Consider the following 114,556-nt stretch of genomic DNA (forward strand, 5'->3'; position numbering starts at 1 on the left):
CCGAAGGCGTCATCTCGGTACTCCCCGGCGGAGCCGAGACCGGCGAATACCTGGTCTCTCATGCGGGCATCGACAAGATCACCTTCACCGGATCCAGTGCCGTCGGCCGCAAGATCGGTGCCATCGCCGCGCAGAACCTCAAGCGCTGCTCCCTCGAACTGGGTGGCAAGTCCGCCGCGATCATCCTCGAGGACGCCGACATCGCCGCCGGAATGCCGATGCTCGTCATGTCCGGCCTGATGAACACCGGTCAGGCCTGTGTCGCTCAGACCCGAATCCTCGCTCCCCGTTCGCGTTACGACGAGGTCATCGAGGGAATGAAGACCGCGGCAGGCTTCATGACCGTCGGCGATCCGTCCGATCCCGCAGCACAACTCGGCCCGCTGATCTCCGAGAAGCAGCGCGAGCGCGTCGAGGGATACATCGCCAAGGGCAAGGAAGAAGGCGCGCGCGTCGTACTCGGTGGTGGACGTCCCGCCGGCCTGGACAAGGGCTGGTATGTCGAGCCGACGATCTTCGCCGACGTGGACAACTCGATGACCATCGCACGTGAGGAGATCTTCGGACCCGTTCTCTCGGTGATCCCGTACGACTCCGAGGACGAGGCCATCAAGATCGCCAACGATTCGGATTACGGCCTCGCCGGATCGGTGTGGACCACCGACATCGATCACGGACTCGAAGTTGCCGCGCAGATCCGCACGGGTACCTACGCGATCAACTGGTACGCCTTCGATCCCGGCTCACCGTTCGGTGGTTACAAGAACTCCGGTATCGGTCGCGAGAACGGACCTGAGGGCCTCGAAGCCTTCTGCGAGACCAAGTCCGTACTCATGCCGCCCGGCTACGTGGGCTGACCCACCCGAGGCCAGCACCCTTTGCTGACAGTTGGCACCCGTTCCGACCTGCCGGAACGGGTGCCAACCCCGTGAAATGGGTGCCAACTCCCAGCGAATCCACAGATCCACCCGGTACCGTCGAAAACGAATCAGTCATCTCACAAAGGACATTCATATGCTCACCAACGCCATCAACGCTTTCCTCGCACTCTGGGGCAGCGCCTCCGTCGGCAGCAGTGGATACCAGATCCCGCCGGGAACCCTTCCGTTCGGTTCCTGAGACAGGACAACAGAACCCGCTGAGCGCACGTCGCGCTCAGCGGGTTCTTTGCTCTCACCGACTCTGCATCTATCGGTCCAGAACGTGATCCACCAAGTGATCCTCGTGACCGGACACCAACGCGTCGGCGTCTCCGGCGTTCACATGACCGAACCACGTACCACCAGGGTTCGCGATCACCAACGGCCCAAGGTTGCACGGGCTCAGACAACCCGTTCCCGTCACCTTTGCCGACGTTCCTTTGGCCGCGGCGCTCATGGCCCGGTGCAACGGTCCCGCTCCGTACGCCATACAGCGCGGGCCCTTGCACACCAACAGATGAGTCTCGTGCGGTTCGATCACGGACCAGGCCGGACTGCGATACGACGCCGGACTGGCAGTGATCGGCTTTCCCGCCGAGTCGAGTTCGTCGATCACCTGCGCGGCCACTGCACCTTCCAAAGATTCCGATTCGTGTAGCGACACTTCCAGTTCGGCGTCGATCCGGGTTTCGCGCCAGTTCGCAACCGCCTTGCTTGTCCACGTGAGCAGGTACCGATCCCTCGGCACCGCAACTGGAATCAACACGACCTTGTCGACGTCATCGACATGGGCTCGATCGAGTTCCTCGTGAAGGCTCGGCGAGGAGACATCGAGGTACGCAACGCAAACGTCGACGTCGGTGCCGGCCCGAACAGCGTCGAGCATCCGTCGTGCAGCCGACTCGTCCAGGCCGCTGACAGTCGGCCGTAAGACGACAATCACCCGACGCGAGCACCGGTTGTTGCTCATGCCGACGGCGCGGTTGTCCAGTCGATGCTGCTCGACGGAGCCAGCCCGAACTCTTCGATCTTCGCGCGCAACTGTTCCGCGCCGTAGATGTTGGGGAATCCGCTGGTGAACATGGCGAGCGGAAGTACGACGAAGCGGTTCTGCTTGACGGCGTCGAGGTCGCGTAGGCCTTCTCGGCTCTTGATCGCGTCGATCTTCCCCTGTACTTCGTCAGCGCTCTTCTTGTAGTCCATGATCACGATGACGTCGGGTTCGGACTTCGCTACGGTCTCCCAGCTCGCTTTGAACCAGGTGTTGTCGACATCGGCGAACACGTTGGTTCCTCCGGCCGCGTCGATGATTCCGTTGGGGGCTCCGTTGCCTCCACTGGTGTACAGATCTTCTTCACCGCTGTCGTAGATCAGTACCTTCGGCTTGTCGGCGGCATCCGGCGCCGACTCCAGACGCGCCAAACGCGAATCCAATTCGGTCTGAGCCTGGGCGGCGGTGTCCTCGGTTCCGAACAGCTTTCCGTAATTGGTCACGTCCGCACGGAGAGCATCCCACGGCCCCATCGTTCCGAGCGCGGAATCCGCGGCGGCGCTCTGCCGACAACTGTCGGAGATGACATATGCATCGATATTGTTGCTCTGCAGTGATTCCGGCGTCACGCCGGAGGCGCCCTTGAACAAGCCGCTGTAGGACCCGACCACCAGGTCCGCCTGCTTACCCAGAATCGTCTCCATCGTGATCGTTCCGTCCAGGTGTGGAACGTCGGCGATACCGGGACCGAACATCGAGTCCATGACCGCGTCGTTGTTCGTGTTCAACACGACGGCAGCGAGGCGATCCAGACCGCCGACTCGGAGAATGGTGCCGATATTGGCCGCATTGCTTGTCGCAACAACTTTTTCGATCGGACGTTGGAAAGTGCTTTCCGTTCCGCAGTTCTCCAGCGTGACCGAAGTCTTGTCCGCGGAGTCGTCGACGGGCGCGGTTGCCGAGCATCCGGACACGGCCAACAACGCTGTTGCGGCTGCGACCGCACCGAACGACGCTCGGGTCTTGACGTGTATCAAAGTGCACTCTCCGAAAATGTGTGTTGTGGTTGAGGATTTCGTGATTCGAATACGAGGTGTGAACGGCCGGTAACCGGGTTCACGAGCGCGAATGTCTCGACGCCGAAAACAGTTGCCACGACCGAGGTCGTGAGTACGTCGGAGGGATGGCCGAACGCGTGGCCCACGCCATCCGCGAGAACGAGCACCCGATCACACACTGCTGCAGCCAAATCGAGGTCGTGCAGTGCCATGATCACCGTCCGGTCCAGCGACCGGACCAGATCGAGCAGTTCGAGTTGGTGCCGGATGTCGAGATGATTGGTCGGCTCGTCGAGGATGAGCACGCCGGCGTCCTGCGCGAGTCCCCGGGCGAGAAACACCCGCCGACGCTCCCCACCGGACAGCGTGTCCATGGAAGAGAACCGGTGCTCGATCATTCCGACCTCGCCCAGAGCACGATCGACGACGGCCTTCTCGTCCTTGCCGCCGACACTCCAGGGCTTTGCATGTGGTGTGCGGCCCAGAGTCACGTACTCGTGCACCAACAAATCGGCGGGACTCTGCTCTTCCTGCGCCACAAAGGAAATGGCTTTGGCCCGCGAACGCGCGGACATCGTGTGGACCGACTCGTCGCCGACGCGAACGTCACCGTCGGCGATCGGCCCGAGACCGGCAAGAACCCGCAAGAACGTCGACTTGCCCGAACCGTTCGGACCAACCACGCCGACCACTGCGCCGGCGTCAGCCGCGATGTCGACGCCTTTGACGATGGTTCGACGGTCGATACGGACAACGACTCCGGACGCTGTCAGCGGCAGTGCTCGGGCGCTCACGAACTGCCACCGAATCGGTAGCGCCGACGGCCGAGAAGCAGGAGAAACAGCGGGGCGCCGATCACCCCGGTCACCACGCTCAGCGGGATCTCCGTCGGTCGCAACGAGGTCCGCGCCACGACGTCGACCCACACCAGGAACGACGCGCCGATCAGCGCTGCCGCCGGCAATACCACTCGATGTCTGGCTCCGACAAGCATGCGTGTGACGTGCGGTATGACCAAGCCTACGAAGGCAATCGCGCCGGACACTGCCACCATCGTGCCGACCAACGCTGCCAGCACTCCGAACAACACGTTTCGCAGGGTGCGGATGGGAATACCGAGCGAAGCGGCGACGTCCGGCCCGGCCGCCAGTGCGTCGAGCCAACCGTGCAGGGCGAACACCGCTGCCGTCAGCAGGACCACAACGATGACCGGCACCCACAACTTGTCCCAGGAGGCCCCGGCCAAACTTCCCAGGAGCCAGAACAATACGGACTGCGCGGCCTGGGAATCATTGGTACGCAGCACCAGAAAACTCGCGATCGCCGACAGGGCGGATGCGGTAACGGTGCCGGTCAGAACCAATCGCAGTGGAGTGATGCCGCCTTGCAGCGTCGCGATGGTGAAGACGAGAATCGCAGCTCCCAGTGCTCCGATCATCGCACCGAAGCTGAGCGCCCACACTCCCGCGCCGGCGAACAGTCCGGTGGTGATGACGGCGGTGGCACCGACACTCGCGCCGGACGACACTCCCAGCAGGTGGGGATCGGCAAGAGCGTTACGGACGAGGGTTTGCACCACCGCGCCGGCGACGGCAAGACCAGCGCCGACGGCCAGACCGAGAAGTACCCGAGGTGCTCTGATCCCCCACACGATCGCAAGTTCGGAACGCGTGACGGGTGGGCCTCCGAAGCGCGAGTGCACCACGTCCACCACAGTGGACACGGGGAGCATCTCGGATCCGAATGCCAACGCGCACACAGCAGAGAGCACGGTGACGACCAGCAGAGCGGGCAGCACGATACCCGGACTGAGCCGTCCTCGAGGCGCACCAGCCTTCGGCGAAGGCAGGTGGGTAGGTGGAGACAGAGCTCCGCCAACAGCATTCATGGTGTGACCGATCCATCCTCGTGGCATGACACAACGTCAACGAGGGTGGTATCTGGCTACGGTCGACGCATGGACGACCTCACAGTGGCGGGACCGCGCCGGAATTGCACCGACTTCCCATTACCTCGATGATGACGTCAGAACCATAACGGACCGCAGTCACCATTCGATACACCGGATCAGGATTCCGACGCGATCATCGATCTCGCCTGCCGCATGACGGCTTCGGTGCGCACGCGAAGTTCTTCGGGTGAATCCGATTCCAGCACAACCCGATGCACCTGGCCGTCCACGGCAGTCACAGTCAACCGCGACGTCAACAACGCATCGTCCGCACTGAAACCGCGGCTCTGCAAGTACTCCGAAAAACCCAGTACCAGTTGCCGATTCATTCCTTCGACCTGTTCGATGAGCTCAGGGGTCCGAGGAACCTGATCGTAGAGCAGGTGGAAGAACTCTCGCGGCTTACTGTTCACTTCGATCGCGCACTCCACCAACGACCTGACAGCCTCGTCCGGAGTGAGTTCACGCTCGACGATGTCGGCAAGGCAGACCGCAAAACGTTCCCGCGCGGCACTCACATGACGGTTCGCCAACTCCGAGAGGATCTCGTACTTATCGCCGAAATACTGGTAGAGCGAGCCCACCGAGACGCCTGCCTCGTCAGCGATCCGGTTGGTGGTCGCCGCCATGCCCTCCGACGCGAAAACGCGAGTAGCTGCCTCCAGGATCGCGTCGTAGGTAGCCCTCGAGCGCTGCTGGGAGGGCCTTTTCCGCCGAGTCGACACGGTCCTCCGATGCGAGTTGTCAGCCGCGACGCCGGTACCGAGAATTGTGTAGATGACCAGCGCCGATTACTCGAAGTTTATGCCCGACCGGTACACCGCCCACATGCCGGAGCCGACCACGACGTGGTGGGAGTGGAACGGCAACACCGTCCACGTCGCACGGGCAGTGGTTCCAGACGCGCCGGTTCGGGTTCTCGGTATCCACGGCGCCGGCGGGTACTCGGGCGCGTTGTGGCCGTTCGCCGGGATCGGCGTGAAACTCGGAGCCGAAGTCCTCTTCCCCGATCTTCCGCTGTACGGCGACACCGTCGTAGGCGATCCCGCCGGCGTCCGGTACGAGCAGTGGGTCGAACTCCTCTGTGACCTCGTCCGGGCCGAGAAAGCAGCCGACGATCGGCCGCTGGTGCTTCTGGGAGCCAGCATCGGCGGTCTGCTGGCCTACGAGGTAGCCGCGCGAACCGGTCTGGCCGACGCCGTCGTCGCTACCTGTCTGCTCGATCCCTCGAATCCGTCGGCCAGAGCTGCCGCGGCGCGGTTCGGCCCGATGGGTGTCTATGGCGCTCCCCTGATGCGCCGCACCGAACGACTGGTGGGCCGTATCCGCGTGCCCATCCGTTGGGTCGCCGACGTCGCGAACATGAGCAGCAACCGTGAACTCGCGACGCTGTGCGCAACCGATCCGTGCGGTGGCGGTGTTCGGGTGCCACTCGGATTCCTCAGCAGCTACTTCTCGTTCGAGCACACCGCACCCGAAGCATTTCGGACGACGCCCGTTCTGCTCACCCACCCGGCCGACGACCGATGGACGCCACCCGAACTGAGCCTGCAGTTCCTCCGCCGCATCAACGCACCCACCGAATTCGTGATGCTGGACGGGTGCGGGCACTTTCCCGTCGAAGAGCCGGGCCTGACGCAGTTCCACGACGCCGTCGACACACTGCTGCGCTCCGTCGCCGAGCGTCACCGCACGAAACCGTCGCCACCCGCCTAGCCTGAAGTTCGTGAGCATCGAACCCAAGGCCGAGCCGACGGGAAACGGCGACGAGAGCACCACGACAGTCGTACTGGCGTTTGCGGCTAACGCGCTGATCGCCGGGGCCAAGACGGCGGCCGCCATCGTCACCGGATCTGCATCGATGGTCGCCGAGGCCACCCACTCCTGGGCCGATACCGGCAACGAAGTGCTGTTGCTGATCGCGAACCGCCGCTCGAAAAGGGTTCCCGACCGAGACCAGCCACTCGGGTACGGCCGGGAGGCCTACATCTGGTCGATGTTCGCCGCCCTCGGACTCTTCGCGCTCGGCGCAGGTGTGTCGATCACCCACGGCATCCAGGAACTGTTCCATTCCGAACCGGCCACCGACTTCGGTGTCGCCTACGCAGTCCTCGGCGTCTCGTTCATCCTCGAAGGCATCTCGTTCCGGCAGGCGTACAAGCAACTCCGAACCGAAGCGTCCGCCGTGAACCGCGACGTCATGGCCCAGGCGCTCAACACATCCGACCCGACGACCCGGGCCGTGTTCGCCGAAGATGCTGCAGCACTGATCGGTTTGGTCATCGCATTCGTCGGCGTCCTACTGCACCAGATCACCGGTTCACCGATCCCCGACGCCCTCGGCTCCATCTTCGTCGGCATACTTCTCGGAGTCATCGCGATCATCCTGATCGATCGCAACCGCCGATTCCTGGTCGGCGAAGAGGCCTCACCGACGCTGCGGGCAGCAGCCGTCGAAGCTCTCACCCAACTACCCGAAATCAACCGAATTACGTTCCTGCGCATGGAATACCTCGGGCCGCGGCAGGTGTACCTGGTGGCCAGCGTCGATCTGGTCGGTGACTACGCGGAATCCCGAGTGGCCCACACGTTGCGCGAACTCGAACGCTCACTCGAGCAGAGTCCACGCGTCGTGCGAGCGATCCTGACCCTCTCGACGCCCGAAGAACCGTCGATCGCAGTCTGAACTCTACGGCCGGGCGATAGGCTCGTTCGATGCGCGCACTGATCGTGATTCTGGCGGTTCTGGGATTTGTCGTCGGTGGAATTCCCCTGGTGGGCGGTCTGATCGACGTGATGACCAGTCCCGACGAGACAATCGTCTATCAGGGGGCGTACGAACCGATCCGGGGTGTGCAGATGAGTCGCGACTACGAGTCGAGCCTAAACATCTCCTACATGGCGCTCCCAGACAAATCGCCTCAGTGGTTAATTCTCGCCTGCTATCCCCTGATCGGAGCAATACTGGGTGCTTTGACGGCCGTCGTACTGGGACGTCTCGGGTGGCACCTGACGCGAGCCTGAGCAGACGCCGATGACCACCCGTCGTCTACACGAGGGTGGCCATCGAAGAAGGACAGCTTCAGATGTACATCGCAGGATCGATGTAACTGTTCGGGTCCACCAGTTTCTCCTTGGTAGTCCGTGGCCGCGCCACCGCCGGGATACCCGTCGCGATGGATTCGGCCGGAACATCTCTGGTGACAACGGCATTGGCGCCGATAGCGCTACCTTCACCGATGACGACAGGTCCGAGGATCTTGGCACCAGCGCCGACGGTGACCCGGTCACCCAGCGTCGGGTGACGCTTGACCTGCTCGAGCGAGCGACCACCGAGAGTGACGCCGTGATAGAGCATCACGTCGTTACCGACCTCGGCTGTCTCCCCGATCACGACGCCCATGCCGTGGTCGATGAAGAACCGTCGACCGATGGTGGCACCCGGATGGATCTCGATGCCGGTGACGAAGCGCGTCAGCTGCGAGAGCACTCGCGCCGGGCCACGTAAGGCGGGGACGGCCCACATGCGATGCGCAACCCGATGCGCCCAAATGGCATGCAGCCCTGAATAAACGAGCGCGTTCTCCACATTGCTGCGCGCGGCAGGATCCTGACCGCGCGCAGCCTGCAGGTCCTCGCGAATTGTCCCGAGGATACTCACAAGTCTCAGTCCCGGATGTGTTCGAACAGCGGGGTGGAGATGTAACGCTCGCCGAAGTCGCACACGACAGCCACGATCAGCTTGCCGGCATTTTCCGGACGCTTCGCCAACTCGAGTGCGGCCCAGACGATGGCGCCGGACGAGATGCCGCCCAGGATGCCTTCCTGGGTACCGAGTGCGCGAGCGACCTCGATGGAATCGGGGAACGAAACGTCGATGATCTCGTCGTAGATCTCACGATCGAGGACGTCGGGCACGAAGTTCGCGCCGATTCCCTGGATCTTGTGGGGGCCGGGCTGTCCACCGTTGAGGATCGGCGAGTCGATGGGCTCGACACCGACGATCTTGACCTCGGGCTTGTACTTGCGAAGGGTGCGTCCGACGCCGGTGATGGTGCCGCCGGTGCCGATGCCGGACACGAAGATGTCGACGGCGCCGTCGGTGTCGGCCCAGACCTCTTCGCCCGTCGTGGCCTCGTGGATGGCCGGGTTGGCCGGGTTCGCGAACTGGCTGGCCGAGACTGCGTTCTCGGTCTGCTCGACGATTTCCTTGGCCTTGGCGACTGCACCGGCCATACCCTCCGAGCCCGGGGTCAGGACGATCTCGGCGCCGTAAGCACGCAGCATCACGCGACGCTCGGTGGACATGGTCTCGGGCATGGTCAGGATGACCTTGTAGCCGCGAGCAGCGCCGACCATGGCGAGTGCGATACCGGTGTTACCACTGGTGCCCTCGACGATCGTGCCACCGGGCTTGAGTGCACCGGACTTCTCGGCGGCGTCGATGATCGCCACGCCGATCCGGTCCTTGACGCTGTTGGCCGGGTTGTAGAACTCGAGCTTGACGGCGACCTGTGCGTCCAGGCCCTCGGTCAGACGGTTGAGCCGCACGATCGGGGTGCGCCCGACCAATTCGGTCACGTTGTTGTAGATCCCGCTCATATCTGGTCCTCCTGAGGATCGAGTGTGTCGACCCGCTCGCTGATCACTGCTTTACGGCTGAACTGCATAACGGCTGAACTGCTTAACGGCTACAGGCAAGGGCATACAGACGACCGATGCCGCATCGGTTCATCAAATTGAACCAATGCGGCATCAGGCCACTACATACGGGGGCGGTTTATCAGGCCAACCGCTGCTTCAGAGCTTCGAACTCGTCACGAATGCCGGTCGGCAGCTTCTCGCCGACGAAGTCGAACCACTCTTCGATGAGCGGGATCTCGGCCTTCCACTCGTCGATGTTGACCGCGAGGGCCTCGGTGATGTCGGCGTCCGACACGTCCAGGCCTTCGATGTCGAGTGCCGATCCGGTGGGAACGACGCCGATCGGGGTGTCGATGCCGGCAGCCTTGTGCTCGATGCGCTCGACGATCCACTTCAGGACGCGAGAGTTCTCGCCGAAGCCTGGCCACAGGAAGCGTCCGTCGTCGCCGCGGCGGAACCAGTTGACGTAGAAGACCTTGGGGAGCTTGGACGCGTCCGCGGACTTGCCGAGGTCGATCCAGTGCTGGAAGTAGTCACCGACGTTGTAGCCGAGGAACGGCAGCATTGCCATCGGATCACGGCGAACCGTACCGACCTGGCCTTCGGCTGCTGCGGTCTGCTCGGAGCCGACCGTTGCACCCATGAAGACGCCGTGCTGCCAGTCACGAGCCTCGGTGACCAGCGGAACCGTCGTCTTGCGGCGTCCACCGAAGAGGATTGCCGAGATCGGCACGCCCTTCGGGTCGTCCCACTCGGGAGCCATGATCGGGCACTGCGACATCGGGGTGCAGTAACGCGAGTTGGGATGAGCCGCATGGGTGCCCGACTCGGGCGTCCACTCGTTGCCCTTCCAGTCGATCAGGTGCTGCGGGTCGCCTTCGAGGCCTTCCCACCAGACGTCACCGTCGTCGGTCAGGGCGACGTTGGTGAAGACCGTGTTGCCCTGGTCGATGGTGCGCATGGCGTTGGGGTTCGACGACCAGTTGGTGCCGGGAGCCACGCCGAAGAAACCGAATTCCGGGTTGACGGCGTAGAGCTGTCCGTCCTCACCGAAACGCATCCAGGCGATGTCGTCACCGAGGGTCTCGGCGCGCCATCCGGGGATGGTCGGCTGGATCATCGCGAGGTTGGTCTTGCCACAAGCGGAGGGGAATGCCGCCGCGATGTAGTAGGCCTTGTCCTCGGGCGAGATGAGCTTGAGGATGAGCATGTGCTCGGCCAGCCAGCCCTCGTCGTGCGCCATTGCCGAAGCGATACGCAGGGAGTAGCACTTCTTGCCCAGGAGAGCGTTTCCGCCGTAGCCGGAACCGAAGCTCCAGATCTCACGATCCTCGGGGAAGTGGGTGATGTACTTGGTGTCGTTGCACGGCCACGCGACGTCTTCCTGGCCTTCGGCCAGCGGAGCGCCCAGCGAGTGCAGCGCCTTGACGAAGAATCCGTCGGTGCCAAGCTTCTCGAGAACCTTGCTGCCCATGCGGGTCATGACGCGCATGGAGACGACGACGTACTCGGAATCGGTGAGCTCGACGCCCAGCTTCGGATCCTCGGCGTCGAGGGGGCCCATGCAGAACGGCACGACGTACATGGTGCGTCCACGCATGCAACCGCGGTACAGGTCACCCATGAGGGTACGCATCTCCGCGGGGTCCATCCAGTTGTTGGTGGGGCCTGCGTCGATTTCTTCCTTCGAGCAGATGTACGTACGCGATTCGACTCGCGCGACATCGGACGGATCGGAGTTGCCGAGGAAAGAGTTCGGCTTCTTCTCGTCGTTGAGGCGGGTGAAGGTTCCTGCCTCGACCAACTTCGTTGTCAGTCGGTCCCATTCTTCGTCCGAGCCGTCTGCGAAGACGACGCGATCAGGCTGGGTGAGTTCGGCAACCTCTTGCACCCATGCAAGCAGTTCCTTGTGCTGCGTGGGGGGCGTGCCGTCAGTTCCATTGAGACCGGGAATGGTCGCTGAGGTCATCAAACTCTCCTGGGGTGAGCCGGAACCGGGTTCTCGTGACACCGGATGCGAACTGCAGCGCCCCGATACCAGTCGATCCCGGTGTCCCCCTCTCGACGGGGTCCAGCCGCGTCATCCACTCACGTGGATTTCACGGACGCCGGGTGTCCTATGTATTGAGGTTAACGCTGGCTGTTCACCTGCAGGTAATCGGGTGCGGTCAGAAATGTCACAGAAACGATTCAGTTGGTGTGTTCAGGTGCCTACCCGGCGCTCAGAGCACATAAACGGAAGCTTTTCAGAGCGCTCCGGCATCGATTTTCTGCCACACGAGGGCGCCTTCGTCGTCTCGACTGCATTCCCAGGCCGAGTAGTCGCCGTCCGACTCGATCATCGTGAGACGGTCGGCGCTACCGTCGCGATCGAAATCGGACACGATCACGACGTCGTCGTCGGAGTGGACGACACGGCTGTCGACCGTTCCGTCACCGTCCAAGTCGAAGGCGTCGAAGTTCAGGTCGCCGGCATCGACCGATCCCGACGAGGGCCCGAAGGTCTCGGGCTCGATGCGCCCCGGATCGAGCGGTTCGGCGTCGAAGCCGTGCCCGTCGATGTGTCCGGGCGTGATCAGAAATGCGTCCATTACTCCCCCTACTGGATGGTGACCTACTGCTTCGGCAACCCCTACCGAAACCGTCCGCTCAGTATTACCAGACCCCGACGATCAGTCGAGGCCGAAATTGCGGCGCTGTGGAGAACTCTGCACTCGCGGAATGTCAGTAGGCGGCGTTCAAAACGGCGAGGTCGCGCTCGCACGACGCCAGTTGACCCGATCTGGCCGCGGCAAGCTCACGAAGTTCACCGTCGATCTCCACGATTCGGGCCTGCGCCGACGCCAACTGCTCGCGGCTCTCCGCCATGATCGCCGCTCCCAGATCTGCCTCGGCCTCGAGCAGCACGCTCTGCACTCGCTGCTCCCACTGTGCGCGAACGGTCGACATCGATTCGACGATCCACGACCTGGAGTGGGCACGATCCGCCATCAGCGCGCGAGTTCGCGCCAACCACCAGGCCGCGGCGCCACCCAGAACCAACGTCACGGGGATGCTCGCGAACTCCAGGGCCGGAATCATCTCCAGCGGAGTCACCGCGATCCGGCCGAGGCCGAGGCCCGCGGACGCGCCGACAAGAATTGTCACGCGTTCCTCGTTTCCGCGCTGACGGCCCGGCGGGTTCTCCGGAATCCGTGGGAAAGGTACGTACCCGGTCGTGCCCGCCACTTCCACTGCTGCCGCCATCGCGGCATCGAAGACCCGGGTGTGATGGTCGACCTCGTGCTGCAGTCGCGTCGGCACGCTGCCCAATTCGGCTCGCGAGGCCGCGTCGACCCAGGCACGTGCCCCCGCGACCGTCGCCCGGGTTGCGTCGGCGATCTGTTGCAACAGATCCCCGTGTGCTCGCTGCAGTCTGCTTCGGACCTGCACCAGGCGTTCGCCTCGCCGGCCGTCACGGTCTGCGAGCAGCTGTGATCGCTCGGCACGCAGTTCGGCACCAGGAACACTGTCACGCAGATTCCGGATCTCCATCTCGATCATCCGGCGCGTCTGTGCGATGACACCGGAATCCGAACCGCCTGCTTCCCTCTCCCGTGCCGCCCGGCTCACGACCTCGACGAGCGACTGCTCTTGACCAGGCGCAATCGGGACCACCGGGGCCTGAGCAAAAGCAGTGCAGTGCGAAGTGAGAATCTCGGCATCACGCCGGCGCACAGCCTGCCAGTCTCGGTAGACGTCGACGCGGGTCAGCGCCACCACCACCGGGGTTCCGCTCTCGGCGGCATCGTCGAGGAGATGAAGATCCTCGCGCCCGATCACACTGGCGGCGTCGACGACCAGAAGTACGACGTCGGCGTCCACCTCGCGTGTCACTGTCGAACAATTATCCGAAGCACTGAACATCTGCGCGACGTCTTCCCGTCCACCCCTCGACGGGCCGACGACGTAAATGCGAGTGCCACTGGATGTTTCGGCGGCGACCTGGCGACCCGGATCGGATGCCGGATTCCATCGCTGCACCACGCGCAGCACCGAATCCGGAAGTACCGAAACGCTATTCATCGGTCGCTACCGGAGCGGAGCGATCGCCCCCGAGCTGCGCCCACCGACGCACATACCCGCGGCGAATCAGTGAGACCCTTTGTTGCGGAGCCTGTTCCGACTCGTCCACGAGCCGGCCCCACCATCGACAGCACGTGCCCGCGTCGTCAGCGGTACGAGGATCGGGAGGCTCGCCTTGACGAAGGGCTCGAATTTCGGGGCTCGTCATCGCCGCCGCGGCACCGAACAACACCGCGGAGTCCGACCTCAGATACATCTCGATCTCGTCTCTACCGGCGGTGTTGCGCGAGGCAGATTGCGTCAGCTCCGGGCCGATCCGCTCGACCCGGCGCCACCACTGCGTCTCCAGGACCGGGCCGAGGGCCGCGAACAACTCTTCGACGCCGCGCCCGGTCAACGTCTCCACCGGAACCGTGTGCACGCCGACGGTCTCCGAGATTTCCGCCGCCCGTCCCAGTGCCTCGTCCCAGCGCGGACCGAACAGGTCGGCCTTGTTCGCAGCCACCACCGCCCGATCCGATACTCGGGCGATGACTCGGCGGTCGACGTCGCGGACCGCGTCGACCACTACGTAGACGACGCAACGACGACCCAGATCGGGGTTCGACGTTCCGGGGACGTCGAATGCCCGCGACTCGGTCACCACAACCGGTGCGCCGACGACTCTGCGCGAGAACCGGTCGTCGCGCCCCAGGATCCGCGCCAACGACGACCGCCCCACCCCTGCCCGTCCGGCGACCACCAGCTCGAGCGGCGCAGTCAGCGATCCGAGCACGGAGTGAACCGTCTCCGCGGCTCCCGAATCGATCGACGTCAGCCGATATGCCAGAGCGCGCAACTGGTCGATCGGCTCCGCGCAGGCGTCGTCGATCGATTCTGCGGGCAACATTCGTGACCAATCACGGCATGCAAATCCTGTGTTCATCCCCACCCCACGTCCCCATCGTGTCGGTGAGATTCTGTCAGGTTCTCGGCAAGGACGGCAGGTGACACCACCCTTTCGTCGACTGTCCGAAGTCGGCGGATTCAGGACTTTCCGCGGAAAGTCTCAACTCAAACTTCAGACCCGTCTGCGCTAAACGGGGGTCATGCGTGACAATGGGTTCGTGAACGAAGCCGATCAGCATGCACCGCAGACCCCAGACACGGGGCAGACGGACCACACCAAGGGGTCCCGTCTCCATCCGAGAGTGACCAGCTTTCGCTCTCGCCGGGGTGCTCTGACCGACGCACAGCAGCAGGCTTGGGACCGTCAGTGGCCGCTCATCGGCGCCGACGTCTCGGACACACCGCTCGACGCGAACGCCTGGTTCGGACGCGAAGCACCCCTGATCATCGAGATCGGTTCGGGTACCGGCACCGCGACGGCCGCAATGGCCAAGGCGGAGCCGCACGTGAACCTGATCGCGATCGAGGTGTACCGCCCGGGGCTCGCGCAGCTTCTGCAGCAGGTCGAACGTGACGAGATTCCCAACGTCCGCGTACTGCGTGGTGACGCGATGGACGTACTGGAGAACATGGTCGCCCCCGAGTCGCTGACGGGTGTCCGGGTGTTCTTCCCGGATCCGTGGCCCAAGGCCCGCCATCACAAGCGTCGCCTGCTGCAGGGGCCGACGTTCGCGCTGATCGCGAACCGCCTCAAGCCTGGCGGAGTGCTGCACGTGGCAACCGATCACGCCGAGTACGCCGAATGGATCGAAGAAGCCGGCAATGCTGAGCCGCTGCTGACCGCGCTCGACTGGGAGTCTCCGATGACCCACGAGCGTCCGGTCACCAAGTTCGAGGACAAAGCCCATAAGGTCGGAAGTGCAATCACCGAGCTTATATGGGGGAAGATCAGAGCATGAGCGTCAGCGAACAGCTATCCGACGGCGTGACGTCGTCGGAATCTCCTCTCGACTTCGGTCGTGACTCCCGCCACCCCAAGCGGGTGCTTCTGGTCTGGGACGCCCCTAACCTCGACATGGGCCTCGGCGCCATCCTCGGTGGCCGGCCTACCGCCGCCTACCGGCCACGATTCGACGCGTTGGGTCGCTGGCTGCTCTCTCGCACCGCCGAACTGTCCGCACAGAACAGCGGCACGCTCGAGCCTGAAGCGACCGTCTTCACCAACATCGCCTCCGGCAGCGCCGACGTCGTTCGTCCTTGGGTCGAAGCCTTGCGTAACGTGGGTTTCGCGGTGTTCGCCAAGCCGAAGGTCGATGAAGACAGTGATGTCGATTCGGACATGCTCGAGCACATCGCGCTCAGGTACGGCGAGGGCCTCGCCGGAATCATGGTCGCGTCCGCCGACGGCCAAGCGTTCCGCGAACCTCTCGAGGACATCGCAGCAACCGGCATCCCCGTGCAGGTTCTCGGGTTCCGTGAACACGCCAGTTGGGCTGTGTCGTCCGATATCTTGGACTTCGTCGATCTCGAGGACATCCCAGGTGTCTTCCGTGAGCCTCTGCCACGGGTAAGCCTGGACACCCTGCCCGACGAGGGCGCCTGGTTGCAGCCGTTCCGACCGCTTTCTGCCCTGCTCATCGGGCGAAAAAGTGTTGCCGAGTAGGAGTTGATCAGTGTTCGCCAGCTGGGGAAGCATCGTCTATCGAGCCCGCTTCACCGTCATCGCTGTCATGGTGGCGGGGCTCCTCGGGCTCGCTGCGTACGGCCTGAGCCTGCAGGATCATCTCAGCCAGAGCGGCTGGGACGATCCGGGGTCGGAATCGGTAGAGGCTGCAAAACTCGCTGACGGCACGTTCGGACGCAGCACGACGGGTGACGTTCTGGCGCTGTACACGGCGCCGGAGGGCAAAACCGTCGACGACCCCGAGTTCCAAGCGAAGGTCATCGACAATCTGCAGCGGCTCGTCGCCGACAACCCCGACCAGATCATGAAGATCAACGGCTCGTACTTCAAGGTCGACAACGGTCTCTCGGTGGCTGCCCTGGCGGACAAGACCAAGCAACACGCGGTCACCAGCATCGCGATCGCCGGCGACAACGACACCGCGGTGTCCAACAACTTCCGCGACGTCGAGTCGCAGTTCTACATCGACGGCGTCGACGTGCAACTCGCCGGCCTGCAACCTGTCGCGAATTCACTCAACGACACGATGGCCAACGACATCAAGCGCATGGAAATGCTCGCGATTCCCGCTGTCGGTGTCCTGCTGTTCTTCGTCTTCGGTGGCGTCGTCGCCGCTGCCCTCCCGCTGATCGTCGGCGGTCTCACTGTCATCGGCGCCAACGGCATCATTCGACTGATCACCAACTTCACCGAGGTCAACGCGTTTGTTGCGCCGGTGGTGTCTCTGGTCGGCCTGGGTCTGGCGATCGACTACGGACTGTTCATCGTCAGCCGTTTCCGAGAAGAGATAGCCGAGGGGTACGACACCCCGACCGCAGTACGCCGAACGGTCATGACGGCGGGTAGAACGGTCATGTTCTCGGCGACCATGGTTGCCGTCAGCCTCGGCGGTCTGCTGTTGTTCCCGCAGGGCTTCCTCAAATCGGTGGCCTACGGCGCCATTGCTGCCGTCATGCTTGCCGCAATCTCGTCCATCACGATTCTTCCCGCGATTCTCGGCATTCTCGGTAAGCGGATCGACGCGCTGACCTTCAAGAAGCTGCGCCAGACCAAGACCAACGAGGAAATCGAGAACGGTTTCTGGGGCAAGCTCACCCGCTGGGTCATGCAGCATCCGCTCAAGGTCGCGGTCCCGATCGTCGCGGCTCTCCTGCTGATGATCATTCCGCTGACGGGCATCAAGTTCGGCGGGATCAACGAGACGTACCTGCCCCCGGACAGCCCCACGCGTGTCGCGCAGGCGCAGTTCGACGAACTCTTCCCGGGCAATCGCACCGAGCCCGTTCGACTCGTCATCGAGGGAGCCGACAACACCACTCTCGGGCAGATTTCCAAGACCGCAAACGCTGCGCCGGGTCTGGTCGAGAAGTTCACCCCGGAGGTTGCGACCAAGGACGGTGTCAACGTCCTCAAAGCCGGTCTGACGGAGCGCAACGAGGCGCGTCCCACCATCGACTATCTGCGATCCGCGGATTGGCCCGAGGGCACAACTGTTCTCGTCGGCGGTACACCGGCCATCGAGCAGGACAGCGTCGATGCGTTGCTCGACCGTCTGCCGCTGATGGTCGTATCCGTCATCCTGCTGACGACGCTGCTGATGTTCTTGACGTTCGGTTCGCTCGTCCTACCCATCAAGGCCGCGTTGATGAGCGCGCTCGGACTGGGTTCGACACTCGGAATCTTGACCTGGATCTTCATCGACGGGCACGGTTCGGGTCTGCTGAACTTCACGCCGGGACCGATCATGTCTCCCGTCCTGGTGTTGATCATCGCTATCGTCTACGGCCTGTCGACCGACTACGAAGTGTTCCTGCTCTCTCGCATGGTCGAAGCGCGAGCGCAGGGCGCAAGTACTACCGAATCCATCCGAATCGGCACGGCACATACCGGCCGGATCATCACCGCTGCCGCACTGATCCTGATCGTGGTCACCGGTGCATTCGGCCTGTCCGATCTGGTGATGATGAAGTACATCTCCTACGGCATGATCTCCGCGCTGATCATCGATGCCACGCTGATCCGAATGTTCCTGGTCCCGGCGACCATGAAACTGCTCGGGGACGACTGCTGGTGGGCTCCGGCCTGGATGAAGCGGATCCAGCAGAGGATCGGGCTCGGTGAGCCGATCCTCGACAACGAACTTGTGCTCGCAAACGTCCCGCAGATCGCGCCTGTCGGTGCGATCGCCGGACCGGGTCAGTCGCGCAAGATCGAAGCGACGTCGCGGGTCATGCCGCCGCCCCCTGCCCCGGCCGCACAGCCGGACAGTGGACCTCGCGTTCCGGATCCCCTCACCGAGCCCATTCCGCTCAGCGAAATGGCGGTGAAGGCACCCAACACGGAGGCTCCTGCCGCAGAGAAGCCCGCACCGCGGCGCCGTCTCGATATCGGGAGTGCAGCCAGCGCCCCCCAGAACCTGATCGAGGCACCGGTGCCCAATCCCTCGTACCGGCCGCAACCGAACGCCAGCGACAAGCGCAGAAACCCCACGCCTGCGGCGCCGGCCGAGCGTCCCATCGAGAGCTGGTTGTCGGACCTGCGGGCTCGGGAACAGACTCCCCCGGCCTCACGGCCGCTGCCGGTGGTTCGGACGCCTTCGCGTACAAACGGTTCGGCGGCAAATGGAGCTGTGACCAACGGTTCAAGTACCAACGGTTCGAGCGCTAACGGTGCGAGCGCTAACGGTGCGAGCGCTAACGGTGCGGGCCGGAACGGTGCCTCCAACGGCTCGGCTACCAACGGCTCTACCCCGACCTCGGTGGAGGCGACCCCCCAGTCGCCGCCTCCACCGATCGCTCCGGAGCGTCGTCCCACCGAGCCCCGAGTCTCGGATGCCTCTGACGGCGACGACAACGCCACCGGCAGGCACCGACCTGACGACGCAGGCGCCATCAGTGTCAGCGAGCTCATCGCTCGCCAGAAGCGGAGCTGACCTGCTCCTGCTTGGCGAAGGCTCGTGCATAACGAGTCCCGACCAGCAGGAGCAGCAAGCCGACCACCAGGAAGGCAGCGCTGCGCACCAGCCCACTGAGCGTGGCCAGGTCGAAGAGGAACAGCTTGGCCACTGCCGCGCTGGTGAGAGCAAGACCAGCTCCGAGCAAAACGCGAGCGTGCTGACGGTTGTTCAGGCCGAGCACCAGCGCTGAAGTGGCGGCAAGCATCCAAACGATGGTGGCAACGCTGTGTCCGACAACGAATCCGGTTGCGCTGTCGAAAATTTCGACGCCTGATGAGACGAGCGCACACGTCACCGCGTAGAGGACACCGAACCCTGCGGCCGCCCATAGAACCGCCGCATTGGTATCGGCGACCAACTTCAGTCGGTGAATCGCCCACACCAGCATCACCAGTGCGCCTATCGCCGTCAGGCTCGAGAGTGCCGTGATCGCACCGAGTTGCATGGATGCGGCACGGGCGGTCGTCAACGCTTCCGGCGGAACCGTCGTGAGGTATCCGATCGATCCGATGGCCGCAAAGGCGGTTCCGAGAGCGAAGACGAAGCGCGAACCCGCGTGGAGCGAGACTCCGAGGAAGATCATGCCGACGGTGAGGACCAGCGGTACGACCAGAGATTCCGACGCCCCGGACAAGCAGCACAGCAACAATGCAAGAGCGCCGGTTGCGCCCAGTCCGAATCGCAGTTGCGTCGGCAAAGGCTTGGCCGCCGCTGCAGCGGAAAGAAGTAGTGCCGCAGCAATTCCGTACAGCACTGCGGATTCGGTGTTTCCGAGCACGGCCCCGACGCTCATCAGCGGAAGGGTCGAGACGACAAAGGTCGCGGTGGACCACGCCCCTGCAACACCGTCACGCGAAGGCGAACCCGTCCACTGCAGGGCCATCGCGCAGCCGACTCCCACACCCGCAACCACGACGGCACTGATCACCAATTGCAGTGAGCTGTTACCGGATTCGTTGAATATGGACTCCGACGCTGTCGCTACGAGCAGTGCGAGAACCACCGGTACGGTGCGCGCCATTCCCAGGTACTTCCAGTCACGACCGAGCTGGGCGGAGAACGTCGCCGACTGGATCGCGAACAGGAAACCGATGAGGGTCAACGATATTCCCGAAGTCAGTACTGGAGCCAGCACCGCTGCGCCCAGAACGATCATGAGCGCCAGTGACTCGGAATCCCATTTCACCGCCAGAGCAACGCCGGCCGCAGCAATTCCGAAGGCGATCACCACCGCGAGCGGCGTCGCCACCCAACCGTAGAGAACAGACGCCGCGACGACGTCGAGGTACATTCCCGCAAAACCGGTGGCAGCCAGAGCAATCGCCCCCACTTTGCCGCCTGGGCGTCCGTGGACCCGCACACCGGCAAACACCAAGGCGCCGGAAAGGAGTGCGCCACCGAGTACCCGCAGCGGCGGTCCGAAGAATCCGGCCTGCGCGGCAAGTACCAGCAGCATCACGACGCCGATCAGGGTGACGGCAACACCGGCCGCGGCCAGGAGCCGACTGATGACGCCGTCGCGTTGCCACCAGGGCTGCCGAGGCGCAGCCACCGGATACGCCGGTGGCTGCCAGGCGGGCACGCTCTGCTGAGGACGGACCGGCTGCATCGGGTGCACCGGAACGACGGGAGCTGGAGCTACCGGTGCCGGAGCTACCGGCGCGGGCACGGCGGTCGAGGCCAGCTGAGCCTGCAGTATCGACAGGTTCTGGCCCATGTGACGCAACTGTCGGCCGATGCTGTCGCACTCGGCCGACAGTGCTGTCACCAGTCGCGGATCGACAGCGGAAGAGCTCGGTGTGGTCATGGATACGAGCTTGCTGCCTGGCCGAACCGATCAGATGAGTAGTACTACTCGATCAGCGTGGGGGCTTCTCGTATCCGACGCGCTATCGCCGAGGCGCTGCGTTCCGCAATCGTTCGGAGAGCAGCCGACCCGAGGTGTGAAGCGGAGCGGGATCCTGACGCGCGCGAGCGAGCACAAGCGCGCCCTCGAGTGCGGACAGAGCGAGAATTGCCTCCGACTCTGCGTCTTCGGGGGACCAGCCGTCCGCTTCGAGCCGCTGGGCCAGCAGTGCGAGCCACGAGTTGTATCCGTCCGCGCAAGCCCCACGGATGACCTCGGATTCGGTTGCGGCGTCGAGTGTTGCCGTGGCCAATGCGCATCCGCGCTCGTAGTCCGAATCCGACAACCGAGCAGCCAGTGCTGCGGCGAAGGCCGAGATCGCGGTGGCCGCATCGGGTGAGCTCTCCAGCAGATGTCGGATGAAAGCGGCCATTGCCTCGCCGCGTCGCCTCAGAGCCTCGCCTGCGAGTTCTTCCTTGCCGCCGGGAAAGTGAAAGTACAAGGAACCCTTGGTAGTCGCGCTCGCCGAGAGTACTTCCGACACACCCGTTCCCGCGTAGCCCTTCCGCTGCAACAAGTCAGCGGCGGCATCGACCAACAAATCCCTGGTAGACATAAGCACAATATACCGATCAGTACACATAAAGACAACACCTGAAGTGCGTAAATAAACAAAATCTTGCATCACTAGACCGATTGGTACATGATTCGAGAATCGACAAACCGGAGCGCGGCCAACGACGCTCACGACGACGAAGGACCGAATCGATGTCCCCGAATTCCACAAACCACACCACGCCGACCGTCCTCGGACCGGACGAAGACCTCGCCGGGACCCTCGCGGCCACCGGCGTCCGGATGATGGTCCGGAGCAAACAAACCGAGGGAGGATTCTCGCTTGTGCAGCACCGCATCGCCGCGCATTCGATGACGTCACCGGTCCATCGCCACAGCCGGGAAGACGAGTACACGGTGGTTCAAAGTGGCCGCGTCGCAGCGATGGTCGGAGACGAGATCGTCTACGCGGAGGCCGGCGCCATGATCTTCAAACCGCGTGGCCAGTGGCATGCCGTGTGGAATCCCGACGACGTTCCAGCCCGGATTCTCGAAATCATCACGCCTGGAGGGATGGAAGGCCTGTTCGAACTGATGCCGAAGTTACTGGCCGAAGCAGGTTCCGCCGCGGAAACGGTTGCAGCGCGGGTAGAAGCCGACTTCGGGATCGAATTCGATCTCGTTGCCACCGCCGAGATCGCACAGACACACGGTGTGGGATTCGGCATCGAAAGTCACTGACCTCTGTCAGCACCTACCGATCAAAGGAAGATTCATGCTTGTACTCACCGGAGCAGAAGACCTCAGCGCCAACCTGAACCAAGAGTTGGGCGTCAGCGACTGGCACGAGGTCACGCAGGAGTCCATCGACGAGTTCGCCCGCGTCACGGGCGACGATCAGTGGATTCACGTCGACGTGGATCGCGCGAAGGAGTCACCGTTCGGCGGAACGATCGCGCACGGCAACTACACGCTGTCGCTGGGACCCAAGTTCTCCTATGCGATGTTCTCGCTCGAAGGTTTTGCGTTTGCTCTCAACTGCGGATTCGACAAAGTCAGGTTGCCTGCCCCGCTACCGGTGGGCTCTCGTGTCCGCATGCGTGCGACGTTGAGCAAAGTCGAACCGATCAATGGCGGTGTCCAGATCACGGTGACGCAGACATTCGAACGAGAACACGGCGACAAACCTGTGTGCGTCGCCGAGATGTTGACCCGCGCCTATCACTGAAAGGTCAGGAGCCGAACATCTTTCGGATCGTGGTACCGAAGGGATGCTTTGCTGTGACACTGCCGAATCGCACCTTGCCGTGCACCACCAGGTGCAGCGGGCCCATCTGCGGGCCGGAACGAACCTTGTTCGACGCGCTTCCTCCGACTGCCTCGACACCGTTCATGTCCACTGTCGCCTCTTCGGGAACGATCAGTGAAATCGAACTGGCGTAGTCGTCGATCGAGATGTTCACGACCTGCGTCTGCATCACCGCGCGCGTGAAATCGATAGTCACACTGGACATTCTGGTGTCGACCACGACGGCTGGCGGAACGATCCATGCTCCGTTCCGTGTCACCGTCGCCATTCGTCCACGGATCACGGCAGCGTTGGCGGCTCCGTAAGTACCGACAACCGGAGCCCCGACGAGAGCGCGGTAAGGCGGGCTCGGGTGAACCGGCGGCGGCTGGGGTTGGTACGTCGGCGCCGGATACGGCTGGCCTTGGTACATCGGCTGACCCGCATTCGGATACGCGGGTGGGTCGTAGTCGGAGATCAGCGTGATGCCCGGCAGATCGGCGAGAACCGAGTTGAGCTCACCTCGCGTCTTTGCGGCCAAGGCAGTGTCCATGCGCTCGGTGAACTCACCGAGCGAGAGCATTCCTTGACCGACGGCTTTCTGCAGCAGCTCGCCGACGTGCTCTCGTTCGGCATCGGATACGCGTAGATTCCTGGCCTCCATGATTTCCAGGATAAACGTTATTCGAGACCTTGTTCTATTGCGTATCGCGTGAGCTCGACGCGATTGGCCAACTGAAGCTTCCGAAGCGTTGCCTGCACGTGGTTCTCGACGGTCCGGTGGCTGAGCGAGAGCCTCGTGGCGATCTGTTTCGCGCTCAGCCCCTTGGCGACAAGGCGGAGCACTTCGGTCTCACGGTCGGTGAGCCGAGGCAGCTCTGGTGCGCGATCGTCGGCCGGTGCCGTCGACATCCGGCGGTACTCACCGAGCACCAATCCGGCGAGGCCGGGTGTGAAGACGGCTTGTCCGTCGAAAGTCGCACGCACGGCCTCGAGCAGTTCCGCCACCGAAGCACTCTTGACCAGGTAACCCGACGCTCCGGCTTTGACCGCGTCGAGGACGTCGTCACGCTCGGCGGACGCCGAAAGCACCAGGACCTTGCTTTTCGGCGAAACCTCGAGCACTGCGATGGTGGCGTCGGCACCGTTTCCGTCCGGCAGGTTCATGTCCATCAGAACCACGGCCGGTTGCACGGCGGCGGCTCGGCGGCGTGCGCTCTCGACACCCTCCGCCGTGGCGGTCACGGCGAAGCCTGCGGCCTCGAGGTCCCGGGAGACGCCGTCGCGCCACATCGGGTGATCGTCGACGACCATCACCGTCACCGGATTCTCGCCCTGTTCGTCAGCCACGCTCACTCTTCCCCTTCGGAACGTTGATCTCCCATTCGGTGCCCTCCCCCGGCCCGGTTTGCAGGACCGCCGTCCCGCCGAGCGCCTGCACTCGACCGAGAATGGACTTCGATACTCCCATGCGGCCTTCGGCCTCGGCCTGCGCCAGGCGGCCTTCGGGAATTCCGACGCCGTCGTCGCGGACGCTGACGATCACCTCGCCCGGCAGATCTTCGAGCAACACGTATGCCTTCGCCGCGGGCCCGGCGTGGAGCCCGACGTTGGACAGAGCGTTGTCGACGATGGCAGCCAGTTCGATGGCTCGATCGCGCTCGATCACGACCGGGTGCGCGGGCGTCGACACCGACACCGACGTGCTGGCCTGTGTGGTCAACAACGGACACAAATCCACTGTCTGCCCGCCGACGTCTGCCGAGGCACCCGAAACCTGCTCGGAGATCAGCATTCTCAACGCGACCTCCTGCTCTCCTGCCAGAGCTGCCAGTTCCGCTGCCTCGCCGCCGAGTGCCGCTCCGCGCCGGCGCACCATCGCCAGGACCTGCAGGACGCCGTCGTGTACTTCGCGTGCCAAGCGTTCACGCTCTTCCGTTGCCGCTGCCAGACGTACGGCTTGTTCGAGTTGCCGATGCGAGCGCCGAGCAGTGGTGGTGGCCAAGCCCAACGCCAGACCAACCGATACGAGAACGGGAGCCGTCGCATCGCGCCAGAGATCCAGGTTGACCTGATCGCGGATGATCGCGCTGGCCGCCGAAATGACAACTCCGGACGCCATGCCGAGCCACGGCCCGCCGAGAATTGCCGCGGAGATGACGGCGTTGGTAGCCCACAGCGTGGTGGGGAGCGTCTGGTGATTCTGATACCACTCGTGGTCGGAGACCAGCCTCGTCGACGCCATCAGCACGATGACGATCACCTGATCGGCGATCACCACCTGGTACCGCGGCAGCGTCTTCCCGAACACGGCACCGGAGGTCCCGAGCAGCAGTGCCGACACCCCGGACCACACGGCCATCAGAGCGACGAAGAACCAGCTGAGCCGAGAGTTGGTGTAGTCGGAGGCCGAAGCGAACTGGTAACTGATCGCGTACACCAGCGTGACGAGGCGAAATGCCTGCGCCGCCCGCCACAGCGGGGCATCAGGGTCGGTGTCGACGCCCGACGCCTCGCGAACGGTCGGCTGGTAGTGCAGCCGGCGACGGCGCGTGGGCTCAGTCATCGGGAGGCGTGGGGTTCACGACGCGAGGCTCGGCGCGAGGCTCGTCGGGTTCGGCGGGGAACAGCGGAGTCTCCGGGTCCTCGACGTGAAGCTCCGCGTACGCGACATCCGGGTCGTCGGCGAGGAGGGAACGAATCGCCGTGTTGAGGACCGCGACGATCGGAACAGCCAAGAGCCCGCCGACGATTCCGGCGAGGACGATGCCCGTGGTAATGGCGAGAACGACTGCCAGCGGATGCAGGCGAACTGCGCGACCCAACAACAGCGGTTGCATCACGTGCGCTTCGAGCTGCATGACGCCGATGATGATCCCGAGAACGATCAGGGCGGTCAGAAAACCCTTCGTGACCAGAGCGACAAGCACTGCGAGAAAACCGGTCAGAAATGCACCGACGATCGGGATGAACGCGCCGATGAACACCAACGACGCCAGCGGCAGGGCGAGCGGCACCCCGAGGATCGCCAGGCCGGCACCGATTCCGATCGCGTCGGCGGCTGCGACCGCCACCGTGGCGCGCACGTAGCCGATCAGCGACCCGAAACCTGCAGAACCGGCGATCCGGACGCGACGTCGAGCGTCGGTGGGAACGATCCGGGTGACGAACTGCCAGATCTGGTCGCCGCCGTAGAGAAAGAAGATAAGGGTGAACAGCGTCAGCAACGCCCCGGTGAAGATCTCGCCGATGACTGTCGCCGTGGTCAAGGCGCCGCTGGTCAGGGACTCACGATTGGATTGGACCGACTTGACGACCGAATCACCCGCCTGGCGGATCTGATCCTCACTGAAGTGAAGCGGACCGCTGGTGAGCCAGTTCTGAATCTGTGTGACGCTGGCCGTGAACTGGTCGGTGAGCTGCGGCAACCCGTCGATGAACTGCTCGACGACAAACGTCATGATGCCCGCGACCAGTCCGATCGAGGCAAGCAGAACAACGATCACCGCTGCCGAGCGAGGAACACCCCACACCTGTAGCCGATCGACCACCGGAATCAGCAGAGCCGATGCCAGCAGAGCCAGCCCCACCGGGATGAGCACGGTTTCGAGACGTAGAACCACGTATCCGAGAACCAACAGTCCGGCGAAGATCACAATGAGGCGCCACGACCATTCCGCCGCGATGCGCACGCCGGGATGCACCGCCCGAGCGTCGGCGGAGATGGGTTTGTTCATCCTCGAAGCTCGCTCCGCACGCCCCCTGTTTGCGTTCACATCGCGAGCCTAACCGGACCGGCCGACACAGGTGAGCGGACGAATAATCGGACGCGCGTACCAACACTTCGACCTCTGCCAGCTAAATTGAACCCTGTGCGGGCCTCATACAGAGCAATAGCGGTGACCATCCGCAGCCGGTGGCCCCTCTATATGCTCTCCATGCTCGCAGCCAACCTGATCGGCGCGGTCCTGGTTTTTGCCTTCGTCCGGTACGGCGTGCCGATCCAGGAGTCCGACGCGATAGTCGCCGACCGGGTCCGCAACTTCGCGATCTTCGGCGTGTACCTGGCCTTCGCCGGTGCCGTCAGCCTCACCGCGGCAGCCATGATGTTGAAGTCGGTCATTCGCTGGCGGCTGCGCGGAGGTCCACCGACGAGGTCCGAACAGATGGCGGCACTTCACGCGCCGCTTCGCCAGGCCATCGTTCACCTGGTGCTGTGGATTCTGGGCGGCATCATCTTCGTGTTCCTGACCATCACCGAGATGCCCGGACTCGCGATCGCCGTGATCGTGACGGTCTGCATGGCCGCGACCACGACCTTCGGGTTCACCTACATGCTCGGGGAGCGCATCTTGCGTCCGGTCGCCGCCCAGGCGTTGAGCGAGGGCGAATTCGATCGGACCATGGCGCCGGGCGTCGGAACCCGGCTGGCGATGACCTGGGGACTCGGCACGCTGATGCCCGTCGCAGGCATCATCTTGCTGTGCTCGACGCAGCTCACGACCGATCTCGAGTTCTCCCCCGACTCGCTCGCGTGGGCGATCCTGCTCATCTCGATCATGGCGATCGTGCAGGCGTTTGCACTGTCGATGCTGACGGCTACCCAGATCTCCGATCCGATCCGCCAACTGCGACGCGCCATCGAGCGAGTGCAGCGCGGCGCCACCGACGTACGCGTCGAGGTGTTCGACGGCAGTGAGATCGGCCGGCTCCAGGTCGGCTTCAACCGCATGATGAAAGAGTCCGACGAGCGTCGTCTGCTGCGTGAGCTGTTCGGTCAGCACGTCGGCGAGGACGTGGCCCGGCGCGCGCTGAAGTTCGGTACCGAACTAGGCGGCGAAACTCGATTCGTGGCAGTTCTCTTCGTCGACATGGTCGGATCCACGGGCGCCGCTGCCGAGCGCCCGCCGGGTGAAGTGGTCGAGCTGCTCAACGAGTTCTTCCGTGTGGTCGTCGACGTCATCGATCGCCACCACGGTTTTGTCAACAAGTTCATGGGTGATGCGGCACTCGCAATTTTCGGTGCACCACTCGATCGACCCGACGCTCCGACGGCAGCTCTCGCGGCGGCTCGCGAGCTGCGGTTCAAGCTCAACGACATCACCGGCCTCGACGTCGGAATCGGCGTGAGCGCGGGGCTCGCGGTCGCCGGCAACATCGGTGCTGCCGAACGTTTCGAGTACACCGTGATCGGCGATCCGGTCAATGAAGCGTCGCGGCTCACCGAGCTCGCGAAGCTTCGGCCCAGCCGGGTGCTGGCGTCGACGAGCGCGCTGTATTTCGCCGACGAAGAGGAACAGGCCGAGTGGGAACTCGGCGAGCAAGTCCAACTGCGTGGACGCCGACGACTGACGCATCTGGCGTGGCCCGAAAAGTATCCAGAGGTCGATCCGGATCAAATTGGTTAGGGTGAGTCGATGGCTCAGCCTGGAAACACCCCACGGCGACTGAGACGACCACGCCCGCCCGTGGCCGAGACCAGTCGGGCCAGAGGGCGCTTCTGGTGGCTGAAGTGGCTGCTCGGGGTGGCGCTGATCGCTCTTCTGATAGTCGAAGGTGCAATTCTCTGGCCCAGGCTCAGTGAGGCCTGGCGGGTCCTGACGGAAATCCATTGGGGTTGGGTTGCCGCTTGCGTCGCGGCCCAACTCATTTCACTCAGCGGTTACGCGTCCGTCCAACAACGTCTACTCAATGCCGCTGGTGTGGTTGCCGGCCACCTCAAGAACCTCTCGGTCATCTATGCCAGCACGGCGATGGCGCTGACGTTGCCTGCGGGTCAGGTCTTCTCCACCGCGTTCACGTACAAGCAGACTCGAAAGTGGGGCGCTACACCGGTTGTCGCGTCCTGGCAGTTGGCAGTGTGCGGTGTCATCGCCGCCGCCACTCTGGCACTCCTCGGTGCCACCGGCGCAATAGCATTCGGTACCAAGGTCAGCCCCGTCACGCTCACGATCTCGATCATCGGCATGGCGCTTCTTTTTCTGGGGCTTCGATACATCGCCCAGAACCCCGGCAGTATCGAGCGAATCGGACACCGAGTCCTGGCCCGGTACAACCGAATTCGCAAAAATCCTATCGGCCACGGTATGCGCCGCTGGTCCGAGATCCTGAAGCAGTTGGACTCGGTCGAACTCAGCCGCACCGACTCGGTCATCGCATTCGGGTGGTCGGCCGTCCATCGCGTCGCCGATGTCGCTTGTCTGGGTTTCGCATGCTGGGCTGTTGGCGCGGAACCCTCCTTCGCGGGGCTCCTGATTGCTTTTACCGCCGCCAAAGCTGTCGGAAGCATTCCGCTGGTTCCCGGCGGGCTGGGCTACGTGGATACCGCGCTGGTCACCGCGCTGACGATCGCCGGGGCCAGTGGAGCGCAGGCAATTGCGGCATGGCTTGTTTATCGGGTGGTCAGCTTGATCATGGTCGCCGTCGTCGGTTGGATCGTCTTCTTCGTCACTTTCCGCGCGACGCACCACGAAGACCTCGAGATGGACCTCGAATTCGAACGCCGAGAACAGCCGGGCGTTTAGCGTCGCAACGCGGCCGCCATGTCGTCGAGATGTGCTCGGCTGATCCGTACCGCAGCCTCCGCGTCACCGGCTTCGATGGCGTCCACCAACATTCGATGCTCATCCGCGTCGGGCTGACTGTGGGGATGCAGGTCGAGAACCGCGATCAACTCGATCAACGCGGCCCGCAGACGCGGCACAAATGTCTCGAAGAGTTCCGACAGCACGGGATTGTGGGCCGCATCCACCACTGCCCGGTGGACGGCGATGTCGGCGTCGACGAAGGCCGCGTCACCAGAGTGCGCGGCAGCAGTTCTACCGTCGAGCGCCTGCCTCAGAGCCGCGACGTCCACGGCGTCGCGGCGCTGCGCAGCGAGCCGAGCCGCTTCGATCTCGACCGCGTTCCGCACCTCGACGACGTGAAGGATCGCCTCGGCTTCGAGCACGCGCGGCCACTGATCTGGAGGCGTCGTACTCCGCAGGAAGACACCGGCGCCCTGTCTCGATTCGAGCATGCCGAGGCCCGCGAGAGTCCGCACCGCTTCCCTGATGGTGGACCGCCCGATTCCCAGCTGCGCCGCCAGCGTGGTTTCACCTGGAAGTTTGGCGCCGACTTCCCATTCACCGCTCACGATCCGCGCTCGCAGCAACTCCGCGGCCTGGTCGGTGAGCAGCCGACGCTCGACGATCGGTGACACGTTAACTCCTCAGGTTGTCTGATAAGTGATTTCGTTCTAGTGTAGCCCGCATGGCTACAGGAGCACTCCTTCTCGACTGCCGCGGCGGGGCCTGACAGACCGGCACCCCTCCGCGGGGTTTCGCCATGCCGGTCTCTCTACTCGACCGCAGGAGAAACCGAAGATGAGAACTACCCGCGCCAACCACTGGAACAACCAGAAGCCGTCACCCATGCCGTCCGAGCGCTATCGCGCCGCGTGGGATCGCGTCGAAATTCCGGCATTCGAACGGACCTGGCCGTCCAATCGCACCACCGCGGCACCGCTGTGGGTACCCGTCGATCTGCGTGACGGCAACCAAGCCCTCGCGGAACCGATGGACCCCGAACGCAAGCGTCGGATGTTCGAACTGATGGTGGCGATCGGCTACAAGGAAATCGAGGTCGGCTACCCCTCCGCGAGCCAGACCGACTTCGATTTCGTGCGAGACCTGGTGCGATTCGATCTCGTTCCCGAAGACGTCACCATCGTCGTATTCACCGCCGCGCGTACGGATTTGATCGAGCGGACATACCAGTCGATCGAAGGACTGCCGAACGCGGTCGTCCACATGTACACGGCGACGGCGCCGACGTGGCGAAACGTCGTTCTCGGCAAGGAGCGAGAAGAGCTGCACGACATGATTTTCCGCGCCGCGCAAGACGTGGCCCGAGGAGGCGAAGGCCACGACGGATGGCGATTCGAGTTCTCGCCCGAGGTCTTCAACCTCACTGAACCCGATTACATCCTGCAGGTGTGCAACAGTCTCACCGAACTCTGGGACGCCAGTCCCGATCGCCCGGTCATCCACAACCTGCCTGCCACAGTCGAAATCGCGACCCCCAACATCTATGCCGATCAAATCGAATACATGCACCAGAATCTGGCTCGACGTGATTCGGTGATCCTCTCGGTCCACCCGCACAACGACCGCGGCACCGGGGTTGCGTGCGCCGAACTGGCAGTCTTGGCCGGTGCCCAACGCGTCGAGGGGTGCTTGTTCGGCAACGGCGAGCGCACGGGCAACGTCGACCTGGTCACACTGGGGCTGAATCTGCATGCACAGGGCGTCGATCCGGAGATCGACTTCTCCGACATCGACAAGATCCGTCGAACGGTGGAGTACTGCAACCGAATTCCCGTCCACGAGCGCCACCCGTACGGCGGCGATCTCGTATACACGGCATTTTCCGGAACCCACCAGGATGCGATCAAGAAGGGCTTCGCCCATCACTACGAGAGTGCGGAGGCTGCCGGCGTCGATCCGGGATCGGCGCCGTGGGCAGTCCCCTATCTGCCGATCGACCCCGCCGACGTCGGCCGTGACTACCAGGCGGTCATTCGCGTGAACAGCCAGTCGGGCAAGGGCGGAATCGCATATCTGCTGCAGACCGAATACGGGGTTGAACTTCCCCGCCGCCTGCAGATCGACTTCGCCTCACGGGTGCAGCTCGAGACCGACGACTCGGGCACCGAAATGACAGCCGACCAGCTGTGGAACCTGCTGCTGCGCGAGTACGGGTACAACGGAGGAGTGCGACGGTACTCGCTGGAGCACACCGCCGACGGTGATCAGTTGTTCGTCGCCATCGAACGCGACGGGCGCGAAGTCACCGCTGCAGCCAGCGCGTCCGGACCGGTCGAGGCATTGGGCAAAATCCTGACCGAACAGGGCTCGGCGGTCGAGGTCGTCTCGCTCACCCAGCATTCACTGCCCCGCAACCCGGAATCTTCCGGCAGTGCAAATTCGGCAGTCACCATCGCAGAGTGCGTGGTGAACGGCGAAGGACGCTGGGGCATTGCGGTGCATCAGTCGGTGACAGCGTCGGCGCTTCACGCGGTCTATGCCGCAAGCACACCGAATGTGATGCAGCTCACATGATCTTGCGGAAGGATTTCTCGGGGTCCATAGTTGAAGCTACAAGAACTTGAACATTCAACTACTTATTCAGGAGCTTCCATGACCACCGCAACCTTGCCCACATTGACCGCCGGAACCTGGGTCATCGACACCGTCCACTCCACCGTCGGATTCTCGGTTCGCCACCTCATGGTTTCCAAGGTTCGTGGAACGTTCGACGAGTTCTCGGGAACGATCACCGTTGCCGAAGACGGAACCCCCGCCGTCGAGGCCGAGATCTCCGTGGACTCCATCAACACCAAGAACGAGCAGCGCGACGGCCACATCAAGTCCGCTGACTTCTTCGACGTCGAGAAGTTCCCGAAGGCCACCTTCAAGTCCACCGCAGTGCGCGCCAAGGGCAGCGACTTCGTCCTCGCCGGCGACTTCACGCTCCACGGCGTCACCCGCGAGGTCGAGCTGAACCTCGAGTTCAACGGCGTCAACCCGGGCATGGGCCAGGGCCCCGTCGCCGGATTCGAAGCCACCACCGTCATCAACCGCAAGGACTTCGACATCTCCATCGAGATGCCCCTCGAAGGCGGCGGAGCAGTTGTCGGCGACAAGATCACGATCACCCTCGAGATCGAAGCCGGCCTCCAGGCATAACAGCACTGTGCGCCTTTATTAACCGCCCGCGGTTAATAAAGGCGCACAGTCGTATGGTGTGAGCGTGAAGAAGTACGCACCATTCCTGCTGATCGACGCCATTCTTGTCATAATCTTCTGCGCGATAGGGCGCCGTACCCACGAAGAAGCCAACGCGCTCGCCGGTCTGGCGAAGACATCCTGGCCCTTCCTGACCGGCCTGGTGATCGGATGGGCTGCCACGTTCGCGCTGTACCGCGACAAGTTCAACGCCGTTCTCCTTCTTCCCACCGGCATTGTCGTTTGGCTCGGCGCCGTCGTCATCGGCATGATCCTGCGAGTGTTGAGTGGCCAGGGCACCCAGTTCAGCTTCATCGTCGTCGCGACGCTGGTCCTCGGCGCGTTCCTTCTCGGTTGGCGCGCACTCGCTCCGCTGGTATCGAAAATCCGCACCAAGTCGTAACCAAACTCCACGGCTCGGAACTACCCGAAATACCCGAGCACGTAGGACACTTTTCGGATGAGCAACACTACGGAGCCCGTCGAACGTAGCGAGAAAGAAGACCGGGGGTTCTTCGGCCAACCCTTTGCGCTGGCGAACCTGTTCGGCGTCGAGATGTGGGAGAGATTCTCCTTCTACGGGATGCAAGGCATCCTCATCTACTACCTGTACTACAGCGTCAGCGACGGCGGCCTCGGCATCAGTCAGGCGGCAGCGACCAGCATCGTCGGCGCGTACGGCGGCACCGTCTATCTGTCGACGATTCTCGGCGCGTGGGTGGCCGACCGACTTCTCGGCTCCGAGCGCACGCTCTTCTACAGTGCTTCGCTGGTGATGGCCGGCCACATCGCCTTGTCGGTTCTTCCCGGCCTGTGGGGTGTCGGCGTCGGCCTGGTCATGGTCGCCTTCGGCAGCGGCGGCCTGAAGGCCAATGCGACCTCTCTGGTCGGAGATCTCTATTCCGAACAGGATGTTCGCCGCGACGCCGGATTCTCCATCTTCTACATGGGCATCAACATCGGCGGTCTTGTCGGCCCACTGCTCACCGGAGCCGTCCAGGACGCCTGGGGATTCCACGCCGGTTTTGCTCTCGCCGCGGTCGGCATGGCTCTCGGCCTGATCCAGTACACGCTGGGCCGCAAGCATCTTCACGGAATCGGTGCCGAGCCCGGCAACCCGTTGCCCGCAGACAAGCGCGCGCTCTACATCGGGATCGGCATTGCCGCGATCGTCGTCGTCGCGGTCGCCTCGATCACCGGTTTGATCACGGCCGACAACATGTCCGACGTCGTTGTCGGACTCACGATCGTCGCGTCCGTCGGTTACTTCCTCCTCATGCTCACCAGCAAGAAGGTGACCAAGGTCGAACGCAGTCGAGTCTTTGCGTTCATCCCGATGTTCATTGCGAGCGCGGCCTTCTGGTCGCTGTTTCAGCAGCAGTTCACCACCGTGCCGGTGATCTCCGACAAACTCCTGGACCGCAATCTCTTCGGTTGGGACTTCCCCCCGACGTGGGTGCAGTCGATCAACCCGGTGTTCATCATCATCTTTGCCGGCGTGTTTGCAGCGATGTGGACAAAACTCGGTGACCGTCAGCCGTCGTCGCCGATCAAGTTCGCGCTCGGTACCGGCACCATGGGTCTGGCGTTCCTGGCGTTCATCCCGATCACCGGTGGCGGACCGAACAGTGCACCGCTCCTCGGCCTTGCCGGCGTGCTTCTGCTCTTCACCTTCGCGGAACTCTTCCTGTCCCCCGTCGGCCTTTCCCTTGCAACCAAACTCGCGCCCGAGCATTTCCACACTCAGATGGTGGCGTTGTTCTTCTTGTCCGTTGCGTTGGGTTCTTCGATGGCGGGAACCTTGGCCGGTTACTTCGACATCGACGACAGTCGCCCGTTCTTCCTGATCATCGGTTTCTCGTCGATCGGAATCGGAGTGATCCTTGCTCTTGCCTCGCCGTGGATCAAGAAGCTGATGCAGGGCGTGAAGTAAGACGGTCTCACTTCACCCACAACCACAGAGCCAACACGAATCCCGCTGTCGCTACTGCCACACGCAGTACCGATGGCGGGATTTTCTTGACGACGGGCGGGCCACACCACCCTCCGGCCAAAGCGCCGAGTGCCATCGCCAACGCGGCCACCCAATGCACCTGTCCGGAGAAGGCGAAGATGAGTGCAGCCACAAGATTGGCGATGCCGAGAAAGAAGCTCTTCAGGATCGTTGCACGCCACACCGTTTCGGAAGTGAGGATGAGCGTCGCGGCCAGGAAGATGACGCCGGCACCGGCACCGAAATAGCCTCCGTAGACCGCGACGGCAAACAGTGCTGCCGAGTAGATTCCGGGACGGTCACCGCCGCCGGACAACTCACGAATCTTCGGTTGCAGTAGCAGCGCGAGCGAGGCGAACACGACCATCGCCGGCACAACGGATTCGAACGAACCTTCCGGTGCCAACCACAGAATCAGGGCACCGAGGATGCCACCGGCAGCCGAATAGAGAGACCAGCGAACAAGTTTCGGACCGGTATCGGCAACTTCACGGGACGAGTTCGCCAATGCGCCGACGCCGACGGCCACCAACGCGACGGTATTGGTCATGTTCGCGCTGACCGGCGAGAGCCCGACGCTCAGCAGCGCCGGGTACGAGACGATCGACGCAAGACCGGTGACAAAACCGACTAGACCGCTGAAGAATCCCGCTACGACGAGGAAAAGGAAATCGAGCAGGTTCACGAACCAGGAATCTACTCGCGGTGCTTGGTACTACTTGTCGGCAGGCTTGCCGAGTTCCTGGAAGAGCTTGTCCGTCATCTGCATTGCTCGATCACCGCCGTCGGCGTCTGCGACGAACACTGCAAACGCGAAGTCTCCGCGCGCTCCGTAGAACCAGCGATCGTCACCGCTCGCTGCGCCGGCCGCCATCATGTCCGGGTACCCAGCCAGTCCGCCGGCGCCTCGCATGGCGTCACGCAGACGATTGTTCACGTCGCCGGGCAATGCCGTCGGCGCGACGTCGGCGGTTGCCGGTTGTCCGAAGACCATCATCGGCAGCGGGGCACTGCCGCGGGCGATCGATGCCGCGAGCATCGCCATTCCGAACGGAGTCACTGTCGGCGCGCTCGCGTCGTTGGACGTCTTGTTGGCCATGACGTTGTTCATCGCCTGGTCCACGCCGGGACGGTTCGCGGCAAGCACTGCTGTCTGCTGTTCGAGTCCCTGAATGTGGAAGCCGTTGCCGAGTCCGAGCTGCTGCCCGGTGTCGGCCAACTGCTCGGCTGACACGCTGCCGGGGTCGACGCCGTTCTGCATCGACGATGCGAGACGGACCAGATCGAGTGCGCCGCCGGCCGGGCGTAACCCGGTGAAGGCGATCGGGCCCTGTTCGATGGCCTGATTGTTCTGTGCTGCAGCCAGAATGGCACCGTCCGACGGGCGGATCGCCACGATGGCCGCGGGAGTACCTGCACTGACGACAGCTTCGATCGCGGCGAGTTGAGCGTGCGAGTCGAGAGTCGCGGCGACATCGGGGCCGGGAGGACCCTGGAAGCCGGCTTGCTTGATCGGGAATCCGTTGGGCTCGACCAGGTTGACCGCCCAGCCGGCGGTGGCGTCGCGATTGGCCTGCCACACGGTCCGCAGCGGGTCCAGCAACGGCGAGTTGATGCGACGGTCGGAGGCGATCAGCTTGGGTGTCTTGACCACGACGACGCCGGGGATCGCAAAATCGCTTTCCAGGTAGGCGTAGTCGGGATCGCGGAGCAGTACGGCGGTGACGGGCTTGCCTGGGTTGGCGGCGAGGTCGGCCAACATCGACTCCGAAGTGACCAACGGTGCGACAGGTTCGAGCACCGTGGCGAGGCGACGAGTGGTGTCCACGGGGTCCGGCATGGTGGCCGGGTCGAGAGTGATCGCGTTGATGGTCTGCTCGTTCATGAGCAGGGTGCCGGTGCTGTCGACGACCTTCGGCGGCGCTGCGTCCGTGCGGGTGTACGAGACGGTGCGACCGTTGCCGAGGTCGGGAACGAGGACCGACGGGTCCCAGGACACACGCCAGCCGACCGACAGATCGCGAACCTCACCCTGCGACTGGTAGCTCCAGTCCTTGCCTTCACCGAAGTTCCAGGACGCGTCGAGAGTGAAGAGTCCGGAGTCGCTACCCAGGTCCATGACCTGAGCGACGTCGAAGTCGGTGGACTTGGCGGCAAGTCCGTCGAACATCTGCTGGATCGACGGCCGCGCGGCGTTGGGGTACGACGTGAGCGCTGCGGCAGCTTCGGCGTCGTGGTTGTTGAGGGCGGTGACGAAGTCCTCCACCACCGAGGCGGCGTCGGATTTCTTCTCCCCACCGATGACACACGACGCGAGCGCCACTGTCAGAACGACAGCAGTTATCGACGCAACGACATATTTTCCACGACGGTTGTGCTGTCCTCCGGGCCCCATGCATGTAACTCTTTACTTCTGTCACACGAGTAACAAGCACGGGATGCCTACGAACGTGTCACGGTTGAGCTACGACGGTGTGATCCAACTGCAACGGAAAACAGGTTTCAGCGCAGAAAAGTACCCGCTACCTGCACTGCAGGCGAAGAACTGTCCGCACCCGCGATGAATACCGCAAATGCGAGATCTCCCTTGATTCCGACAAACCACCCGTGTGCTGGACCACCTTCGGTTTCGGCCGTACCGGTCTTGCCCAGAAGCCCCGGAATGTCCTGCAACGACGTTGCCGTACCTCCTGTGACGGTCTCGCGCATCATCACCCGCAACTGTTCGGTCACCTCCGCGGGAGCAGGGGCCACCGTCTGATCCGCGACACCGGCCTGTCCCTTGACCAACATCGGCGCGGGTGTCGTTCCGTTCGCGATCGAGGCCGCCACCAGAGCCATCCCGAAAGGCGTGGCGGTCACGGTGCCCTGTCCGATCGCACTCTCGACACGTTCGGCGGGCGTGTTCGCGTCAGGGACGTTGCCCGTCACCGTCGTGAGGCCGGGGGTGACGTAGTCGACGCCGAGCCCGAACTGCAGCGCCGCTTTGTGCAGAGCATCGGCGGGCAGACCGACGGCCATCCTGGCCATGGTGGTGTTGCACGACTTCGCGAACGCGGTGTGCAGCGGAACCGATCCGAGGTCGAACTCGTCGTCATTGGGGATCTGACGGCCCTCGATGTTCTCGGTACCCGGGCACGCCAGAACGGTGTCCGGTGTAGCGACGCCGGCTTGCAGGGCCGCGGACGTCGTCACGGTCTTGAACGTCGAACCCGGCGGGTACAGGCCGGTCAACGCGATCGGGCCCTGTGCGTCGGCGGGGGCGTTCTGGGCCACCGCCAACACCGCTCCGGTCGACGGCTGCAGCGCAACGATCGCCGCCTGTTGCGTAACCCCGGCGAGCGCGTTCTCGGCCGCGAGTTGCAGCGGTCGGTCGATGGTTGTCGCGATGTTCGGAGCAACCGGCCCGTCTTGGCCGGCGACGGTGGTGACGGTTCCGTTCTGCTTCACCTGCTGCACCGCCCAGCCTGCGGACTTGTCCTGCCCCTCCTGCCACAGATCGGACAACCCACTGAATGTCGGCGACGCCAAAGTCTTGTCCACCGAGAGCAACCGAGCCTGCGGCGCCAAGCTCACTCCAGGAATCGCCGCCAACCGCTCCTCGATCGGTGCAAGATCCTCGGCACGCAAAGTGATTGCGGTGACCGGCTTCCCGCTTGCCGACGCAAGATCGCCGCTCAGTGATGCCGCCGTGATCGTCGGAGCGACAGGCGAGAGCAGGGCCGCCACCGCTGCCGTGTCCACCGGTGGAACCGCAGCGGAATCGAGATTGACCAGCGTCACCACCTGCTGCTCCATGATCGGCTGGCCCGCCGCGTCCAGCACCGACGGCGGAGCACCTGTCGTGGGTGTGTAGCGCAGCGTCGTCGAGGAGGTCAGGTCCGGGGCGAGCAGCGCCGGATCCCACTGGATCAGCCAGTTGTCGCCGCTTTTCGACGCGTTTCCCTGCGTCGAGTAGTTCCAGTCCTGCCCCTCACCGAACTTCCACGCCGCGTCGAGCGTGAACGTCCCCGCGGAATCGCCGGACTCGGCGGCGTCGGAAACGGTGAATGTTCCCTCGTCCTTGCCCAGCCCCTCGATCAGAGCCGAAATCGCAGTCGACGCCGCCGCCGGATCGGTGGTCAGGGCTGCTGCCGCCTGCACGTCATCCGATGTGAGTGCGGAGGCGAACTCCTCTGCCACTGATTTCGGCTGGTCAGGGCCAGAACTGCAGGAAACTACCGATCCTGCGGCCAATGCCCCCAGAGCCACGGCAGCCATGGGACGACGGAAAGTTCGGAAGCTCTGACGAGCATGTGGAAGGCGCACGACTCCGATCATGCCCGAATTTGTGGCGCCGGTTCGACTATCGGTGTAATCATGTAATCAGTGCAATAAACGCACATCAGGGCTCCACCAGCTTTCCGAGGAGAACGCCATGAAGAACTCACAAGGCTCCGGCGACCGCAGGTTCGGCCGACCCGGAGGTTGGCAACAGGCATCGGTTCCCGACGCGAGTGATGCGTCCGACTGGTTTGCCGGTCGACTTCCAGATGACTGGTTCACCGGCAGCGCCGACGTCCAGGTCGACCGCGAAGAAATCGTCGTGATCGGTGAACTCCCCGCAGTCGACGGTGGCGAGGCCGCCGCGGACGGAAGGATCTCACGCTTTCGCGAAACCACGCGCGCCGATCGGATGCGCATAGCGGACGAGGCCGAGGCTCGCTACGGACGCAAGGTCGCCTGGGGCGTACGCCTGGACGAAAAGACCGTCCTGTTCACACATCTCGCAGTTCCGGTGATGACACGACTACGTCAGCCCGAACGCAAGGTTCTCGACACCTTGGTGGACGCGGGAGTTGCTCGCTCGCGAGCAGATGCACTCATGTGGACAGTCCGGTTGGCGGGCAAGCACAGCGAACAGTGGCTCACCGAGCTACGAGAAGCGATGTCGAAGGTCGACGATCTGAGATCCGAGGGTCCGAAAATCTGAAGGCCCGAAGAATCTGAGCACCGAACACCGACGAGACCGACAGCACAGAATAATTCGATTGCGCGGGATCGTTCGAGTGCTCTAACCTGAAACACGAATCATTCCCGACAGAACAGGAAACGGGCCGTTGCTCCTCTAGAGGTTCATTACGCGAAGGCACTCGCACCCATCAGCAGTTGCTGAGCCGGGCGCACAGTCCAAGCACCCTCTGGAGTACTCATGACCCAATCCCATTCTTCTCTGTCGCTCTCGGATCTCACTTTCACCTGGCCGGACGGCGAATCAGTCTTTTCCCGCACCAACTTTGTATTCCCCAGTGGCCGTGTCGGTCTCGTGGGACTCAATGGATCGGGAAAATCGACTCTGCTGCGATTGATCGCAGGAGAGCTCTCACCGGAATCCGGATCCGTGACCGCTTCCGGCGAGGTCGGCTACCTCCGTCAGGACATCACACTCGATCCGAGTGTTCGGGTGGATGACATCCTCGGTATCCACGAACTACGAAACGCATTGCACCGCATCGAAACCGGTGACGGATCCGAGTCCGATTTTGCACTCGTGGACAACAACTGGGATATCGAGGAGAGCGCTCTCTCCACCTTGCATCGACTCGGCCTCGCGAAGGTAGTTCCGGATACGGCGGCACTGAGCCGAACCGTCGGCACCCTCTCCGGCGGAGAGACCGTCCTACTCGGCCTGACCGCAACGCTGCTGAAGAATCCGCAGGTGCTGCTCCTCGACGAGCCGACCAACAACCTGGACCGCGACGCTCGATCACGAGTTCATGCTGCAGTCCAACAGTTTCCGGGAACCGTACTGATCGTCAGTCACGACCGGGAACTGCTCGACACCGCGGAGTACACGGTCGAACTACGTCGGGGGGATCTACGCGTGTTCGGCGGCAACTACTCGCACTACCAGGAGGTCGTGACCGCTGAGCAGGAAAACGCACTCGCCACCGTTCGCGACGCCAAGGCCGATCTGGCGAAGCAGAGCCGCGAGCTGATCGACGCTCGAACAAAACTGGACCGACGTAAGCGCTATGGGCAGAAGATGTTCGAGAACAAGCGGGTGCCACTGATTATCGCGCAGGAACGAAAACGCCAAGCCCAAGTTTCGGCCGGAAAGCTGGCCCTCAACCATATCGGGAAGGTGGACGAGGCCAAGTCTGCCCTGTCGGAGGCAGAGGAACTCCTTCGAGACGATCGCGAGATCCGCCTGGACCTTCCTGCTACAGAGGTTCATCCGGGGCAGCAGGTTGCGCGGCTCGACGAGGTGACGTTGCGGAGCGGCCAAGTGGTATCGCTCCAGATCACCGGGCCGGAGCGGATTGCGATACTGGGACGCAACGGAATCGGCAAGACGACGTTGCTCGATGCACTCGCTGCGTCGACTCCGTTCGTAGCCTCTCGTGCGCTCCCCCAACGTCTCGACGTGTTCGACGAGGATCTCTCGGTGGCGGACAACGTCGCATTGGCTGCGCCACACGCAACGGCCGAGGAAATTCGTGGGCAGTTGGCACGGTTCCTTTTCCGGGGAACGGATTCCGACGTCTTGGCATCGGCGCTCTCCGGCGGTGAACGATTGCGCGCCGCGTTGGCGACGATCCTTCTGGCCGAACCCGCGCCTCAGCTGCTTCTTCTCGACGAGCCGACCAACAATCTGGACCTACCGAGTCTCGCCCATCTCACGCAGGCACTTTCCGATTTCCGCGGCGCCATGGTGGTGGTGAGTCACGATCTGCCGTTCCTGCGCGACATCGGCATAACGCGGTGGATCAGCATGGACGAGAATGGTATTCAGGACGTCGATCCCGAGTAGGCCGACGGTTGACGCTAGCGGCGCGAGACGGTCCGGCCTTACTGTGGGGCGATGTGCCTTCACCTCGACGCAACCGCCGCCCTGTCGATTGCAGGTTGGGTTCGCGAAGAACCTACTCGATCGGCCTCTGCCCCAGTTCCGCAACCTCTGGTCGGCGTTTGTGATCAACTCGTCGTGTGGGCGAGCTCGTTCTCCGTACTTGCCAGTCCAGACGACCAGGTGTGGTTTCTCTCGGCGGAGAACTATGCCGGTGGAGTTGGTATCAGCGATGAGGCGTTTCCCTGGAATGCGTTCCGGCACGAGAGCCTGGCGGTCGCTTCCGGGCCGGCTGAGCGCGCGGCGATCAACGCCTTCTGGTCCGCTCACCTCCCGGTTCTGCTGTCGGTACGCAATGGGTACGAGTACTTGGCGCTCGCTCCGGACGGTCAGGTCGTCCGTGGGGGAGAGCCGGAGTTCGAGGAGGTCACCGTCGTTGCCGCTGATTTCGAGGCTCTGCTTCGGGGCATAGCCGCAGGCGTCAGCACGGCAGACCCCGTCACCGATGCACTGCTTGGCACAGTGGGTGCTGACCGGCCGGGCGGTGACCGGTAGCTCTGAGGGAAGCCGAGTTGATTGCTCGACTGTTCGTGAAAGTTCCCGGCATCCGTCGAAATGGCTCCGGTCGGCTACTCGAGTTCACGTGCGTAGTAACTGGCACCCATACTGGACGGGTGTTGCACGATGTGAGAAATCCGGTGGACGGTGCGCGGATCACCTATCAGATCGTGGGCGACGGCCCACCCCTGTTGATGGTGCACGGCACTGCGTTGTCTCGCTCCATCTGGCGTGGCTTCGGGTACGTCAAGGCGCTCCAGGAACAGTATCGTCTGATTCTCGTCGACATGCGGGGTCACGGACGCAGCGACAAACCACACGACTCCGATTCGTATGCAATGGATCTGGTGGTCGGCGATCTCCTGGAGATCCTCGACACGGAGTCTCCGTTCGAACCGGCTCACGTCCTCGGATACTCGTTCGGCGGGCGCTCGGTGATGTCGCTGACTGTCGAGCACTCCGAACGGGTGCGATCGTTGACCGTCGGAGGCGGTAGTAGCCGACCGATGACGGGCGCGTTCGACGCATTGTTCTTCCCAGGCTGCATCGACGCACTCGAAAGCGGCGGTATCGAAGGATTTCTGACCGGTTGGGGCGCGAGACGCGGCAAACCGGTGGATCCTCAGACCGCGACTGCCTTTCGAATCAACGATCCCCTCGCACTCGCGGCTTACATGCGGCGTGCGGAGAAGGAGCAGGGCATCGACGACGCCGTGCTTCGCCGGATCGCCACGCCGACTTTGTTGTTCGTCGGATCGAGAGATCGCGAGCGCCTGCCGGATACCGAGCATCTGGAGTCCATGATTCCGGACAGTGCTTTGGCCGTGATCGAGGGGGCTGATCACGCGAGCGCGGTCGCGGACTCCGAAGCTGTGCTGCGTGCGCTCATTCCGTTCCTGAGCCGACAGTAGTCCGCCTTCATCCGCTCACTACTGCGGTGTGAGCACTCTCGACTCGAGCGCGGTCACCGGTGGTTGCCGCAAGTCCAAGCGGCGCAGCAACTGAGCATTCGCGGCAACGACCACAGTGGACACCGACATCAGGATTGCTCCGACCTCCATCGGCAGCACGAACCCGACGGGCGCCAGTACTCCCGCAGCGAGGGGAACCGAGATCGCGTTGTATCCCGCTGCCCACCAGAGGTTCTGAACCATCTTCCGGTAGGTGGCGCGGGACAGCTCGATGACCGAGCTCACCGAACGCGGATCATCGCTGGCCAGAACAACTCCCGCCGACGCTATCGCCACGTCGGTTCCGGCACCGATCGCGATACCCACATCCGCCTGGGCAAGTGCCGGCGCATCGTTGACCCCGTCACCGACCATCGCCACGCGGTGGCCCGCAGCCTGAAGGCGAGATACCTGTGCTCCCTTGTCCTGCGGAAGCACCTCGGCGAAAACTTCGTCGATCCCGAGCCTGCGAGCCACCGAATGGGCCACGGCCTCCGCGTCTCCGGTGACCATGGCCACGCGCACACCGCGAGCGTGGAGGGCGTCGACGGCCAATGCAGATTCCGGGCGAATCTCGTCGGCCAATGCCAATGCACCGATCACCTTCTCGTCACGCACTACATGCAGGACGGTCGACCCGTCACTCAGCCACTCTTCGGTCCCCGGGATCGCTGTGGCCCCGACCGATCTCAACATCCCCGGTCCGCCGACACCGACGCGTGCACCGGCGACGTTCGCAGCAACCCCGATCCCGTTGTGCGCCTGAAAGTCGGAACCCGAAGTGAAGTCGAGCGACAACTCCCGCGCCGCTGCGACGACGGCGCGGCCGAGTGGATGTTCGCTGTCGAACTCGACGGCAGCTGCCGCGCTGAGCACGTCATCATCGGAATACCCGTCGACACCGCGTACGCCGACCACTGCGGGCTCCCCCTTGGTGAGAGTGCCGGTCTTGTCGAAGAGAACGGTGTCTACGTTGCGCATCGCCTCGAGGGCCATGCGGTCGGTGATCAGAATCCCAGCCCGAGCTGCCCGTTCCGTCGCGATGGAGACGACCAGCGGAATCGCCAACCCGAGCGCGTGCGGGCAGGCGATCACCAGAACGGTGATCGTCCGGGTGACTGCGCTCTCGGGTGTGCCCCAGATACTCCAGGCGATCGCGGTCAGCACTGCCGCGCCCAGTGCGTACCAGAACAGCAGAGCAGCGGCCTTGTCCGCCAACACCTGAGCACGACTCGACGAGTTCTGGGCCTGTTCGACCAGGCGCCGGATACCGGCGAGCGCGGTGTCTTCTCCCACAGCGGTGACTCGAAGCCGAAGTGCCGAGTCGGTGGCTACGGTGCCGGCCACCACCTGATCTCCGACAGTCCGGCGGACGGTCTTCGACTCGCCCGTGATCATGGATTCGTCCATGTCGGCGCTTCCCTCGACGACCGTTCCGTCCGAGGGAACTCGGGCGCCGGGACGAACTATCACCAGGTCGCCGGTAGCCAGAGCTGCGGTGGGCACGGTTTCCACCGACTCCCCCACCACCCGTTCGGCCTCGTCGGGAAGCAAAGCGGCAAGAGAGTCCAAGGCGCTCGAAGTCTGACTGAGCGAACGCATCTCGATCCAGTGACCCAACAACATGATCACGATCAGGAGCGCGAGCTCCCACCAGAAATCAAGAGTGTGATCCACCCAGTGCAGACTTGCAGCCCAAGACGCGAAGAAGGCAACGGTGATGGCAAGTGCGATCAGAAGCATCATTCCGGGTTGCCGAGAACGTATTTCGGCGACAGCGCCGGTGAGGAACGGCTTGCCGCCCCAGAAGTACATCACCGTGCCGAGTACCGGCGAGATCCATTCCACCAGAGAGTTTTCCGGAAGGGTGTACCCGACCAGATCAGCGAACATCGCATCTGCCGCAACAACCGGAACTGCGATTACCAGCATGACTGCGAACAACGTCCGGAACTGTGCGACGTGATCCCCGTGACCACCGTGGGCCCCATGCTCCATCTGACTGTGGTTCATCTGGCTGTGGTCCATCTCGCTATGGTCCATCTGACTGTGATCCATGTGGCGGTCATCCCCTCGCGTGTGATTCCGGCACTGCAGCGGTCAAGCCATCAGCCTCGAACGTATGCCCGGCTCAGCCACCGAGCAAGGTCACGCGGCCAACGTCAATCGCTCAACTCCCCTTCAACATCGCTTCCATCTGAGTGATTTCCGCCTGCTGACCGGCGATGATAGCTTCTGCCATCTTCTCCGCCGATGGATCGAGCCCGTTGTCGAGCTCGGTCTGGGACATGGTGATGGCACCCTTGTGGTGCTCGATCATCATCGTCAACCACAACTTGTCGAACTCCGCGCCACTGGCGTCGGTGAGGGCGGCCATGTCGTCGGCCGACATCATGCCCGGCATCTCGGCCATCCCGACGCCGTGTCCCGCATGCGCCGAATCATCCATGCCCTCCATCGAACTCGACGAAGGATCGGGGCGTCCCCACTTCGTCAGGAATTCGGTCATCTGAGCCATTTCCGGGCCTTGCGCTGCCTCTATCTGCGCTGCAAGCGAGAGAAGTTCCGGATTGTCGGTTCGACCGTCGACCATTCTGGCCATGTCCAATGCCTGCGCGTGATGCGGGTACATCCCTTCGAGAAACTCGATGTCGGCGGCATTGACACCCGCGGGAATCTCCGACTGTGCTGCGACGCTGGTTGTTTCGGAAGAATGGTTGACACTCTCCCCGGAGTTGTCCGAGCATCCGGCAATCAACAGTGCTGCCGCTGCCACAACCGGAACGAACCGCGTGGCGCTCTTCCTGACCGTCAAAGACATGTTTTCACTCCCGAGAGTTGATTCTGTTCGATATGCACTGCACCACAATTGATTTGACGACAGTGCTGCAAATGCACAGTTGCCACGTTACCGGCGGAAATCCGCCTCGAAGCCCGATAACCGGCCCAAACAGGCTTCCTTCATCGAATCTTCACAGTCGAACGGAAATCACCTCGCGACAGAAATGCAGACACGCAGTCGACTAACCTCGGTTCGATGAGCGCCGAACTACGACCTGGTGAGGAACCGGGGCGTGTTCTTGTCGTCGACGACGAGACTGCCCTTGCGAAGGTTGTCGCCAATTATCTGACACGCGAGGGATTCACCGTGCGCCTCGCCCACGACGGGCCGAGCGCAGTACGTTCGGTGCGCGACTTCGAGCCCGCACTGATCGTGCTCGACCTGATGCTTCCGGGCTTCGACGGTCTGGAAGTCTGCCGGCGGATCCGCACGTTTTCCGACGTGTATGTCCTGATGCTCTCCGCCCGCGGTGACGAGTCGGACAAGGTAACCGGGCTGGCAGCCGGCGCAGACGACTACGTGGTCAAACCCTTCGGCCCCCGCGAGTTGGTTGCGCGAGTGAAAGCACTGCTCAGACGGCCACGCGCGTCGAGCTTGCTGCCGAAAGTACTGCCAACGCCTCCCGGACTCGACATCGACGTCCTGTCCCGCACGGTTCGTGTGGACGACGCCCTGGTCGATCTCACTCCCACCGAGTTCACTCTGTTGTCCGCACTCGCATCCCGACCCGACGCTGTCTGGAGTCGGGCCGAGATCATCACCTCGGTGTGGGGGTCGTCCTGGTTCGGGGACCAGCACATCGTCGACGTCCATGTCCGTGCGTTACGCCGCAAACTCGGCGACGACGCGACCGATCCTCGGTTCATCAGGACCGTCAGGGGCGTCGGATACTCCCTGAGGTCGTCATGAACGCGGTCGTCATGAACAAACTCGGGTTACGCGGAAAACTGCTGCTCGCGCAGCTTGTCGTTCTGTTCGTCTCCTGCCTCGCCATCGCCGCAGTCGCCATTGCCGTCGCTGCCCCGCTCTTTCACAACCACCTCATGATGGCCGGCATCGAAGACTCGAACGTCCGTACCCACACCGAAGAAGCTTTCGCTCAGACGATGACCATCGCTCTGTTGTGCGGGATTGCAGTCGCACTGGTGGGCGCCGGCATCGCCGCGGTCTACATCGTCCGACGCATCACCGCCCCGATCTCAACGCTGGCGGAGGCGGCGCAAAGCGTCGCCGACGGGAACTTCGACGTGACTATCGGCCGGTCCGGCGTAGATGCCGATTTCACGCGTCTCGAAACTGCCTTTGCCGACATGGCGGCACGCCTTGATCATTCGGATCGGGTCCGCAAACGCCTGCTTGCCGATCTTGCCCACGAATTACGCACTCCGGTATCGACTTTGGCTGCGTACGTGGACGGCATCGAGGATGGCGTCCTACCCGCGGACTCCTCTTCGTGGTCGGTCATGCGCGATCAACTCGAAAGACTGCGTCGGCTCTCTTGTGATCTGGCGGACGTCTCCGCTGCCGACGAACACGCTCTCGAACTCGATCGCCGGGATGAGAATATCGACGACATCGTTTGCAGCGCAACGGCAGCAGCGGCGCCGCGTTACGCCGATCGTGGAGTCGAATTGACGACCGCGCTACCTCCGCAACCGATCACGGCCGAGGTCGATCGCCAACGAATCGACCAGATCCTCGCCAACCTGCTCGAAAACGCGTTGCGGCACACTCCCAGCGGAGGTTCGGTGACGGTGACACTCGCGCGGGAAGGCGAGCACCTCTCGGTGTCCGTCACCGACACCGGTGACGGAATTCCCACAGACGAACTCGAATCAGTCTTCGACCGTTTCCATCGCGGTGATCGATCCGACGGTTCCGGTTTGGGGCTCACGATTGCGCGTAGCCTCGCGCTCGCACACGGTGGCGATCTGGTGGCGCTCCGAAACGAACAACCTCCCGGCAGCACGCTGATCCTCACCTTGCCGACAGGTTTCAGGCTGCCGCTTTGAACGGATCGTGCTCGGCGATCAACTTCTCGAGTCGAGCTTCGTCCACTCGAACCCTGACTGTCGACGCTTCCTGCTGATCACGAATCACCTTGGCCAACGTGAACGTACTGGTGACCAGGAACAGCAAGGACATTCCGAGAAATCCGCGTTGCCACGCATCGATCGGAAGATACGCAATTCCGAGGAGGGTGCCGACAAAACTGACGGCAAAGGCTATTCCGGCCTGAAGATAGAAGGCTGCAGTGGTCTTCGAAGGTGTTGTCGGTGTGCTCATGCTTCGAAGTCTGCTCGCCCATCCCGGCACTCGGATGCGTAGTCCTACTCGAGAGTGCACGGTACTTCCCCGACAATAAATCAGATGCCGTTACCTATCCTGGTGGATAGTCTCGGTCCGGTATCCGGAGTTGTTCCAGAACAGTTGTCGTTCGACAACAGTCAGACGGCAGGAGTGATCGATGACCCGCAGACATATCGCCATGGTGAGCATTCCGGCACCTGGCCACGTCAATCCGAGCCTGGCGATCATCGCGCGTCTCGTCGCCGCCGGTCACCGCGTCACCTACGCCAACGACGAGTCGATGCGTGAGGTCATCGAGGCGACCGGGGCCGTATTCGCACCGTACGTCTCCACATTGCCCAGCCTCGTTCCTTCTCCTGACGGCGCCGAACCGGAGAAGAGTTGGGACGGGGATCTGATCGATCAGTTGACGATTTTCCAGGACGACTACGAGTCGATGCTGCCGCAGCTGCGCCGAATCTACGACGACGACCGTCCCGACCTCTTCCTCTACGACATCGCGGGAGTTCCAGCGCGAATACTGGCTCAGCAGTGGAACGTTCCCATCATCCAGCTGTCGCCGACGTACGTTGCCTGGGACGGTTACGAAGCCGACGCCGCACCGATGTACGACGAGATTCGCTCCGACCCGAGAGGCGTCGACCTGCTCGATCGGGAGGCCCGGTTCTTCCGCAGCGAAGGCGTCGAGGTCGACCCGCGCGAGTTCACCGGACGCCCACCGCGTGCGATCGTTCTGATCGCAGAATCGATGCAGCCCAACGCCGATCGCGTGAACCGTGACGTGTACACGTTTGTCGGCCCAGCACTCGAACCGAGCAGTCAACCCTGGGTGAACCCGGATCCGGACCGCAAACTTCTGTTGATTTCGTTGGGTTCAGCCTTCACCGATCATCCGGATTTCTACCGCACCTGCGTCGAGGCTTTCGGCGAGCTGGACGGCTGGCACGTCGTCCTCCAGATCGGAAAGCAGGTGCAGATCTCAGATCTCGGACCAGTGCCCGACAACGTCGAAATACACCGATGGGTACCGCAGTTCGCGATTCTGCAGCAGGCCGACGCGTTCGTGACCCACGCGGGTATGGGCGGATCCAGCGAGGGGCTCGTGACCGGCACACCCATGATCGCGGTGCCGCAAGCCGTCGATCAGTTCGGCAACGCCGACTCGCTGGTCGACGCCGGTGTCGCAGTACGCGTCGACAGCGCTACCGTCACGGCAGCAGAGCTTCGTGAGGCGTTGGCTCGGGTGAGCTCGGACGAGTTCCGACGACGCAGTACAGAGTTGGCAAAAGAGCTCGCAGCGGCGGGCGGTGTGTCCCGTGCCGTCGAGTTGATCGAAGCCGTCCTACCCGGCAGCGGGCGGCGGTAGTGGCGGCTACCAGTGCCAGGCGTCGCCGCCCACGTTCTTGATGGTTCGCTGCAGAACCGTGATGGTGGTGACGAACTCTTCTTCGCTGATTCCCTGCATCCGCTCTTCCTGCAGCATCTGCTGTACCCGCGAGGCGCGTTCGAACTGCTGGGAGCCCGCATCAGTGGGGAGAAGGACAGCCCCGTCTTCACGCGCCCACCCCAGATCGAGGGCAGAGTCGACGGCCGCGTCGACCACGTCAGTTGATTCGTTGGGACCGATCGTGCGGAGGAGGGCAGCTCGCTTCATCCCTTCAGGGTGCAACGAAAGTTGGTGCAGGACCCACCATTGCGGCTGGGTGACGCCGACCGCTTCCAGCGCTCCCCTCGTGCGCGCACGAATCGCCTCACCGGCACGCGCGGTCCAGAATCCGATCGGCTGATTGGCCGGTGGCTGCATCGCTTGTTCGTTCATGGATACGACGATAAAACCTCAACGGAAGTTCAGGTCAACCACCAGCGAGGTGAAGTTCTACATATGTTGTGTGATTGCTCGGCCGATGATGCGGGCAGCGTCGGGGAACTCACCCGGGTTCGGTCCGGCGTAGTTGAGCCGCAAGAACTTTCCGGTCGGTTCCGCCGGGAACCAATCGTCGCCGGCCCCGACGATGACGCCGGCCGACCGGCAGTCCTGCACCACGCGTTCGAGATTCGTGGTGTCCGGGAGCCGCAGCCAGAGGTTGAGTCCGCCTTGCGGTACGGCGTCGAGGTGAGCGTCCGGCGCATGTTCGCGCAAACTCGACACGAGGAGATCGCGTCTGGCCTCGAGTTGGTGACGAAGCCTGCGCAAGTGCGTGCGCCAGGCCGGCTGGGTCACGACGTCGAGTGCTACCGCTTGCAGCATCCCACTGACATACATCGAATCTGCCTGTGTATCAGCAAGAATTCGCTCGTAGGCCGGGCCTCGGGCGATCAATCCGGCAACTCGCACCGACGGCGAGACGCTCTTGGTCAGTGCACGAAGGTAGACGACGTGTCCACTGTCGTCGCGAGCAGCGATGGGGCTGGGATCTGCGGTGATTCCGAAGTCGAGCGCCGAACTGTCCTCGATGAGGAACGCGCCGTGCCGACGGACGGTATCGAGAACCTTGTCAGCCAACGACGGCGACCACAGCGCTCCCGTCGGACTCGCGAAGCTCGGTTGTGCATAGAACGCACGGGCACCGGTCTGTTCGAATGCACGCGAAAGCTCTTCAGGATCAGGACCGTTGGCGCCGCTGGAGATCGGAATGACCGTGACTCCAGCCTGCGCGGCAGCCAGGATCGCACCCCAGTAGGTCGGCGATTCCATGAGCAACGGCCGCCCCTCCCCCACCAACGCACGGAAGGACGTCGCAAGCCCACCCTGACTGCCGGGAAGTACAACCACGTCGTTCGGCCCCGGCGGAGTGATCCCGGCAGGAGTGGCGGAACCCAATTCGGAGGCAAACCAGGACTGCAGTTCTGGAAGCCCGGCAGCGAGGGGTCGATTGAACACGGCGTCGGTTCGCGTCGCCCTGGTGAAGGCTGCACGAACCAGACCTTCCGGCAACAGCTCTCGGGCCGGATAGCCGGAATGCAGCGCGATCACGTCGTTGGAGGTGGACTGCAGCGCAATAGGCAGTTGCAGCCGATGATTCGGCGATCCGAGCGCCGCTGTCTGCCACCCGTAATCGTTGGGTCGCACGACGCGCGCAGCGCGTACGAAGGTTCCCACTCCGGGTCGAGCCTCTACGACTCCCTGAGATACCAGCGTTCGCAGCGCCTTCTGCACGGTGACGGGACTGGCCCCGTGCAGGCTCACGAGCGACCGAGTGGACGGAAGCTTCGCGCCGGGAGGAGCCGTCGCGATCCATTCACGCAAGGCTGCGACGATCCTCGAACTGCTATCATTGGACATGTCGAAACATAGTAGCGCTACTCTCCCGCCGACGCTAGCGCTATCGCGAATCAATGTCCATTTCCAGAGCTGAACACTGAGGCGCCCTTCTCATCTGAAACACAACTCGCCCAACCGAACCGGAAGAGGTACGTAACCGCGTGAACACACCCATCGATCAGGCCCGCAAGCTCGAGAATGTCAGGTACGACATCAGAGGGCGAATTCTCGACAAGACCGAAGAACTCGAGGATCAAGGACACACGATCCTGCGACTCAACGTCGGCAATCCGGCCCCCTTCGGATTCGAAGCTCCGGACGAAATCATGATGGCCATGATCCGCAATCTCCCTACCGCGCAGGGATATTGCGATTCTCGCGGACTGTATTCGGCGCGCACCGCGGTGGTGCAGTACTACCAGACGCGGGGTATCACCGATGTCACCGTCGACGAGATCTATCTCGGAAACGGCGTCTCCGAACTGATCACGCTGACGATGCAGGCGCTCTGCAATCCCGAGGACGAGATCCTGATTCCCGCTCCCGATTACCCCTTGTGGACGGCTTCGGTTTCACTTGCCGGCGGCACGCCGGTCCACTACCTCACCGATGAAAGCCAGGGCTGGGCACCGGACTTCGACGATCTGGAGGCTCGGATCTCTCCCCGTACCCGAGGGATTGTCGTCATCAATCCCAACAATCCGACGGGCGCCGTCTACTCGACGGAGGTGCTGCAACGCTTCGTGGACATCGCGCGCAGACACGATCTGATGCTCTTCGCCGACGAAATCTACGAAAAGATCGTCTACGACGGCCGATCCATGACAAACCTTGCGTCGATGACAGGGCGAGACGTCCTGTGTCTGACGTACTCGGGGCTGTCCAAGGCCTACCGCGTCTGCGGGTTCCGAGCAGGATGGCTGGCAATCACCGGACCACTGGAGCGGGCGTCGAGTTTCATCGAAGGCATCAAACTGCTGGCCAACATGCGAATGTGTGCCAACGTTCCGGCGCAGCACGCGATCCAGACCGCACTCGGCGGGCGCCAGTCCATCGAGGACCTGTTGCTTCCACAAGGCCGGCTGACAGCGCAGCGCGATCTCGCGCACAGCACGCTCAACAGCATCGACGGAATCAGTTGCCAACAGGCCGACGGGGCGCTGTACCTGTTCCCCAAGCTCGACGTCGACAAGTTCGGCATCGTCGACGACGAGAGGTTCGTTCTCGATCTACTGGAGTCGGAGAAGATCCTGGTCAGCCACGGTCGCGCATTCAATTGGATCGAACCCGATCACTTCCGGTTGGTGACTCTACCCAACACCGACGATCTCTCGACCGCTCTCGAGCGACTCGGCAACTTCCTCAGTTCCTACAGCCAGTAGCCCTGGTTACCGGGCCCACGTACGACTGAACGCCGACCGGATTTCCGGTCGGCGTTCAGTGGTGAAAATCAGCAGGCGATCAGGCAGTGACGATCGCGTCGAGTGCCGAGTAGAACAAGCCCAATCCGTCGTCACTGGGACCGGTGAGAGCCTCGGTGGCGTGCTCGGGGTGCGGCATCAAACCGACGACGCGGCCGTTGGCCGAAGAGATGCCGGCGATGCGACGCTGCGAACCGTTGGGGTTCTCCTCCGAGTAACGGAAGACGACGCGGCCTTCGCCCTCGAGTTCGTCGAGAACCTTCTCGGACGCCTGGAAGCGACCTTCACCCGACTTGAGGGGGATGAGGATCTGGGCGCCGGCCTCGTAGCGTGAGGACCACGCCGTGTTGTTGGCTTCGACCGTCAACCACTCGTCGCGGCAGATGAAGTGCAGACCCTGGTTACGGGTCAGGGCACCGGGGAGCAAACCTGCCTCGCAGAGGATCTGGAAACCGTTGCAGATGCCCAGGACCGGCATGCCGCCCTTGGCTGCTTCGACAACCTTGCCCATCGCGGGAGCAAAACGTGCGATTGCGCCGCAGCGAAGGTAGTCGCCGTAGGAGAATCCACCGGGAACGACAACCGCGTCGACACCCTTGAGGTCTGCGTCGCCGTGCCAGAGTTCGACAGCTTCACCGCCGGCCAGGTTCACAGCCCGGGCTGCGTCGATGTCGTCGAGCGTGCCCGGGAACGTGATTACCCCGATACGTGCGCTCATGCCTCGACTCGCCTGACGGTCCAATCCTCGATCACCGTGTTGGCCAGCAGGCCTTCGGCGATCTTCTCGAGTTCGGCGTCTTCGACACTGCCGTCGATCTCCAACTCGAACCGCTTGCCCTGACGGACATCGGATACTCCTGCAAAGCCCAGGCGAGACAGTGCCCCGACAATTGCCTGTCCCTGGGGGTCGAGAATCTCGGCCTTGGGCATGACTTCGACGACGACACGGGCCACGTGCTGCTCCTCGGTACTAGTGCGCGAACCCGGAGTGAAACGCTCGGGTGATGGCCAGTTTACCGGGCGTACCCGAGATGGTTCGCATCGAGTGATCGGGGCGTGACGGCCAACACCCGCGAGAGCCGCCTGCGAGTCCCTTCAGGGCGGCGCATACTCGAAATCATGCGACTGACACATTTTGGCCATTCCTGTGTTCTCGTGGAGTTGAACGGATCGAAGATCCTCTTCGATCCCGGCAACTTCTCGCACGGGTTCGAAGGCATCACCGGCCTCGACGCCATCCTCGTGACACATCAACACCCCGATCATGCCGACCCCGCGCGCCTGCCCGAACTGGCCGAAGCCAACCCCGACGCCGTGCTCTACAGCGATCCGCAGACGGCGGAAAAGCTCGGTGGACGCTGGACCGGAGTCCGCCCGGGCGACCGGTTCAGCATCGGTGACGTCGAGGTGACCGGAGCGGGCGGAGAGCACGCGATCATCCATCCGGACCTACCGATGATCGACAACACCGCGTTCCTCCTCGGCGACGCGAGCAACCCGGCGCAGTTCATGCACCCCGGCGATTCCCTCTTCGTCCCCGAACAGACGGTCGACGTTCTTGCCCTCCCCGCCGCCGCACCGTGGCTCAAGATCTCGGAGGCCATCGACTACCTCCGTGCGGTAGCGCCGCGCGTCGCGGTTCCCATCCATCAAGCGATCATCCGCGACGAAGCCACAGGTATTTTCTACGGTCGCTATTCGGAAATGGCTGCCGACGGCACCGAGTTCCGAGTTCTCGGCGAGGAGTCGAGCGTCGAAGTCGCCTGATTCAGTTCTCACGCACTCACGTCGACGATGATCCAGCCGGTGCTCGTCCCGCCGGCTGCGTCGGTGAGTGTGTAGAGAATCCTGTCGGTGCCTGTCTTCGCTCCGGCCTCGAACACAACTTCACCGTTTTCGAGCTTTACCGTGCCACCGAGAAGTGATGTCGCCTCGACGCCGGTCACCTTGATCGAATCTCCGTTGCTGTCATGATCATTCGCGACGGCGTCGACGGTGACCGCGCCACCTGAGCGGACCCGCGCGGTGTCGAGTGCGGCGTACGGCGGGATCGGACTTGCCGTGTACCGACCGACATCGTCGAGTCGAGCCGAGGCAACATCCGCAGCATCGACGATGGCAGCAAATTCGGTGCCGTCGAAGCGCGAGAGGTCGTTGCCGTTCATGATGGTCGATCCCTCGGCGCCACCGCCGTGATAGTCGTCGGCATAGAAGTTGTGGCCCAACTCGTGGCGGAGGACGCGACTGAAGGTGCCATCGGGCTCGGCACCGACGTGCGCGTAGCTGTGATCGAGTTCGAACTTCGAGTAATAGGCATTTCCGCCACCGGATTTGCACACGACAGTCGCCTGATCGACGCTGGTCCCGACTTGATCGGACCACAGTTCTTCCAACTGCTCGAGGTTTTCACAACTGCTCGAATACGGATCGTCGGCGGCATCTGCCCGAAGGACGACCCGACCGAGGATCGGCCGGATTCCGACGTCTCTGATCCAGATCGCAGCGGTTCTGGCCATGGATTCCTCGGCCCGGTCCAGGGCGACGGCGGGACTGCCTTCACCGTGCGCGGAGTACCATTCGCCGCTCAGGTCCAACCCCACCACGAACTGCTTCACCGTCTTGCCGACGTTTGCTGCCGAGGCCGTCGCGATGGAGGCGGTCGGCCACTGCGGCTTCGCATCGATCGGCGCTGTGCTGCGACCGACCACGTCCGATCCGACGAACTCGATCGAAGCGCCCCGATCGAAAATCACCTGTCCGCGCAGTGTTCCAGCGGAGTCGACGATGGCCGAGACGATTGCGTCCGGATGCCCTTCCACGCTGCCGATGTACGAACGGGGCGCCGGGATCACCACGTGGGAAAGCTGGCCGCCGCTTTCTTGCACAGCCATCGAGAAGTCGGGTCCCCGCAGATTCATCTTGTGGAGTCGCAACGTGAGTTGCTCGCCTTCGTCGTCGACGGTCGCGGTGCGGACGCCGTCACTCGATCCACTCGATCCGCCGTCGATACTTCCCGTCGGCAGAGTGTGGACCACGCCGGTCGGAGCGGCAGACGCGAGCGTCGGGACGACCGCACCGCAGACGACCACGCCCACAGTCACAGCGACAAGACCTTTGGCCGACTTGGTGAGCACTCGTGCGTGCATGGTGAAACCCCAACCCATCTACTAGCGGCAGATTAACTGCACGCACTCTAGCAGCGAAGAAGTTGGGTGACCCCACACTTGAATTCAACGTCCATTTTGTGCAAATTTGACCCACTCTGCACTACTGCCAGCAAGAAACGTGAGAAACGCGAAGAGTTATCCCGCTCGGACAACCCGGACAGACGACACCATTTCGTAGCTATCGAATAGTTGCCAACTACCGAATTCAGGCAGCGCCGAGCTCCTGAGACGGGGAGTTCCACCGATACACCTGCGAGGTGGCTTCGTGAAAGAGTGCAAGGTCGACGGCGTCGAGAACTGCCTGCCTCGGGCCCTCGTTTCCCAACTGCTTGGCCGTGATCGACAATCTGACCAGTCCCCCACGCTTGGCGGCGCGCCCGGCTCCGAGAACCAATGCGCGACACCACCACGGCTCGGCCTTGAAGCCCTCGCCGATACCGAAAACCCGTCCCCGCTGCAAGGTGCCTCGGGTCAGATCGTGCACTGCCCCGAGGCCTGCCATCGTGCGAAAACCCGTCTCCGGCAACACCGACATGGCACCGGGCGACGCCACCCAGCGCGGCGGCGCGAACACCCGGGTCCGAAGGCCGGCATGCTCGAGAACTCGATCCGCAGCGAGTAGTCGCAGCTTTGCTTCGTGCTTCGACAGAGTGGCGAACTCGGCCCGACGACGCTTGGTCGCGGCCTGGTCGTAGCCGTGCAGAACGATGGCGTCGCCGTGCTCACGACGCTCGCGCAGCCAAGCCGTCGTCACCGCGTCGTCGGCCAGTCGATATTTGTCCTTCAGTCGCGGCGCCACCAGGAGCGACAGGCGGACACCTCGAGCGTCCATCTCGTCAGCGAATCCGGCAGCGAGATAACATGTCTCGTCTCTGATTCCGGATACCGACACGATCAGTTCTGCGGACATACTCCGATAGTGGCAGCTGTGGGTGAACAGCACACTGCCGCCGGATGATCATCCGGCGGCAGTTTTCAGCGCAGCTACCAGTTCTCGGGAAGCGCAGCTACCAATTCTTCGGAAGCGCAGCTACTAATTCTTCGGAAGCGCAGCTTCGATCGCGGCGACGACCTCGGGTGCGTCAGGCTCGGTCCGCGGACGGAAGCGGTTGACGACGGTGCCGTCCGGTCCGATCAGGAACTTCTCGAAGTTCCACTGAACGTCTCCCGCAGTGCCTTCGGCGTCGGCCGCCTTGGTGAGCTCGGCATACAGCGGATGCTGGTTTTCGCCGTTCACCTCGATCTTCTCGAGAAGCGGGAACGTGACGCCGTAAGTGGTGGAGCAGAACGTCTCGATCTCTTCGGCGGTACCCGGTTCCTGCCCCATGAACTGGTTGCACGGGATGCCGATCACGGTCAGACCGCGATCCGCGTACTCGCCGGCCAGCTTCTCGAGCGCCGAGTACTGCGGGGTCAGCCCACACTTGGATGCCACGTTGACGACGAGGACGGCGCGGCCGTCGTATTCACCCAACGAGGTGGGCACGCCACCGAGGGTGTTGATCGCGATGTTCTGTACTGGAGTTGTCATAGGCTCCAACTTAGCGACTCTTGTCCGCTGCTACGTCGACGCTCCGAGAATGCGATCGAGGTCGTCGAGGACGGTGAGGCCGCCGAGCGGTCCGACGCCGGTGATCCAGTAGGACATGTCGACCAGATGCGGGTTCGGGAAGAGTCCGGCGTTGTCCGCCACGGCCTTCGGCATCGTGCTTGCATCGGCCGGTTTCGCGGAGGTCACCAGGATGAGGTCGGCGTTGGCTCCGGAGACGAATTCCGGGGAGAGGTCGACGGAGATCGAGTTCTCCCAGTCGCGTGCCGGAATCGTGAGTCCCGCGCATTCGAGAGTGCTTCCGGCAAACGAGGTGGGCCCGTACAGCGTCAGAACGTCGTCGCGTGGGCGGATGAGCTGAGCGGTCTTGCCCTCGGTGCTGTGCTTGCCGGCCACTTCCTCGCAGCGTGCCGTGTAGTCGCCGAGCAGTTCGCCTGCCTGATCGGTCTTGTTCAACGCCTCTGCGACGAACTGGACGTTGTCCTGCCACGGATCGGTCTGGGTTGCCATGTAGACGGTCGGCGCGATGGCAGCGAGCTGCTCGTACAGATCACCGTGCCGTGTTTCCGTTCCGATGATCAGGTCCGGGCTCAGGGCGACGATCTTCTCGAGGTTCGGTGCCGCGACGGTGCCGACCATCTCGATCTCCGCGGCCTCCTCACCGAGGTACGCGGGAACACCGGTCGTCTCGCTCAGTACCGCGGTGCCCACGGGGATCACGCCCAGCGCTACCGACGTGTCGAGCTGAACCGGCTCGAGCACGACAACTCGCTGCGGATCCATCGGGACGTCGGTGGTTCCGCGGGCGTGGGTGACCGCGTGCACGGTGTCGGCAGACTGACTGCCGGTATCCGTCGTGTCGTCACTTCCACACGCCGTTGTCGTTGCCACGACGGCGGCGAGAACAAAACCACCCAGCACGTACTTCGTCCGCGAGTTACTGCGTTTCATTCCCAACACTCCTGTTACCGACTGCTTCCGACCGTCACAGCCACGGGCATTCACCACGGCTGAGCAAAGGATTCACCATCCAATAGTCTGGTGAGCCTAACCTACGAGACTGGAGCCTCATCATGTCTTCCCTTCCCTGCCACGGCGACGGTGTCCTGGGGAAGGCATCAATGCAGTGCCTTTCGGAATTTGTCGCCAATCCACAAACCAGTCGACGCCCTCACGCCTGTACACGGCAGTCGTCAACTGCAGGCGAACCGATGATCGGTCGCGCCGGAACGACACATCTGTGGGTGTTGATCGAGCACCCCGGCCCCTGGCCGGCGTCCGCCCCCGACGACGTTCTCCCCGTCGCGCTCACCGAAAAGATCTACGCAGCGCAGGGCCGTATCCGCCTCGTGGTGATCCGGCGGACCCGCAACCGCCGGGTTCTCACGCCGACGTGTGTACTCGCGTGGACGGACGGCACCCGCCAGTGGATGCGCGAAGGGTCGGTGGACCGATACGAGGATCTGTCGGTACTGCCGTTCGAATCGATGGCCGCGGGAGTGGAACCCGACTTCGGCCGCTCCCGCACGGAACCACTCTTCGCAGTGTGCACACATGGAAAAAAGGATGCGTGCTGCGCGGAACTCGGCCGTCCGGTGGTGTCGGCACTGGACGTTGCCGGGATCGCGGACGTGTGGGAATGCAGTCACATCGGCGGAGACCGTTTCGCGGCCAACATGATTGCGTGGCCCGCCGCAGTCTATTTCAGTCGGCTGGACGGCGACTCCGCCACGGACGCAGTCGAGAAGTACTTGAACGGAGAACTGGCGGTGACTCACCTGCGCGGCCGGGCGGCACTGTCGCAGGCCGCTCAGGCCGCCGAGCACGCCGTCCGACGCGCCACCGACATCGTCGCAACGGATGCACTCGAGAGCATCACCGAGAGCGTCGACGGAGAACGCACGACCGTCGATCTTCGGTTGGAGGAGAGAGACTTTCGCGTGGTCGTCCGGCCCGGTCCTCCCGGGCAGCCGTTCCGACATGATTGTGGTTCCGGGGGAACGGTCGAATGGAGTGGATGGACCGTCGAGCACCTTCTCGAGCAACCGCACTGACCACTCGATTCCGCTGCGACTGCCCGGCAGGCCATCGAACCGAGATTTGCGCGGACTGACAACACTTCGAATCAGGTCGCGATGAAGGATCGACGCCCCTGGTGATTACAGCTTGCATTCTTCCCATGACCACCGCACTGACGCCGAATGCCGTTTCCCGGTCTGCAGATCCGATCAAGAGTGAGGTCGACTACGAAACGTTGGCAGAGAAATTCCGTCCGATCTTCGCGGACATCGCACAAAGCGTCGTGGAACGCGAACGCGATCATGTCCTTCCCTTTCAACAGATCGATGCACTCAAGAAAGCAGGCTTCGGCGCCGTTCGGGTGCCGACGACACACGGTGGGTCCGGCGCGAGCATCCCTCAGCTGATCCGCTTGTTGGTCGAACTGTCGAGTGCCGATTCCAACATCACGCAGGCACTACGCGGACACTTCGCATTTGTCGAAGACCGACTGGTCGCCGATCCCGGACCGGAACGTGACACCTGGCTCCGACGCTTTGCAGAGGGACAGTTGGTCGGAAACGCGTGGACCGAGATCGGCGACGTTGCACTGGGTGAAGCCAACACCAAGGTCTCACCGGCGCCCGACGCCGATCACTTCCTGGCGAACGGGGCAAAGTTCTACAGCACGGGTTCCATTTTCGCCGATTGGATCGACCTGTACTCACAACGCACCGACACCGGCGCATTCGTAATCGCCGCAGTGGAAGCGAGACAACCCGGAGTCACGCACAGCGACGACTGGAACGGGTTCGGCCAGCAGACGACGGGCTCCGGTTCGTCGATCTACGAGAATGCGATTGTCCAGCCGGAGAACATCTTCGACTTCTCGACGCGTTTCAAATATCAGACCGCGTTCTACCAACTGTTCCATCTCGCCACCCTCGCCGGCATTGCCAAGGCCGCGACGACCGAGATCTCTCGCCGAGTTGCCGCTCGTACTCGAACCTTCAGTCACGGCAACGCACCGAGATACGCGCAGGATTCGCAGATTCAGCAAGTGGTCGGCGAGGTCTCCTCAGCTGCCTATGCCGCCGAGGCCGTTGCAGTGCACGCAGCGCAGACGTCCCAATGGGCTTACGAAGCCGCATTCTCGGGGTCGCCCGAGGAAGAGAAGGCGGCCAACATTGCGGCCGAAATCGATTCGGGGCGAGGACAAGTCGCCTCGATCGGACTCGTCGTGCCGGCCACCGCCAAGATCTTCGACGCGCTCGGCGCTTCCGGAGTGAGCCGCGACCTCGATCTCGATCGATTCTGGCGCAATGCCCGCACCGTCGCCAGCCACAACCCGGTCGTCTTCAAATCCAAAGTTGTCGGCGACTACGAAATCAACGGAACCGAACCGATTTACGTGTGGGCCATCGGGACTGCACCGACCGAAAAGGATGAACAGGCATGACCGTGACCAGTGAAACCGAAGTCTTCGTCGGCGTCCCCGACACATCCGAGGGTTGGATCGAGCGCGCACGCGAGGTGAGCAACATCCTTGCCGCCGACGCACTCGCCCGCGACCGAGCCGGCGAACCACCGTTCCGAGAAGTCCAGCTGCTCAAGGACAGTGGTCTGGTGACGCTCCTGGGCCCGGTCGAGTTCGGCGGCGGTGGGCAGCGATGGGAGACCGCCTACAAGGTGATTCGGGAGATCGCGCGCGCCGACGGCTCCATCGGACAACTGCTCGGGTATCACTACCTGTGGGCGTGGGCAGCCAGATTGGTCGGTACCGATCCGCAGATCTCCGCTGTCGAGGAGCTGTACACGAGCAACCGATTCTTCTTCGGTGGCGCGGTGAATCCTCGAGACACCGACCTCACCGTCGTGGACCGCGGAGACAACCTGGTGTTCAACGGTGTGAAGTCGTTTTCCACCGGAGGACGAGTCACCGACCTCACGGTGCTCGAGGGAATCATCGACGGAACTGCGACGCATGTGTTCGCGATCGTGCCGACCGCTCAGGACGGCATAGTCTTCCGCGGAGACTGGGACAACCTCGGGCAGCGCCTCACCGATTCCGGCAGTGTCGAGATCAACGACGTCGAGGTCGACTGGGCAAGCGCGGCAGGCTTTGTCGACAAGGAATTCCAACCGCTGGTCTACAACACCCTGAACTTCCCGGCCATCGAGATCGTGTTCGCGAACTTCTACCTCGGGATCGCCCGTGGCGCACTGGACACTGCGGCCGAGTACACCCGAACCCGTACGCGTCCATGGCCGTACGGCGGTGACAACCGCGAAATCGCAACGGACGAGTGGTACCTCCGTGAGGGCTACGGTGACTTGCAATCCAAGCTGTGGGCAGCGGAGGCCTTCGTGGATCAGGTCAGCCGTGAGGCCGACACCGTGCTCCACGACGCTCGCGAAAACCTCACCGAGCAGGCTCGCGGCGATCTTGCCGTACGGATCGCGGCCGCAAAACTTCGCGCCGCCGACGTGTCCTTGGAGATCAGCAACAAGATCTTCGAACTGACGGGTGCCAGAGCCACGTCCAACGACGTGGGCTTGGACATCTACTGGCGCAACATCCGGACGCATACCCTTCACGATCCGCTCGCGTACAAGCGCCGTGAAGTCGGTAGCCGCTATCTGACCGGCGAGATTCCCGAACCGACCTGGTACACATAGCACCCACGAACAGAAAGAGACCGTCGCACGGTTGGTGCGGCGGTCTCTTTCATCGTTCCGACCAGGATCACTGATCGTAGATCGGGTTCCGCGCCTGCTGTGCGGTCAAACGTTCAGCAGAGCGGACGGATCTAGTGATGGCTCACAAACGACTGCTTGGTGCCGGTCGGAACCGTTTCGAGTTTGTGCTGCTCTTCTTCGTCCTCGTCGTCGAGCATCGTGGCCTCGTTGAACGGGATCTTGCCGTCGAGCACCTCGACGACGCGTTCCTTGTCGATCGTCTTGGTCCACGCGCCGACCAGGAGAGTCGCGACAGCGTTGCCCGAGAAGTTGGTGATTGCTCGCGCTTCCGACATGAAGCGGTCGATTCCGACGATGAGCCCGACGCCGTCGAGAAGCTCGGGGCGGTGGCTCTGCAGACCACCGGCCAGCGTGGCCAGGCCGGCGCCGCTGACTCCGGCAGCGCCCTTGGAGGCGATGATCATGAACACCAGCAGCGAGAGCTGCTCACCGAAACCGAGCGGCTGTCCCATGGCGTCGGCAATGAAGATCGACGCCATCGTCAGGTAGATCGCGGTGCCGTCGAGGTTGAACGAGTAGCCGGTGGGAACGACGATGCCTACCGTGGTGCGCTCGACGCCCACGTGCTCCATCTTGGCGATCAGACGCGGCAGTGCCGATTCGGAGGACGAGGTGGCGAAGATGAGCAGGTACTCACGGGCCAAGTACTTGACCAGCTTGAAGATGTTGAATCCGGTGACGGCGCGCAGCAGGGTTCCGAGAACACCGAAGACGAAGATCAGGCAGGTCAGGTAGAAGCCGATCATCAGGGTTCCGAGCTGAACGACGGCGTTCAAACCGGTCTGGCCGACGACGCTGGCGATGGCACCGAAAGCACCGATCGGGGCAAGCCAGAGGATCATCGTCAGGATCTTGAACACGAGCTTCTGAATGTATCCGACGGCCTTGAGAATCGGTTCACCCGACTTGCCGAGCGACTGGATCGCGAAGCCGACCAGAAGGGCGACGAACAGAGTCTGCAGCACGCTGCCGGCTGTGAGGGAGGACAGCATCGACGTCGGAATGATGGACGCGATGAAGTCCCAGGTACCGCCCGCGCTGTGGGCCTGATCTGCAAGCTTGGCCACGGAGGCCGCGTTGGGCGTGATGTTCAGGCCACTGCCCGGGTTGAGCAGGTTGCCGACGCCCAGGCCGATCGCGAGTGCGATGGTGGACATCCCGATGAAGTAGGCGAGTGCGAGGCCGCCGACCTTGCCGACCTTGGCCGCAGCTCGAACCGAGCCGATGCCGAGCACGATGGTGCAGAAGATGACCGGGCTGATCATCATCTTGATCAGGCTGACGAACAACGTGCCGAGTACACCGACGGACTTACCGAACTCGGGTGCGAGCCAACCGACGAGGATGCCGCCGATGACCGCGACGATGACGCTCATGTAGAGCCAATGCGTCTTGTCGCGCTTTGCCTTGGTGCCCTCGGGCTGTGGGGAACCGTCTACTGTCCCTGTTGCCGTGCTGCTCATGGGGTGTCCTTTGGATCGGATATCTGTGAAGTGATCGGGATCACTTCGAGTCGTGGAGAATTCTTGTTGCAAACAGGTGGGCCCGGAAGTTTGTGTTCATTACGTTCAGGAGGCGCTCGATGGTCGAACGAAAGACCGGCCGACGTATGAGCGTCGCCAGGCAGATCCTGATCCTGCAATTGGCGTTGTTGGCGCTGGTCATCGGCGTGGGGGCTGCGCTCGCGGTTGTCGACGAACGCCGCGACAGCGATGACGCGATCCGCAGGCAGGTGAGCTCGATAGCGCAGACTCTCGCCCTGTCGGATTCGACAGCGGCGGCCCTGAAGAGTCCGGACCCGACTGCGATTCTGCAACCACAGACCGAGAAAATCCGACAGGCAACCGGCGTCGATTTCATCGTGGTGATGGCGCCGGATCGCACTCGGTTCACACACACGAGCCCGGAACTGATCGGCCAACTGTTCACCGGGAACATCGACCGCGCACTCGCCGGCGCGACCTTCACGGAGACGTACGCCGGGTCGCTGGGGCCGTCGATCCGCGCAGTCACTCCGGTTTACGATTCCGGTGGAACCCTGGTCGGTCTGGTTTCCGCCGGTGTCACGCGCGAGCAGATCAGCAAGCAGTTCGCCCAAAGTGTTCCGGTCATCCTGTTCGTTGCCGGCGGCGGTCTACTTGCCGCCCTCCTGAGTTCACTTCTGGTGAGTCGGCGTATCAGGCGACAGACCCTGGGGATGGCGCCGGACGAACTCCGCACCATGTACGAACACCACGACGCCGTCCTGCACAGCATCGGTGAGGGCTTGGTGGTGATCGGGCGAGGCCGAAGCAACGATGCGCGAGTGGATATCGTCAACGACGAAGCACGTCGCCTCCTCGATCTACCGGAAGGGCCCGTGCCACTTTCATCCATCCCCGAGACCATGCGGGTCGACGATGCCTCTCCCGCAAAAGATCAAGTGCACCTCACCGACAAGCGTGTGCTGGTGGTCAACCAACACCCGGTTGAGTGGGAGGGCAACAGAATTGGCACTGTGCTGACAATTCGCGATCACACCGAACTGCAGAACGTACTCGGGGAATTGGATTCGGTACGTAGTTTTGCCGAGTCGCTTCGATCGCAAGCCCACGAGAGTGCAAATCGTCTGCACACGATCATCACGATGGTCGAGTTGGGGCGAAACGACGACGCAGTGGCCTTCGCCACCAATGAATTGCGGGTGTCTCAACAGCTGATAGATCGTCTGATGAATGCGGTCCACGAGCCGGCACTGGCCGCACTACTGCTCGGCAAGATGAGCGAAGCGACCGAACGCGGTGTCGACCTGACCATCACGGAAGACACTGCGCTCGGTCCGGTTCCTTCGCTCAATGCACGCGAGTTGGTCACGCTGGTCGGCAATCTCGTGGACAATGCTATTGACGCATCGCGCGCGAGCGAGTCTCCGTGGGTGGAAGTGACGGTAATGGAAGAGGATTCGATGATGGTTGTTGCCGTCGCCGACAGCGGCCCGGGAATGACACCCGAAGCACTCGAAAAGGCCAAGGGCCGTGGCTACTCCACAAAATCCGGCTCTCGCGGACTCGGTCTCGCGCTCGTCTCGCAAGTGGTGAAACGGCACGGCGGCACGCTCACCAGTGAACCGGCGATGGGCTCGATGCTGGTAGTCCGCATACCTCTGCGCGAGGCGGAAACACCGCGATGATTCGTGTACTGATAGTCGACGACGAACCGTTGATCGCGCAGGCGCACCGTTCGTACGTCGAGCGTGTGCCGGAGTTCGTGGTCCACGGCGTGGTTCATTCCGGGAACGCCGCCGTGCGTGCAGTTACGGCGGCCAACGCCACCGACCAGCCCATCGACCTGGTCCTGCTCGACATCGGTTTGCCCGACGCCAGCGGTCTCGACGTGGCTTCCGCCCTCGGCGGGTTGCGCCCGAGTCCGGACATCATCGCGGTCACCTCGGCGCGCGATCTCGAGGTGGTTCGAAGCGCCGTGGCTCGCGGGATCGTCCTCTATCTCCTCAAGCCGTTCACCTTCGCAGCGTTCCGCGACAAGCTCGAGCGCTACCTCGAATATCGTGCTGCCCTGCCCGCTGGAGAGTCTGCGGTCAGCCAACACGACATCGACCGAGCGATGTCCGCACTACGAACGTCCGACGATCGAGCAGCGGCGCCGAAAGGCTTTGCATCTCAAACGCTCGGACTTGTCGCTGCATCTGTTCGGGATTCGGAAGGTCCCGTGACTGCGGCCGAGGTGGCAGCGTCGGTCGGAGTGTCCCGGGTGACAGCCTGGCGCTACCTGGAAAAGCTGGCAGACGACGGCATGCTCACCCGGGAGACCGAGTACGGGCGGGCTGGACGCCCTCAGGTTCGTTACCGCAGAACCTGACTTGTCACCGAACCTGAGGGTCACCGAACCTGATTGGTGCAGAAGCTAGTTCGCGCCCACGGTATCCAGAACCCAGGCGAACTCGAACGCGACCTCTTTCCACTTCTCGTAGCGACCGCTGACACCGCCGTGTCCGGCGCTCATCTCGGTCTTGAGAAGTAGCGGAGCGTCACCGGTCTTCGTGGCGCGCAGTTTTGCAACCCACTTGGCCGGCTCCACGTACAGAACGCGGGTGTCGTTGATGCTCGTGATCGCAAGAATGGCGGGATAGTCCTTGGCTTCCACGTTCTCGTACGGGCTGTACGAGCGCATGTAGTCGTAGACATCCTTGTTGTGCAGCGGATCTCCCCATTCGTCCCACTCGATGACCGTCAACGGCAGCGACGGGTCGAGAATCGACGTCAGCGGGTCGACAAACGGAACGTTGGCGAGGATGCCGGCGAACAGTTCCGGAGCGAGGTTGGCGACGGCGCCCATCAGCAGTCCACCCGCACTACCACCGTCGGCGACCATTCGATCGGCCGACGTGACACCGGTGTCGATCAAATGCTGTGCGCAGGAAACGAAATCGGTGAAGGTGTTCTTCTTGGTGAGCGTCTTGCCGTTTTCGTACCAGTGACGGCCCATCTCGCCGCCGCCGCGCACGTGTGCGACGACGAAGACGACACCGCGATCGAGCAAGGACAAGCGGGCAACCGAGAACGACGGGTCGATGCTCGCCTCGTAGGAACCGTAGCCGTACAACAACAGCGGCGCGGGACCTTCGGGCGCACCGACGCGCCTGACGATCGAGAGCGGAATGCGGGTGCCGTCGTCGGCCACTGCCCAGTCGCGACGCTGCTCGTAGTTGCTCGCGTCGAAGTCACCGAGAACGGGCTGCGACTTACGCAGTGCCAGTTCACCACTGGCGACGTAGTAGTCGTACACCTGCCCGGGAGTGATGAACGACGTGAATCCGAGCCGGATGGTGGGCTGCGCCCATTCCGGGTTGGACCCCATACCGATGCTGAAGAGTTCTTCGTCGAAGTCGATCTCGTGACGCTCACCGTAGCCGTCGGCGGTCAACGGCCACACGGCAACCCGAGTGAGCGCCTCGCGACGGTAGCTCAGCACGAGGTGTCCGGCAAAGGCTTCGGCTTCTTCCAGACGAACGTCCGCGCTGTGCTCGATCAGCGTCGTCATGTTCGTCGGATCCGACACGGGAGCTTCCACCAACACGAAGTTCTCGGCCTTGACGCCGTCGACGACGTCGTTGTGGAGAATGAGAAAGCGATCCTCTCCCCCGATCACCGCGTGTTCGGCCCCGTACTCGACGCCCTCGCGGCGCGGGATGATGACGCGGAAGTCGCCTTCCGGGTTCGCCGATTCCAGCATCCAGCCTTCGCTGGTCACCTTGGAACCGACCCAGATCATCAGGTACTTCTCGCTGCGGGTCGACCCCACCGAAACCCAGTACCGTTCGTCGGGCTCGTGGAACACCGAAACATCTTGGCTCTGCGGCGTTCCCAGCTTGTGACGCCACACGGTGTCCGGGCGCCAGGAGTCGTCGACGGTCATGTAGAAGACGTGACTGTGATCGATCGCCCAGGTGGCACCAGGTGCGGTGTCGGGAATCTCGTCGGCGAGCATCTCTCCGGTCTCGAGGTTCTTGAACCGCAAGGTGTACCGCTCGTCTCCGACGATGTCCACCGAGTACGCGAGCAACGTGCCGTCCTCGCTGATGGAGAACGCCCCGAGCGAAAAGAACTCGTGCCCTTCGGCTTCGACGTTGCCGTCCATGAGGATCTGCTCACCGGCCAACTCGACGCCAGGCGTCAGGTTGGGCGGAGTCCAGTCGTCTTCACCGGCAATGGGACACCGGCACTGGACGGTGTACGACTTACCTTCCACACTGCGCGAGTAGTACCACCACTTACCCATGCGAGTGGGCACCGACATGTCGGTTTCCTGCGTCCGCGACTTGATCTCCTGGAAGATCTTCTCGCGCAACGGCTCGAGAGCGGCCGTCTGCTCGTCGGTGTACGCGTTCTCGGCTTCGAGGTACGCGACTACCTCGGCGTTGTCCTTGTCCCGCAGCCACTCGTAGTCATCGACGAACGTGTGTCCGTGATGGGTACGTTCGACGGGGACCTTCTTTGCGACCGGCGGGATCAGACTCATGCGCTGGGACCGACCCAATCGTCGAAGGACAACCCGGAAATGCGTTCGTACGCCTCGATGTACCGGGCACGAGTCGCGTCGACGATCTCCTGCGGCAACGGCGGAGGTGTCGTGTCCGAGCTTCGATCCCAACCCGATTCGGGGCTCGTGAGCCAGTCGCGAACGAACTGCTTGTCGAAACTGGGCTGCACCTTGCCCGCTTCGTAGCCTTCGAGAGGCCAGTAGCGCGAGGAGTCCGGGGTGAGCACCTCGTCGGCGAGTACCAGGTTTCCACCGGAGTCGAGGCCGAATTCGAGCTTGGTGTCCGCCAGGATGATTCCGCGATCGGCCGCGAAGTTGGAGGCGCGGGCGTAGACGTCGAGGGTGTCCTCACGAAGCTGGACTGCCAGCTTCTGACCCACCTTCTCCACTACCTGATCGAAGCTGATGTTCTCGTCGTGATCGCCGAGGGCAGCCTTGGACGCCGGGGTGAAGATGGGATCGGGCAGCCGCGACGCCTCGACGAGGCCCTCGGGCAACGCGACGCCGCACACTGCTCCGGTGTTGTTGTAATCGACCAGGCCGGAGCCGGTGAGGAAGCCACGGACGACGCATTCGACGGGAACCATGTCGAGGGAGCGCACGACGAGGGCGCGGCCGAGAACCTCTTCCGGGATGCGATCGTCGTCGGGCTCGCCGGCCAGGTGGTTGGTGCCACCGAGGACGTTGAAGAAGAACACGCTCATCGCTGTGAGAACGCGGCCTTTGTCCGGGATCGGTGTGCTGAGCACGTGGTCGTAGGCCGAGATCCGATCACTCGCGACAAGCAGCAGATGCTCGTCGTCGATCGTGTAAAGGTCACGGACCTTGCCACCGGCCAGATGAGTGTAGGAATCAAGTGTAGGACGCACCCGGTCACCCTATCGGGCGTTCGCAGTTCGTACAGAACCCCGGTAGCCGGGACGGGTAAGCGTCCTCGCCGTTCGGAGAGCTGTCCGCCCTGCTCATCCGGATATGCAGGTGGCCCCTCGCCGGCAGGCGAGAGGCCATAGTCACAGTCGATGAACTACTGGTTTGCGGGCAACTTCGACAGGCCCTCGTCGATCGAATCCAGCGTCAGAAGGGCCGTCTGATAGGTCGCGGCCAACGAATGCCGGACCTGGACGACGTTGCCGGCCTTCACTGCGGGCAATTCCTTCCACAGCTCGGAATTGACCAGCTCCTGCAACTGGGGCGACATCGAGCCGTCGGCGTTGAGGCCGTAGACGATCACGTCGACATTTCCGAGATTCTCGCCGATCTTCTCGATGGATACCTGTTCGACGTGGATGTCGGCCGGGTCTGCGGGGGTGCCGGGGAACTGCAGCCCCAGTCCGTCGAAGAGATTCGTCGTGTACGAAGACGCGTACTCGCGTGAGAAGGTGCCGGCCTCCGGCTTGCAGACGTTGCACACGCCGCCAAAGCTCAGCGCGCCGAGCTTGTCCTTGTACTTCGCGGCCAGCTCGGCAGTTTTGGCGTCGTAGTCGTCCTTGAACTCTCCGTAGGTGTCGGAGACGTTCGCGGCGTCGGCGAACTGCTCGCCCAGCACTCGCCAGTCCGCTGGAACCGTCGGTCCCAGGAAGACGACGGGAGCGGCAGCCTTGAGCTGAGCCATGTCCAGCTGACTTTCGACACGAGCGGGAACGCCCATGATGATCAGATCGGGCTCGGCAGCGACGATCCCCTCGTAATTGAGCTGGGAGACGTTGCCGTCGGGCGCGACCTTCGGCAAAGCTTCGTAAGCGGCCTTGGTCTTGTCGTCCATGTTGCCGAGTTCACGGGTCCACTCACATACCGCAGCCAGGTTCGCTCCCGCCTGAATCAGCGGCAGGACCGCATATCCGCAGGCCACGATCCGCTGCGGGTCGCTCGGGATCTCGATGGATCCGTTCTGCGCCTCGAAGACACGGGTCTGCGAGCTCGCGGCTGTCGTCGACGATTCGGACGATGCCTCCTCGGAGTTGCTGCAGCCGGCGACGCCGACCGCCAGCGCAGCTGCTGCACCGATCACCACTGCGCGGCGAAACCGCGACAGACCTTGAACCCGCATGTTGAACTCCATCTGAACGCACCGGACTGCTCCGGAATTGATTTGGTGAGGCTAACCAATATCAGGGCGGCGGGAGTTTGCACAAACACAGGTCTCGAGGAATGAACTGCGCCTCCCGAGCCGCTCACGCTCACAGCAGCACGCCTCCCACTGAGAGGGAGCAAAGCAAGATTCCTCTCGAATCGGACACGCGAACTCGCTACCTTGCCTTCGCGATACCTCATCGACTCGCCACTCTCTCCGCTCGACGAAGGGCTCACACATGTCCCGATCCACGCGTACCTGCTCACTACGGTCTGCCGCGGCCATTGCGTTGACCAGTAGCTTTCTCATCGCCGGCTTCGGCGCCTCGATCGCACAGGCCGAACCTGCCCCCTCGGCTCCACAGTTCGGCTCGCTTGATTTCGGATCCAGCGACTTCGGCAGTGCCGAGCAGACCCCAGATGCCCCGCGGCTGACCGGGATCGACAATTTCCGCGATGTCGCAGGCACCGGCGCCGGATACTCGGGAACTTTCGGTCTGCCCGTCAACAAGGGGGTCTTCTACCGCGCGAACGCGATCACGCCCAAGGGCGATGACATGAGCATTCTCGAAAAGCTTGGGCTGACAAAGGTTTACGATCTGCGCACCGAACCCGAGATCGCCAGTAAGCCGGATGTCCTGCCCGACGGGGTTGCGTACGAGAACATTCCGATCCTGTCCGGGAACATTGCCGAGATGGTCGCGAAGATCAAGTCCCCCGAGGACTCTCGATCGATGATGCAGGACATGAACCGCGCCTTCGTCACCGGAGCGACGGAACGAGCCGGATTCGCGCAGTTGCTCACAGGCCTCGCCGAAACCGAAGGCGCACAGGTCTTCCACTGCACCGCAGGCAAAGACCGCACCGGCTGGACATCGTTTCTCCTACTGAGCATCGCCGGCGTCGACCGCTCGGTGATCATGAACGACTACCTCCTGACCAACGAGTACACGGCCGAAGGCATGAAGGCCACGCGCGCGGGCATTGCGGCGAGCTTGGGCGAGCAGATGGCCGTCAACATGGAGCCCCTATTGGGTGTCGAGGCAAGCTATCTCGATGCCGGCCTCGCACAGTTGGACCAGACCTACGGGTCGGTCGATCGCTACCTGACCGAGGGCTTGGGCCTGAGTGCGGCAACTGTCATGGCACTCAAAGCCAAACTGCTGGGCTGAGCCGCACAGATGCCCCGGGTTCGACGTGGGGTCGAACCCGGGGCACGTGCACTTCTCTGCCCGTGCCGTGCCGGATGCGCCGCAGCGCCCCGTGCGTCAGCGCGATACGGCGATCACGTTGTTTCGGTACGCCCAGATGACGATCTGCACACGGGTACGCACCTGCAGCTTCTTGCAGATGTTGCTGATGTGCGACTTCACCGTGCTCTGCTCGAGGCTGAGGGAATCGGCGATGTCGTTGTTTCCCAAGCCTTGTGACAGCAACTGCACCACATCCATTTCACGTGCACTGAGACCGTGATCCGATCCGGAGCGCGCTGTGGACATGGGTGCAGGCTTGCGCCTCGCGAACTCCACGATCAGTCTCGAGGTCAATCTCGGCGAGAGCACCGAGCCACCCTCGGCCACGGTCAACACTGCCGACGAGAGTTCCTCGGGATCGGCGTCTTTGAGCAAGAACCCGGCGGCGCCGCTGTCGAGTGCCTCGAATACGTACTCGTCGAGATCGAACGTGGTGATCACGATGACGCGGGTTGCCGGAAACTCGGCAAGAACCTCCCGGGTCGCAGTCAATCCGTCGCCGTGCGGCATGCGGATGTCCATCAGCACGACATCCGGACGCAGTGCACGCACCTGCTCGTACGCCTCGACTCCCGTCTTGGCGTGCCCGACGACGCGAATTTCGGGGTGACCGGAGAGAAACAGTTCGAAACCCTGCCGTACCACCTGCTGGTCGTCCGCAATAAGGACATCGATCATGCGTTGATCCTCCCGTTCACCGGCACCAGTGCCTGCACAGCCCACTCACCTTCCGAATTCGGTCCGGCGTCCAGTTGACCACCCATGAGCGTCGCGCGTTCGCGCATTCCCACAATTCCGAGGTTTTGCCCGTCGGAGGCCGGGCGAGAATTACCGAGAGTATTGATCACCCTTACCCTCACCGCGCCCGCTTCTCGGCTCAGGCACACCTTGGACTCACTGCCCGGCGCATGACGAAGGACGTTCGACAACGCTTCCTGCACGATGCGGTAGCAGGTCAACTGAACTCCGCTGTCCAGGTCGTCGAAGCGGCCGACCTTCTCCAGCGAGATCGACGAGATGGTGCGCCTGCAGTCGTCCACCAACTCGTCGATGTCGGAGACCATGGGCGTCGGGAAATCGGGGTCTTCCTCACCCAGGCGAAGTATCCCCACGATCTGCCGCAAGCTGTTGAGGGCTCGCTGCCCCTGCTCGATGACGCCGCCCAGGAGGGCTTGCGCTTGTTCGGGATTGCTCGAGAAGAACTTGTCGGCGGCACGGGCCTGGATGATCATGCCGGTCATGTGGTGAGCCGCGACGTCGTGCAACTCACGTGCCATGTCCTGACGTTCGGCGACAACGGCATTCGCGATCTTGCGTTCGCGGTCCCGGTGCAGATCCGCAACTGCCTGACTGTTCTCCACAGCTTGCTTTCGCAGGCGCGCGACGATCTTTCCCATGGCGGCGACAACCAGAAAACTGGTGACGGTGTTTGCCGCCGGTTCGAGGAACAGGTGGGGCAACTCCCCCACCTGAACCTCGGCGACCGTCAGCCCGTCCCGTTCGGTGAGATACATCGCCAAGATCACGTCCATCGCCATTCCGAGGACCAACAGTCCGGCCAGGCGCATGCCTGTCACCCGGATGGACACTGCCATGATCGCGAACCAGAAAAGCGGCGTTGCCCCGAGCGATCGACTGCCGAGGAAGAGCATCAACCCGCCGGATCCTGCCAGCGTCAGTAGGTAGTACGCGATCGGGTATCGACGGCGCGCACACGCCACCACGGTCAGCGCCGTCAGGAAACCCATGATGCCGACGACGGTCGCCGGATCGCTCAGCACTCGATTGCTCGTCTCGGGTTCAGTCTTGAGACTGGCGAGGCCGAATACCCAGGGCACGCTCAGCAGTCCGACGATCACGGCCGCCGTAGCCGGGTTGCTCAGGTTGAAACGTCCCCACCCTCGCGATGTCAGGGCTTGCCCCGGGGCATTCTGACCAGCCGAGTCGAACATCCACTCCCCATTCCGCATCCAGTGATTGACGTTCATGGTGGCATGCGCGCACCACTTGGTCCCACATTCGACGAACGTGAAGGGAATGTCCGATTCTCGGTTACGACCAAAGGACTAGTTCGGGGTGAAAGTACTAGTACTTATGGATCAGCTGAACTGTTCGACCAACCGGTTCACCATATTGGTGGCGCTGTAGTAGTCGAGACGGAAGGTGTCCAGCCCCACGGCGTAGACGTGGTGATCACGAATTGCCGGATGCTGGGCCAACAGGGGAAGTGCCTCGACCGCCTTCACCGCACCGTCGTCGGCGCTGACCAAGATCAGGGTGTTGCCCGCGATACCGTCGTAGAGGTTCTCGGCCGAGACCTGAATGATGTCCTTACGCTTGCCCATGGACTCACTGCTCTTCGCGGACTCGGGAATGTCGGCGACAGTGAAACCCATCGCCGTGAGCAACTTCGCCTGCCCGGACTCGTGCGTCCAGATATTGGCACCGCTGCCGTCCTCGTAGTAGACCAGCGCGGTGGTCGGCTGCGGTGGAAGCGTGATCTCGGCTTTGGCAGCCTCTACTGCGTTGTCGAATTTCGCGACCGTAGCCGCGGCGTTGTCTTCGAGACCTGTCGCCTTACCCAGAACAGAGGCAACTTCCTGCCAACTGCTTCCGCCGTAGTCCACCACGATCGTCGGAGCGATGGCCGTGAACTGCTCGTACAGGTCGACGACGGAGTCACCGCCTGTCGCCGAGACGACGATCAGATCCGGGTTCTGAGCCAGAACGGATTCTGCGTTCGCGCCGCCCATCGGCAACACGGCAAGTCCGCGTTCTCGCGCGATGTCGCCCCACTGTGTGAACAATCCCTGCGCATCGGACACATCGGTGTTCGGTCCTGTCGATGCGGTAGCCACCACCGGAGCGTCGATCGACAACAGTGTGCCCGTCAGCGTCACACTGGTCGAGACGATTCTCTCCGGCTTCGACGTGATCTCCACCGGCCCTTTCGGCGTTTCCACGGTGCGCGGCCAATTACCCTGCGATACCGCTGAGTCAGCATCGGAATCGGCATCCGCAGAACTACATCCGGCGAGGGCGAACCCTGCGACCAAGACTGCGGAGAGCACCTTCAGGGTGCGTGATTTTTTCATTGTGACGCCCACTGGCGGACCACTCCTCGAATTCAAAAGCCCATCAAATTAGGTTAGGCTGTGCTCATGCTAACCCAGCCGGCGACTGATCTGTCCGCTTCCCTCGCGGCCTCGCCCGACATCGACACGTTCTGGAACCGGATAGTGCGACAGGGAACGCCGATCATCGAAAGTGTTGATCCACAGACAGTTCGGGTCACATTCCTCTGGCGGCAGCCCGAAGAGATGGAGGTCGAGCGCGTCTACCTGGATGCAAACTCGCTGACCGACCACCACGCGGAACAGCTCAGCGTGATGCGCAGGATCGGCGAGAGTCCGGTATGGTTCTACGCCACCGAAGTCTCGAACACCTGGCGTAGCAGTTACAGCTTCATCCCGGTACCGAAGTCCGTAGTCGACGAACTCGACTATCCCGGAGCAGGCAAGGAAGACACGACTCGCCGCACCCGATGGCTGGGGTTGCTCGAGCACCGAATCGCCGACCCGCTCAATCCGCTCTCCGCGGGCGTGGACACAAGACGCTCCGTCGCCGAGATGCCCTCGGCGCCGGTCCAGTTCGGCTGGGATGCTCCGGTTTTCAGAAAGTCGGTGCAGCTCGCCTGGGACAGTTCGGCTCTAGGCGTCGAGCGACCGGTGTGGATCTACGAGACCGTGGACGACGGGCTGACACCGCTCGAAGAACGCCCACTCGTGATTCTTCTCGACGGGCGCCACTGGGCCGAGGTCATGCCCGCGGGTGCCGCTTTCGATCGTGCAGTCCAGACCGGCAAACTGAAATCCTGCGTTCTGCTGGCGATCGACTCCGTTGACAATCAACGTCGTTCGAAGGAATTGCCGTGCAACCGCGAATACTGGAGTGCAGTCGTCAACGAACTGCTTCCGCAGGTACGCGCCGTCGCACCCTTTTCATCTGATCGAACGCGAACCGTCGTCTCGGGGCAGAGCTTCGGCGGCCTGTCCTCGATGTTCGCGGCACTCGAATTTCCCGAACACTTCGCTCTGGTCGCCAGTGGGTCCGGATCATTCTGGTGGCCAACGGGTTTGAAGCGCGGCGAGGACGGCCCGGCGGGCGGAGACATAGCCGCACGCATCGAGCGCGACGGCGTGCCGGACGGTTTACGCGTCGTCCTCGAAGTAGGTAAGCACGAGTCCGACATGGTCGGGCACAGCGCAGCGGTCGCCCAGGCGTTGGATGCCGCCGGAGCACAAGTGTCGTATCGGATCTTCGACGGCGGCCACGACTGGTTGTGCTGGCGCAGTGCCCTTCTGGACTCCGTTGTCGAACTGATCGGCAGTCCGTGAGACGGACAACGCTCTAGGCCGGCTCGATGTCACCAAGCTTCCATGTCCGGTCGAAATAGGGCTCGAGAGGTCCGTAGAAGCGGAAGTACGAGAACCAGTGCCGGCCCGGAATGGTCTGAACCCAATTGGATTCCTTCCCTTCCGGGGCAGTAGGTCCGTAGTAGAGATCCACTGAACCATCGACGTTGACAACAAGATCGGGATCTCGCGAACCACGGTCGCCTCTGCCCTGCTCGTTGTCGATCAGGCACCGGGTGTCGATCGAGTAGACCGTCGCGGACCAGAAGAGCTTTGCCGGGACATCGGCGGGCACGTGGAGTGTGTAACTCTTTCCTCCGTCCAACCAGTGGCCGTCGGTATCGGAGTAACTACCCAGATACGCCTGGCCGAGCCCCGGCGTCGTACTCTTCATCGCCTCCGAGAAACTGACTGCCTCGTAGAACCACGACGCGCGTTCGTAGAACTCGTCGTAGTTGTCCGCCCGCTGAGCAGAGTTGTCCAGAACAATCGCCAAGTCCCACTGACGATCGGGCCAGTAGCGCGAACCGGGGAACCGCTTGACGAATGCAATCGCTTGCGCGAACACCTCCCCCACCTCGACGGCCCGCTGCAAGATCTTCCGCAAGCGGTCGTCCGGGGCAAACGGCTTGCCCTTCTCTATCCCCAACTGCCGAAGCCACGCCATCGGGAAGCGGTCGCGCTCTTCGACAGGTTCGTCCTGCACGATGTCGTGTAGGAGCTCCCAGTAACGAAGACCTCGCGGCTGAATTCCGCTCCAGGACTTGCCGTCCGGTGAGACGAGCCGAGTGGGAGTCGGATTCTCGCGATCGGAGTAGGGGTAGACGCGCACTGCCTCGACCAACGCACCCGACCGCGCCGGGTCCGGATCGAGCGTGCGGAAGCCGAACATGATGTGCATCATCGGGGAGTGGACGACGGTGTATTCACCTGTGTCTTCAGCACTCTGGCCTGGGCCGACCACCACTGTCTTGCCACCCTTGCCGGCGTCGGGGCCCATCTCACCGAGCACTGCGACTTCCCGTTGCCAGAAATCCGCGATACCCCCGGCTGTCGGACCCGGCGGCAGTTCGATCACCAACGGCCCCGATACACCGAGATCGAAGAAGTTCAAGATGTACGGCGTCGTCGCGTTGGCGGTGATCAGCCCCAGTCGGTCGCGATACGATCGATAGACGACGATATCCGACGCGGTTGCTCCGAAGATGTTGGTATGCACGTCCATCCACTGCGCCCAGGAGACGATGGGGATGGCCCACAGGTACGCCTGGACCGCAGTCTGGAAGTCGAGCTCGTCGAACACCGTTGCGATGTTCTCGCGAGCGGGAAGCTCTGCGTCCCTGGGTACCACTCCGGAGGAATACGTCAGTTCGATGTCGGCCATACCCAGATGGTGCTGAAAGAAACCTCGGCGCGAATCACCCGCACCGGGTGAACCGCTAGTTCAGCGCGCCTCGAATGACAGCAGCCGTGCTGTCGAGTATTGCCCGATTGGGTGTGCGAGGAAGCGCGCGCAGACCGAACCCGTCGCCACGATTGCGCGGAATGACGTGCAGATGAACATGGAAGACTTCCTGCCCCGCAACAGCTCCGTCGGAGAGATGCAGGTTGACCCCGTCGATGGGGAGGGGGCCGGTACGCATCGCTGCGGCAATCTTCTGCGCGACAGCAAAGATCCTGGCGCCGTCGTCGGGATCGAGCGTGGACAATCCACTGGCGTGGCGCTTCGGCACGACCAGGAGATGGCCGGAGGTGAACGGCCGAATATCCATGAAGGCAAGAACATTCGCGTCGTCGTAGACGACACTGGCCTCGGCCTCACCAGCGATGATGGAACAGAAGATGCAGTTCATGCTCTTCGACCCGGTGCGCCTTTTCGGTAGTGACGGCCACCGAAAAGGCGCACGGGGCGTAGCCCTTACAGAATCGGCGACGGCGCGTACGCCGCAGCTTCGGGATTGGCGTCGACAAGTTTCTGCACCTCGGCGACAACGGCATCGACCTGAGCCGAAGCGGCGCCGACAAAAGCAGCCTTGTCGGCAAGAGCCTCGTCGAGTGCAGCGCGGTCGAGCGGCAAACGGTCGTCGGCGGCGAGGCGATCGAGCAGATCGGGCTCCTTGCCCTCTTCACGCATCGCCAGTGCAACTGCGACGGCGTTCTCCTTGATCGCCTCGTGTGCGGTCTCTCGTCCGACGCCCGCGCGGACGGCAGCCATGAGGACTCGCGTCGTCGCGAGGAACGGCAGGTACCGCGTCAGTTCCTTCTCGATCACGGCCGGGTACGCACCCATCTCGATCAGCACGGTCAGGAAGGTCTCGAACATGCCGTCGATCGCGAAGAACGCGTCCGGCAGCGCGACGCGTCGCACGACGGAGCAGAAGACGTCGCCCTCGTTCCACTGTGCACCCGCAAGCTCGGCTGCCATGGAGCCGTAGCCGCGCAGGATCACCTGAAGGCCGTTGACGCGCTCGCACGAGCGGGTGTTCATCTTGTGCGGCATCGCCGAGCTGCCGACCTGACCGGGCTGGAAGCCTTCGGTGACCAGCTCGTGGCCGGCCATCAGGCGGATCGTGTGTGCGAACGACGACGGGCCTGCGCCGACCTGGACGAGCGCGGAGATGACGTCGTGATCGAGGGAACGCGGGTACACCTGGCCGACGCTGGTCAGTACGTGAGCGAATCCGAGGTGCTCCGCGACCTTCGCTTCGAGCTGCTCGAGCTTGGCCGCATCGCCGTCGAGAAGGTCGAGCATGTCCTGAGCGGTACCCATCGGACCCTTGATCCCGCGCAGCGGGTAGCGGTCGATGAGCTGGCGCAGACGCGTCAGTGCAACGAGAAGCTCGTCGGCCGCGGAAGCGAAACGCTTACCCAAGGTGGTGGCCTGAGCTGCGACGTTGTGCGAGCGGCCGGCCATCACGATGGACGAGTACTCGGCAGCGCGCTCACCCAGGCGGGCTGCAACGGCGATGCCGTGGTTGTAGACGTGCTCGAGCGAACGCACGATCTGCAACTGCTCGACGTTCTCGGTGAGGTCGCGGCTGGTCATGCCCTTGTGGACCTGTTCGTGTCCGGCGAGTGCGTTGAATTCCTCGATGCGTGCCTTCACGTCATGACGGGTGACCCGCTCGCGGTCCGCGATGGACTCCAAGTCGACGTTGTCGATGACTCGCTCGTAGTCGGCGATCGCGTCGGCCGGAATGTCGATGCCCAGCTCTGCCTGCGCACGCAACACCGCCACCCACAATTGGCGCTCGAGCACGATCTTGTACTCGGGAGACCACAGAGCAACAAGCTCCGGGCTGGCGTAACGGTTGGCAAGGACATTCGGGATGCGGCTCACGAGGCCTCAGTCTAACGGTGGCCGAGCAGTGCTGTTACCCCCGAGCTGGAGCAGCTGTCTACCCCCGAGCTGGAGCAGCTGTCACCCCCCAGCTAGACGACCGGCGGCGCCATCACGTCGATCGATTCCAACAGCATTCCACGCGCCAACCCCCGCGGGTCCGGGTCGTACTCCCCCAGCGCCGTGATCATCGCGCCGTCGACCATCGCGACAAGACGACGCAGTTGCCCCTCGGGAGCCGACCGGCCCGAACGCCGGAGCGCATCATTCAACAGTTCGTCGAGCTGGGCGCGAAGGCGCAGCTGCACGTCACGAAGTGCGGGATGACGGGCACACGCCACAAATCGTTCGTAGCGCGAGATCAATCGTTCGCGACTCTCCGGCCGCTTCTCTTCGTCGCCGAGCAGCAACTCGACCAATAGTTCGACCGTCGATTCCGCGCCCCGCCGACGTTGGGTCACCGCAGCCACTCTGGCGCGCATCGCTTCCATGTCGGCGTTGCCGTTGAGCTCGACAGCACACGCGATCAGATCGTCGAGTGAATCGAAGTAATAGGTCGTCGACGCCAGCGGAAGATCGGCTCTGGTGGCTACGGCGCGGTGACGAACGGCGTCGAACCCACCCTCCAGCAAAAGTTCAGCAGCGGACGCCACCAGAGCCTGGCGACGTCGTTCACCCTTGGGCGTAGCTGCGGAAGACACCACGACATCGTGCCAGCATGGGGCACCTCCGCATGGCGAAACAGCTCGAAGACCCTGCTGTTTGTTACCCGAGCCACTTCTGGAGGCGGATCAGTGCCTCCTGGATGTCGGCAGTTGCGCCTGCAAACGAGAGTCTGACCATCCGGTTTCCGTGGACGGTGTCGAAATCGATTCCCGGCGCCAGCGCGACCCCGGTATCTGTCAGCAACCGGGCACACCACGCGGTGGCGCCCTCGTCGCCGCACAGATGGCCGATGTCCGCGTAGACGTAGAACGCACCGTCGGCCGGGGCCAACTCGGTGATGCCCAGTTTCGGCAGGCCGGTCAACAGCAGTTCACGATTGACGGCGTACCGCTGAACGTGCCCGTCCAACTCGATCTTCGCCTCGTCCGAGAACGCCTCGATCGCGGCGTACTGCGAGATCGCGGGCGGGCACACCGTCATGTTCGACGCGAGTCTCTGAAGCGGGCGTCGCAGATACGTCGGCACCAACATCCACCCGAGTCGCCAACCGGTCATCGAGAAGTACTTGGACACCGAGCCGATCACAACAGATTCGCGTGAGGTCTCCCAGGCACTCGACGTGTGCTGATCGCCGTATCCGATGCCGTGGTAGATCTCGTCCGAGATCAGAAGAGTTCCGTGCTCGTCGCACCACGCCGCCAAGGCGGCCAACTCGTCGGGCGAGATCACCGTGCCCGTCGGATTTGCGGGGCTGGCGACGATCAGACCGGCAGGCGGCGACGGCAAAGCCTCCAGCATGTCCACGGTCGGCTGGTACCGGGTTGCCGGCCCGCAGTCGAGTTCGACGACGTTGCAGCCGAGAGCGGCAAGGGTATTGCGGTACGCGGGATAGCCGGGGCGAGCAACCACAACGGTGTCCCCCTCGTCGAACGCGGCGAGGAAGAGCAAGGTGAACGCCCCGGACGAACCCGTCGTCACCACCACGTCTTCGGCGTCGACCACAATTCCCGATCGCTCGCTGTGGTAGCGCGCAATAGCTTCGCGTAGCGGCAGGATCCCGAAAGTTTCGGTGTATCCGAGTAGTTCGGTGCCCAGGATCTCTCGCGTCGCACGTAGCACCGGTGCCGGCGCGGGAGTCGACGGTTGACCGGCAGCCAACGTCAGAACGTCGCCGTGTGTCCGCTGACGTTCGGTCGCGGCCTTCCATACATCCATGACATGGAAGGTCTGAATATCTGATCGACGAGATTCTGAGCGCACACCCCGACGGTAGCCGAACTGTGGTTCCGCATAAAACGACGACTGCCGATAGTGACGATCCGACAGATTCAGGCGCTCAGTGTGAGTCGATCGAACGAGACCTGGGCCACGTCTCTCGCGCAACATTGATCAACGACTTCCTTCGATCAAAAGGTGCATCAGATGAAAGTTCGCTCAGTGCCCACCGCGGCTCTGGTCACGATCGGCGTGCTCACCGTTGCCTCGTGCGGAAGTTCGTCTGATCCTGGAGGGGAGTCTTCCGGCGATTACGCCAAGGACGGCAGTTTCACGACGATCGTGAACACCGACCCCGGCAACCTTCATCCTCTGATCACCAACTTGACTGCCACGCAGGCAATCAACAGCTATACCAACGACTCGCTGTTGGCCATCGACCCCAAAACCCGTGCAGCGGGCTCGTATCTGGCCGAAAAATGGAGCGAGAACGGAACTTCGCTGAACTTCACCCTCAAAAAGGGGATCACGTGTGAAGACGGCACGACGTTCACTGCCCAGACAGCGGCGAACAACATCAACTGGGTCGTCGACAAGACGAACGGCTCGCCGTGGCTGGGAGCGTCGGTACCCGAAACTGCGGTAGCAACCGCTGACGGCGACGAGCTCACGATCAAGACAGCGGAACCTGCGCCCTTCCTGCTCGAGCGCATCGGTGCTCTCAAACTGGCATGCCAGGCAGCACTCGACGACCCCGCCAGTGTTCGCAGCAGCAGCAACGGAACCGGCCTGTTCAAGGTCACCGAAGTAGTGGCCAACGATCACGTCACGCTCGAGCGCCGCGACGGATACAACTGGGGACCGAACGGCGAAACCACGTCGGACACCCTCGGAGTGCCCAAGACCGTCACGATCAAGATCGTGACCGACGCGGCGACGACGGCGAACCTGGTCCTCACCGGAACGGTGAACGCAGCACCGGTGGCCGGTGCGGATATCGAACGTGTGGAAGCGTCCGGCCTGGAATCGATGACGTCGAACACCTTGAGCGGGCAGTTCATCTTCAACCACAATGCTGCTCTTCCCACCAAGGACGAAGCGGTGCGCAGCGCGCTCGTGCAGGCAATCGATCTCGACGACTACACGGACATCAACACCGGTGGCAAGGGTTCGCGCGCTACGGCATTGGCCGTTGTCGATCCGCGAGCATGTGATTACGACAGTGTCACCGGCGTAGTTCCGAAGTTCGACATGACCGCGGCGAAGAAGACCCTCGCCGACGCCGGCTGGAAGCCCGGGTCCGACGGCGTTCTGACCAAGGACGGTCAACCGCTGCAGTTGACCGTCATCTTTGCCAACTACCGTGATACCACCTCTGCAGCAGCAGAATACGCGATGAAGCAGTGGCAGGAACTCGGCGCGAAAGTAGAACTTCGTGGTGGTGACAACAACTTCATCATCTCCAACACGTTCGCGGCAAAGGACCTCACGTCCTGGTCGATCTCGATCGGTCTCACCGTCCAGAGTGACACTCCCAGCATCTTCGTTCCGTACTTCTCCGGCCCGGTCCCGCCTGCGGGAGTCAACTTCGCATCGATCGACAATCCCGAGTACACCGAACTGGCTGCGAAGGCCTCGGTTCTGCCCGGCCAGGAATCCTGCTCGGTATGGAAGGAAGCGGAACAGGCGCTGTTCACCTCTTCTGACGTCGTTCCGGTGTCCACGTCGCCGAACTTCATGTTCTTCAACGGTGCGACGTCCCTGTACGCGCCGATTGGTGGCACCCTAGCGGGCCCAGGCATCCGAGTTCTGAAATAAGCCGGAAGACAAAGCTTTACGTCTGCATCTATTTCTCCGATTCGAAGGATCTACATGACTGACCGTCCATTTGTTCTCGACGACCTCCACCGTGTGGTCACGCCCACCGAAACCGCACTCTCTCCCGACGGCACCGTGGTCGTCTTCGTTCGCTCGGAAATTGTTGCCGGAAAGGCAACTACATCGCTCTGGGCGATCTCCCGCGGTTCCCAGGCTCGCCGTCTCACTACGGGGCCCGCCGATTCTGCCCCTCGGTTCTCTCCGGACGGAACCTCGATCGCTTTCCTCCGTAAGGTCGGCGACTCCGCGCAGCTGCACCTGATCCCACTCACCGGCGGCGAGGCCGAAACCCTCACCACAGCAGCATCACTCCCCCTCGGCGCCGGAGCAGCGGCCTGGAGCCCGGACGGCAAAGCCATTGCATTCGCCGCAGTGGTCTCACGTTCGGACTCCACCGATCCGAATGCACCCATCGTGACCGACCGGCTCGGATACAAGGTGGACGGCGCCGGTTGGCTCGGCACCTTCCGGCGCCACCTGCACACCGTCGATCTGGAGGCGAAGGCGGTTCGGCGGCTCACCGACGGTGATTGGAATGCAGACGTGCCGTCCTGGTCACCCGACGGCACGGCGCTTGCCTTCACCGCCAATCTCGAACCGGACAGCGATCTGAACCTCACCTTCAGCGCTTACCGCATCCTCGTCGACGATCTGTCGGTTCCGCCGCAGCGACTCGGTCACGCCACCGGAGTGCAGGGTTCAACACTGTGGCACCCGAACGGAGATTCGGTTGTCGCCATCGGCACCCCCGAGGTCCGTGTCGGAACTGCAGACCTGATCCGTCTGTCCGTCCCCGGCCCTACCGAAACACCGGTCGACGTCACTCTCACCGCTCATCTCGATCGAAACGTGATGCCCGGTGCGCCTGGTTACCCCGGTGGCACACCGGCACTGTCGAATACTCGCGACGAGATCGTGTTCTGCCTCCGCGATCGCGGGTGGACGCATCTGTATGCAGCCGACATCGAAACCGGTACCTCCCGCTCCCTCGTCGCCAATCCCAACGAGGTCGTCTCGGCGCTCTCCGTTGCCCGTGACGCCCGCGTCGCCTCCGTCATCATCACCACACAGCAGTCCTTCGGCGAGGTCGCTCTCGTCGATCTCGACAGCGGCGATGTCACCACGCTGACAGAATTCACCGCAGAAGCGCTCCCCGAGGTGACCCTGTTTGCCGCCGAGGAACGCGAATTCACCATCTCCGACGGCCGTACCGTGCATGGTTGGTTGCTGTCCGCTCCCGAAACCAGTGGCGCCGCACCCCTTCTGCTCGACATTCACGGCGGACCGCACAACGCGTGGACCGGCGTTGCCGATACCTATCACCCCGCCCACCAGGTTCTCGCCGCGCAGGGTTGGCGCATCCTGACCCTCAATCCACGTGGATCGGACGGGTACGGTGCAGACTTCATGTACGCCGTCAACGGCGCCTGGGGTACCTCGGACCAAGCCGACTTCCTCGAGCCGATCGACGCGCTCGTCGCCGAGGGACTTGTCGACGGGGACCGACTGGCGATCACCGGGTACAGCTACGGCGGATACAGCACGTGTCACCTGACATCGGCGACAGATCGTTTTGCCGCCGCGGTTGCCGGCGGCCTGATCTGCGATTTCAACGCCATGGCCGGGGTCTGCGATTTCGGTCCGCACCTCGCGTCGCTCGCGACCGGCACCACTGTTCCCGAGAACTCCGCGGGGCTCCTGGCCGCCTCACCGCTTGCCGCCGTGAAGAACGTGGTGACTCCGACGCTGATCCTGCACGGAAAGTCGGACGAGCGGTGCCCGCTGGGCCAGGCCGAGGCCTGGTTCGCCGCACTGCGCCAGCAGCATGTACCTACCCGACTGGTGGCGTATCCCGGTGCAAGCCACGGGTTCCTCGTCAACGGCTCGATCTCGCACCGAATCGACTACAGCACACGGCTCATCGAGTGGGTCAAGCGATACACCTCCGCGAAGCTGCCCAAGACCGGCCTGGCCAACGCCTCTGCCGGAGCCGACGCGTGGAAGCGTTCGCTGGACGTACTGTGTGAGCGTTACGGCGTCACCGGTGCTCAATTCGGTATTCTCACACTCGATTCCAACGGCAAGGAAATCACCCGTACGACGGTGGCTTCCGGCGTGATCAATGCAGACACCGGGGTCGAGGTATCCACCGACTCCCTGTTCCAGATCGGATCCATCACCAAGGTGTGGACCGCGATGCTGGTCATGCAGCTTGTCGACGAAGGCTTGCTCGACCTGGACGCGACCGTCCGGTCGATTCTGCCCGATTTCGCACTGCAGGACGAGGAAACAGCTGCCCGCATCACGGTTCGTGCACTTCTGAACCATCGCAACGGAATCGACGGTGACCTGTTCATCGACAAGGGTCGCGGCGACGACGTCGTCGAACGCTACGTCGAGGGCCTGCGTGACTTCCGTCAGGTTCATCCACTCGAGGACGGCTTCGCGTACTCGAACTCCGCGTACGTCCTTGCAGCTCGTATCGTCGAGGTTCTTCGCGGCGGCATCTGGGACGACATCCTCAAGGAGCGGATCATCGATCCGCTCGGCCTCGCGCACACACTCACGTTGACCGGAGATACACCGAGATACTCTGTGGCAGCGGGTCATACGGGGAACTCCGTCGTGATGCCCGTCTGGCCGATCACGCGCTCGATGGGGCCCGCGGGTTGCATCACTGCCAGCATCGGAGATCTACTCACGTTCGCGGAACTCGGTCTTCTCGAAGGACAGAGCGTCGACGGCGTACGGATCGTGTCGGAAAAGTCAGCCGCCGCGATGCGCACACCCGAAATCGACATCAGCGAACTGTTCCCGGACAAGTCGGGTTGGGGCTTGGGCTGGTTCCACGAAACCTGGTCGGGCGAAGAGATTTTCGGGCACGACGGCAGCACCATCGGCCAGCACGCGTATCTGCGCATCTTCCCCCGCCACAATGTCGCGATCGCACTGCTGACCAGCGGCGGCAAGGCCGACGGCCTCTACCGTGATCTCTTCACCGAAGCCGCGGCCGCGTTGGTCGGACTCGAACCTCCGCAAGCCCTCGCCCCGAACCCCGCGAGTGTGGAGTCGATTCCGGATTCGGTTCTGGGAAAGTACAGCTCGGGCGGAATAGCAATCGAGTTCCGTCGTGGAGAGTCCGCTGACGAGGCCGTGATCACCGTCATCGGCGACGTAATCCCGAATCCCGAGGAAGACGAGACAGCTCCGAAGAAGCCTGCAACGGTAGCCACTCTCGTACCGTCGCAGATCCCGGGGACCTGGACCACCCGTCAACCCGGGGCCGCGGGTTGGACGACGGTACGGCCGCACCGAGACGGAGTGTACGTCGGATTCCGCTTCCTACCACGGGTTAACGCGTGACGACGACCGATACACATACGATGACGGAAACACAGAACGCCGAAACACAGAACGCCAGCGAACTCGAGGAATCAAAGATGCAAGAACAGCTTCAAGAACTCGTCGATCAGTGGAGGGTCGAGGCAAACATCCCCGGCGTCTCTGTCGGCATCGTTCACGGCGACAAGGACATCGTCGTCACCAGTGGCATCGAGAGCGTCGAAACCCAACTCCCGGTCACCGACAAGACGATGTTCATGATCGGCTCCACCACAAAGGTGTTCGCCGCAACAGCCGCGATGGCACTCGTCGAGGACGGCCTACTTGATCTCGACACCCCGTTGGTCGAGTACGTCCCCGAACTGACCTTCGCCGACGAAACAGCCACGCGCACAGTCACGATGCGTCACCTCCTCACCCACACCGGCGGATTCACCGGCGACGCGGGCCTCTCGGCAGGCTGGGGCGAAGACGCCCTGGGACGCTCGGTTTCACGGCTGAACGAACTGCGACAAGAATTTCCCGTCGGAGAAGTCTTCTCCTACAGCAACTCCGGATTCGTTCTCGCCGGACATGTCGTGGCCAAGATCAGCGGATTGACCTTCGAAGAGCTGGTCAAGCAGCGCGTGCTCGACCCCCTCGAAATGAAGAACTCGGCCTTCCTGCCCTGGGACGTGATGACCCACCGGTTCGCACTCGGTCACTACATCCGCGACGGTGTGCCGTTCGTGTCCAACGAAACCGGGCTGGACCGCGGCATGATCCCTTGCGGCGGAATGTGGTCCTCGGTGCGAGACCAACTCGTCTGGGCACGTTACGCACTGTCTGGCGAACACCCCGGCGAAGGACAGCCGCTCGACGAGTCCACCCGGTTGTTGATGCAGAAGCCGCAGCGTCCCGCCGCGATGATGTTCGAAGAAGTCGGCCTGGGATGGCTGTTGACTCGATACGGAACCACACAGGTAGTGCGGCACGGCGGAAACGTGAGCAACCTCCAGGTCTCCGAGTTCATGACAGTGCCCGAGAAGAACTTCGCCGTCACCGTGCTGACCAACGCCCTCGGCGGCGGAATCGGCAAGAAGATCGTCGACTGGTGCATGGCCAACCTCACTGAACTACCCACGCCGGCATCCCTCGACGTGGTCGAGCCCGAACCCGCTGCCGTCGACGCAGTCCTGGGCAAGTATCAGGCCGGCTCACTGACGATGACCGTCGCCCCCGGTGACGAGGGAATCGGCATCCGGATGGGCAGCGCGCAGGATCTCGGTGAATACGAGGACATCGTCTGGCCGCCGGCAATCCCGATCGCCTTCCTCAACGACCGTGACTTCGCTGCGCGCGCCGACACCACCCGGGCGTTGGGGCGCTTCGTCACCGACGACACGGGACGCGCCGTGATGCTCGAATTCGGCGGCCGAACCGCCAAGCGAGTGGCTTGATCCTCTAGACGGGTGACGCGGTCCGATCACGAGGCCGCGTCACCCGTCCTTGTATATGCACAGCCTTTGCATATGCACAGCCTTTGCATTTACACAGCCGCGAAGGTACAGACTGGACGCCATGAACGTCATCGGCGAGTCGATTCTGCACCCGTCCCGGTGGAGCGTGCGTGCCCGGACAACCGTGGCATCGACGCTCGTGATCGCCTTCTGCTTGGTGATCGCCGGGCTTGCACTGGTTTTCGTTCTGGCGAACTCCCTCCATCTGTCCGCACTGAACAGCTCCGAAGCTCGCGCCACGCAGTTGGTCCAGCAACTCAGCGGAAAGAGCCCAGCCGATCTCGACCCGTCACTCCTGTCCACCGACAGTCAGGTCGGAATCGTTCAGATCGTCGACGCCGATCATCGAATAGCGGCCCAGTCTCCCGGAACCGAGAGCGGCCTGCTGTCGGAACAGCTTCTCGGCCCCGACGAGTCGGACGCCTACGGGAGGGTCAAGAAGTCCGACGACGAAGACTACTGGCTGATCGGACGCGGCGCGCAGACGCCGACCGGACCGGTCACCGTGTTCGTCGGCGCCGACCGCGAACCCGTTGAAACCGTGGTGACCACTGTTGCCGTTCTGCTGGCCATAGCCGGGCCCCTGGTTCTGGGACTTGCCGCGTTCGCCACGTACCGCCTGGTGGGTTCGGCTCTCGCTCCCGTGGAACGCATCCGCGCTCGGGTTGCCTCGATTTCGAGTGGGCGCCAGGGTGAACGAGTTCCGGTTCCGTCCGGGAACGACGAGATAGCCCGGCTGGCAACAACAATGAACGACATGCTCGCGCGCCTCGACGAGGGTGCACTTGCTCAACAACGATTTGTCAGCGACGCCTCACACGAGTTGCGCAGTCCGCTGTCCACGATCACGACGGCTCTGGAACTGGCACACCGACGCCCGGATCTCCTCGACGACGCGTTGATCGAAGACGCACTACTCCCCGAGGCGCGCCGGATGCGGCAATTGATCGAGGATCTTTTGATTCTCGCGCGCTCGGACGAAAGCGAACTCGAATCCGTCGGTACCGTCGTGGACGTCGACCTCGACGACATTCTGTTCGCCGAGCAGAAGCGGATCGACGGTATCTCGGAGATCGCGGTCACCGCCCGTGTTGCTCCGGTTCGCGTCTCCGGGGACCCGAGAGCGTTGGCGCGTATGGTGCGCAACCTGGTCGACAATGCAGTGCGGCACGCCGAGACCATGGTGCGTCTCGAATGCTCCGAAGACGGCCACGACGCCCAGATCGTGATCGAGGACGACGGGCCCGGAATCCCTGCAGCAGAACGCGAACGAATCTTCGGACGCTTCGTCCGCCTCGACCAGCCGCGGTCGAGGCAGGGAGGTGGCTCCGGACTCGGACTCGCCATCGCGTCGGAAATCGTTGTGGCGCATCACGGAACCATCACCGTCGACGAGAGTGCCGGCGGCGGGAGTCGATTCGAGGTGACGATTCCGCTACCGACCGACTGACGATCAGGCAGTGCCGACAAAGCGGTACCCGACGCCTCGAATGGTTTCGATGCTGCGGGTTCCGAACGGGAGGTCGACCTTCTTCCGTAGGTATCCGATGTAGACCTCGACGATGTTCTCGTCACCTTCGTAGTTGGTGTCCCAGACGGAGCGAACGATCTCGCTCTTGGTGACCACCACTCCGTTGTTGCGCATGAGGAACTCGAGAACGCTGTACTCGCGTGGCGTCAGCGTCAACTCGATTCCCGCTCTGATCACTTGATGTTTCGCGGGGTCGAGGGACAGGTCTCCCACAGTGAGTATCGATGGACGCTGGGGAGCGCCGCGCCGGACCAGTGCGCGGAGCCTCGCTAGGAGTACGACAAACGAGAAGGGTTTGACCAGGTAATCGTCGGCACCGAGGTCGAAAGCATCAGCGAGGTCGTATTCGCCGTCCTTCGCCGAGAGCATGAGGATCGGCGTCCAGACCTCCCGGGCGCGTAGGTCCCGCACGATGTCGTATCCGTGTTTGCCCGGCAACATGATGTCGAGAACGATCACGTCGAATTCGTCGCTGCAGGCAGTCGCGAAGCCGTCGTCCCCGTTGAGTTCCACTGCGGTCACGAATCCCTCGGCTACCAATCCCCGCCGGATCGTCTCGGCCAGGCGCACTTCGTCTTCGACTACCAGTACTCGCACCACCGGCCCCGTTTCGTCGACACGCAGTTGTTCGGATGCACCCAGTAGAGCAGACGGTAGGCCCATGACCGAGTTCCGTTCAGCATTTCTTCAGCTTCGGATCGTCACACTGCATTCATGCCAGCAACTGTGTCGACCGTGCGAAACGTGGTCACCGAAGTCTTGACCGAGAGCACCACTGCAGAAATTGCGGTTGCCGCAATCGTGGTTGCCGCCGCGCTGTTCGCCTTCGGTTCGATCTACCGGGCGTCCAGCGTTCGGTCAACAGCGCTCCGCGCCTGCGGACTCGTGCTCGCACTCGTGACGCTCTCGATCCAGGTGTATCGAAACGGATGGTTGACGAGCTTCGACGAACCGCTGACCAACTGGATGGTCGATCATCGGAGCGGCACCCTGGACCAGATCGCAGTCGCAGTCACAGATCTCGGCAGCCCGGTAGCCACCGCGCTGCTCGGGATCACGTGTGGAGTGCTCATCTCGTGGCGAGCGCGTTCGGTAGTTCCAGGCTTGATCGTGATCGGAACCGTCGGCGGTGCAGCAGTCGCCTGCACAGTCGTCAAAGCACTGGTCGGCCGCGAACGTCCGCCGACCAGTATCCAAGTACTTCTCGAGACCGGCCACTCGTTCCCGTCCGGTCACGTCACCGGGACCGCTGCACTGTTCGGCATCGTCGTCCTCGTTCTGAGCGCGCACCGCACACCCGCCGTCAAGAGACTGCTGATGCTCCTCGCCGTGACAGTCACAATCGTCGTAGCCCTGACTCGCCTGTATTTGGGAGTTCACTGGCTCACCGACGTCATCGCCGGGGCCATTCTCGCGACGCTTGCCGTCACCGTGGGCGGAGCCGTCTTCCGTTTCGTCAGCACTCACAACCAAGCTGAATCGACTACTGCTGCAATGCGCTCTGCAGAACCTTCAGCACTTCACGAGCCGCAGTCGGCCCGGTATTGAGGTAAAAGACGTCATCGTCAACAGCGACGGCGTGGTTGGCGACCACACCACGTAACTGCGCCCACAACGGCGCGTTCGTCAATGTCGCCGGGTCCCCGCCCTGCACGCCGTAGAAGATCCAGTCGGCGTCCGCCACGTTCAACTCTTCTTCACTGATGTCTCGGGAAGTGTCGTCGAACTGCTGCGACTGCGGACGGGTCAAGCCGGCATCCTCGGCGATACTGCCGGTGAACGAAGGAACACCGAAGATGCGCAGACGATTTCCGTTCTGGCGCGTGAACGACACCGTCGGCGGCGACGAGAGGGAAGCACCGAGGGCCGCGGCATCGGTATTGAAGGTATCCAGCAGTGCCGTCGCCTGCTGCGTCTTACCTACCCCGTCGGCAACCAGCAGGAAGTCCTGCTTCCAGTAGACGCCGGTTCCCTGTGTTGCCACCGTGGGTGCGATGGCGGAAAGCTGGTCGTACAGCGAATCAGCGTCCTTTCCTGCAACATTCATCAAAATCAGGTCAGGATCGAGCGTGACGATCGCTTCGAAATTCGGTGTGAAGCGTCCACCTGCGTCAACGACATCACTTAGCTGAGTACGGAATTCGGGGTATGCAGACAACAAGTACGGAGGCACCAGGTCCGCACCGTCACCACGCGTCGAACCTGCGGGCACGACACCGAGCGACAGGAGTGCATCTGCTTGCCCGGTCGAGATGACGACAACCTTTTCGGGCTGCGATTCGATCGTGGTGTCCCCTTTGAAGTGTGAGACGGTACGAGGGAACTCGCCGTCCGACTTTCCGCTCCCCATTCCAACCGGGACTTCTCGCGGAGCGACAAACGCAGAGTCCGCCGGAGCTGACGCACTGATCTCGGCATCTGTGGGCGACGCGTCCTCGCTCGAGCAGCCACTGAGAGCTGCCACCAATGTCAGTGCGCCGATCAGCATTACACTGCGTGACTTCTTTCGAAAATTCATGATCGTGTCCCGTACGTCGTGAAGCATGACAGCTTCATCTTCCGCCATGGTTAGGTGACCCTACCCTTTGAAGAACTGTAAACTATATCTGTGTCAGATACAGTTCCAGGGCGTGGATCACACGGGGTCGATCGCTACTCTGATCACGTGCCCACCGCGGAAGAAGCATCGAGATCACTCATCGCTGCGGCGTTCGAATTGCGTCGAGCGCTGCGGGAATACATGGCTACGTCAGGCACCGACGCGACTTTGCCCGAGGCACAATCCGAAGTACTTCACGATGTCGCACAACACCCGGGCACTCGCATCGGGGCTGTCGCCGACCGTCTCTCCAGACGCCCGAACACCGTCAGCACACTGGTGCGCACACTCTCCGACAAAGATCTGATCGAGCGACGGCCCGATCCCACGGACGGCCGAGTGAGCACACTTTTCGTGAAGGACGAGCGAAGCGCGCGACGAGACCGTCGATCCGAACTACGCATCGGCGTTCTCGCCGAAGAATTGGCGTCCCTCGACGAGGGCGACCTCGACACATTGTCCGCTGCCATCGACATCCTCGACCGGGTCAATCGATCATTGCGAGATCACGCACCGCGGTGACACTCCGGGACACACAGAAGCGGTGCGGTGCAGCACCTGCCGCACCGCACCGCACCTGCTGACGAGTTACCGCCCTAGTTCATGTCGTTCGCAACGATGTTCTCGATATTCCGTTCGGCCAGAGCGGTGATGGTGACGAACGGATTGACTCCCACATTGCCCGGTACGAGGGATCCGTCCATGACGTACAGACCCGGGTACTCCGGCAGACGACCGTAGCCGTCGGTCGCCTTGCCCAGCACACAACCGCCGAGGGGGTGGTACGTCAACTGGTCGCCCCACGTCTGCGTCGGGCCGAAGAGGTCGGTCCGGTAGATCGTGCCTTCCTTCTTGTTGATCTTGTCGAAGAGTTTCTTCGCCATGTCGATCGACGGCTGGTTTTGCGAGCGTTGCCAATTCAATCCGACTTTGCCGGTTGCCGAGTTGAATTGGAATTGAGCACGTTGCGGATTCTTTGCAATCGCCAAGTACAGACTCACCCACAGTTCGGTACCCGCCGGGAAGGGCGCGATTTCCGCGAAGACGGGAGCGGATGTGTCGGCCCAGTTGTCGATGCCCATCACGGGGATCGCCGACTGCTTCGCGCCGGTCGCGTCCCACATGTGATTGGCACGGCCCACCATCACGTTGCCGTTGTGACCCCACTCCTGCCCCACAGCACCCGGCAAATTCGCGAGTTGCCCTTGCGCTTTCATCGAGACCAGAAGCTTGCTGGTACCGATACTGCCCGCCGCGAAGAAGACCTTGTCGGCTGTCACCGTCTTGGTGCCGACGGTGTTGCCCTGCTCGTTGATCTGATTCATCACCACTTGATAGCCACCGCCGGTCGCGGCCGGCGCAACCGAGGTCACGACGTGCAGCGCCGAGATCGTGAGCTTGCCGGTGGCGGATGCCGCAGCGAGGTACGTCTTGTCCAGCGACTTCTTTCCCGCGTTGTTGCCGTAGATGACCTCACTCACCAGGGCAGACTTGGTGACCTGACCAGCAGCTTCTTGCTTCATGTAGTTGAAGTCGTACACATTCGGCACGAACGTTGTTGTGTAACCGGATCTCTCAGCGGTCTTTCGCCCGGTCCGTGCGAACTTGTAGTACTCGGTCGACTCGAACCAAGCCGGGTCGATGTTGTTGACTCCGAGCGCAGCGTTGGCCCGCGGGAAGTACGTCGAGTACATCTCGTTGGAATCGACTCCGGGCAGGATCTCTTCGAAATAGTTGCGCTTGGGTGTGACGGCCATGCCGCCGTTCACCAACGATCCGCCGCCGACCCCTCGACCTTGGTAGACCTTGATCCCGCCGAAGTCCTCGGCGTCGAGAACACCGACGTAGCGACTGATGTTCTTGTCCACCGAGCCGCCGGAAAAGTGTGAAACCGGTTGAACTGTACGGTCTCTGAGCCAGAAGGAACGGCCGTCAGGTGAGAGCATCGGGCAGAAGACCTTGCCGTCGGACCCTGGCGTGGTCCACGACTTCCCCATTTCGACCATGTGTGTGTCGATTCCGGCCTGCGTCAACCGAAGAGCCGCAACGGCCCCGCCGTATCCGCTGCCGATCACGAGCGCGGGGACACGGTCTCCGTCGTTCAATGCTCGCCTGGGCGCCGCGGCCGCCGTGGTCCACGAGGACGAGAGCGCGGCGGCCCCCACAGCTAATCCTGTTGCTGCCAAGAAGTTTCTACGCGAGAGCGCGGAATTGGTACGTGCGTGCCGTTCGTTGGATCCAGCGCGAATACTCAAGTGTGCCCTTCTCTTTCCGTGACCCCCGCGCTGAGATATACCGGGAGAAACCGAACGAGAAGTCCATACTCGTGGGTAACTTGAAGGAACCGTTGATTTTCCACGAAAAGGGCCGATGAACAGAAAGTTCACCGGCCCTCCGAAAGAACGAGTCAGGGAAGAGAGATGCGACCTTCGACGGCGCCGAGTCCGATGTCCTTGCGGAAATGACCGCCGGGAAGCTTGACGTCGGCGATCTTTGCGTAGGCGTCGTCGCGCGCTTCGGTCAGATCCTTGCCCACTCCGACAACACTCAGCACACGTCCACCGGCCGAGACGACGGCTCCGTCTTCACGCTTCTTGGTACCGGCGTGCAGGACTCCGTCGGCGTCGGCTCCGGTGATCACGTCGCCGGTGCGCGGAGTCGCCGGGTAGTTCTCGGCAGCAATCACGACCGTGACAGCGGAACCGTCGCGCCACTGCAACGGACCGACCGAATCGAGTGTTCCGGTCGAGGCCGCATTGAGTAGGCCACCCAGAGGTGTTTCGAGGAGAGCAAGCACGGCCTGCGTTTCGGGGTCACCGAACCGGCAGTTGAATTCGACCACGGCCGGGCCGTCGACTCCGATCGCCAGACCCGCATAGAGAAGACCGGAGAAGCTGCTACCGCGTACCACCAACTCGGCAGCGACAGGCTTGACGACGTCGTCGACAATCTGCGTGACCATCTCGTCGGGCAGCCACGGCAAGGGGGTGTACGCGCCCATGCCGCCGGTGTTGGGTCCGGAGTCTCCGTCGCCGACGCGCTTGTGGTCCTGAGCCGGAAGCAGCGGGATCACGGTTTCGCCGTCGACGAGGCAGAAGAGCGAAACTTCCGGACCGTCGAGGAAGGATTCGAGGAGAACCGGATGTCCGGTCTCGAGCAGTTCCGCGGCATGGTCGCGTGCGGCGAGACGATCCGTCGTGACGACAACGCCCTTGCCCGCGGCCAGTCCGTCGTCCTTGACCACCCAGTTCGGCCCGAAGCGGTCGAGCGCTTCGTCGAGCTTGGCCGGATTGTCGACGATCTCGCTATGCGCGGTCTTGACGCCGGCAACAGCCATCACATCCTTGGCGAAAGCCTTGGAGCCCTCGATGCGGGCGGCGTCGGCCGACGGCCCGAAGCAGGCGATACCTGCTGCACGCACCGCGTCGGCGACACCGAGGACCAGCGGAACCTCGGGCCCGATGACGACGAGGTCGGCGTCGACCTTCTGGGCCAGCGCGGTAACCGCGTCACCCGAAGCGACGTCGACGGGGTGCTGCTCGGCGATTTTTGCGATCCCGGCATTGCCAGGCGCGCAGATCAGGGCCGTGACACCTGGATCGCGAGCAAGAGAGAGAAGGAGGGCATGTTCACGGGCTCCGGAGCCGATTACTAGTACGCGCACGGGGAACAGACTACGGCCTGCGATAACAGCGCTCTCGGAGTGCCACTGACGGGGCCAAGGTCCCAGCGTTCGACCTTTGTGCGAAATATCCGTTTCGAGATGCGATCATATGAATACCTGAATAGGTGAACAGATGTTTTCGGACACCTGTCCACCAAGGAAAGGACACCCGTGAAACTCCACAAACCAGGCGTTCTGACGCTCACCGCAACCGCCGCAATCGGCGCACTTCTGATCACGTCGTGCAGTAGCCCGACTGGCACCGACTCATCGGGCAACGACAACGGCCTGGTCCTGGCCGACGGCTACGAATTGGGCGGCTACAACCCGGTCGCAGGTTTCGGCGCCGCCGGTGAAGCCAAGATGTACGACGGTCTCGTCCGGCTCACCGGAGGCACCGGCATGCCGGGATTCGAGCCGTCTCTGGCGGCGGAGATGCCCACCGCCAACACCGACGCAACAGTCTGGACGGTCAAACTCCGCGACGGGGTCACCTTCTCCGACGGATCGACCTTCGACGCCGCCGACGTGGTTGCCACGTACAAGGCGATCCTCGATCCCGCTTCCGCCTCCGAAGCGCGGTCGTCGTACGACATGATCAGCGACGTCGTGGCCGTCGACGACAGCACAGTCGAGTTCCGCCTCGCCTACTCGTATGCGCCGCTGCTGACGAAAATGCTGATCGGCATGGTTCCGTCGGAATCCCTCGCGACACCCGGGCTTGCCGCCGAGTCGCCGTTGAACACCGCGCCCGTCGGTACCGGTCCCTACACACTCGTCGACCTCTCACCGGATCGAGCGGTCTTCGAGGCGAACGAGAACTACTGGGACGGTGCACCGGAGATCAAGAAACTCACTCTCCTCTACGTTCCTGACGACAACACCCGAGCCCAGCGCATGGTGTCCGGCGAGATCGACGGCACCAATCTCCCTCCACTGCTTGCCAATACGTTTTCGGGCAAAGACAACATGTCCGTGACGGCCCACCAGTCAGCAGACTGGCGCGGCCTCTCACTCCCGACGAACAATCCCGTGGCAGGCGACAAAGCCGTGCGGATGGCACTCAATCTCGCCGCCAACCGCCAGTCGATGATCGACAACGTCCTGGGCGGACACGGCCGCGTTGCCGCCACTCCGATCCCCGAGGTGTACGGCGACTCGTACAACCCGAACGCAACCTTCGCCTACGACCCGACCGAGGCCGAGCGAATTCTGACCGAAGCGGGCTGGATCGAAGGCGCCGACGGAATTCGTTCGAAAAACGGTCAGCGGGCGCAGTTCACGATCATGTACAACTCCGTCGACACCGTTCGACGTGATCTGGCTCAGGCATTTGCCTCCGACGCCCTTGCTGTCGGCATCGAGGTGGATCTCGAGGCGCTCTCCTGGGACCGCATAGACCCTCGAATCAACCAGGATTCGACGCTTCTCGGTGGCGGAGACGAACCTTTCGACCCCGACACGCAGGCGTACGACGCGCTGAACTCGAAGTACATCGCGCCCGGGGTCGGCAGCATCTACGACAACGCCAGCGACTACTCCAATCCAGCAGTCGACGCAGGCTTGGAAGTAGGACGCCGCAGCCTCGACCAGGCAACGCGTGACGCCGCGTATCGCGACGTTCAGCAGGCGTACGTCGAGGATCCCGGATTTGTCATCCTCGTGTTCCTCGACCATACGTACGTTTCGAAGGATTCCGACTGGCAGATGTCCGGGCCGGTACTCGAACCACACTCACACGGTGTGACCTGGGGTCCGTGGTGGTCACTGCAGACGTGGGCCAGAGGGCAATGACAGCGGTCGACGTTCGGGCAGACACGCGGCCGACGCAGGGCCACCGTGACAACTCCCGCCGAAAGGCCATCCTCACGATGGTCGGTCGGCGGGTGTTGTTCATCGTGCCGGTGATCGTCGTGGTGTCCGCGGGACTCTTTGCTGCCGCTGCGATTTCACCGTTCGATCCGTTGGTCGGCTATCTCGGCACGCGATACATGACGGCCAGCGACGCGGACAAAGCGCTGATCGCCGACCAGATGGGTTTCGACAACCCCTGGTACAGCACGTATTGGAATTGGCTCCAGGGAGTATTCACCGGCGATCTCGGGATTTCCAGGTCGTTCAATCAACCTGTTTCCCAAGTCATCTCCGAACGTCTGCCATGGACCCTGCTGCTGGTAGGCATCTCACTTCTCATTGCGATTCTCGCCTCGCTGGCCCTGGGTGTTCTCGCCGGAATCCGCAGTGGAGGATTCCTGGACAAGACCGTGTCAGGGCTGAGCGTCGTAGTCCAAGGCCTTCCGCCGTTCGTCTTGTCTCTGGGGGCAATCGCCCTCTTCGCGTTGACTCTCGGCTGGCTCCCCGTCGCCGGACTGACCGACGGGGGTGCCGATCCCACACCGGGACAGGTGATCCGGCACTTGGTGCTGCCGGTGACGGTCCTCGCCATCTCGCAGATGCCGTGGCTCCTACTCGCGGTCCGAGAATCCGTCGTGGGTTCGAAAAGCGAGGGGTTTGTCGCGGGCGCGGTAGCGCGCGGAATCCCGACGCCGACCATCACGAAACGCCACATACTGCCCACATCGCTGGCACCGTTCGTCAACATCGTCGGCGTGCGGTTGCCCGAACTGATAGTCGGAGCAGTTCTGGTGGAAGAAGTCTTCAGTTGGCCAGGGATTGCCGGGGCCATCGTGTCGTCTGCGCGTGACCTCGACATGGCCCTTCTCGCGTTCCTCACCGTCGGTACGACATTGACGGTCATGCTCGGCTCATTACTTGCCGACGTCCTGGTTGCAGTACTCGACCCGAGAGTGAGTACCGATGGCTGAGCGACGCTTCAAGATCGCCCTCGGCGTGCTGATCTTCGTTGCGCTGTACGCGGCGCTGGTCCCATGGTTGGCCGACGTCGACGACCGCGTCACAGACTTCTCGGCGGCTCGCCTGGCCCCGTCCTTCGATCACCCGTTCGGAACGGACTCGGCAGGACGAGACCTTTTCGTGCGCATAGCTGCAGGGATTCGAACCTCACTTCTCATCGCGCTCGCATGCGCGCTGCTCGCCACGGTGATCGGCGTCGCCGTTGGCACTACGGCCGGACTGGTCGGCGGCTGGGTGGACAGGTTCGTCATGCGCGGCACCGATGCCGTCAACGCACTCCCCCACCTGTTGCTCGGCATCGTCATCGTCGCGATGTTCCGTGGAAGCATTGCCGCCATCGTGCTTTCGATCGCACTGACCCACTGGACCCAAGTGGCCCGGATCATCCGCTCCGAGATCTTGAGTCTGCGCGACCGTCCCTACATCGACGCCGCCATTCTCGCGGGAGCCAGTCGACGTCACGTGATCATGCGCCACCTCGTGCCGGCGACGGCGCCACAGGCTTTGATCGCAGTCGTTCTCCTGCTGCCCCACGCCGTCTGGCACGAATCGACGTTGTCCTTCCTGGGATTCGGCCTTCCCCCGCACAAGCCCAGTCTCGGGACGCTTCTCGAAGAGGCACGCGGTTCTCTGCTCCTCGGCGGTTGGTGGACGCTGGTATTCCCCGCCGCAGTTCTCGTGATCGCCACCGTCGCAGTTGCCGTCGCCGGTTCGGCCCTGCGGTCGATGCTCACGCCCCCTCGACCTTCGGAGTTGCGACTGTGAACCACGGCCTGCGCATCGAATCTCTCACCGTCAGGATCCCTCTACTCGGAGGATCGGTAGTTCACGCTGCGAGCGACATCGACCTCGACGTTCCAGCCGGCACGGTGACCGCACTTGTCGGGGAATCGGGGTGTGGCAAGTCGATCATCGCCACCTCGGTCATGAACATGTTGCCGCCGAATGCTTCTCGAACCGGAACGGTCACCGTCGGAACACCGGACCTCGAGATCGACGTCTTCTCCGGCACCCCCTTTCGCGGACGGTACGTGGCTCTCGTTCCACAATCCGCCGCAACACATCTCACCCCCGTCCGGACTGCGAGATCGCAGCTACAGGAGACGATCGACGCACTCGGCGGCGATCACACTTGCGACGCCTTGGCACTTCGCGTCGGACTCGACCCCTCGGCCCTGGACTGCTACCCGCACGAACTGTCGGGCGGCATGGCACAACGCGTTGCTATTGCCGGTGCGCTGGCCGGGAATCCGTCGGTGATCGTGGCAGACGAACCCACCGCCAACCTCGACCGGGAACTCACCGACCACGTCATGGAACTACTTCGAGAATGCGCGGACGCCGGGGCGGCGGTCCTGCTCATCACCCATGACCTTGCATCACTTACTCGCAGCGGAGTCGCGGATCGACTTGCCGTCATGTACGCATCACGCATCATGGAAACCGGACCGGCTGCCCTGGTGTTTCAGGATCCACTCCACGACTACACCCGAGACCTTCTCGGCGCCTTACCTTCCCGCGGCTTGCATCCGATACCGGGCTCGCCGCCGCAACTCACCGACCTCCCCGACGACTGCGTCTATCACCTACGACGCCCGGAGTCGAAACAGTCCGGTGGCCCGACCGAGTTGGTGACCCTCGGCGAACGCACATACCGAACATTGCGGAGGGTGGGCTGACATGAGTCTGCAAGCTCTGGGAATCACCAGCGGTTATCATCGCAACCGGCCAGTTCTCGAGAACGTCTCGCTCGAGATTCCGCCTGGGAAACTGATCGGCCTGACCGGGCCTTCGGGCACCGGAAAATCAACACTTGCAAGGATTCTCGCCTCACTGGACGCGCCGTGGTCAGGCGAAGTGCGGATCGACGGATCGCCCGTTGTGGGTACCAAATTCTCGGTACCCGCGGCACTGCGCGGCACGGTGTCCATGCTGTTTCAGTCACCTCGCGCATCAACCGACCCTCGGCAGACGCTCGCCTCGATCATCGGCCAACCCGGTGATATTGCCGGTAGGACAATCGATGTGGCCGCACTGGCAGCAGAAGTGGGCCTCACTCCCGATCTCTTGTCGCGCAGACCGCACCAGGTCAGCGACGGCCAACTGCAGCGAGCCTGCCTGGCGAGATCGCTGGCGCAACAACCGAAATACCTCATCTGCGACGAGGCGACGGCGATGCTCGACGCTGCCACGACGGCCGCGCTCGTTCGGCTGATCGAGAGTCGCGCCACCGAAACCGGCGTCGGCGTATTACTCATCAGCCATGATCGCGAATTACTCGACGCCTGCTGCGACCTGGTCCACGACCTCGACAGTATTAGCGCTTAGAGTGTGTTGCCAATCCTGATCAGGTAGTTCGCGGGCGAGTGTCAATGCACGTCGCGTTATGCGATTTCGGATGAGGTGTGGGTTGCGATCGGTCCGTTGTTCACGAAGGCGAAGGCGACCGGTCAACCGCCGGGAGATCGGCGCACGATGGTCGAGGCGACTGCGTGGCTGTTGCGGACGGGAGGCCCGTGGCGCGACGTGCCGGAGCGGTTCGGAACTGGACCACGCGCTACAAGAATTTCAACTCGGACTGAGATCGTCATTGCCGCCTGCACCAAAGAGGCGCTTACTGATCACACGGCGCCGTGAACGACACCGGTTTGCCGGTGGCGCGCGCATACGCGATCTCGCGGCGTGTGGACTCGCCGATGTATCCGCGTGGGTTGACGACCAGCACCCGATCAGCCAGGTCGATTTTGCGCAGGTGGAGCGCGTCGAGCAGTGCCTTCTGCCCAACAGAGATCGCCTCGTCCGCTTCACCCGGCGCGACGACGATCACGCCCGCGAACGTCAGGTCGCGGTTCGCCTCCCGCATCTCTTCAGCGAACCGCGCAGAGCCGCAAATACAGACAATCTCAGGTCGATCAGGCACGGTTCAGTCTCTCATCTGCCACCTCGAGCAACAGACCCCAGCCCGAACGAAATTGACCCTTGACTCGAACGAATGTTCGAGTATTCTTCGTGTAGGGGATCGGGGGATTCAATGAGTGTCTATCTGTCGGAAGTGGTTTCGGGTTCTGCGGTGGGGTTGCGCAAACGTCTGTGGCAGTTGTCTGCTGCGGAATTGCGTGATGGTGCTATCGAGGCGAGTGCGGAGATACTGCGCCTGGAAGCCGTTCGGGTGGCGGTGGTCGACGAGCTGTCGTTGCGTCCGGATGATCAGGTGATCGCCAGCCGCGGGGTGGGTTCCTGGTTGGCAGCGAACACGATGCTCCAGGTTCGGGACGGGAAGAAGATCGCCGCCCTCGGTGCAGCGCTGCGGCCGTTTCCGGCGGTGGCAGCTCGGTTCGATTGCGGGGACTGCTCGTTCGATCATGCTGTTTTGATCGTGGCGTTCTGCGAGTCACCACCGAAGGGAATGCCGGACGAGGCGATGCCTCGCTGCATCGATTTGTTGTTGGCTGCCGCCTCGGGAGTGGAAGCAACGACGACGAAGGTCCGATATGTGATCGCGACGTTGGAGCGCGTTTTCGAATCCGATGAGATTCCGCCCGCCGAAGATATCGACCGCAACGAACTCCGCATCGCGTCGACGCTGAATGGTCGAGTGGTGGTGCGTGGCGATTTCGATGCCCTCACCGGCGAAATGCTGTTGTCGGCGTTGTCGAATCTGACGATGCCGACCCCGGCACCCGATGGGACGCCGGATGCGCGGTCGGCGGCGAAGCGGACCGCGGACGGGTTCACCGAACTGATCCGCCGCTACCTGGACTGCGCCAAGACCGGCATGGATGGTGGTCAGCGGCCGCACGTGAACGTGCACATCAACGCCCGTGATCTGGCCGAGCACCGCGACTGCGCCGCATCTTCCGCTGCCACTGATGCCGACGAGGAAGACTCACCCGATCTAGATCTGTCGGATCTCGATGTCGGGCACATGCCCTGGCTCGGGCCACTGTCCGTCTCGCAGACCAGACTTCTCGGGTGCGACTGTTTCCTGGCCACTGTCCTACTCGACGATCACGGAGCGCCGCTCGATGCGAAACCCGGAAAAAGGTTGGTCACCGCCGAACAACGCGTCGCCCTGATCGCGAGAGATAAAGGCTGCGCGTTCCCCGGCTGCACGTGTGTGCCGGCGTGGACGGATGCGCACCATATCCGGCACTGGGCCAACGGCGGCCCGACGGTGATGAACAACCTGGTCTTGCTGTGCCGTTCGCATCACCGGTTGATGCACCACAAATCCGGGTTCGTCGGAAAATGGGAAATCAGGATCGGCGTCGACAACAAACCCTGGTTCATCCCACCGCCCTCGATCGACCCGCAGCGGCACCCGCGGCCGGCGAACACCACCTTCACAACCTGAGGACAAACCTCGGGCATACAACTTCACGCCAGGTCCGCATCGGAGGGAGCACCTCCGAAGCGGACCTGGCGTGCGTTCATGTTGGTCAGCCTGCAACCGTCAAGTCGTAGAGGGTCACTCCGTCCACCGTTGTGGCGGTGAAGTTTTCGGTCACCCACGTCGAGATGGCGGTAGCGGTGCCTTCAGCATTCATACCGCCACCCATCCCCCCGCCGGCAATGAAGAAGTGAATCTTGCCCTCTGCCACGTACTGCTGGAACTGCGCGAGCGTAGGGGACGGATCGCTCCCGTTGAAGCCTCCGATAGCCATGACCGGTGACTGCGTCGCAAGCTGATAGCCCGAGGCGCTGTTGGATCCTATTGCCGCGGCGACCCACGTGAACTGGTCGGAGTTCTCTTCGAGTGTGGACACGACCGCAGCTCCCGGTGTGCTGCCCTGAAGCAAACCACCGGCCGCCCCGCCGCCCATTGCCCCGCGTGTTCCGTCAGTGGTCGATGTGGTGCCGCCCGGAACCGTTGCACCCCCTGGTATCTGACCCATTCCCGCGGGCGGCACCCCCAGTGTCCCTGTCCCTGCCCCGGTACCGTCCGTCCGTCGGTTGCCGCCATCAGCCATGCCACCGAATCCGCCGAATCCTCCACGAACACCGCCGGGCCCGCCCATTCCACCTTCGACGCTCGGTCCGGCCGAAACTATGGAACCTGTGTGCGGGGTGTTGATCGTGTCGATCGCGTACGCAGTCGGACCCGCCAGACCGGTGAAGATCGCTGAGAGAATCACTGCCACAGCCAATCGACCTCGCGTCACTGCCGGGATCAGCACTGCTACAGCAGCGACGATGCCGACGACCAGAATCGCCCAGCGAAGCCACGGTACGAACGAAGGCGAGCGTCCGAGCAGTACCCACGCCACCGCAATGGTTGCGGCCAACGACACTGCCAGAACGATGCGAACCCAGAGAACGTCACGATGACGCCAAGCGAAGACGGATCCTGAACCGATCAGTGCGGCGATCGCCGGCGCCAACGCAACCGTGTAGTAAGCGTGGAAGATTCCCGCCATGAAACTGAAGGTCAGTCCGGTCACCAACAGCCACAGTCCCCAGACGATGAATGAAGCGCGCTGTGTGTCGACGCGCGGCGCCTTGCCCCGCAGCACGATTCCAGCCACCAGAAGGATCAGTGCGGCAGGAATCAGCCAGGCAATCTGGCCGCCCTGGGCAGATTCGAACAATCGGGTGATGCCGGTACTCCCCCACATTCCACCGCCTGCCCCGCCCCCTGGTGCCATACCTCCCGCTGCCATACCACCTGCGGCCTCGCCCATTCCGGGGAAACCACCGACAGCACCGGTCGCAGCGTCACCAGCACCGCGCATTCCGCCGCCGCCGACGCTTCCGGTCTCGTTTCCGCTCAGGCGTCCGAGTCCGTTGTAGCCGAGCGTCAGTTCGAGAATCGAGTTGTTCTGCGAACCACCGATCCACGGACGTGAGTCGGCCGGCCACAGTTCGACGATTGCCAACCACCATCCGGCGGAGACCATCAGCCCGCCCAGTGCAGCGAACAGTTGAAGTACCCGCTTACCCAGTTTCGGCGGACCGGCGATCAGGTAGGTGAGCGCCAGTGGCGGTACCACCAACATGACCTGTAATTGCTTTGTCAGGAAACCGAATCCACAGAAGACACCGACCAACACGAGCCAGCGGGTGCGACCATCCTGAACCGCGCGCATCATCGCCCACACCGCCGCGATCATCAGGAGCACCAGCAGGGCATCCGGGTTGTTGAACCGGAACATCAGCGCCGCGACGGGAGTGAGAGCAAGAACCAAACCGGCGAGGAGGCCGGCGGCCGCACCGAAGTACCGTCGCACCGTTCCCCACAACAGCGCTACCGACCCGACACCGAGCAGCGCCTGCGGCACCAACATCGCCCAGGAATTGAGTCCGAAGATGCGAACCGACAGCGACATCAACCACAGGGACATCGGCGGTTTGTCGACGGTGATCGAGTTGGCGGCGTCCGAGGATCCGAAGAAGAAGGCCTTCCAGGACACCGAACCTGCCTGTACCGCAGCGGCATAGAACGAGTTGGCCCAACCGGATGCGCCGAGACCCCAGATGTAGGCGACTCCGGTGCCCACCAACAGCACTCCGAGCGCCCACGGCTCCCAGCGCGCCTGACGTGGCGGTTCCGGTGCCGGGACCCGTGCGGCCAATCTCTCTGCAGTGGCGGTCATCGATTAGCTCCTACGGGTTGTGCGGTGCGAAACACCCAGCGCAGTGCGATGAATCGACTCACTGTGGCAACAAGGTTGGCAATGACGAGTACTGCAAGTTCGACGTGCTTGGACGCGTCAGGCGCCACAACGTCGAGGACGAACAACGATCCGCTGGTGAGCAGTAGACCGAACCCGAACACGAGTAGGCCCTGCATCTGGTGACGGGCGGATCCCTCCGGCCCGCGAATCCCGAAGGTGAAGGCTCGATTGGCGGCGGTATTGAACACTGCCGTCACCAGCAATGCGACGGCGTTGGCCCACTGCGCACCCATCACCGAGTGCAGTGCGAGGTAAAGCAGCGCATACGCGAGCGTCGAAACGACTCCCACCACGGCAAAGCGTGAGAGCTGCCCGACCATTCCTCGAGGAACTCCGGGAACCAGTGGTTCACGTCCGAAACTCGCCCTGAGCTCGGCCAGTGGGAGCGAGCCGGTCGACAGTGCTCGTCCGACGCGGACGACACCTTTGAGGTCGGCGACTGCCGTGGCGACGATGTCTACCCGACTGTCCGGGTCGTCCACCCAGTCGACGGGCACCTCGTGAATCCGCATGCCCGCTCGCTCGGCCAACACGAGCAGTTCGGTGTCGAAGAACCACCCGGTGTCCTCCACCAGCGGAAGTAGTTGCCGCGCAACATCGACGCGCATGGCTTTGAATCCGCACTGGGCGTCGGAGAAGCGAGCGTGCAGTGCGCTTCGGAGGATGAGGTTGTAGCTACGCGAGATGAACTCACGCTTGGGGCCGCGCACCACGCGCGACGACCGTGCCAGCCGGGAACCGATGGCGATGTCCGAGTGCCCGGAGAGCAGCGGAGCAATCAACGGCATCAGGGCGTTGAGGTCGGTGGAGAGGTCGACGTCCATGTATGCGACCACATCCGCGTCGGAGTCGCTCCACACCTTCCGCAACGCTCGGCCGCGACCCTTCGCGTCCAGGTGGACGACCCGGACGTCGTCGAATTCTTCGGCGAGGGAACGTGCGAGCGCCAACGTGCCGTCGACACTGGCGTTGTCCGCGATGGTAATTCGTGCAGAAAATGGCACCTGTGTGCGTAAATGCCGGCGCAGGCGCCGCACGCACGTCTCGAGGCCTGCCTCTTCGTTGTATACCGGGACGACCACGTCCAGTACTACAGTCGTCGCGGAAAGCTCCCCTGCGTCCGTGCTGCCCGCGGTCTGCATGGCTTCTGTCGTCATGCGTCCTAGATTTGTCGGGCCGGCTCCGACGAACCTGCGTCCAGCCTGGGAGTTTCCTGGCAACCGGACGCGGGCTAATCTCGGGGTATGCCTTCAGTCTTCAGCGCCATCATCAACGGGGATCTACCAGGACGTTTCGTGTGGGAGGACGACGACGTTGTCGCGTTCTTGACCATCGCACCGGTCACGCAAGGTCACGTGCTTGTCGTACCGCGCGCCGAGGTCGATCAGTGGCAGGACGTAGATCCTGACCTCTTTGCCAAGGTCACCGCGGTTGCACGCAACCTGGGTCAGGCCGTGAGGAAGGCGTTCGACGCACCTCGGGCCGGTCTCCTCATCGCAGGTCTGGAAGTTCCGCATCTTCACGTTCACGTCTTCCCCGCGTACGACATGGGCAACTTCGACATCAGCGGCGCCGACACTTCGCCGTCACCCGAATCTCTCGACGAGGCACAGACCAAACTCAAGTCGGCACTGCGCGACCTCGGCTTCGAGGCAAGCGTCTCGACTCGTTGATCGCGTACCTTCGACCGAATTTCGCTGGCCGATAACTGGACTCCCCGCCGCAGCCTCCCCCGGAGGTTGCGGCGGTCGCATTTGACGCTCCTACCGACCGTGACCTGCGATTGCACACCGAACAGTCCGTTTCGCGCTGTCGCGCGAGCACGAGTTTCGCTGCTACCGTGGGGCGCCGGTCCGGGACCTAGGGCCCTAAAACTAGTTCACGTGTTAACAGTCGGAGGACAAGGGAGCAATGCAGGAACGTGCCAAGATCAGTCGCCGACAGATTCTTCAAGGCGCTGCTGATCGGTTCGAAGTCACGGGGTACGGCAGCACGAGCATGAACGACATCGTGTCCGCGGCACGGATGACCAAGGGTGCGGTCTATTTTCACTTCTCGTCCAAAGACGAATTGGCCCAAGCCGTCATGGAAGAGCAACACCAGATCTCGATCTCGGCTTTCTCCGCGGTAGCCGCCACGGGCGCACCGGCACTCGAACAGCTCGTCATGGTGTGCCACGAGATGGGCCGCCAACTCGTCGCGGACTCGATTGTTCGTGCGGGAGTCCGGCTTAACCTCGAATTGGCCTCCGTCGACGGTTCGCAAGGCCCGTACCTCGCGTGGATCCGCGACCTTCGAAAACTGGCCGAGACCGCGAAGCTCGAAGGCGATATCCGCGAAGACGTGGAGCCGGAATCGGTGGGTCGCGTGGTGATCTCGGCGTTCACCGGCGTTCAGCTGGTATCGAACGTACTCACCCGACGAAGCGATTTGAACGATCGTATCGACGAGTTGTTCTCGTTGCTCTTGGCTGGTGTGGTCTCGGACAAGCGCCGCACCGAGGTCGCCGACCTGGTCGGATGCCGCCTCGAAACCTATGCGTCCTGACCCCGGAACACCCTGACAATCGATTGATTCGGCGTATCGGCACCGAACCGCGCGCCAACCTTCGTCGATTCGTACAAGACCCCCCGTCGTCGACTCACTATCGTCAGATCCACGAATAACCCAGATAGACGGATACCGACGAAAGGGCTTCTCGAATGACCGAAACCGCCACGTACGTTGAGAGCGCGCAGCAGGAGATCGCTGCTGTACTGGCCGAAGCGAAGACCGATGCGTTCGTCCACGCACGCGACATCGATTCGGGCGAAGAGTTCGGCTACGGCGCTGACGAGGGTGTCATCCTCGCCTCCGTTTTCAAGATTCCTGTCGTACTGCAGTACGCCCGCGAAGTTGCGGCCGGCACCCTTGATCCGACCGAGCACGCCACCGTGACCGCCGAGTTCCGCTCCGGTGGCATCGGTATCGGCGGTTGCGCCGACGACGTCACGGCCAGTTGGCGAGATCTCGCTCTGCTCATGATGAGCTTCAGCGACAACGCCGCCACCGATTTCCTGTACGAGCGTCTCGGACTCGACAACATCGTCGCGACGCTGCGTGGGCTCGGTTTGGAGAAGACCAACTTGGTTCGTGACTGCCGCGGTCTGTTCAAATCGGTCTACGACGACCTCGGCGTCGACAAGGGCACCTTGCTGGAAATGCCCCCGATCGAAATTCTCCGGACAATTTCCGTCATGGATCCGGCTCGCTCCAACTCCAGCACTCCTCGTGAGATCACAATGTTGCTGGCTGCAATCTGGAAGGACGAAGCAGGGCCCGCCTCAGCCTGTGAAGAAGTCCGAACGATCATGAGTAAGCAGGTCTGGCCACACCGACTTTCGTCCGGGTTCCCCGACGAGGTCACCGTCGCCGCCAAGACCGGAACGCTGGGATTGGTACGAAACGAAGCCGGTGTCGTGGCGTACCCCGACGGCAAGCGTTACGCCGTCGGCGTCTTCACCAAGTCCCACGAACTCACGCATCGCGCCCCGAAGATCGACGCCTCGATCGGAACCGTCGGCCGCATCGCCGTCGAAGCACTCCGCAACAGCTGAGCAGTACCCGCTGACAGCTGAGCAGTACCCGCTGACAAAAGTGCGGGTCGCGCTGAGAAATCAGCACGACCCGCACTTTTCGGCTTTCGAGCTAGCGCGGACCGCGCAGACGAAGGTGCACCATCAAGCGGAACCGGACGTTGGGATCGTCGAGATCCAACGCGGCCATACCCTTGAGCTTACTGAGCCGATACCGAAAGGTATTGGGGTGCACGTGCAATGACGCTGCAGCGTCACCGACATCGCCGAAGGCATTGAGCCACGCATCGAGAGTGTCGACGAACGAGGTCGCATGAGCAGCATCGTGGCTGGCGATCGCCTCGATGGGCCCCAGGTCCGAAAAGCCTTCGGCTGCGGCTTCCGACGCAATCTCCAGCAGAATGGCGTCGACGTGGACGCTGCTGAAAGTGGCGACGCTGCCCGACGCTCGTCCCGCCAACAACACTTCGAGGGCATGTTCGGCGTCACGCTTCGATCGGCTCAACTGTGCCGGCCTGGTCACGACCCGACCGATTCCGATGATCGTGTCGCCGGACGCTCCGGTACGGTCCAGAAAATCCGAAGCCACACGGAACGCCTGCAGTTCGGCTTCGGCCGGGGAATGCCCGCGAACGGACAGCACTGCGTAGCCGGTCCCGTTGACCAAGGCAGCCGCCGACTGTGAGTGGACGGCGCCGAGGTGCATGGCCAGAGCGTCGGTCAGTCGCACCACGTGGGCGGCGTCATCGGGTTTCGACGAACCTTCGAAAGACCTTCGGCCCAAAGCCATTACGAGTGCCGGGCCGGTTCCGAGACCGAGGCGGTTCATCGCGTCGACCGCACCGGTCCCACCGTCGAGAAGGGTTGCGATCAGGTCTGCGCGCAGTCGACGTTCGGCGTCCGCGCCGCCGCGCAAACGCAACATCTGCAGCGCGATCAACCCTGCCGAATCGCGCAAGGCTCGCATCCGGTCCTCGGACATCGGCTCACCGGTTGCCACCCACATGGAGCCGAGGAACTCGTCGCCGGCCCGGATGGACACGGCGATACGACCCATTTTCGTACCGAGGGTCTCGGCCGAGACCCACACCGGATCGTCGCTGCGATAGAGCCGGTCGAAAACCCCTGCTTCTTCGAGCACCCGAATGTACTGGTCAGGAACTTGCCGCTCCAAGACGGTCGCGATACGTGGACCGTCGCCTTCTTCCTGGCGGCCTGAGAAGGCGATGACCCGCGAGCTTCGGTCCTCGATCGTGATCGGCGCGTCCAGCAGCGCACTGACGGCGTTGGCGAAGGCGAACAGATCGCCCGCCGGACCACCCCCGCGTGAATGGATGTGCCCGACTTCGTTCCGTGCCGAGAGCACCGAATGAAGCAGACTTGTCAGCTGAACCCACGAGACTCCGCGGGCCAACGTCAACACGACGACGCCCGAGGACATGATGGATTCGCGGTCTGCGTCGCTGACCTCGGTGGTCACTCGCGCGACCACCACTCGCACTCCGCGCTCGGCCAGGCCTGCGACGGACTCCGCGATACGTTCACCGCCGGTGATGCCGACCAGCAGCACCATGGAGTCGGGCGTCGAGGGCGAGTCGTCGTCGGGGTCGTGAATGACCACCGAAGCGATCTCCTCGACCGCCTCCGGGTCACCGACAACCGGATTCAGCACCGTAGTTCCCACGTCTTCGAGAAGCCGCACCAAACTGATGCGAGGTCGTACGGTGCCCACGTCTATCACTCCTTCGTCCTGTGAACGAAGTGTGTCATAGTGATTCGTCAAAACCGATCCATGCCGATCCATTCGACCGACGTGGTAATCGCTTCGAGCAGGTCAGGGATCGGTTCGACGCCGATACCCGGTCCTTCCGGGACCTTCACGTAACCGTTGTCGAGAACGAACGGCTCGGTGATGTCTTCGGCGAAGTACCGGTCGGAAGCCGACGTATCGCCTGGTAGGACAAATCCGGGGAGCGCGGCAAGAGCAATGTTGGCGGCTCGACCGATTCCGGTCTCGAGCATTCCGCCGCACCACACGGCAATTCCGTTGGCCTTGCAGACGTCGTGGATACGGCGCGATTCGAGATAGCCGCCGACACGTCCCGGTTTGATGTTCACCACGCTGCACGCACCGATGGCCAATGCGTCGGCGGTGACCTTGGCGGAGGTGATCGACTCGTCGAGGCAGACCGGCGTCCGCATCATCTCGGCCAGCCTGGCATGGCCGCGTAGTTCCTCTTCGGGAAGCGGCTGCTCGATCAGCAGGAGGTCGAAGTCGTCGAGCCGCTGGAGATGGCGCGCGTCAGCCAGGGTGTACGCGGTGTTCGCGTCGACTTGGAGGAGTACGTTTTCGCCGAACTGCTCGCGGACCGCGCGAACCGGCTCGATGTCCCAGCCCGGTTCGATCTTCAGTTTGATCCGAAGGTATCCGGCGTCGAGGAAGCCGCCTACCTCCTCGAGCAGTTCGTCGATCGAGTTCTTGATACCCACCGAGACACCGGCCGGTACGCGATCGACTACTGCGCCGAGGTACGAAGACATGCTCGTCCCGCAGGCGCGCAACTCGGCGTCGAGGAAAGCGGTTTCCAAGGCCGCTTTGGCCATCGGGTGTCCGGCGAACTGTTCCATCGCGGCGCTCAGTGCGTGCACGTCGGGATCGGTGAGTTCGCCCAGAGACGGGATCAGGAACTTGCGAAGTACTTCGGCGGCGCCGTCCGTGTATTCGGAGCAGTAGCGAGGCTCGGACATCGCTACGCACTCGCCCCAGCCCTCCGACTCGGAGGTGACGACCTTGACGAACAGCACGTCCTTGGTGGTCTCCGTGCCGAACGAGGTCCGGAACGGCGCCTTCAACGGCAGTGCTGCCCGGCGTAATTCAACTCCGTCGATCTTCACGAGGTAACCTCCGCTGTTGTCCTGCCTGCCTGTGTTCCCGGCGCACGGTCCAGGACATACTTTCCGGTCCTGGTGACAGCGAGAACCACTCCGTTCTCGGCGAGCACACCGCCGAGAGTCTCGCGGACTGCCAGACGCCAGTCGTTCGCTGCCGCCGGATCCGACTTACGTAGTGCGTACACGTCATTCGGTGTAGCCACCGTGACGAAACGATTCTTCGTCGACTTCAACACGGGCAGGCCGGCTTCGGAGATGGACAACAGTTCGCTGGCTCCCAACGACTCGGGAGTCGGGACCTCTCCCGAACCGGCGACGACGTCGGAAACCTTGCTGCTACCGATTTCCCAGTCGATCAGCAACCGGTCGCTGTCTGCGCCGCCGTTGAGACTGTCGTTCATCGGCGCGTAGAAACGCGGCAGATACTGGATCGGGAACGCACCGAGTTTCGAGACGTTGAAGTAGGCATTGCGCGCGACGAGCGGGTCGAAAGTCCACCGCACGTGGAGAATTCCCCGTTCCAGTGCCCATGCTCGCTGGAACAGTTTCAACGCGAGGCCGATGTGCCCGTTCTGCACGTTCGGGAGGATCCCCGTGATGTGTGAATGCAACGAACGATGTTGCGGTTCCTCGAAGAATGCGACCGAGCCGCCGATCAGATCTCCGCCACGAAAAGCGCCGGCGACGTAGTTACCGGAGTGCGCGAGCGCTTTCATCATGTCCCGATGGACGGGAGGGTTACCGCTCTCCGGCTGCCATACCTTCTCGAACAGACCGAATACCTGTTCCAACTCGGCATGTCCGGTGACGGTTTCGATAGTCACACATGCAAGCAGAGCGGCCTGCTCGGCCTGGCTGATAGCTTGCCGCATCCGTGAAGGCGATACACCTCCGAATGGTTGAACGGTCTTGCGTTGGACATTGTTCGGCGACGTCATCGTCACAGTCCTCCCTCCAGGATTCGAGTCACCAGACCGGCCAACAAGGTGGCGCGCGGGATCATCTGATCTATCTCTACGTGTTCTGTCGCTGCGTGGGCACCACCGCCGACGGCGCCGAGGCCGTCCAACGTGGGAGTTCCGACTGCGGCAGTGAAGTTTCCGTCCGAGGCGCCGCCCACAGCGCAGTCGCGAAGCATTCCCAGCCCGTTCTCGCTGCTGACCTGGTGAGCGAGAAAGTACAGCTTCTCCGACGACACGGACTCCAAGGGCCCACGGTTGGGTCCTCCGGACACCGAAATTCGACCTTCGGCAAGCACCGGCGTCAGTGCGCGGATCGAACGATCGATGCGTTCCTGTTCCTTCGCCGACCACATGCGAACGTCACACCACAGTTTCGCTTGCGCTGCAACGGTATTGGTGGTGGTACCGCCACTGATCACGGACGGCACCACCGACGTTCCCGCCGACGGGTCCGCGAGCTCCACCACGGCCTGAATCTGATGTGCGAGTTCCACGACAGCGTTCACGCCTCGCTCCGGTTCCAGTCCGGCGTGTGCTGCGCGTCCTTCGATGTCGACGCAGTACAGCGACATTCCCTTGCGCGCTGTCTTCACCGCGCCGTCGGCCGCGGCTTCGAGGACCAGCACCGCGTCGACCTGACGTGCTTGGTCCTCGATCAGTGCGCGCGAGGTCGGGGAGCCGATTTCCTCGTCGGAATTGAGGAGCACGACCACCCCGTCCAGCGACGGAAGAGACGCCAACGCATGGAAGAGCTGGACGATGCCGGCCTTCATGTCGAAGACTCCGGGTCCGGTGGCGATGTTGTCGGTGACCGACCACGGCAACTCCGCGAGCGTTCCGAGCGGCCAGACGGTGTCGAAATGGCCCAGAAGCATCACCTTCGGCTCCGCGCCGAACGACCAGCGCAAGTGCTGGCGACCGTCGATGCGGATACGTTCGGGAGCGCTTCCAAGATGACGTTCGCCGATTTCGGCCACCACGTCCGCACATGCATCGACTGCGCCGAGATCGGAACTGGGCGACTCGGCGGTTACCAACGCCGCCAGGTCCGCCACCATTGATTTCTTGTCCACTCCGACGCTCTCCTGTCACCGACTTGCAACTTCGCAGTCAAGCTTGGTCGAAGCGACCCTGTCGGATCTTGTCCAAGACTCCTGTCCTTCGGGCTCGGATTCGTCGTGTGTCACGAACAGCTGGGTGTAACAAGCAGGTGCGTCAGGTTCCGATCTCGGTTCGGGCGGCAAACAGCTCGGGGAAGAAGCTCAACTCCAGCGCACGTTGCAAGAACCCGGCACCGCCACTCGAACCGCCGGTCCCCTTCTTCATGCCGATCACTCGCAGCACGGTCCGAAGGTGCCGGAACCGCCACAGCTGAAAGCTCTCCTCGAGGTCGACCAACTCCTCGAACGCCTCGTACGCGGTCCAGTGCTGCTCGACGTTCTCGTAGATTGCCTTGACCAGCGGAATCAGTTCGTCGTTTCGCACGTAGGGCGCGCTGACATCTCGCTCGAGAGCCGACGCCGGAACGTCGTAACCTTGCCTGGACAAGTACCGCCAGAACTCGTCGTACAGTGTCGGCTCCCCGAGCAGGGTCTCCAACAATCGATGGGCGGACGGATCCGATTCGAACACCTTCAGCATGCCCGCGTTCTTGTTTCCGAGCACGAATTCCACGGCGCGGTACTGGTACGACTGGAATCCCGAGGAGTTGCCGAGAACGCCCCTGAACTCCGCATACTCCGCCGGTGTCAGTGTCGCCAGCACGGACCACTGTTCGGTGAGAGTGGCCTGGATGTGTTTGACGCGTGCGATCCGCTTG

General features: G+C 62.8%; 103 protein-coding genes and 1 riboswitch (2 of these 104 running past the window's edge). Of the genes, 47 read left to right on the plus strand and 56 right to left on the minus strand.

Annotated elements, in window-relative coordinates:
* Positions 1–857 carry the 3' portion of an aldehyde dehydrogenase gene (locus tag ABWI03_RS11365; RefSeq protein ID WP_003945530.1) on the plus strand. Its footprint begins 589 nt before the window's first position, so only the last 857 of its 1,446 coding nucleotides appear in the window; its start codon lies off the left edge, out of view; it ends in the stop codon at positions 855–857.
* A gap of 331 nt (positions 858–1,188) precedes the next feature.
* On the opposite strand, the gene ABWI03_RS11370 is transcribed toward ABWI03_RS11365, so the two are convergent.
* The 5 genes from ABWI03_RS11370 to ABWI03_RS34185 form a co-directional block, all read right to left on the minus strand.
* Complete coding sequence (locus ABWI03_RS11370) at positions 1,189–1,890, minus strand: (2Fe-2S) ferredoxin domain-containing protein (RefSeq protein ID WP_298779477.1); 702 nt, start codon at positions 1,888–1,890, stop codon at positions 1,189–1,191.
* Positions 1,887–2,948 (minus strand): ABC transporter substrate-binding protein, encoded by a 1,062-nt coding sequence (locus ABWI03_RS11375; RefSeq protein WP_298779472.1) that lies wholly within the window; start codon positions 2,946–2,948, stop codon positions 1,887–1,889. Before ABWI03_RS11375 ends, ABWI03_RS11370 begins: the two co-directional genes overlap by 4 nt.
* Entirely contained in the window at positions 2,945–3,763 is an 819-nt protein-coding gene (locus tag ABWI03_RS11380; protein WP_298779470.1) for an ABC transporter ATP-binding protein, read from the minus strand. Before ABWI03_RS11380 ends, ABWI03_RS11375 begins: the two co-directional genes overlap by 4 nt.
* The gene (locus ABWI03_RS11385; RefSeq protein ID WP_298779745.1) at positions 3,760–4,767 is read right to left on the minus strand and encodes a FecCD family ABC transporter permease; all 1,008 of its coding nucleotides are present in this window, start codon (positions 4,765–4,767) and stop codon (positions 3,760–3,762) included. The genes ABWI03_RS11380 and ABWI03_RS11385 overlap by 4 nt, the downstream gene beginning before the upstream one ends.
* A 117-nt stretch (positions 4,768–4,884) precedes the next feature.
* Positions 4,885–5,020: riboswitch (cobalamin riboswitch) on the minus strand.
* A gap of 16 nt (positions 5,021–5,036) precedes the next feature.
* Positions 5,037–5,645 (minus strand): TetR/AcrR family transcriptional regulator, encoded by a 609-nt coding sequence (locus ABWI03_RS34185; RefSeq protein ID WP_298779468.1) that lies wholly within the window; start codon positions 5,643–5,645, stop codon positions 5,037–5,039.
* Positions 5,646–5,697: 52 nt separating this feature from the next.
* On the opposite strand from ABWI03_RS34185, the gene ABWI03_RS11400 reads away from it, so the two are divergent.
* Genes ABWI03_RS11400 through ABWI03_RS11410 form a run of 3 tightly spaced genes read left to right on the plus strand, consistent with a single transcriptional unit; the run spans position 5,698 to position 7,944 of the window.
* Positions 5,698–6,636 carry an alpha/beta hydrolase gene (locus tag ABWI03_RS11400; RefSeq protein ID WP_298779466.1) on the plus strand — a complete coding sequence of 313 codons (939 nt, stop codon included), beginning with the start codon at positions 5,698–5,700 and terminating at the stop codon, positions 6,634–6,636.
* A gap of 10 nt (positions 6,637–6,646) precedes the next feature.
* A complete protein-coding gene (locus ABWI03_RS11405; protein WP_019747118.1) occupies positions 6,647–7,606 on the plus strand; it encodes a cation diffusion facilitator family transporter in 960 nt (319 codons plus the stop codon).
* Between the two features lie 29 nt (positions 7,607–7,635).
* The gene (locus ABWI03_RS11410) at positions 7,636–7,944 is read left to right on the plus strand and encodes a hypothetical protein (protein WP_298779463.1); all 309 of its coding nucleotides are present in this window, start codon (positions 7,636–7,638) and stop codon (positions 7,942–7,944) included.
* 58 nt (positions 7,945–8,002) lie between these two features.
* Here the strand turns inward: ABWI03_RS11410 and epsC are convergent, their stop codons facing one another.
* The 6 genes from epsC to ABWI03_RS11440 form a co-directional block, all read right to left on the minus strand.
* Complete coding sequence (gene epsC, locus ABWI03_RS11415) at positions 8,003–8,581, minus strand: serine O-acetyltransferase EpsC (protein ID WP_003945907.1); 579 nt, start codon at positions 8,579–8,581, stop codon at positions 8,003–8,005.
* Positions 8,582–8,586: 5 nt separating this feature from the next.
* A complete protein-coding gene (cysK, locus tag ABWI03_RS11420; protein WP_019747115.1) occupies positions 8,587–9,522 on the minus strand; it encodes a cysteine synthase A in 936 nt (311 codons plus the stop codon).
* 181 nt (positions 9,523–9,703) lie between these two features.
* Positions 9,704–11,533, minus strand: a complete 1,830-nt coding sequence (locus ABWI03_RS11425) for a phosphoenolpyruvate carboxykinase (GTP) (RefSeq protein WP_296553812.1) — start codon at positions 11,531–11,533, stop codon at positions 9,704–9,706.
* 277 nt (positions 11,534–11,810) lie between these two features.
* Entirely contained in the window at positions 11,811–12,155 is a 345-nt protein-coding gene (locus ABWI03_RS11430; protein WP_298779458.1) for a DUF6802 family protein, read from the minus strand.
* Positions 12,156–12,288: 133 nt separating this feature from the next.
* Positions 12,289–13,629, minus strand: coding sequence for a hypothetical protein (locus ABWI03_RS11435; RefSeq protein ID WP_298779456.1), 1,341 nt, complete (start codon positions 13,627–13,629; stop codon positions 12,289–12,291).
* On the minus strand, positions 13,622–14,518 hold the full coding sequence (locus tag ABWI03_RS11440) for a GTPase domain-containing protein (protein ID WP_353802303.1): 897 nt from the start codon (positions 14,516–14,518) through the stop codon (positions 13,622–13,624). Before ABWI03_RS11440 ends, ABWI03_RS11435 begins: the two co-directional genes overlap by 8 nt.
* Positions 14,519–14,717: 199 nt before the next feature.
* On the opposite strand from ABWI03_RS11440, the gene trmB reads away from it, so the two are divergent.
* The 3 genes from trmB to ABWI03_RS11455 are packed head-to-tail and all read left to right on the plus strand — an operon-like array spanning position 14,718 to position 19,133.
* A complete protein-coding gene (trmB, locus tag ABWI03_RS11445; protein ID WP_298779452.1) occupies positions 14,718–15,476 on the plus strand; it encodes a tRNA (guanosine(46)-N7)-methyltransferase TrmB in 759 nt (252 codons plus the stop codon).
* Entirely contained in the window at positions 15,473–16,180 is a 708-nt protein-coding gene (locus ABWI03_RS11450; RefSeq protein ID WP_298779450.1) for an NYN domain-containing protein, read from the plus strand. The genes trmB and ABWI03_RS11450 overlap by 4 nt, the downstream gene beginning before the upstream one ends.
* A 10-nt stretch (positions 16,181–16,190) precedes the next feature.
* Positions 16,191–19,133, plus strand: a complete 2,943-nt coding sequence (locus ABWI03_RS11455; protein WP_298779448.1) for an MMPL family transporter — start codon at positions 16,191–16,193, stop codon at positions 19,131–19,133.
* Here ABWI03_RS11455 and ABWI03_RS11460 read toward each other — a convergent pair.
* Together ABWI03_RS11460 and ABWI03_RS11465 are read right to left on the minus strand one after the other, a co-directional pair.
* Positions 19,108–20,964 carry a DUF2339 domain-containing protein gene (locus tag ABWI03_RS11460; RefSeq protein WP_298779446.1) on the minus strand — a complete coding sequence of 619 codons (1,857 nt, stop codon included), beginning with the start codon at positions 20,962–20,964 and terminating at the stop codon, positions 19,108–19,110. The genes ABWI03_RS11455 and ABWI03_RS11460 overlap by 26 nt on opposite strands.
* Before the next feature lie 82 nt (positions 20,965–21,046).
* Positions 21,047–21,619, minus strand: a complete 573-nt coding sequence (locus ABWI03_RS11465; RefSeq protein ID WP_050655486.1) for a TetR/AcrR family transcriptional regulator — start codon at positions 21,617–21,619, stop codon at positions 21,047–21,049.
* A 152-nt stretch (positions 21,620–21,771) separates the two neighbouring features.
* Between ABWI03_RS11465 and ABWI03_RS11470 the strand changes: the two genes are divergently transcribed.
* Together ABWI03_RS11470 and ABWI03_RS11475 are read left to right on the plus strand one after the other, a co-directional pair.
* Positions 21,772–22,299, plus strand: coding sequence for a cupin domain-containing protein (locus ABWI03_RS11470; RefSeq protein WP_298779439.1), 528 nt, complete (start codon positions 21,772–21,774; stop codon positions 22,297–22,299).
* Positions 22,300–22,333: 34 nt separating this feature from the next.
* A complete protein-coding gene (locus ABWI03_RS11475) occupies positions 22,334–22,786 on the plus strand; it encodes a MaoC family dehydratase (protein ID WP_050655484.1) in 453 nt (150 codons plus the stop codon).
* Between the two features lie 4 nt (positions 22,787–22,790).
* Here ABWI03_RS11475 and ABWI03_RS11480 read toward each other — a convergent pair whose 3' ends face one another.
* The 4 genes from ABWI03_RS11480 to ABWI03_RS11495 are packed head-to-tail and all read right to left on the minus strand — an operon-like array spanning position 22,791 to position 26,583.
* On the minus strand, positions 22,791–23,510 hold the full coding sequence (locus tag ABWI03_RS11480) for a DUF1707 SHOCT-like domain-containing protein (RefSeq protein WP_298779436.1): 720 nt from the start codon (positions 23,508–23,510) through the stop codon (positions 22,791–22,793).
* 17 nt (positions 23,511–23,527) lie between these two features.
* A complete protein-coding gene (locus ABWI03_RS11485) occupies positions 23,528–24,160 on the minus strand; it encodes a response regulator (protein ID WP_298779743.1) in 633 nt (210 codons plus the stop codon).
* Between the two features lie 28 nt (positions 24,161–24,188).
* A complete protein-coding gene (gene macS / locus ABWI03_RS11490) occupies positions 24,189–25,412 on the minus strand; it encodes a MacS family sensor histidine kinase (RefSeq protein WP_298779433.1) in 1,224 nt (407 codons plus the stop codon).
* Complete coding sequence (locus ABWI03_RS11495) at positions 25,405–26,583, minus strand: AI-2E family transporter (protein ID WP_124569042.1); 1,179 nt, start codon at positions 26,581–26,583, stop codon at positions 25,405–25,407. Before ABWI03_RS11495 ends, macS begins: the two co-directional genes overlap by 8 nt.
* Before the next feature lie 192 nt (positions 26,584–26,775).
* Between ABWI03_RS11495 and ABWI03_RS11500 the strand changes: the two genes are divergently transcribed.
* Both ABWI03_RS11500 and ABWI03_RS11505 read left to right on the plus strand, forming a co-directional pair.
* Complete coding sequence (locus ABWI03_RS11500; RefSeq protein WP_003945952.1) at positions 26,776–28,254, plus strand: adenylate/guanylate cyclase domain-containing protein; 1,479 nt, start codon at positions 26,776–26,778, stop codon at positions 28,252–28,254.
* Positions 28,255–28,263: 9 nt separating this feature from the next.
* Entirely contained in the window at positions 28,264–29,370 is a 1,107-nt protein-coding gene (locus tag ABWI03_RS11505) for a lysylphosphatidylglycerol synthase transmembrane domain-containing protein (protein WP_298779430.1), read from the plus strand.
* On the opposite strand, the gene ABWI03_RS11510 is transcribed toward ABWI03_RS11505, so the two are convergent.
* Entirely contained in the window at positions 29,367–30,047 is a 681-nt protein-coding gene (locus ABWI03_RS11510) for a FadR/GntR family transcriptional regulator (protein ID WP_007734477.1), read from the minus strand. The two genes, ABWI03_RS11505 and ABWI03_RS11510, sit on opposite strands and share 4 nt — an antisense overlap.
* Positions 30,048–30,210: 163 nt before the next feature.
* Here ABWI03_RS11510 and ABWI03_RS11515 point away from each other — a divergent pair, with 163 nt between their 5' ends.
* From ABWI03_RS11515 to ABWI03_RS11530, 4 genes are all read left to right on the plus strand, one after another.
* Positions 30,211–31,947 carry a 2-isopropylmalate synthase gene (locus ABWI03_RS11515; RefSeq protein WP_298779421.1) on the plus strand — a complete coding sequence of 579 codons (1,737 nt, stop codon included), beginning with the start codon at positions 30,211–30,213 and terminating at the stop codon, positions 31,945–31,947.
* A 78-nt stretch (positions 31,948–32,025) separates the two neighbouring features.
* Entirely contained in the window at positions 32,026–32,574 is a 549-nt protein-coding gene (locus tag ABWI03_RS11520) for a YceI family protein (RefSeq protein ID WP_124568758.1), read from the plus strand.
* 64 nt (positions 32,575–32,638) lie between these two features.
* Positions 32,639–33,016 (plus strand): DUF3054 domain-containing protein, encoded by a 378-nt coding sequence (locus ABWI03_RS11525; protein WP_047889123.1) that lies wholly within the window; start codon positions 32,639–32,641, stop codon positions 33,014–33,016.
* Positions 33,017–33,073: 57 nt separating this feature from the next.
* Positions 33,074–34,546 carry a peptide MFS transporter gene (locus tag ABWI03_RS11530; protein ID WP_095971398.1) on the plus strand — a complete coding sequence of 491 codons (1,473 nt, stop codon included), beginning with the start codon at positions 33,074–33,076 and terminating at the stop codon, positions 34,544–34,546.
* Between the two features lie 7 nt (positions 34,547–34,553).
* On the opposite strand, the gene ABWI03_RS11535 is transcribed toward ABWI03_RS11530, so the two are convergent.
* From ABWI03_RS11535 to ABWI03_RS11545, 3 genes are all read right to left on the minus strand, one after another.
* Positions 34,554–35,291, minus strand: a complete 738-nt coding sequence (locus ABWI03_RS11535) for a sulfite exporter TauE/SafE family protein (RefSeq protein ID WP_298779412.1) — start codon at positions 35,289–35,291, stop codon at positions 34,554–34,556.
* 30 nt (positions 35,292–35,321) lie between these two features.
* Positions 35,322–37,001 (minus strand): NTF2-like N-terminal transpeptidase domain-containing protein, encoded by a 1,680-nt coding sequence (locus ABWI03_RS11540; RefSeq protein WP_166811602.1) that lies wholly within the window; start codon positions 36,999–37,001, stop codon positions 35,322–35,324.
* A 107-nt stretch (positions 37,002–37,108) separates the two neighbouring features.
* A complete protein-coding gene (locus ABWI03_RS11545) occupies positions 37,109–38,866 on the minus strand; it encodes a penicillin-binding transpeptidase domain-containing protein (RefSeq protein ID WP_166811694.1) in 1,758 nt (585 codons plus the stop codon).
* A 157-nt stretch (positions 38,867–39,023) separates the two neighbouring features.
* Here ABWI03_RS11545 and abmR point away from each other — a divergent pair, with 157 nt between their 5' ends.
* From abmR to ABWI03_RS11565, 4 genes are all read left to right on the plus strand, one after another.
* Entirely contained in the window at positions 39,024–39,578 is a 555-nt protein-coding gene (gene abmR, locus ABWI03_RS11550; protein WP_095971400.1) for an ATP-binding transcription factor AbmR, read from the plus strand.
* Positions 39,579–39,797: 219 nt separating this feature from the next.
* Positions 39,798–41,399, plus strand: coding sequence for an ABC-F family ATP-binding cassette domain-containing protein (locus ABWI03_RS11555; RefSeq protein WP_298779408.1), 1,602 nt, complete (start codon positions 39,798–39,800; stop codon positions 41,397–41,399).
* A 51-nt stretch (positions 41,400–41,450) separates the two neighbouring features.
* Positions 41,451–41,990, plus strand: a complete 540-nt coding sequence (locus ABWI03_RS11560) for a hypothetical protein (RefSeq protein WP_298779405.1) — start codon at positions 41,451–41,453, stop codon at positions 41,988–41,990.
* Positions 41,991–42,133: 143 nt separating this feature from the next.
* Positions 42,134–42,904: an alpha/beta fold hydrolase gene (locus tag ABWI03_RS11565; RefSeq protein ID WP_095971403.1), complete on the plus strand. Its 771-nt coding sequence runs from the start codon at positions 42,134–42,136 to the stop codon at positions 42,902–42,904.
* An 18-nt stretch (positions 42,905–42,922) separates the two neighbouring features.
* Here the strand turns inward: ABWI03_RS11565 and ABWI03_RS11570 are convergent, their stop codons facing one another.
* Both ABWI03_RS11570 and ABWI03_RS11575 read right to left on the minus strand, forming a co-directional pair.
* Positions 42,923–44,971 carry a heavy metal translocating P-type ATPase gene (locus tag ABWI03_RS11570; protein ID WP_283376633.1) on the minus strand — a complete coding sequence of 683 codons (2,049 nt, stop codon included), beginning with the start codon at positions 44,969–44,971 and terminating at the stop codon, positions 42,923–42,925.
* 142 nt (positions 44,972–45,113) lie between these two features.
* Positions 45,114–45,764 (minus strand): DUF305 domain-containing protein, encoded by a 651-nt coding sequence (locus ABWI03_RS11575; RefSeq protein WP_124568767.1) that lies wholly within the window; start codon positions 45,762–45,764, stop codon positions 45,114–45,116.
* A 216-nt stretch (positions 45,765–45,980) separates the two neighbouring features.
* On the opposite strand from ABWI03_RS11575, the gene ABWI03_RS11580 reads away from it, so the two are divergent.
* Together ABWI03_RS11580 and ABWI03_RS11585 are read left to right on the plus strand one after the other, a co-directional pair.
* Positions 45,981–46,694: a response regulator gene (locus ABWI03_RS11580; RefSeq protein WP_283376632.1), complete on the plus strand. Its 714-nt coding sequence runs from the start codon at positions 45,981–45,983 to the stop codon at positions 46,692–46,694.
* Positions 46,691–47,797, plus strand: a complete 1,107-nt coding sequence (locus ABWI03_RS11585) for a HAMP domain-containing sensor histidine kinase (protein WP_283376631.1) — start codon at positions 46,691–46,693, stop codon at positions 47,795–47,797. Before ABWI03_RS11580 ends, ABWI03_RS11585 begins: the two co-directional genes overlap by 4 nt.
* On the opposite strand, the gene ABWI03_RS11590 is transcribed toward ABWI03_RS11585, so the two are convergent.
* Positions 47,781–48,071: a YiaA/YiaB family inner membrane protein gene (locus tag ABWI03_RS11590; protein ID WP_003945505.1), complete on the minus strand. Its 291-nt coding sequence runs from the start codon at positions 48,069–48,071 to the stop codon at positions 47,781–47,783. The genes ABWI03_RS11585 and ABWI03_RS11590 overlap by 17 nt on opposite strands.
* A 181-nt stretch (positions 48,072–48,252) precedes the next feature.
* Here ABWI03_RS11590 and ABWI03_RS11595 point away from each other — a divergent pair, with 181 nt between their 5' ends.
* Positions 48,253–49,461: a macrolide family glycosyltransferase gene (locus tag ABWI03_RS11595; protein WP_283376630.1), complete on the plus strand. Its 1,209-nt coding sequence runs from the start codon at positions 48,253–48,255 to the stop codon at positions 49,459–49,461.
* A 6-nt stretch (positions 49,462–49,467) separates the two neighbouring features.
* On the opposite strand, the gene ABWI03_RS11600 is transcribed toward ABWI03_RS11595, so the two are convergent.
* Positions 49,468–49,914, minus strand: coding sequence for a MarR family winged helix-turn-helix transcriptional regulator (locus ABWI03_RS11600; protein WP_283376629.1), 447 nt, complete (start codon positions 49,912–49,914; stop codon positions 49,468–49,470).
* 57 nt (positions 49,915–49,971) lie between these two features.
* Positions 49,972–51,378 (minus strand): aminotransferase-like domain-containing protein, encoded by a 1,407-nt coding sequence (locus tag ABWI03_RS11605; RefSeq protein ID WP_283376628.1) that lies wholly within the window; start codon positions 51,376–51,378, stop codon positions 49,972–49,974.
* Positions 51,379–51,518: 140 nt separating this feature from the next.
* On the opposite strand from ABWI03_RS11605, the gene ABWI03_RS11610 reads away from it, so the two are divergent.
* Positions 51,519–52,739, plus strand: a complete 1,221-nt coding sequence (locus tag ABWI03_RS11610; RefSeq protein ID WP_283376627.1) for a pyridoxal phosphate-dependent aminotransferase — start codon at positions 51,519–51,521, stop codon at positions 52,737–52,739.
* Positions 52,740–52,818: 79 nt separating this feature from the next.
* Here ABWI03_RS11610 and purQ read toward each other — a convergent pair whose 3' ends face one another.
* Both purQ and purS read right to left on the minus strand, forming a co-directional pair.
* The gene (gene purQ, locus ABWI03_RS11615) at positions 52,819–53,496 is read right to left on the minus strand and encodes a phosphoribosylformylglycinamidine synthase subunit PurQ (RefSeq protein ID WP_050655460.1); all 678 of its coding nucleotides are present in this window, start codon (positions 53,494–53,496) and stop codon (positions 52,819–52,821) included.
* Positions 53,493–53,732 carry a phosphoribosylformylglycinamidine synthase subunit PurS gene (purS, locus tag ABWI03_RS11620; RefSeq protein WP_003945817.1) on the minus strand — a complete coding sequence of 80 codons (240 nt, stop codon included), beginning with the start codon at positions 53,730–53,732 and terminating at the stop codon, positions 53,493–53,495. Before purS ends, purQ begins: the two co-directional genes overlap by 4 nt.
* Positions 53,733–53,897: 165 nt before the next feature.
* Here purS and ABWI03_RS11625 point away from each other — a divergent pair, with 165 nt between their 5' ends.
* Complete coding sequence (locus ABWI03_RS11625; protein WP_095971412.1) at positions 53,898–54,545, plus strand: MBL fold metallo-hydrolase; 648 nt, start codon at positions 53,898–53,900, stop codon at positions 54,543–54,545.
* 8 nt (positions 54,546–54,553) lie between these two features.
* Here ABWI03_RS11625 and ABWI03_RS11630 read toward each other — a convergent pair whose 3' ends face one another.
* The 4 genes from ABWI03_RS11630 to ABWI03_RS11645 form a co-directional block, all read right to left on the minus strand.
* Positions 54,554–55,924 (minus strand): Ig-like domain-containing protein, encoded by a 1,371-nt coding sequence (locus ABWI03_RS11630; RefSeq protein WP_283376626.1) that lies wholly within the window; start codon positions 55,922–55,924, stop codon positions 54,554–54,556.
* A gap of 226 nt (positions 55,925–56,150) precedes the next feature.
* Positions 56,151–56,855: a DUF2334 domain-containing protein gene (locus ABWI03_RS11635; protein WP_019747074.1), complete on the minus strand. Its 705-nt coding sequence runs from the start codon at positions 56,853–56,855 to the stop codon at positions 56,151–56,153.
* Between the two features lie 123 nt (positions 56,856–56,978).
* Positions 56,979–57,476, minus strand: a complete 498-nt coding sequence (locus tag ABWI03_RS11640; RefSeq protein WP_095971414.1) for a glutathione peroxidase — start codon at positions 57,474–57,476, stop codon at positions 56,979–56,981.
* Positions 57,477–57,506: 30 nt separating this feature from the next.
* Entirely contained in the window at positions 57,507–58,445 is a 939-nt protein-coding gene (locus tag ABWI03_RS11645) for an ABC transporter substrate-binding protein (RefSeq protein ID WP_124568775.1), read from the minus strand.
* Positions 58,446–58,705: 260 nt separating this feature from the next.
* Between ABWI03_RS11645 and ABWI03_RS11650 the strand changes: the two genes are divergently transcribed.
* The 3 genes from ABWI03_RS11650 (at position 58,706) to ABWI03_RS11660 (ending at position 62,171) form a co-directional block, all read left to right on the plus strand.
* Positions 58,706–59,548 (plus strand): sucrase ferredoxin, encoded by an 843-nt coding sequence (locus ABWI03_RS11650; protein WP_283376625.1) that lies wholly within the window; start codon positions 58,706–58,708, stop codon positions 59,546–59,548.
* A gap of 125 nt (positions 59,549–59,673) precedes the next feature.
* Entirely contained in the window at positions 59,674–60,951 is a 1,278-nt protein-coding gene (locus tag ABWI03_RS11655) for an acyl-CoA dehydrogenase family protein (protein ID WP_283376624.1), read from the plus strand.
* Positions 60,948–62,171, plus strand: a complete 1,224-nt coding sequence (locus tag ABWI03_RS11660; protein ID WP_283376623.1) for an acyl-CoA dehydrogenase family protein — start codon at positions 60,948–60,950, stop codon at positions 62,169–62,171. The genes ABWI03_RS11655 and ABWI03_RS11660 overlap by 4 nt, the downstream gene beginning before the upstream one ends.
* Positions 62,172–62,302: 131 nt before the next feature.
* On the opposite strand, the gene ABWI03_RS11665 is transcribed toward ABWI03_RS11660, so the two are convergent.
* The gene (locus ABWI03_RS11665; RefSeq protein WP_298779389.1) at positions 62,303–63,715 is read right to left on the minus strand and encodes a cation:dicarboxylate symporter family transporter; all 1,413 of its coding nucleotides are present in this window, start codon (positions 63,713–63,715) and stop codon (positions 62,303–62,305) included.
* A gap of 119 nt (positions 63,716–63,834) precedes the next feature.
* On the opposite strand from ABWI03_RS11665, the gene ABWI03_RS11670 reads away from it, so the two are divergent.
* Positions 63,835–65,421 carry a sensor histidine kinase gene (locus tag ABWI03_RS11670; protein WP_166811578.1) on the plus strand — a complete coding sequence of 529 codons (1,587 nt, stop codon included), beginning with the start codon at positions 63,835–63,837 and terminating at the stop codon, positions 65,419–65,421.
* Complete coding sequence (locus ABWI03_RS11675) at positions 65,418–66,107, plus strand: response regulator (protein WP_003945570.1); 690 nt, start codon at positions 65,418–65,420, stop codon at positions 66,105–66,107. The genes ABWI03_RS11670 and ABWI03_RS11675 overlap by 4 nt, the downstream gene beginning before the upstream one ends.
* Positions 66,108–66,152: 45 nt before the next feature.
* Here ABWI03_RS11675 and ABWI03_RS11680 read toward each other — a convergent pair whose 3' ends face one another.
* The 3 genes from ABWI03_RS11680 to ABWI03_RS11690 all read right to left on the minus strand — a co-directional run bounded on the left by ABWI03_RS11680 (position 66,153) and on the right by ABWI03_RS11690 (position 70,347).
* Entirely contained in the window at positions 66,153–68,267 is a 2,115-nt protein-coding gene (locus ABWI03_RS11680; RefSeq protein ID WP_095971420.1) for a S9 family peptidase, read from the minus strand.
* The gene (locus ABWI03_RS11685) at positions 68,264–69,157 is read right to left on the minus strand and encodes a phosphoribosylaminoimidazolesuccinocarboxamide synthase (protein ID WP_019747067.1); all 894 of its coding nucleotides are present in this window, start codon (positions 69,155–69,157) and stop codon (positions 68,264–68,266) included. The genes ABWI03_RS11680 and ABWI03_RS11685 overlap by 4 nt, the downstream gene beginning before the upstream one ends.
* A 155-nt stretch (positions 69,158–69,312) precedes the next feature.
* The gene (locus tag ABWI03_RS11690; RefSeq protein WP_124568777.1) at positions 69,313–70,347 is read right to left on the minus strand and encodes an ABC transporter substrate-binding protein; all 1,035 of its coding nucleotides are present in this window, start codon (positions 70,345–70,347) and stop codon (positions 69,313–69,315) included.
* Between the two features lie 250 nt (positions 70,348–70,597).
* Between ABWI03_RS11690 and ABWI03_RS11695 the strand changes: the two genes are divergently transcribed.
* Positions 70,598–71,530, plus strand: a complete 933-nt coding sequence (locus tag ABWI03_RS11695; RefSeq protein WP_298779379.1) for a tyrosine-protein phosphatase — start codon at positions 70,598–70,600, stop codon at positions 71,528–71,530.
* 96 nt (positions 71,531–71,626) lie between these two features.
* Here ABWI03_RS11695 and ABWI03_RS11700 read toward each other — a convergent pair whose 3' ends face one another.
* From ABWI03_RS11700 to fepB, 3 genes are all read right to left on the minus strand, one after another.
* Entirely contained in the window at positions 71,627–72,289 is a 663-nt protein-coding gene (locus ABWI03_RS11700; protein WP_050655447.1) for a response regulator transcription factor, read from the minus strand.
* On the minus strand, positions 72,286–73,599 hold the full coding sequence (locus tag ABWI03_RS11705) for a sensor histidine kinase (protein ID WP_234036671.1): 1,314 nt from the start codon (positions 73,597–73,599) through the stop codon (positions 72,286–72,288). Before ABWI03_RS11705 ends, ABWI03_RS11700 begins: the two co-directional genes overlap by 4 nt.
* Positions 73,600–73,710: 111 nt before the next feature.
* Positions 73,711–74,706, minus strand: coding sequence for a Fe2+-enterobactin ABC transporter substrate-binding protein (gene fepB / locus ABWI03_RS11710; protein ID WP_166811572.1), 996 nt, complete (start codon positions 74,704–74,706; stop codon positions 73,711–73,713).
* A 66-nt stretch (positions 74,707–74,772) separates the two neighbouring features.
* Here fepB and fes point away from each other — a divergent pair, with 66 nt between their 5' ends.
* Positions 74,773–76,008: an enterochelin esterase gene (gene fes, locus ABWI03_RS11715; RefSeq protein WP_298779373.1), complete on the plus strand. Its 1,236-nt coding sequence runs from the start codon at positions 74,773–74,775 to the stop codon at positions 76,006–76,008.
* 13 nt (positions 76,009–76,021) lie between these two features.
* On the opposite strand, the gene ABWI03_RS11720 is transcribed toward fes, so the two are convergent.
* The 5 genes from ABWI03_RS11720 to ABWI03_RS11740 form a co-directional block, all read right to left on the minus strand.
* Positions 76,022–77,410, minus strand: a complete 1,389-nt coding sequence (locus tag ABWI03_RS11720; RefSeq protein WP_298779370.1) for a DUF1254 domain-containing protein — start codon at positions 77,408–77,410, stop codon at positions 76,022–76,024.
* 55 nt (positions 77,411–77,465) lie between these two features.
* Positions 77,466–77,879, minus strand: a complete 414-nt coding sequence (locus ABWI03_RS11725) for an HIT family protein (RefSeq protein WP_124568782.1) — start codon at positions 77,877–77,879, stop codon at positions 77,466–77,468.
* A 65-nt stretch (positions 77,880–77,944) separates the two neighbouring features.
* On the minus strand, positions 77,945–79,366 hold the full coding sequence (gene purB, locus ABWI03_RS11730) for an adenylosuccinate lyase (RefSeq protein ID WP_095971426.1): 1,422 nt from the start codon (positions 79,364–79,366) through the stop codon (positions 77,945–77,947).
* Between the two features lie 92 nt (positions 79,367–79,458).
* Entirely contained in the window at positions 79,459–80,067 is a 609-nt protein-coding gene (locus ABWI03_RS11735; RefSeq protein ID WP_235171369.1) for a TetR/AcrR family transcriptional regulator, read from the minus strand.
* Between the two features lie 64 nt (positions 80,068–80,131).
* Positions 80,132–81,292, minus strand: a complete 1,161-nt coding sequence (locus ABWI03_RS11740; RefSeq protein ID WP_298779364.1) for a pyridoxal phosphate-dependent aminotransferase — start codon at positions 81,290–81,292, stop codon at positions 80,132–80,134.
* 162 nt (positions 81,293–81,454) lie between these two features.
* Between ABWI03_RS11740 and ABWI03_RS11745 the strand changes: the two genes are divergently transcribed.
* The 4 genes from ABWI03_RS11745 (at position 81,455) to ABWI03_RS11760 (ending at position 89,416) form a co-directional block, all read left to right on the plus strand.
* Positions 81,455–83,065, plus strand: coding sequence for an ABC transporter substrate-binding protein (locus ABWI03_RS11745; RefSeq protein ID WP_095971428.1), 1,611 nt, complete (start codon positions 81,455–81,457; stop codon positions 83,063–83,065).
* Positions 83,066–83,119: 54 nt separating this feature from the next.
* Positions 83,120–86,488, plus strand: coding sequence for a serine hydrolase (locus tag ABWI03_RS11750; RefSeq protein ID WP_298779362.1), 3,369 nt, complete (start codon positions 83,120–83,122; stop codon positions 86,486–86,488).
* A 20-nt stretch (positions 86,489–86,508) separates the two neighbouring features.
* Positions 86,509–87,906: a serine hydrolase domain-containing protein gene (locus tag ABWI03_RS11755; protein ID WP_007734413.1), complete on the plus strand. Its 1,398-nt coding sequence runs from the start codon at positions 86,509–86,511 to the stop codon at positions 87,904–87,906.
* A 121-nt stretch (positions 87,907–88,027) separates the two neighbouring features.
* On the plus strand, positions 88,028–89,416 hold the full coding sequence (locus tag ABWI03_RS11760; protein WP_298779352.1) for a sensor histidine kinase: 1,389 nt from the start codon (positions 88,028–88,030) through the stop codon (positions 89,414–89,416).
* Positions 89,417–89,419: 3 nt separating this feature from the next.
* Here ABWI03_RS11760 and ABWI03_RS11765 read toward each other — a convergent pair whose 3' ends face one another.
* Complete coding sequence (locus ABWI03_RS11765; RefSeq protein ID WP_166811690.1) at positions 89,420–90,094, minus strand: response regulator transcription factor; 675 nt, start codon at positions 90,092–90,094, stop codon at positions 89,420–89,422.
* A gap of 117 nt (positions 90,095–90,211) precedes the next feature.
* On the opposite strand from ABWI03_RS11765, the gene ABWI03_RS11770 reads away from it, so the two are divergent.
* Complete coding sequence (locus tag ABWI03_RS11770; RefSeq protein ID WP_298779349.1) at positions 90,212–91,045, plus strand: phosphatase PAP2 family protein; 834 nt, start codon at positions 90,212–90,214, stop codon at positions 91,043–91,045.
* Here ABWI03_RS11770 and ABWI03_RS11775 read toward each other — a convergent pair.
* Positions 90,981–92,063, minus strand: coding sequence for an ABC transporter substrate-binding protein (locus ABWI03_RS11775; RefSeq protein ID WP_298779347.1), 1,083 nt, complete (start codon positions 92,061–92,063; stop codon positions 90,981–90,983). The two genes, ABWI03_RS11770 and ABWI03_RS11775, sit on opposite strands and share 65 nt — an antisense overlap.
* A gap of 99 nt (positions 92,064–92,162) precedes the next feature.
* Here ABWI03_RS11775 and ABWI03_RS11780 point away from each other — a divergent pair, with 99 nt between their 5' ends.
* Positions 92,163–92,618: a MarR family winged helix-turn-helix transcriptional regulator gene (locus tag ABWI03_RS11780; protein WP_047269576.1), complete on the plus strand. Its 456-nt coding sequence runs from the start codon at positions 92,163–92,165 to the stop codon at positions 92,616–92,618.
* A gap of 74 nt (positions 92,619–92,692) precedes the next feature.
* Here ABWI03_RS11780 and ABWI03_RS11785 read toward each other — a convergent pair whose 3' ends face one another.
* Both ABWI03_RS11785 and purD read right to left on the minus strand, forming a co-directional pair.
* The gene (locus tag ABWI03_RS11785; RefSeq protein WP_492226380.1) at positions 92,693–94,351 is read right to left on the minus strand and encodes a GMC oxidoreductase; all 1,659 of its coding nucleotides are present in this window, start codon (positions 94,349–94,351) and stop codon (positions 92,693–92,695) included.
* A gap of 152 nt (positions 94,352–94,503) precedes the next feature.
* Complete coding sequence (gene purD, locus ABWI03_RS11790; protein WP_298779343.1) at positions 94,504–95,760, minus strand: phosphoribosylamine--glycine ligase; 1,257 nt, start codon at positions 95,758–95,760, stop codon at positions 94,504–94,506.
* Positions 95,761–95,931: 171 nt separating this feature from the next.
* Here purD and ABWI03_RS11795 point away from each other — a divergent pair, with 171 nt between their 5' ends.
* The 6 genes from ABWI03_RS11795 (at position 95,932) to ABWI03_RS11820 (ending at position 101,271) form a co-directional block, all read left to right on the plus strand.
* Positions 95,932–97,554: an ABC transporter substrate-binding protein gene (locus ABWI03_RS11795; RefSeq protein WP_283376614.1), complete on the plus strand. Its 1,623-nt coding sequence runs from the start codon at positions 95,932–95,934 to the stop codon at positions 97,552–97,554.
* A complete protein-coding gene (locus ABWI03_RS11800; RefSeq protein ID WP_298779734.1) occupies positions 97,551–98,585 on the plus strand; it encodes an ABC transporter permease in 1,035 nt (344 codons plus the stop codon). Before ABWI03_RS11795 ends, ABWI03_RS11800 begins: the two co-directional genes overlap by 4 nt.
* The gene (locus tag ABWI03_RS11805; RefSeq protein WP_298779340.1) at positions 98,578–99,399 is read left to right on the plus strand and encodes an ABC transporter permease; all 822 of its coding nucleotides are present in this window, start codon (positions 98,578–98,580) and stop codon (positions 99,397–99,399) included. Before ABWI03_RS11800 ends, ABWI03_RS11805 begins: the two co-directional genes overlap by 8 nt.
* The gene (locus ABWI03_RS11810; protein WP_298779338.1) at positions 99,396–100,313 is read left to right on the plus strand and encodes an oligopeptide/dipeptide ABC transporter ATP-binding protein; all 918 of its coding nucleotides are present in this window, start codon (positions 99,396–99,398) and stop codon (positions 100,311–100,313) included. The genes ABWI03_RS11805 and ABWI03_RS11810 overlap by 4 nt, the downstream gene beginning before the upstream one ends.
* Position 100,314: 1 nt before the next feature.
* Positions 100,315–100,962, plus strand: a complete 648-nt coding sequence (locus tag ABWI03_RS11815; protein WP_298779336.1) for an ABC transporter ATP-binding protein — start codon at positions 100,315–100,317, stop codon at positions 100,960–100,962.
* A 75-nt stretch (positions 100,963–101,037) separates the two neighbouring features.
* The gene (locus tag ABWI03_RS11820; protein WP_353798725.1) at positions 101,038–101,271 is read left to right on the plus strand and encodes a transposase; all 234 of its coding nucleotides are present in this window, start codon (positions 101,038–101,040) and stop codon (positions 101,269–101,271) included.
* Here the strand turns inward: ABWI03_RS11820 and ABWI03_RS11825 are convergent.
* Complete coding sequence (locus tag ABWI03_RS11825; RefSeq protein WP_235171355.1) at positions 101,249–101,497, minus strand: hypothetical protein; 249 nt, start codon at positions 101,495–101,497, stop codon at positions 101,249–101,251. The genes ABWI03_RS11820 and ABWI03_RS11825 overlap by 23 nt on opposite strands.
* A 168-nt stretch (positions 101,498–101,665) precedes the next feature.
* Between ABWI03_RS11825 and ABWI03_RS11830 the strand changes: the two genes are divergently transcribed.
* A complete protein-coding gene (locus ABWI03_RS11830; protein WP_298779332.1) occupies positions 101,666–102,988 on the plus strand; it encodes an HNH endonuclease signature motif containing protein in 1,323 nt (440 codons plus the stop codon).
* A gap of 85 nt (positions 102,989–103,073) precedes the next feature.
* Here the strand turns inward: ABWI03_RS11830 and ABWI03_RS11835 are convergent, their stop codons facing one another.
* Complete coding sequence (locus tag ABWI03_RS11835) at positions 103,074–105,227, minus strand: glycosyltransferase family 39 protein (RefSeq protein WP_298779330.1); 2,154 nt, start codon at positions 105,225–105,227, stop codon at positions 103,074–103,076.
* Positions 105,224–106,465: a bifunctional glycosyltransferase family 2/GtrA family protein gene (locus ABWI03_RS11840; protein ID WP_372580871.1), complete on the minus strand. Its 1,242-nt coding sequence runs from the start codon at positions 106,463–106,465 to the stop codon at positions 105,224–105,226. The genes ABWI03_RS11835 and ABWI03_RS11840 overlap by 4 nt, the downstream gene beginning before the upstream one ends.
* An 87-nt stretch (positions 106,466–106,552) precedes the next feature.
* Between ABWI03_RS11840 and ABWI03_RS11845 the strand changes: the two genes are divergently transcribed.
* The 3 genes from ABWI03_RS11845 to ABWI03_RS11855 all read left to right on the plus strand — a co-directional run bounded on the left by ABWI03_RS11845 (position 106,553) and on the right by ABWI03_RS11855 (position 108,904).
* Positions 106,553–106,981, plus strand: coding sequence for an HIT family protein (locus ABWI03_RS11845; RefSeq protein ID WP_298779328.1), 429 nt, complete (start codon positions 106,553–106,555; stop codon positions 106,979–106,981).
* 238 nt (positions 106,982–107,219) lie between these two features.
* The gene (locus ABWI03_RS11850) at positions 107,220–107,855 is read left to right on the plus strand and encodes a ScbR family autoregulator-binding transcription factor (RefSeq protein ID WP_166811533.1); all 636 of its coding nucleotides are present in this window, start codon (positions 107,220–107,222) and stop codon (positions 107,853–107,855) included.
* 155 nt (positions 107,856–108,010) lie between these two features.
* Complete coding sequence (locus ABWI03_RS11855; protein ID WP_124568800.1) at positions 108,011–108,904, plus strand: serine hydrolase; 894 nt, start codon at positions 108,011–108,013, stop codon at positions 108,902–108,904.
* Positions 108,905–108,995: 91 nt separating this feature from the next.
* Here the strand turns inward: ABWI03_RS11855 and ABWI03_RS11860 are convergent, their stop codons facing one another.
* The 5 genes from ABWI03_RS11860 to ABWI03_RS11880 all read right to left on the minus strand — a co-directional run.
* Positions 108,996–110,615, minus strand: a complete 1,620-nt coding sequence (locus ABWI03_RS11860; protein WP_095971487.1) for a PucR family transcriptional regulator — start codon at positions 110,613–110,615, stop codon at positions 108,996–108,998.
* A 47-nt stretch (positions 110,616–110,662) separates the two neighbouring features.
* Positions 110,663–111,778, minus strand: coding sequence for an o-succinylbenzoate synthase (gene menC, locus ABWI03_RS11865; protein WP_298779322.1), 1,116 nt, complete (start codon positions 111,776–111,778; stop codon positions 110,663–110,665).
* A complete protein-coding gene (locus ABWI03_RS11870; RefSeq protein ID WP_234036676.1) occupies positions 111,775–112,647 on the minus strand; it encodes a GNAT family N-acetyltransferase in 873 nt (290 codons plus the stop codon). The genes menC and ABWI03_RS11870 overlap by 4 nt, the downstream gene beginning before the upstream one ends.
* Positions 112,648–112,715: 68 nt before the next feature.
* Positions 112,716–113,810, minus strand: a complete 1,095-nt coding sequence (locus tag ABWI03_RS11875) for a M20 family metallopeptidase (protein ID WP_298779319.1) — start codon at positions 113,808–113,810, stop codon at positions 112,716–112,718.
* Between the two features lie 142 nt (positions 113,811–113,952).
* A protein-coding gene (locus tag ABWI03_RS11880) for a tryptophan 2,3-dioxygenase (protein WP_124568804.1) crosses the window boundary here: on the minus strand, positions 113,953–114,556 show its 3' portion. It continues 254 nt past the right edge of the window; the window shows 604 of its 858 coding nt (coding positions 255–858); its start codon lies off the right edge, out of view — the gene reads right to left on this strand; its stop codon occupies positions 113,953–113,955.

It is taken from the genome of Rhodococcus baikonurensis, from assembly GCF_040489275.1.
Lineage (GTDB): Bacteria > Actinomycetota > Actinomycetes > Mycobacteriales > Mycobacteriaceae > Rhodococcus_F > Rhodococcus_F baikonurensis.

What these genes read in the sequence shown, in the direction of transcription:
- ABWI03_RS11370 (WP_298779477.1), bottom strand. Translation starts at nt 1,890, where the DNA reads ATGAGCAACAACCGGTGCTCGCGTCGGGTGATTGTCGTCTTACGGCCG.
- ABWI03_RS11400 (WP_298779466.1), top strand. Translation starts at nt 5,698, where the DNA reads ATGACCAGCGCCGATTACTCGAAGTTTATGCCCGACCGGTACACCGCC.
- ABWI03_RS11410 (WP_298779463.1), top strand. Translation starts at nt 7,636, where the DNA reads ATGCGCGCACTGATCGTGATTCTGGCGGTTCTGGGATTTGTCGTCGGT.
- cysK (WP_019747115.1), bottom strand. Translation starts at nt 9,522, where the DNA reads ATGAGCGGGATCTACAACAACGTGACCGAATTGGTCGGGCGCACCCCG.
- ABWI03_RS11425 (WP_296553812.1), bottom strand. Translation starts at nt 11,533, where the DNA reads ATGACCTCAGCGACCATTCCCGGTCTCAATGGAACTGACGGCACGCCC.
- ABWI03_RS11430 (WP_298779458.1), bottom strand. Translation starts at nt 12,155, where the DNA reads ATGGACGCATTTCTGATCACGCCCGGACACATCGACGGGCACGGCTTC.
- ABWI03_RS11435 (WP_298779456.1), bottom strand. Translation starts at nt 13,629, where the DNA reads ATGAATAGCGTTTCGGTACTTCCGGATTCGGTGCTGCGCGTGGTGCAG.
- ABWI03_RS11440 (WP_353802303.1), bottom strand. Translation starts at nt 14,518, where the DNA reads ATGTTGCCCGCAGAATCGATCGACGACGCCTGCGCGGAGCCGATCGAC.
- trmB (WP_298779452.1), top strand. Translation starts at nt 14,718, where the DNA reads ATGCGTGACAATGGGTTCGTGAACGAAGCCGATCAGCATGCACCGCAG.
- ABWI03_RS11450 (WP_298779450.1), top strand. Translation starts at nt 15,473, where the DNA reads ATGAGCGTCAGCGAACAGCTATCCGACGGCGTGACGTCGTCGGAATCT.
- ABWI03_RS11460 (WP_298779446.1), bottom strand. Translation starts at nt 20,964, where the DNA reads ATGACCACACCGAGCTCTTCCGCTGTCGATCCGCGACTGGTGACAGCA.
- ABWI03_RS11465 (WP_050655486.1), bottom strand. Translation starts at nt 21,619, where the DNA reads ATGTCTACCAGGGATTTGTTGGTCGATGCCGCCGCTGACTTGTTGCAG.
- ABWI03_RS11470 (WP_298779439.1), top strand. Translation starts at nt 21,772, where the DNA reads ATGTCCCCGAATTCCACAAACCACACCACGCCGACCGTCCTCGGACCG.
- ABWI03_RS11475 (WP_050655484.1), top strand. Translation starts at nt 22,334, where the DNA reads ATGCTTGTACTCACCGGAGCAGAAGACCTCAGCGCCAACCTGAACCAA.
- ABWI03_RS11480 (WP_298779436.1), bottom strand. Translation starts at nt 23,510, where the DNA reads ATGGAGGCCAGGAATCTACGCGTATCCGATGCCGAACGAGAGCACGTC.
- ABWI03_RS11485 (WP_298779743.1), bottom strand. Translation starts at nt 24,160, where the DNA reads ATGGTCGTCGACGATCACCCGATGTGGCGCGACGGCGTCTCCCGGGAC.
- macS (WP_298779433.1), bottom strand. Translation starts at nt 25,412, where the DNA reads ATGACTGAGCCCACGCGCCGTCGCCGGCTGCACTACCAGCCGACCGTT.
- ABWI03_RS11495 (WP_124569042.1), bottom strand. Translation starts at nt 26,583, where the DNA reads ATGAACAAACCCATCTCCGCCGACGCTCGGGCGGTGCATCCCGGCGTG.
- ABWI03_RS11500 (WP_003945952.1), top strand. Translation starts at nt 26,776, where the DNA reads ATGCTCTCCATGCTCGCAGCCAACCTGATCGGCGCGGTCCTGGTTTTT.
- ABWI03_RS11505 (WP_298779430.1), top strand. Translation starts at nt 28,264, where the DNA reads ATGGCTCAGCCTGGAAACACCCCACGGCGACTGAGACGACCACGCCCG.
- ABWI03_RS11515 (WP_298779421.1), top strand. Translation starts at nt 30,211, where the DNA reads ATGAGAACTACCCGCGCCAACCACTGGAACAACCAGAAGCCGTCACCC.
- ABWI03_RS11520 (WP_124568758.1), top strand. Translation starts at nt 32,026, where the DNA reads ATGACCACCGCAACCTTGCCCACATTGACCGCCGGAACCTGGGTCATC.
- ABWI03_RS11530 (WP_095971398.1), top strand. Translation starts at nt 33,074, where the DNA reads ATGAGCAACACTACGGAGCCCGTCGAACGTAGCGAGAAAGAAGACCGG.
- ABWI03_RS11540 (WP_166811602.1), bottom strand. Translation starts at nt 37,001, where the DNA reads ATGGGGCCCGGAGGACAGCACAACCGTCGTGGAAAATATGTCGTTGCG.
- ABWI03_RS11545 (WP_166811694.1), bottom strand. Translation starts at nt 38,866, where the DNA reads ATGGCTGCCGTGGCTCTGGGGGCATTGGCCGCAGGATCGGTAGTTTCC.
- abmR (WP_095971400.1), top strand. Translation starts at nt 39,024, where the DNA reads ATGAAGAACTCACAAGGCTCCGGCGACCGCAGGTTCGGCCGACCCGGA.
- ABWI03_RS11555 (WP_298779408.1), top strand. Translation starts at nt 39,798, where the DNA reads ATGACCCAATCCCATTCTTCTCTGTCGCTCTCGGATCTCACTTTCACC.
- ABWI03_RS11560 (WP_298779405.1), top strand. Translation starts at nt 41,451, where the DNA reads ATGTGCCTTCACCTCGACGCAACCGCCGCCCTGTCGATTGCAGGTTGG.
- ABWI03_RS11570 (WP_283376633.1), bottom strand. Translation starts at nt 44,971, where the DNA reads ATGGACCACAGCCAGATGAACCACAGTCAGATGGAGCATGGGGCCCAC.
- ABWI03_RS11575 (WP_124568767.1), bottom strand. Translation starts at nt 45,764, where the DNA reads ATGTCTTTGACGGTCAGGAAGAGCGCCACGCGGTTCGTTCCGGTTGTG.
- ABWI03_RS11580 (WP_283376632.1), top strand. Translation starts at nt 45,981, where the DNA reads ATGAGCGCCGAACTACGACCTGGTGAGGAACCGGGGCGTGTTCTTGTC.
- ABWI03_RS11585 (WP_283376631.1), top strand. Translation starts at nt 46,691, where the DNA reads ATGAACGCGGTCGTCATGAACAAACTCGGGTTACGCGGAAAACTGCTG.
- ABWI03_RS11590 (WP_003945505.1), bottom strand. Translation starts at nt 48,071, where the DNA reads ATGAGCACACCGACAACACCTTCGAAGACCACTGCAGCCTTCTATCTT.
- ABWI03_RS11595 (WP_283376630.1), top strand. Translation starts at nt 48,253, where the DNA reads ATGACCCGCAGACATATCGCCATGGTGAGCATTCCGGCACCTGGCCAC.
- ABWI03_RS11600 (WP_283376629.1), bottom strand. Translation starts at nt 49,914, where the DNA reads ATGAACGAACAAGCGATGCAGCCACCGGCCAATCAGCCGATCGGATTC.
- ABWI03_RS11605 (WP_283376628.1), bottom strand. Translation starts at nt 51,378, where the DNA reads ATGTCCAATGATAGCAGTTCGAGGATCGTCGCAGCCTTGCGTGAATGG.
- purQ (WP_050655460.1), bottom strand. Translation starts at nt 53,496, where the DNA reads ATGAGCGCACGTATCGGGGTAATCACGTTCCCGGGCACGCTCGACGAC.
- ABWI03_RS11625 (WP_095971412.1), top strand. Translation starts at nt 53,898, where the DNA reads ATGCGACTGACACATTTTGGCCATTCCTGTGTTCTCGTGGAGTTGAAC.
- ABWI03_RS11630 (WP_283376626.1), bottom strand. Translation starts at nt 55,924, where the DNA reads ATGCACGCACGAGTGCTCACCAAGTCGGCCAAAGGTCTTGTCGCTGTG.
- ABWI03_RS11635 (WP_019747074.1), bottom strand. Translation starts at nt 56,855, where the DNA reads ATGTCCGCAGAACTGATCGTGTCGGTATCCGGAATCAGAGACGAGACA.
- ABWI03_RS11640 (WP_095971414.1), bottom strand. Translation starts at nt 57,476, where the DNA reads ATGACAACTCCAGTACAGAACATCGCGATCAACACCCTCGGTGGCGTG.
- ABWI03_RS11645 (WP_124568775.1), bottom strand. Translation starts at nt 58,445, where the DNA reads ATGAAACGCAGTAACTCGCGGACGAAGTACGTGCTGGGTGGTTTTGTT.
- ABWI03_RS11650 (WP_283376625.1), top strand. Translation starts at nt 58,706, where the DNA reads ATGATCGGTCGCGCCGGAACGACACATCTGTGGGTGTTGATCGAGCAC.
- ABWI03_RS11655 (WP_283376624.1), top strand. Translation starts at nt 59,674, where the DNA reads ATGACCACCGCACTGACGCCGAATGCCGTTTCCCGGTCTGCAGATCCG.
- ABWI03_RS11660 (WP_283376623.1), top strand. Translation starts at nt 60,948, where the DNA reads ATGACCGTGACCAGTGAAACCGAAGTCTTCGTCGGCGTCCCCGACACA.
- ABWI03_RS11665 (WP_298779389.1), bottom strand. Translation starts at nt 63,715, where the DNA reads ATGAGCAGCACGGCAACAGGGACAGTAGACGGTTCCCCACAGCCCGAG.
- ABWI03_RS11670 (WP_166811578.1), top strand. Translation starts at nt 63,835, where the DNA reads ATGGTCGAACGAAAGACCGGCCGACGTATGAGCGTCGCCAGGCAGATC.
- ABWI03_RS11675 (WP_003945570.1), top strand. Translation starts at nt 65,418, where the DNA reads ATGATTCGTGTACTGATAGTCGACGACGAACCGTTGATCGCGCAGGCG.
- ABWI03_RS11680 (WP_095971420.1), bottom strand. Translation starts at nt 68,267, where the DNA reads ATGAGTCTGATCCCGCCGGTCGCAAAGAAGGTCCCCGTCGAACGTACC.
- ABWI03_RS11690 (WP_124568777.1), bottom strand. Translation starts at nt 70,347, where the DNA reads ATGGAGTTCAACATGCGGGTTCAAGGTCTGTCGCGGTTTCGCCGCGCA.
- ABWI03_RS11695 (WP_298779379.1), top strand. Translation starts at nt 70,598, where the DNA reads ATGTCCCGATCCACGCGTACCTGCTCACTACGGTCTGCCGCGGCCATT.
- ABWI03_RS11700 (WP_050655447.1), bottom strand. Translation starts at nt 72,289, where the DNA reads ATGATCGATGTCCTTATTGCGGACGACCAGCAGGTGGTACGGCAGGGT.
- ABWI03_RS11705 (WP_234036671.1), bottom strand. Translation starts at nt 73,599, where the DNA reads ATGAACGTCAATCACTGGATGCGGAATGGGGAGTGGATGTTCGACTCG.
- fepB (WP_166811572.1), bottom strand. Translation starts at nt 74,706, where the DNA reads ATGAAAAAATCACGCACCCTGAAGGTGCTCTCCGCAGTCTTGGTCGCA.
- fes (WP_298779373.1), top strand. Translation starts at nt 74,773, where the DNA reads ATGCTAACCCAGCCGGCGACTGATCTGTCCGCTTCCCTCGCGGCCTCG.
- ABWI03_RS11720 (WP_298779370.1), bottom strand. Translation starts at nt 77,410, where the DNA reads ATGGCCGACATCGAACTGACGTATTCCTCCGGAGTGGTACCCAGGGAC.
- ABWI03_RS11725 (WP_124568782.1), bottom strand. Translation starts at nt 77,879, where the DNA reads ATGAACTGCATCTTCTGTTCCATCATCGCTGGTGAGGCCGAGGCCAGT.
- ABWI03_RS11745 (WP_095971428.1), top strand. Translation starts at nt 81,455, where the DNA reads ATGAAAGTTCGCTCAGTGCCCACCGCGGCTCTGGTCACGATCGGCGTG.
- ABWI03_RS11750 (WP_298779362.1), top strand. Translation starts at nt 83,120, where the DNA reads ATGACTGACCGTCCATTTGTTCTCGACGACCTCCACCGTGTGGTCACG.
- ABWI03_RS11755 (WP_007734413.1), top strand. Translation starts at nt 86,509, where the DNA reads ATGACGGAAACACAGAACGCCGAAACACAGAACGCCAGCGAACTCGAG.
- ABWI03_RS11760 (WP_298779352.1), top strand. Translation starts at nt 88,028, where the DNA reads ATGAACGTCATCGGCGAGTCGATTCTGCACCCGTCCCGGTGGAGCGTG.
- ABWI03_RS11770 (WP_298779349.1), top strand. Translation starts at nt 90,212, where the DNA reads ATGCCAGCAACTGTGTCGACCGTGCGAAACGTGGTCACCGAAGTCTTG.
- ABWI03_RS11775 (WP_298779347.1), bottom strand. Translation starts at nt 92,063, where the DNA reads ATGGCGGAAGATGAAGCTGTCATGCTTCACGACGTACGGGACACGATC.
- ABWI03_RS11800 (WP_298779734.1), top strand. Translation starts at nt 97,551, where the DNA reads ATGACAGCGGTCGACGTTCGGGCAGACACGCGGCCGACGCAGGGCCAC.
- ABWI03_RS11805 (WP_298779340.1), top strand. Translation starts at nt 98,578, where the DNA reads ATGGCTGAGCGACGCTTCAAGATCGCCCTCGGCGTGCTGATCTTCGTT.
- ABWI03_RS11815 (WP_298779336.1), top strand. Translation starts at nt 100,315, where the DNA reads ATGAGTCTGCAAGCTCTGGGAATCACCAGCGGTTATCATCGCAACCGG.
- ABWI03_RS11825 (WP_235171355.1), bottom strand. Translation starts at nt 101,497, where the DNA reads ATGCGGGAGGCGAACCGCGACCTGACGTTCGCGGGCGTGATCGTCGTC.
- ABWI03_RS11830 (WP_298779332.1), top strand. Translation starts at nt 101,666, where the DNA reads ATGAGTGTCTATCTGTCGGAAGTGGTTTCGGGTTCTGCGGTGGGGTTG.
- ABWI03_RS11835 (WP_298779330.1), bottom strand. Translation starts at nt 105,227, where the DNA reads ATGACCGCCACTGCAGAGAGATTGGCCGCACGGGTCCCGGCACCGGAA.
- ABWI03_RS11840 (WP_372580871.1), bottom strand. Translation starts at nt 106,465, where the DNA reads ATGACGACAGAAGCCATGCAGACCGCGGGCAGCACGGACGCAGGGGAG.
- ABWI03_RS11845 (WP_298779328.1), top strand. Translation starts at nt 106,553, where the DNA reads ATGCCTTCAGTCTTCAGCGCCATCATCAACGGGGATCTACCAGGACGT.
- ABWI03_RS11850 (WP_166811533.1), top strand. Translation starts at nt 107,220, where the DNA reads ATGCAGGAACGTGCCAAGATCAGTCGCCGACAGATTCTTCAAGGCGCT.
- ABWI03_RS11855 (WP_124568800.1), top strand. Translation starts at nt 108,011, where the DNA reads ATGACCGAAACCGCCACGTACGTTGAGAGCGCGCAGCAGGAGATCGCT.
- ABWI03_RS11870 (WP_234036676.1), bottom strand. Translation starts at nt 112,647, where the DNA reads ATGCGGCAAGCTATCAGCCAGGCCGAGCAGGCCGCTCTGCTTGCATGT.